Origin of the sequence: Oceanobacillus kimchii X50 (genome assembly GCF_000340475.1) — a bacterium.
Taxonomy (GTDB): Bacteria; Bacillota; Bacilli; order Bacillales; family Amphibacillaceae; genus Oceanobacillus; species Oceanobacillus kimchii.
In genome coordinates, this window is sequence record NZ_CM001792.1 from 2,422,921 (window position 1) to 2,538,263 (window position 115,343).

General features: G+C 34.7%; 136 protein-coding genes, 1 other RNA gene and 1 riboswitch (1 of these 138 running past the window's edge). Of the genes, 22 read left to right on the top strand and 115 right to left on the bottom strand.

Annotation, left to right across the window (positions count from 1 at the left end; all coding sequences use genetic code 11):
* Positions 1-100 precede the first annotated feature (100 nt).
* The 9 genes from C794_RS20855 to C794_RS12645 all read right to left on the bottom strand — a co-directional run bounded on the left by C794_RS20855 (position 101) and on the right by C794_RS12645 (position 6,465).
* On the bottom strand, positions 101-277 hold the full coding sequence (locus tag C794_RS20855) for a YuzK family famiily protein (protein WP_017797498.1): 177 nt from the start codon (positions 275-277) through the stop codon (positions 101-103).
* A gap of 178 nt (positions 278-455) precedes the next feature.
* Positions 456-1,295, bottom strand: a complete 840-nt coding sequence (locus tag C794_RS12605; protein WP_017797499.1) for a MetQ/NlpA family ABC transporter substrate-binding protein — start codon at positions 1,293-1,295, stop codon at positions 456-458.
* 73 nt (positions 1,296-1,368) lie between these two features.
* Positions 1,369-2,037, bottom strand: a complete 669-nt coding sequence (locus C794_RS12610) for a methionine ABC transporter permease (protein ID WP_017797500.1) — start codon at positions 2,035-2,037, stop codon at positions 1,369-1,371.
* Positions 2,027-3,055, bottom strand: a complete 1,029-nt coding sequence (locus C794_RS12615; RefSeq protein ID WP_017797501.1) for a methionine ABC transporter ATP-binding protein — start codon at positions 3,053-3,055, stop codon at positions 2,027-2,029. Before C794_RS12615 ends, C794_RS12610 begins: the two co-directional genes overlap by 11 nt.
* 126 nt (positions 3,056-3,181) lie before the next feature.
* Positions 3,182-3,280: riboswitch (SAM riboswitch) on the bottom strand.
* Between the two features lie 81 nt (positions 3,281-3,361).
* Complete coding sequence (locus C794_RS12620; RefSeq protein ID WP_017797502.1) at positions 3,362-3,670, bottom strand: thioredoxin family protein; 309 nt, start codon at positions 3,668-3,670, stop codon at positions 3,362-3,364.
* Between the two features lie 27 nt (positions 3,671-3,697).
* Positions 3,698-4,054, bottom strand: a complete 357-nt coding sequence (locus C794_RS12625; RefSeq protein ID WP_017797503.1) for a ribonuclease M5 — start codon at positions 4,052-4,054, stop codon at positions 3,698-3,700.
* A 221-nt stretch (positions 4,055-4,275) separates the two neighbouring features.
* Positions 4,276-4,656 (bottom strand): glycine cleavage system protein GcvH, encoded by a 381-nt coding sequence (gcvH, locus tag C794_RS12630; RefSeq protein WP_017797504.1) that lies wholly within the window; start codon positions 4,654-4,656, stop codon positions 4,276-4,278.
* A gap of 68 nt (positions 4,657-4,724) precedes the next feature.
* Entirely contained in the window at positions 4,725-5,081 is a 357-nt protein-coding gene (locus C794_RS12635) for an arsenate reductase family protein (protein WP_017797505.1), read from the bottom strand.
* Between the two features lie 910 nt (positions 5,082-5,991).
* Positions 5,992-6,465, bottom strand: coding sequence for a DinB family protein (locus C794_RS12645; RefSeq protein ID WP_017797506.1), 474 nt, complete (start codon positions 6,463-6,465; stop codon positions 5,992-5,994).
* A gap of 153 nt (positions 6,466-6,618) precedes the next feature.
* Here C794_RS12645 and C794_RS12650 point away from each other — a divergent pair, with 153 nt between their 5' ends.
* Positions 6,619-7,407, top strand: coding sequence for an ion transporter (locus C794_RS12650; protein ID WP_017797507.1), 789 nt, complete (start codon positions 6,619-6,621; stop codon positions 7,405-7,407).
* Positions 7,408-7,455: 48 nt separating this feature from the next.
* On the opposite strand, the gene C794_RS12655 is transcribed toward C794_RS12650, so the two are convergent.
* Genes C794_RS12655 through C794_RS12665 form a run of 3 tightly spaced genes read right to left on the bottom strand, consistent with a single transcriptional unit; the run spans position 7,456 to position 12,864 of the window.
* Positions 7,456-9,240, bottom strand: coding sequence for an acyl-CoA dehydrogenase family protein (locus tag C794_RS12655; RefSeq protein ID WP_017797508.1), 1,785 nt, complete (start codon positions 9,238-9,240; stop codon positions 7,456-7,458).
* Positions 9,241-9,274: 34 nt separating this feature from the next.
* Positions 9,275-10,450 carry an acetyl-CoA C-acetyltransferase gene (locus C794_RS12660; RefSeq protein WP_017797509.1) on the bottom strand — a complete coding sequence of 392 codons (1,176 nt, stop codon included), beginning with the start codon at positions 10,448-10,450 and terminating at the stop codon, positions 9,275-9,277.
* Positions 10,451-10,470: 20 nt separating this feature from the next.
* Positions 10,471-12,864: a 3-hydroxyacyl-CoA dehydrogenase/enoyl-CoA hydratase family protein gene (locus C794_RS12665; RefSeq protein WP_017797510.1), complete on the bottom strand. Its 2,394-nt coding sequence runs from the start codon at positions 12,862-12,864 to the stop codon at positions 10,471-10,473.
* A 275-nt stretch (positions 12,865-13,139) separates the two neighbouring features.
* Between C794_RS12665 and C794_RS12670 the strand changes: the two genes are divergently transcribed.
* The 4 genes from C794_RS12670 to C794_RS12685 all read left to right on the top strand — a co-directional run bounded on the left by C794_RS12670 (position 13,140) and on the right by C794_RS12685 (position 15,717).
* A complete protein-coding gene (locus C794_RS12670) occupies positions 13,140-13,898 on the top strand; it encodes a metal ABC transporter ATP-binding protein (protein WP_017797511.1) in 759 nt (252 codons plus the stop codon).
* Between the two features lie 15 nt (positions 13,899-13,913).
* Positions 13,914-14,741: a metal ABC transporter permease gene (locus tag C794_RS12675; protein ID WP_017797512.1), complete on the top strand. Its 828-nt coding sequence runs from the start codon at positions 13,914-13,916 to the stop codon at positions 14,739-14,741.
* Positions 14,742-14,755: 14 nt separating this feature from the next.
* Complete coding sequence (locus C794_RS12680; protein ID WP_017797513.1) at positions 14,756-15,169, top strand: Fur family transcriptional regulator; 414 nt, start codon at positions 14,756-14,758, stop codon at positions 15,167-15,169.
* 86 nt (positions 15,170-15,255) lie between these two features.
* Positions 15,256-15,717, top strand: a complete 462-nt coding sequence (locus C794_RS12685) for an SH3 domain-containing protein (RefSeq protein WP_017797514.1) — start codon at positions 15,256-15,258, stop codon at positions 15,715-15,717.
* Between the two features lie 75 nt (positions 15,718-15,792).
* On the opposite strand, the gene C794_RS12690 is transcribed toward C794_RS12685, so the two are convergent.
* From C794_RS12690 to aceB, 6 genes are all read right to left on the bottom strand, one after another.
* A complete protein-coding gene (locus C794_RS12690; RefSeq protein WP_017797515.1) occupies positions 15,793-16,596 on the bottom strand; it encodes a VLRF1 family aeRF1-type release factor in 804 nt (267 codons plus the stop codon).
* A gap of 239 nt (positions 16,597-16,835) precedes the next feature.
* Positions 16,836-18,134 carry a hemolysin family protein gene (locus C794_RS12695; RefSeq protein WP_017797516.1) on the bottom strand — a complete coding sequence of 433 codons (1,299 nt, stop codon included), beginning with the start codon at positions 18,132-18,134 and terminating at the stop codon, positions 16,836-16,838.
* Between the two features lie 321 nt (positions 18,135-18,455).
* A complete protein-coding gene (locus tag C794_RS12700; RefSeq protein WP_017797517.1) occupies positions 18,456-19,946 on the bottom strand; it encodes a BCCT family transporter in 1,491 nt (496 codons plus the stop codon).
* A gap of 270 nt (positions 19,947-20,216) precedes the next feature.
* On the bottom strand, positions 20,217-21,443 hold the full coding sequence (locus C794_RS12705) for a C40 family peptidase (protein WP_017797518.1): 1,227 nt from the start codon (positions 21,441-21,443) through the stop codon (positions 20,217-20,219).
* Between the two features lie 247 nt (positions 21,444-21,690).
* Positions 21,691-22,977, bottom strand: coding sequence for an isocitrate lyase (aceA, locus tag C794_RS12710; protein WP_017797519.1), 1,287 nt, complete (start codon positions 22,975-22,977; stop codon positions 21,691-21,693).
* Positions 22,967-24,568 carry a malate synthase A gene (aceB, locus tag C794_RS19840; protein ID WP_017797520.1) on the bottom strand — a complete coding sequence of 534 codons (1,602 nt, stop codon included), beginning with the start codon at positions 24,566-24,568 and terminating at the stop codon, positions 22,967-22,969. The genes aceA and aceB overlap by 11 nt, the downstream gene beginning before the upstream one ends.
* Before the next feature lie 401 nt (positions 24,569-24,969).
* On the opposite strand from aceB, the gene C794_RS12725 reads away from it, so the two are divergent.
* Complete coding sequence (locus C794_RS12725) at positions 24,970-26,016, top strand: aromatic acid exporter family protein (RefSeq protein WP_017797522.1); 1,047 nt, start codon at positions 24,970-24,972, stop codon at positions 26,014-26,016.
* Here C794_RS12725 and C794_RS12730 read toward each other — a convergent pair.
* The 3 genes from C794_RS12730 to C794_RS12740 form a co-directional block, all read right to left on the bottom strand.
* The gene (locus tag C794_RS12730) at positions 26,013-26,621 is read right to left on the bottom strand and encodes a DedA family protein (RefSeq protein WP_017797523.1); all 609 of its coding nucleotides are present in this window, start codon (positions 26,619-26,621) and stop codon (positions 26,013-26,015) included. The genes C794_RS12725 and C794_RS12730 overlap by 4 nt on opposite strands.
* 95 nt (positions 26,622-26,716) lie before the next feature.
* A complete protein-coding gene (locus tag C794_RS12735) occupies positions 26,717-27,640 on the bottom strand; it encodes an MsnO8 family LLM class oxidoreductase (RefSeq protein ID WP_017797524.1) in 924 nt (307 codons plus the stop codon).
* Positions 27,630-28,217 carry a DUF1836 domain-containing protein gene (locus C794_RS12740; RefSeq protein WP_017797525.1) on the bottom strand — a complete coding sequence of 196 codons (588 nt, stop codon included), beginning with the start codon at positions 28,215-28,217 and terminating at the stop codon, positions 27,630-27,632. The genes C794_RS12735 and C794_RS12740 overlap by 11 nt, the downstream gene beginning before the upstream one ends.
* Positions 28,218-28,352: 135 nt before the next feature.
* Here C794_RS12740 and trhA point away from each other — a divergent pair, with 135 nt between their 5' ends.
* Entirely contained in the window at positions 28,353-29,003 is a 651-nt protein-coding gene (trhA, locus tag C794_RS12745; RefSeq protein WP_017797526.1) for a PAQR family membrane homeostasis protein TrhA, read from the top strand.
* 148 nt (positions 29,004-29,151) lie between these two features.
* Here trhA and C794_RS12750 read toward each other — a convergent pair whose 3' ends face one another.
* Complete coding sequence (locus C794_RS12750) at positions 29,152-30,207, bottom strand: M42 family metallopeptidase (RefSeq protein ID WP_017797527.1); 1,056 nt, start codon at positions 30,205-30,207, stop codon at positions 29,152-29,154.
* Between the two features lie 179 nt (positions 30,208-30,386).
* Between C794_RS12750 and C794_RS12755 the strand changes: the two genes are divergently transcribed.
* Complete coding sequence (locus C794_RS12755; protein ID WP_017797528.1) at positions 30,387-30,971, top strand: copper resistance CopC family protein; 585 nt, start codon at positions 30,387-30,389, stop codon at positions 30,969-30,971.
* A gap of 3 nt (positions 30,972-30,974) precedes the next feature.
* Positions 30,975-32,075: a copper resistance D family protein gene (locus tag C794_RS12760; RefSeq protein WP_017797529.1), complete on the top strand. Its 1,101-nt coding sequence runs from the start codon at positions 30,975-30,977 to the stop codon at positions 32,073-32,075.
* A 54-nt stretch (positions 32,076-32,129) separates the two neighbouring features.
* On the opposite strand, the gene C794_RS12765 is transcribed toward C794_RS12760, so the two are convergent.
* From C794_RS12765 to C794_RS12830, 14 genes are all read right to left on the bottom strand, one after another.
* On the bottom strand, positions 32,130-33,347 hold the full coding sequence (locus C794_RS12765; RefSeq protein WP_017797530.1) for a PcsB-like coiled-coil domain-containing protein: 1,218 nt from the start codon (positions 33,345-33,347) through the stop codon (positions 32,130-32,132).
* Positions 33,348-33,839: 492 nt separating this feature from the next.
* Positions 33,840-35,531 carry a DUF6044 family protein gene (locus C794_RS12770; protein WP_017797531.1) on the bottom strand — a complete coding sequence of 564 codons (1,692 nt, stop codon included), beginning with the start codon at positions 35,529-35,531 and terminating at the stop codon, positions 33,840-33,842.
* Positions 35,494-36,624 carry a dTDP-4-amino-4,6-dideoxygalactose transaminase gene (rffA, locus tag C794_RS12775; RefSeq protein ID WP_017797532.1) on the bottom strand — a complete coding sequence of 377 codons (1,131 nt, stop codon included), beginning with the start codon at positions 36,622-36,624 and terminating at the stop codon, positions 35,494-35,496. Before rffA ends, C794_RS12770 begins: the two co-directional genes overlap by 38 nt.
* Positions 36,625-36,628: 4 nt before the next feature.
* Entirely contained in the window at positions 36,629-36,985 is a 357-nt protein-coding gene (locus C794_RS12780; RefSeq protein ID WP_017797533.1) for an EamA family transporter, read from the bottom strand.
* A 2-nt stretch (positions 36,986-36,987) separates the two neighbouring features.
* On the bottom strand, positions 36,988-37,680 hold the full coding sequence (locus tag C794_RS12785) for a GNAT family N-acetyltransferase (RefSeq protein WP_017797534.1): 693 nt from the start codon (positions 37,678-37,680) through the stop codon (positions 36,988-36,990).
* A complete protein-coding gene (locus C794_RS12790; protein WP_017797535.1) occupies positions 37,681-38,646 on the bottom strand; it encodes a glycosyltransferase family 2 protein in 966 nt (321 codons plus the stop codon).
* Complete coding sequence (gene rfbB / locus C794_RS12795) at positions 38,616-39,653, bottom strand: dTDP-glucose 4,6-dehydratase (RefSeq protein WP_017797536.1); 1,038 nt, start codon at positions 39,651-39,653, stop codon at positions 38,616-38,618. The genes C794_RS12790 and rfbB overlap by 31 nt, the downstream gene beginning before the upstream one ends.
* Positions 39,646-40,578, bottom strand: a complete 933-nt coding sequence (gene rfbA / locus C794_RS12800; RefSeq protein ID WP_017797537.1) for a glucose-1-phosphate thymidylyltransferase RfbA — start codon at positions 40,576-40,578, stop codon at positions 39,646-39,648. Before rfbA ends, rfbB begins: the two co-directional genes overlap by 8 nt.
* Before the next feature lie 261 nt (positions 40,579-40,839).
* On the bottom strand, positions 40,840-41,259 hold the full coding sequence (gene arsC / locus C794_RS12805) for an arsenate reductase (thioredoxin) (protein ID WP_017797538.1): 420 nt from the start codon (positions 41,257-41,259) through the stop codon (positions 40,840-40,842).
* A 12-nt stretch (positions 41,260-41,271) separates the two neighbouring features.
* Positions 41,272-42,570, bottom strand: coding sequence for an arsenic transporter (locus C794_RS12810; RefSeq protein WP_017797539.1), 1,299 nt, complete (start codon positions 42,568-42,570; stop codon positions 41,272-41,274).
* Between the two features lie 13 nt (positions 42,571-42,583).
* Positions 42,584-42,931 (bottom strand): metalloregulator ArsR/SmtB family transcription factor, encoded by a 348-nt coding sequence (locus C794_RS12815; RefSeq protein ID WP_017797540.1) that lies wholly within the window; start codon positions 42,929-42,931, stop codon positions 42,584-42,586.
* Positions 42,932-43,676: 745 nt separating this feature from the next.
* Positions 43,677-44,348: a hypothetical protein gene (locus C794_RS12820; RefSeq protein WP_017797541.1), complete on the bottom strand. Its 672-nt coding sequence runs from the start codon at positions 44,346-44,348 to the stop codon at positions 43,677-43,679.
* Between the two features lie 26 nt (positions 44,349-44,374).
* Positions 44,375-44,971, bottom strand: coding sequence for a replication-relaxation family protein (locus C794_RS12825; RefSeq protein ID WP_017797542.1), 597 nt, complete (start codon positions 44,969-44,971; stop codon positions 44,375-44,377).
* Positions 44,913-46,037 carry an FtsK/SpoIIIE domain-containing protein gene (locus C794_RS12830; RefSeq protein WP_017797543.1) on the bottom strand — a complete coding sequence of 375 codons (1,125 nt, stop codon included), beginning with the start codon at positions 46,035-46,037 and terminating at the stop codon, positions 44,913-44,915. The genes C794_RS12825 and C794_RS12830 overlap by 59 nt, the downstream gene beginning before the upstream one ends.
* 232 nt (positions 46,038-46,269) lie before the next feature.
* Between C794_RS12830 and C794_RS12835 the strand changes: the two genes are divergently transcribed.
* Both C794_RS12835 and C794_RS12845 read left to right on the top strand, forming a co-directional pair.
* Complete coding sequence (locus C794_RS12835) at positions 46,270-46,461, top strand: helix-turn-helix transcriptional regulator (RefSeq protein WP_017797544.1); 192 nt, start codon at positions 46,270-46,272, stop codon at positions 46,459-46,461.
* A 302-nt stretch (positions 46,462-46,763) separates the two neighbouring features.
* Positions 46,764-47,156, top strand: coding sequence for a YhjD family protein (locus C794_RS12845; protein ID WP_017797546.1), 393 nt, complete (start codon positions 46,764-46,766; stop codon positions 47,154-47,156).
* Positions 47,157-47,175: 19 nt separating this feature from the next.
* Here C794_RS12845 and C794_RS12850 read toward each other — a convergent pair whose 3' ends face one another.
* Positions 47,176-47,421: a hypothetical protein gene (locus C794_RS12850; RefSeq protein ID WP_017797547.1), complete on the bottom strand. Its 246-nt coding sequence runs from the start codon at positions 47,419-47,421 to the stop codon at positions 47,176-47,178.
* Positions 47,422-47,661: 240 nt separating this feature from the next.
* On the opposite strand from C794_RS12850, the gene C794_RS12855 reads away from it, so the two are divergent.
* Positions 47,662-48,828, top strand: coding sequence for a M23 family metallopeptidase (locus C794_RS12855; protein WP_017797548.1), 1,167 nt, complete (start codon positions 47,662-47,664; stop codon positions 48,826-48,828).
* Between the two features lie 16 nt (positions 48,829-48,844).
* Here C794_RS12855 and C794_RS12860 read toward each other — a convergent pair whose 3' ends face one another.
* The 3 genes from C794_RS12860 to C794_RS12870 form a co-directional block, all read right to left on the bottom strand.
* A complete protein-coding gene (locus C794_RS12860; protein WP_017797549.1) occupies positions 48,845-49,039 on the bottom strand; it encodes a hypothetical protein in 195 nt (64 codons plus the stop codon).
* Positions 49,040-49,100: 61 nt separating this feature from the next.
* Entirely contained in the window at positions 49,101-49,439 is a 339-nt protein-coding gene (locus C794_RS12865) for a YolD-like family protein (RefSeq protein WP_017797550.1), read from the bottom strand.
* Complete coding sequence (locus tag C794_RS12870) at positions 49,436-49,651, bottom strand: hypothetical protein (protein ID WP_017797551.1); 216 nt, start codon at positions 49,649-49,651, stop codon at positions 49,436-49,438. The genes C794_RS12865 and C794_RS12870 overlap by 4 nt, the downstream gene beginning before the upstream one ends.
* 62 nt (positions 49,652-49,713) lie before the next feature.
* Between C794_RS12870 and C794_RS21185 the strand changes: the two genes are divergently transcribed.
* The 3 genes from C794_RS21185 to C794_RS12885 all read left to right on the top strand — a co-directional run bounded on the left by C794_RS21185 (position 49,714) and on the right by C794_RS12885 (position 51,431).
* Positions 49,714-49,839 (top strand): hypothetical protein, encoded by a 126-nt coding sequence (locus tag C794_RS21185; protein ID WP_017797552.1) that lies wholly within the window; start codon positions 49,714-49,716, stop codon positions 49,837-49,839.
* A gap of 232 nt (positions 49,840-50,071) precedes the next feature.
* Positions 50,072-50,503, top strand: coding sequence for a YndM family protein (locus tag C794_RS12880; RefSeq protein ID WP_017797553.1), 432 nt, complete (start codon positions 50,072-50,074; stop codon positions 50,501-50,503).
* An 85-nt stretch (positions 50,504-50,588) separates the two neighbouring features.
* Positions 50,589-51,431: a manganese catalase gene (locus tag C794_RS12885; protein WP_017797554.1), complete on the top strand. Its 843-nt coding sequence runs from the start codon at positions 50,589-50,591 to the stop codon at positions 51,429-51,431.
* Positions 51,432-51,465: 34 nt separating this feature from the next.
* Here C794_RS12885 and C794_RS12890 read toward each other — a convergent pair whose 3' ends face one another.
* From C794_RS12890 to C794_RS13020, 25 genes are all read right to left on the bottom strand, one after another.
* Positions 51,466-52,305, bottom strand: a complete 840-nt coding sequence (locus C794_RS12890; protein WP_017797555.1) for an N-acetylmuramoyl-L-alanine amidase — start codon at positions 52,303-52,305, stop codon at positions 51,466-51,468.
* Positions 52,306-52,366: 61 nt separating this feature from the next.
* The gene (locus C794_RS12895) at positions 52,367-52,600 is read right to left on the bottom strand and encodes a phage holin (protein WP_017797556.1); all 234 of its coding nucleotides are present in this window, start codon (positions 52,598-52,600) and stop codon (positions 52,367-52,369) included.
* Between the two features lie 21 nt (positions 52,601-52,621).
* A complete protein-coding gene (locus C794_RS12900; protein ID WP_017797557.1) occupies positions 52,622-52,894 on the bottom strand; it encodes a hemolysin XhlA family protein in 273 nt (90 codons plus the stop codon).
* Between the two features lie 117 nt (positions 52,895-53,011).
* Complete coding sequence (locus tag C794_RS12905; RefSeq protein WP_017797558.1) at positions 53,012-53,275, bottom strand: hypothetical protein; 264 nt, start codon at positions 53,273-53,275, stop codon at positions 53,012-53,014.
* A complete protein-coding gene (locus C794_RS12910; protein WP_017797559.1) occupies positions 53,265-53,696 on the bottom strand; it encodes a hypothetical protein in 432 nt (143 codons plus the stop codon). Before C794_RS12910 ends, C794_RS12905 begins: the two co-directional genes overlap by 11 nt.
* The gene (locus C794_RS12915; protein WP_017797560.1) at positions 53,693-57,469 is read right to left on the bottom strand and encodes a phage tail spike protein; all 3,777 of its coding nucleotides are present in this window, start codon (positions 57,467-57,469) and stop codon (positions 53,693-53,695) included. The genes C794_RS12910 and C794_RS12915 overlap by 4 nt, the downstream gene beginning before the upstream one ends.
* Before the next feature lie 29 nt (positions 57,470-57,498).
* Positions 57,499-58,236 (bottom strand): hypothetical protein, encoded by a 738-nt coding sequence (locus C794_RS19845; protein WP_017797561.1) that lies wholly within the window; start codon positions 58,234-58,236, stop codon positions 57,499-57,501.
* A gap of 86 nt (positions 58,237-58,322) precedes the next feature.
* The gene (locus C794_RS19850; protein WP_017797562.1) at positions 58,323-59,030 is read right to left on the bottom strand and encodes a distal tail protein Dit; all 708 of its coding nucleotides are present in this window, start codon (positions 59,028-59,030) and stop codon (positions 58,323-58,325) included.
* A complete protein-coding gene (locus C794_RS12930; RefSeq protein WP_017797563.1) occupies positions 59,030-62,383 on the bottom strand; it encodes a phage tail tape measure protein in 3,354 nt (1,117 codons plus the stop codon). Before C794_RS12930 ends, C794_RS19850 begins: the two co-directional genes overlap by 1 nt.
* 219 nt (positions 62,384-62,602) lie before the next feature.
* Positions 62,603-62,938, bottom strand: coding sequence for a phage tail assembly chaperone G (gpG, locus tag C794_RS12940; protein ID WP_017797565.1), 336 nt, complete (start codon positions 62,936-62,938; stop codon positions 62,603-62,605).
* A 9-nt stretch (positions 62,939-62,947) separates the two neighbouring features.
* Positions 62,948-63,520, bottom strand: a complete 573-nt coding sequence (locus C794_RS12945) for a major tail protein (RefSeq protein ID WP_017797566.1) — start codon at positions 63,518-63,520, stop codon at positions 62,948-62,950.
* Positions 63,520-63,843 (bottom strand): hypothetical protein, encoded by a 324-nt coding sequence (locus C794_RS12950; RefSeq protein ID WP_017797567.1) that lies wholly within the window; start codon positions 63,841-63,843, stop codon positions 63,520-63,522. The genes C794_RS12945 and C794_RS12950 overlap by 1 nt, the downstream gene beginning before the upstream one ends.
* The gene (locus C794_RS12955) at positions 63,840-64,208 is read right to left on the bottom strand and encodes an HK97-gp10 family putative phage morphogenesis protein (RefSeq protein ID WP_017797568.1); all 369 of its coding nucleotides are present in this window, start codon (positions 64,206-64,208) and stop codon (positions 63,840-63,842) included. Before C794_RS12955 ends, C794_RS12950 begins: the two co-directional genes overlap by 4 nt.
* Positions 64,209-64,535, bottom strand: coding sequence for a phage head closure protein (locus C794_RS12960; protein WP_017797569.1), 327 nt, complete (start codon positions 64,533-64,535; stop codon positions 64,209-64,211).
* A 1-nt stretch (position 64,536) separates the two neighbouring features.
* Complete coding sequence (locus tag C794_RS20710) at positions 64,537-64,689, bottom strand: hypothetical protein (RefSeq protein WP_017797570.1); 153 nt, start codon at positions 64,687-64,689, stop codon at positions 64,537-64,539.
* Between the two features lie 4 nt (positions 64,690-64,693).
* Complete coding sequence (locus C794_RS12970; protein WP_017797571.1) at positions 64,694-64,999, bottom strand: head-tail connector protein; 306 nt, start codon at positions 64,997-64,999, stop codon at positions 64,694-64,696.
* A 12-nt stretch (positions 65,000-65,011) separates the two neighbouring features.
* A complete protein-coding gene (locus C794_RS19855) occupies positions 65,012-65,356 on the bottom strand; it encodes a fibronectin type III domain-containing protein (RefSeq protein WP_017797572.1) in 345 nt (114 codons plus the stop codon).
* Entirely contained in the window at positions 65,298-66,437 is a 1,140-nt protein-coding gene (locus C794_RS12980) for a phage major capsid protein (RefSeq protein ID WP_017797573.1), read from the bottom strand. The genes C794_RS19855 and C794_RS12980 overlap by 59 nt, the downstream gene beginning before the upstream one ends.
* 3 nt (positions 66,438-66,440) lie before the next feature.
* A complete protein-coding gene (locus tag C794_RS12985; protein WP_017797574.1) occupies positions 66,441-67,184 on the bottom strand; it encodes a head maturation protease, ClpP-related in 744 nt (247 codons plus the stop codon).
* A gap of 51 nt (positions 67,185-67,235) precedes the next feature.
* The gene (locus C794_RS12990) at positions 67,236-68,444 is read right to left on the bottom strand and encodes a phage portal protein (RefSeq protein WP_017797575.1); all 1,209 of its coding nucleotides are present in this window, start codon (positions 68,442-68,444) and stop codon (positions 67,236-67,238) included.
* Between the two features lie 42 nt (positions 68,445-68,486).
* Positions 68,487-70,280 (bottom strand): terminase large subunit, encoded by a 1,794-nt coding sequence (locus C794_RS12995; protein WP_017797576.1) that lies wholly within the window; start codon positions 70,278-70,280, stop codon positions 68,487-68,489.
* The gene (locus C794_RS13000) at positions 70,249-70,563 is read right to left on the bottom strand and encodes a phage terminase small subunit P27 family (protein WP_017797577.1); all 315 of its coding nucleotides are present in this window, start codon (positions 70,561-70,563) and stop codon (positions 70,249-70,251) included. Before C794_RS13000 ends, C794_RS12995 begins: the two co-directional genes overlap by 32 nt.
* Before the next feature lie 119 nt (positions 70,564-70,682).
* A complete protein-coding gene (locus C794_RS13005) occupies positions 70,683-71,042 on the bottom strand; it encodes an HNH endonuclease (protein ID WP_017797578.1) in 360 nt (119 codons plus the stop codon).
* A 380-nt stretch (positions 71,043-71,422) separates the two neighbouring features.
* A complete protein-coding gene (locus C794_RS13015; protein WP_017797580.1) occupies positions 71,423-71,962 on the bottom strand; it encodes a hypothetical protein in 540 nt (179 codons plus the stop codon).
* A 116-nt stretch (positions 71,963-72,078) separates the two neighbouring features.
* The gene (locus C794_RS13020; protein ID WP_017797581.1) at positions 72,079-72,693 is read right to left on the bottom strand and encodes a hypothetical protein; all 615 of its coding nucleotides are present in this window, start codon (positions 72,691-72,693) and stop codon (positions 72,079-72,081) included.
* Between the two features lie 119 nt (positions 72,694-72,812).
* On the opposite strand from C794_RS13020, the gene C794_RS21190 reads away from it, so the two are divergent.
* Complete coding sequence (locus C794_RS21190) at positions 72,813-72,938, top strand: hypothetical protein (protein ID WP_017797582.1); 126 nt, start codon at positions 72,813-72,815, stop codon at positions 72,936-72,938.
* A 153-nt stretch (positions 72,939-73,091) separates the two neighbouring features.
* On the opposite strand, the gene C794_RS13030 is transcribed toward C794_RS21190, so the two are convergent.
* From C794_RS13030 to C794_RS19875, 28 genes are all read right to left on the bottom strand, one after another.
* Positions 73,092-73,298, bottom strand: a complete 207-nt coding sequence (locus tag C794_RS13030; protein ID WP_017797583.1) for a hypothetical protein — start codon at positions 73,296-73,298, stop codon at positions 73,092-73,094.
* Between the two features lie 162 nt (positions 73,299-73,460).
* The gene (locus C794_RS19860) at positions 73,461-74,153 is read right to left on the bottom strand and encodes a DUF4145 domain-containing protein (protein WP_017797584.1); all 693 of its coding nucleotides are present in this window, start codon (positions 74,151-74,153) and stop codon (positions 73,461-73,463) included.
* A 165-nt stretch (positions 74,154-74,318) separates the two neighbouring features.
* Complete coding sequence (locus tag C794_RS13040) at positions 74,319-74,564, bottom strand: hypothetical protein (RefSeq protein ID WP_017797585.1); 246 nt, start codon at positions 74,562-74,564, stop codon at positions 74,319-74,321.
* A complete protein-coding gene (locus C794_RS13045) occupies positions 74,555-74,992 on the bottom strand; it encodes a hypothetical protein (protein ID WP_017797586.1) in 438 nt (145 codons plus the stop codon). Before C794_RS13045 ends, C794_RS13040 begins: the two co-directional genes overlap by 10 nt.
* Positions 74,993-75,003: 11 nt before the next feature.
* The gene (locus C794_RS13050) at positions 75,004-75,192 is read right to left on the bottom strand and encodes a hypothetical protein (protein ID WP_017797587.1); all 189 of its coding nucleotides are present in this window, start codon (positions 75,190-75,192) and stop codon (positions 75,004-75,006) included.
* A 4-nt stretch (positions 75,193-75,196) separates the two neighbouring features.
* A complete protein-coding gene (locus C794_RS13055; protein WP_017797588.1) occupies positions 75,197-75,406 on the bottom strand; it encodes a hypothetical protein in 210 nt (69 codons plus the stop codon).
* A 1-nt stretch (position 75,407) separates the two neighbouring features.
* Complete coding sequence (locus tag C794_RS13060) at positions 75,408-75,599, bottom strand: hypothetical protein (RefSeq protein WP_017797589.1); 192 nt, start codon at positions 75,597-75,599, stop codon at positions 75,408-75,410.
* Positions 75,600-75,616: 17 nt separating this feature from the next.
* Entirely contained in the window at positions 75,617-76,225 is a 609-nt protein-coding gene (locus C794_RS13065) for a dUTP diphosphatase (protein ID WP_017797590.1), read from the bottom strand.
* A gap of 17 nt (positions 76,226-76,242) precedes the next feature.
* The gene (locus tag C794_RS13070) at positions 76,243-76,467 is read right to left on the bottom strand and encodes a hypothetical protein (protein ID WP_017797591.1); all 225 of its coding nucleotides are present in this window, start codon (positions 76,465-76,467) and stop codon (positions 76,243-76,245) included.
* Between the two features lie 33 nt (positions 76,468-76,500).
* Complete coding sequence (locus C794_RS19865) at positions 76,501-76,863, bottom strand: putative transcriptional regulator (RefSeq protein ID WP_017797592.1); 363 nt, start codon at positions 76,861-76,863, stop codon at positions 76,501-76,503.
* Positions 76,864-76,956: 93 nt separating this feature from the next.
* Positions 76,957-77,247 carry a hypothetical protein gene (locus tag C794_RS13085; protein ID WP_017797594.1) on the bottom strand — a complete coding sequence of 97 codons (291 nt, stop codon included), beginning with the start codon at positions 77,245-77,247 and terminating at the stop codon, positions 76,957-76,959.
* Positions 77,244-77,612, bottom strand: coding sequence for a hypothetical protein (locus C794_RS13090; protein ID WP_017797595.1), 369 nt, complete (start codon positions 77,610-77,612; stop codon positions 77,244-77,246). The genes C794_RS13085 and C794_RS13090 overlap by 4 nt, the downstream gene beginning before the upstream one ends.
* Positions 77,609-77,809, bottom strand: coding sequence for a hypothetical protein (locus C794_RS13095; RefSeq protein ID WP_017797596.1), 201 nt, complete (start codon positions 77,807-77,809; stop codon positions 77,609-77,611). The genes C794_RS13090 and C794_RS13095 overlap by 4 nt, the downstream gene beginning before the upstream one ends.
* Positions 77,802-78,068, bottom strand: coding sequence for a hypothetical protein (locus tag C794_RS13100; RefSeq protein WP_017797597.1), 267 nt, complete (start codon positions 78,066-78,068; stop codon positions 77,802-77,804). The genes C794_RS13095 and C794_RS13100 overlap by 8 nt, the downstream gene beginning before the upstream one ends.
* Before the next feature lie 18 nt (positions 78,069-78,086).
* Positions 78,087-78,689 carry a hypothetical protein gene (locus tag C794_RS13105; protein ID WP_017797598.1) on the bottom strand — a complete coding sequence of 201 codons (603 nt, stop codon included), beginning with the start codon at positions 78,687-78,689 and terminating at the stop codon, positions 78,087-78,089.
* Between the two features lie 5 nt (positions 78,690-78,694).
* Positions 78,695-79,093 carry a hypothetical protein gene (locus C794_RS13110; RefSeq protein ID WP_017797599.1) on the bottom strand — a complete coding sequence of 133 codons (399 nt, stop codon included), beginning with the start codon at positions 79,091-79,093 and terminating at the stop codon, positions 78,695-78,697.
* A gap of 129 nt (positions 79,094-79,222) precedes the next feature.
* Positions 79,223-79,549: a hypothetical protein gene (locus C794_RS13115; protein WP_017797600.1), complete on the bottom strand. Its 327-nt coding sequence runs from the start codon at positions 79,547-79,549 to the stop codon at positions 79,223-79,225.
* Positions 79,549-80,130, bottom strand: coding sequence for a RusA family crossover junction endodeoxyribonuclease (locus C794_RS21040; RefSeq protein ID WP_017797601.1), 582 nt, complete (start codon positions 80,128-80,130; stop codon positions 79,549-79,551). Before C794_RS21040 ends, C794_RS13115 begins: the two co-directional genes overlap by 1 nt.
* A gap of 140 nt (positions 80,131-80,270) precedes the next feature.
* Complete coding sequence (locus tag C794_RS13125; protein ID WP_017797602.1) at positions 80,271-81,113, bottom strand: P-loop NTPase family protein; 843 nt, start codon at positions 81,111-81,113, stop codon at positions 80,271-80,273.
* A gap of 9 nt (positions 81,114-81,122) precedes the next feature.
* Complete coding sequence (locus C794_RS13130; RefSeq protein ID WP_017797603.1) at positions 81,123-81,887, bottom strand: conserved phage C-terminal domain-containing protein; 765 nt, start codon at positions 81,885-81,887, stop codon at positions 81,123-81,125.
* A 105-nt stretch (positions 81,888-81,992) separates the two neighbouring features.
* Positions 81,993-82,652 (bottom strand): phage regulatory protein, encoded by a 660-nt coding sequence (locus C794_RS13135; protein WP_017797604.1) that lies wholly within the window; start codon positions 82,650-82,652, stop codon positions 81,993-81,995.
* 145 nt (positions 82,653-82,797) lie between these two features.
* Positions 82,798-83,139, bottom strand: a complete 342-nt coding sequence (locus tag C794_RS13145; protein ID WP_017797606.1) for an HNH endonuclease — start codon at positions 83,137-83,139, stop codon at positions 82,798-82,800.
* A 4-nt stretch (positions 83,140-83,143) separates the two neighbouring features.
* Positions 83,144-83,719, bottom strand: coding sequence for a YqaJ viral recombinase family protein (locus C794_RS13150; protein ID WP_017797607.1), 576 nt, complete (start codon positions 83,717-83,719; stop codon positions 83,144-83,146).
* Positions 83,700-84,350, bottom strand: coding sequence for a Sak single strand annealing protein (locus C794_RS20165; protein WP_017797608.1), 651 nt, complete (start codon positions 84,348-84,350; stop codon positions 83,700-83,702). Before C794_RS20165 ends, C794_RS13150 begins: the two co-directional genes overlap by 20 nt.
* Positions 84,351-84,519: 169 nt before the next feature.
* Positions 84,520-84,675 (bottom strand): hypothetical protein, encoded by a 156-nt coding sequence (locus C794_RS20715; RefSeq protein WP_017797609.1) that lies wholly within the window; start codon positions 84,673-84,675, stop codon positions 84,520-84,522.
* 248 nt (positions 84,676-84,923) lie between these two features.
* Positions 84,924-85,166 (bottom strand): hypothetical protein, encoded by a 243-nt coding sequence (locus C794_RS13165; protein ID WP_017797610.1) that lies wholly within the window; start codon positions 85,164-85,166, stop codon positions 84,924-84,926.
* A 90-nt stretch (positions 85,167-85,256) separates the two neighbouring features.
* Positions 85,257-85,469 (bottom strand): helix-turn-helix transcriptional regulator, encoded by a 213-nt coding sequence (locus C794_RS13170; RefSeq protein ID WP_268258102.1) that lies wholly within the window; start codon positions 85,467-85,469, stop codon positions 85,257-85,259.
* A gap of 27 nt (positions 85,470-85,496) precedes the next feature.
* The gene (locus tag C794_RS19875; RefSeq protein ID WP_017797612.1) at positions 85,497-85,760 is read right to left on the bottom strand and encodes a helix-turn-helix transcriptional regulator; all 264 of its coding nucleotides are present in this window, start codon (positions 85,758-85,760) and stop codon (positions 85,497-85,499) included.
* Positions 85,761-85,906: 146 nt separating this feature from the next.
* Here C794_RS19875 and C794_RS20170 point away from each other — a divergent pair, with 146 nt between their 5' ends.
* From C794_RS20170 to C794_RS13190, 3 genes are all read left to right on the top strand, one after another.
* Complete coding sequence (locus C794_RS20170) at positions 85,907-86,293, top strand: helix-turn-helix domain-containing protein (RefSeq protein ID WP_017797613.1); 387 nt, start codon at positions 85,907-85,909, stop codon at positions 86,291-86,293.
* Positions 86,294-86,419: 126 nt separating this feature from the next.
* Entirely contained in the window at positions 86,420-86,644 is a 225-nt protein-coding gene (locus tag C794_RS13185; RefSeq protein ID WP_017797614.1) for a helix-turn-helix transcriptional regulator, read from the top strand.
* A gap of 187 nt (positions 86,645-86,831) precedes the next feature.
* Complete coding sequence (locus tag C794_RS13190) at positions 86,832-87,923, top strand: site-specific integrase (protein WP_017797615.1); 1,092 nt, start codon at positions 86,832-86,834, stop codon at positions 87,921-87,923.
* 63 nt (positions 87,924-87,986) lie between these two features.
* Here C794_RS13190 and ssrA read toward each other — a convergent pair.
* From ssrA to secG, 6 genes are all read right to left on the bottom strand, one after another.
* Positions 87,987-88,350, bottom strand: a transfer-messenger RNA (tmRNA) gene (ssrA, locus tag C794_RS20485).
* A 106-nt stretch (positions 88,351-88,456) separates the two neighbouring features.
* Positions 88,457-88,924, bottom strand: coding sequence for an SsrA-binding protein SmpB (smpB, locus tag C794_RS13195; protein ID WP_011066817.1), 468 nt, complete (start codon positions 88,922-88,924; stop codon positions 88,457-88,459).
* 184 nt (positions 88,925-89,108) lie between these two features.
* Entirely contained in the window at positions 89,109-89,915 is an 807-nt protein-coding gene (zupT, locus tag C794_RS13200) for a zinc transporter ZupT (RefSeq protein ID WP_026133806.1), read from the bottom strand.
* Between the two features lie 189 nt (positions 89,916-90,104).
* The gene (gene rnr, locus C794_RS13205; protein WP_175618777.1) at positions 90,105-92,321 is read right to left on the bottom strand and encodes a ribonuclease R; all 2,217 of its coding nucleotides are present in this window, start codon (positions 92,319-92,321) and stop codon (positions 90,105-90,107) included.
* A 37-nt stretch (positions 92,322-92,358) separates the two neighbouring features.
* The gene (locus C794_RS13210) at positions 92,359-93,099 is read right to left on the bottom strand and encodes an alpha/beta hydrolase (protein WP_017797618.1); all 741 of its coding nucleotides are present in this window, start codon (positions 93,097-93,099) and stop codon (positions 92,359-92,361) included.
* A gap of 104 nt (positions 93,100-93,203) precedes the next feature.
* Positions 93,204-93,437, bottom strand: coding sequence for a preprotein translocase subunit SecG (gene secG / locus C794_RS13215; protein WP_017797619.1), 234 nt, complete (start codon positions 93,435-93,437; stop codon positions 93,204-93,206).
* A gap of 236 nt (positions 93,438-93,673) precedes the next feature.
* Here secG and C794_RS13220 point away from each other — a divergent pair, with 236 nt between their 5' ends.
* On the top strand, positions 93,674-94,579 hold the full coding sequence (locus tag C794_RS13220; RefSeq protein WP_017797620.1) for an alpha/beta fold hydrolase: 906 nt from the start codon (positions 93,674-93,676) through the stop codon (positions 94,577-94,579).
* A 90-nt stretch (positions 94,580-94,669) separates the two neighbouring features.
* The gene (gene ptsP / locus C794_RS13225) at positions 94,670-96,385 is read left to right on the top strand and encodes a phosphoenolpyruvate--protein phosphotransferase (RefSeq protein ID WP_017797621.1); all 1,716 of its coding nucleotides are present in this window, start codon (positions 94,670-94,672) and stop codon (positions 96,383-96,385) included.
* 40 nt (positions 96,386-96,425) lie between these two features.
* Here ptsP and C794_RS13230 read toward each other — a convergent pair whose 3' ends face one another.
* From C794_RS13230 to C794_RS13300, 15 genes are all read right to left on the bottom strand, one after another.
* On the bottom strand, positions 96,426-97,409 hold the full coding sequence (locus C794_RS13230; RefSeq protein ID WP_017797622.1) for a nucleoside hydrolase: 984 nt from the start codon (positions 97,407-97,409) through the stop codon (positions 96,426-96,428).
* Positions 97,410-97,522: 113 nt separating this feature from the next.
* Complete coding sequence (gene eno, locus C794_RS13235; protein WP_017797623.1) at positions 97,523-98,812, bottom strand: phosphopyruvate hydratase; 1,290 nt, start codon at positions 98,810-98,812, stop codon at positions 97,523-97,525.
* A gap of 23 nt (positions 98,813-98,835) precedes the next feature.
* Complete coding sequence (gpmI, locus tag C794_RS13240) at positions 98,836-100,374, bottom strand: 2,3-bisphosphoglycerate-independent phosphoglycerate mutase (RefSeq protein WP_017797624.1); 1,539 nt, start codon at positions 100,372-100,374, stop codon at positions 98,836-98,838.
* Positions 100,371-101,126 (bottom strand): triose-phosphate isomerase, encoded by a 756-nt coding sequence (gene tpiA / locus C794_RS13245; RefSeq protein WP_017797625.1) that lies wholly within the window; start codon positions 101,124-101,126, stop codon positions 100,371-100,373. Before tpiA ends, gpmI begins: the two co-directional genes overlap by 4 nt.
* Positions 101,127-101,152: 26 nt before the next feature.
* Entirely contained in the window at positions 101,153-102,334 is a 1,182-nt protein-coding gene (locus tag C794_RS13250) for a phosphoglycerate kinase (RefSeq protein WP_017797626.1), read from the bottom strand.
* 183 nt (positions 102,335-102,517) lie between these two features.
* The gene (gap, locus tag C794_RS13255) at positions 102,518-103,525 is read right to left on the bottom strand and encodes a type I glyceraldehyde-3-phosphate dehydrogenase (protein ID WP_017797627.1); all 1,008 of its coding nucleotides are present in this window, start codon (positions 103,523-103,525) and stop codon (positions 102,518-102,520) included.
* 46 nt (positions 103,526-103,571) lie between these two features.
* Complete coding sequence (locus C794_RS13260; RefSeq protein WP_017797628.1) at positions 103,572-104,591, bottom strand: sugar-binding transcriptional regulator; 1,020 nt, start codon at positions 104,589-104,591, stop codon at positions 103,572-103,574.
* A 683-nt stretch (positions 104,592-105,274) separates the two neighbouring features.
* Positions 105,275-105,514, bottom strand: coding sequence for a glutaredoxin family protein (locus tag C794_RS13265; protein ID WP_017797629.1), 240 nt, complete (start codon positions 105,512-105,514; stop codon positions 105,275-105,277).
* On the bottom strand, positions 105,504-106,796 hold the full coding sequence (gene rpoN / locus C794_RS13270; RefSeq protein ID WP_017797630.1) for an RNA polymerase factor sigma-54: 1,293 nt from the start codon (positions 106,794-106,796) through the stop codon (positions 105,504-105,506). Before rpoN ends, C794_RS13265 begins: the two co-directional genes overlap by 11 nt.
* Positions 106,797-107,092: 296 nt before the next feature.
* On the bottom strand, positions 107,093-108,622 hold the full coding sequence (locus C794_RS13275) for a solute symporter family protein (protein ID WP_017797631.1): 1,530 nt from the start codon (positions 108,620-108,622) through the stop codon (positions 107,093-107,095).
* Positions 108,623-108,626: 4 nt separating this feature from the next.
* A complete protein-coding gene (locus C794_RS13280; RefSeq protein ID WP_017797632.1) occupies positions 108,627-108,962 on the bottom strand; it encodes a DUF485 domain-containing protein in 336 nt (111 codons plus the stop codon).
* A 312-nt stretch (positions 108,963-109,274) separates the two neighbouring features.
* Positions 109,275-110,183 (bottom strand): fumarylacetoacetate hydrolase family protein, encoded by a 909-nt coding sequence (locus tag C794_RS13285; RefSeq protein WP_017797633.1) that lies wholly within the window; start codon positions 110,181-110,183, stop codon positions 109,275-109,277.
* Between the two features lie 75 nt (positions 110,184-110,258).
* The gene (locus tag C794_RS13290; RefSeq protein WP_017797634.1) at positions 110,259-112,274 is read right to left on the bottom strand and encodes a TRAP transporter permease; all 2,016 of its coding nucleotides are present in this window, start codon (positions 112,272-112,274) and stop codon (positions 110,259-110,261) included.
* Positions 112,271-112,741 (bottom strand): DUF1850 domain-containing protein, encoded by a 471-nt coding sequence (locus C794_RS13295; protein WP_017797635.1) that lies wholly within the window; start codon positions 112,739-112,741, stop codon positions 112,271-112,273. The genes C794_RS13290 and C794_RS13295 overlap by 4 nt, the downstream gene beginning before the upstream one ends.
* Entirely contained in the window at positions 112,725-113,696 is a 972-nt protein-coding gene (locus C794_RS13300; RefSeq protein WP_017797636.1) for a TAXI family TRAP transporter solute-binding subunit, read from the bottom strand. The genes C794_RS13295 and C794_RS13300 overlap by 17 nt, the downstream gene beginning before the upstream one ends.
* Before the next feature lie 219 nt (positions 113,697-113,915).
* Between C794_RS13300 and C794_RS13305 the strand changes: the two genes are divergently transcribed.
* Positions 113,916-114,419: a FixH family protein gene (locus tag C794_RS13305; protein ID WP_017797637.1), complete on the top strand. Its 504-nt coding sequence runs from the start codon at positions 113,916-113,918 to the stop codon at positions 114,417-114,419.
* 503 nt (positions 114,420-114,922) lie between these two features.
* Here the strand turns inward: C794_RS13305 and C794_RS13310 are convergent.
* Positions 114,923-115,343, bottom strand: the final stretch of a protein-coding gene (locus C794_RS13310) for an ABC transporter permease (RefSeq protein ID WP_017797638.1). It continues 503 nt past the right edge of the window; only the last 421 of its 924 coding nucleotides appear in the window; its start codon lies off the right edge, out of view; the stop codon is at positions 114,923-114,925.

A 115,343-nucleotide genomic window follows, 5' to 3' on the forward strand; every position in this document is an offset into this window, starting at 1 on the left:
GTAGTTTATTCAGTTAGTTATCCATTGCCTACAAATTCTATATTTCCTTTCGTTTGTAATTATAAAAGACTGATGTCGTATTGACATCAGTCTTTAAGATTTATTTTGGTAGTTGTGAATTTATTTCAGATGCCATTGTTTTAGCATCATGGTATTCCTTCTCTCGCAGTTTCTCAACATGAATTTGTTTTTCTAAACTTCTTCCATATTCCTCATAATTCAATCCTCTTGATTGTCCAAGTCCTTTTTGCATTTCCGAAGTAAAGGTTAAATCCATTCCACTGGTAATAATAAATCATCCTTTCTTATTCGTTAACATTAAAAATGTTAACACAGAAACTATTCCCGAACAAAATGGATTTAAACCTTGATTTCCTATTAAAACTTCATTTTTTTTAAAATAAACCACTTTAACTGATTTTTCTATACAATTCTTACATTTTACTCTTAATTACTTAATTAGTTGGTGTCGGAACCACTGCCCCATCATAATTTTCCGTGATAAAGTTTTGAATTTCTTCTGATTGTAAAACTTCGACTAGAGCGTTTAATGCTTCATTATCCTTATCCTCAGAACGAACTGCAATGACATTTACATAGTCTGATTCTTCACCTTCAACAAATAAAGCATCTTCTGAAGGGTTTAAACCAGTATCAATAGCATAATTTGTATTGATAACAACTAGCGCATCTTCTTCACTATGATAGTACTCAGGTAAGAATCCTGGTTCTGTTTCAGCTGAGAATTGAAGATTCTTCGGATTTTCCGCAATATCATCAATCGTTGCTGCAGACTTTTCTACACTTTCATCTAATTTAATTAAGCCTTCTTTTTCAAATAAAGAAAGGATACGTCCGTGTTCAGCAACTGAGTTACTTAAAATTACTTCTGTGCCTTCTGTGATTTCTTCAACACTAGTTATATTTTGGGAATATACACCCATTGGTTCCACATGTATGCCGCCAATAGATTCAATTTCATAACCTGTGTCAGCAATTGTTTGTTCTAGAAAAGGAATATGCTGAAAATAGTTTGCATCAATACGTTCATCAGCTAAATCATCATTAGGCAAGATATAATCTTGGTACTCTTCTATATTTAATGTAATTCCTTGCTCTTCTAATAATGGCTTTGCTTCTTCTAAAACTTCCGCATGCGGTACACTAGAAGCTCCAACTGATATTTCTGTGGTTTCATCAGACGACTCATCACCTGATGAACCTTCATCACTTGTTCCACAAGCTGCTAATAACCCCACAAATGCAATAGTTAACAATAATAATAATTTCTTCATCTCTGTGTCCTCTCCTTTTAACATTTTAATTAATTATTTCAACAAGTAGTGAAGCTACCTGAGGAATTCTTCTTTAACGCTTATCGAGTTTTCTAGTAATAGCATCCCCGATGAATTGGAATATAAATACGATAAGTACGATAATAATCGTACACCATAACACAACATCAAAGTCACGACGCTGAAACCCGAAATAATAAGCATAGTTTCCAAGTCCACCTGCCCCAATCGCTCCAGCCATAGCGGTATATCCTATCAAAGCAATTGTTGTAACAGTTATTCCAGACACGAGTGCCGGTTTTGATTCAGGTAATAAAACTTTAAAGATTATTGTTCTTGTCTTTGCTCCCATTGCTTTTGCGGCTTCCACTACACCTTTATCCACTTCAATAAGTGCAATTTCTACTAATCGTGCATAGAATGGAGCAGATCCAATAATAAGTGCTGGCAAAGCAGCATTAGGACCACGAATCGTTCCCATTAGAAAATCGGTAAACGGGAATAGCAATAAAATTAGTATAATAAATGGTATAGCTCTGAAGATGTTTACAAAGGCTGCAACAATATTATTCACAACTCGATTTTCCCAAATATTACCTTTTGAAGTTAGGAATAATAGTAACCCAAGCAAAATCCCAAAAATTGCTGTTCCTACCATTGAGATAAGTGTCATGTAGAACGTCTCATAGGTTGCTTCGATTAAATCTTCTATTTTGATCCCTTCAAATAAACTACTTAGCATGTTGAATTACCTCCAATTCAACAGACTCTTGACTCTCGATAAAGCTTCTAGCTCGTTCAATTTCACTGTCGTTCCCCGTTACTTGAACTACCAATGCTCCATAGCTGCCTGCTTGTGTCTGTGTGATATTTCCTTGGATAATATTTAAATCTACAGAAAATTGTTTAGCTATCTGACTGATTAAGGTTTGATTTGTAGTCTCCCCTAAGAAATGAATTCGATATAAAACCCCATTCGGATAATTTTCAACGATCGTTGACATATCACTATCCTCATTAGAACTCATAACCTGTTCAACGAACTTTCTAGTCACTGATTGTTTCGGATTTGTAAACACATCTAGGACTTGTCCCTCTTCTACTACTTTTCCTTGCTCCATTACAGCTACACGATTACAAATTTTACGAATAACATGCATTTCATGGGTAATTAAGATTATCGTTAAATTTAATTTCTCATTAATGTCTTGTAATAATGATAAGATTTGATTAGTCGTTTCTGGATCTAGAGCAGAAGTAGCTTCATCACATAGTAATACTTTAGGGGAATTCGCTAGGGCTCTAGCAATTCCAACACGCTGTTTTTGTCCGCCGCTTAATTGTGAAGGATATGATTTCTCTCTACCTTCAAGACCAACTAATCCAATTAATTCTTTTACTCTACGTTTTCTTTCTTGCTTATCAACACCAGCAATTTCTAAAGGAAACCCAATATTGTCCTCTACCGTACGTGACCATAATAAATTAAAATGTTGAAATATCATACCTATATCTTGTCGTGCAACACGAAGATCACTTTTATTTAATTCCGTGATTATTTGATCTCCTATTGTTACTTTTCCAGATGTAGGTTCCTCTAGTCGATTTATTAAACGTACAAACGTACTCTTTCCGGCTCCACTATAACCGATTACGCCATAAATATCGCCATCTTCAATATTGAGGGTCAATGAGTCTACAGCTTTGATGTCTTTTTTATTTAATGAAAATACTTTACTTAACCCTTCTATGGATATCAATCTTTATTCCTCCTCTTACTCTCCAACAACCATTTCGTTTAGTTTCTCCAAAATTCGTCAAAATAAAAACGCCTTTCTGTAAGAGAACAGAAAGACGTACGTACTTATCGTATATCGTCTGACGTTCTCTCATCTTTCATTTTCTGCAGGAATTGGCACCTTTCATTAATTATGAAGGTTGCCGCGGTTTCAAAGGGCCAGTCCCTCCACCGCTCTAGATAAGAGATATCATATTTTTAATGGTTATTTTTAATTAATTCAGTGTACCTATCTTAGCACGCGCTTATAGGACTGTCAATCAATAAATTACGTCGCATTTGAAAATAATTCTGGTTGATATTTTATCAAATAATCATATATATTTGCAGTTGAATAAAACGTATATATTCTTTCGACAATTTCCCCATTTTCCATAAATAATAAGCATGGTACACTTTCAATTTGGTTGTTCTGCATATATTCAGGGTGAATAGATGCGTTTATTTCGTGAAAAATGTCTTGTTGGTGAAGTCGTTCAATATTATCCAACATCGCCCTCGCAACCGAACAAGTTCCACAAAATGGTGTGTAAATATATATCACACCTCGTTCCATTTGTTTATTCCATTCCTTCATAATATATCACCTTTATCGTTCTTTTCTTTATATTAAATAAGATGGGTGGACTGTAAATCTCGCTCCGATTAATACATTAGCTAAAACTTTCATAGGTGTAGCCGCAACTTCGCGATACTCACTGCTCACATAAATATGTTCTGCATGAGGTAATTCCCTCGCTAATTGTTTTCTCAATTTCATACCAGAAGGGTCCTCATCTACTAATATATAGACATCTTTTTCATCTAATTGATACGTTTCTAGTAGTTCATCTAGTTTTTCAACACCTAAAGTCCCATTTGTACAAACGATTATAACATGATCATCAATGATTTTTTCAATCTGTCGTTTATCCGACAAACCTTCTACAATTATTACTTTATTAGATTCATTTGTCATCATCGCATAGCACTCCTTATGTAAGCAAGAAACATGCTTATTTAGCACGACTTGATTTGGAATAAAGATCTCCCATAAAACTTATGATAATTCGATTCTCAAAACACTTAAACCGTCTTCACTGATACATTAATCGAAATATAAGCTAGTATTTGTATATTATCATTATATGATAAAACAAAGGCTGACTATACACAAATAACGTGTAATTGTCAGCCTAAAAATTAGTCTTGAATAAACGCCTCGTATTTCTCTGCAGATAATAATTCTTCAAGTTCCTTTTCGTCGGATGGTTCAATCACAATCATCCAAGCTTTTTCATATGGAGATTCATTAACATACTCTGGGCTATCTTCCAACTCATCGTTGATTTCGACTACTTTTCCACTTACTGGTGCATAGAGTTCAGATACTGTCTTTACAGACTCTACACTCCCAAAGGGTTCATCAGCTTTTAACTCTTCCCCAATTTCAGGAAGTTCGACAAACACAATGTCTCCCAATTCATCTTGAGCAAAGTCTGTAATCCCGATGCGTAATTTCCCATCTTCTTGTTTTACCCATTCGTGCTCTTTAGAATACAATAAATCTTGTGGCAAACTCATAAACAATCCCTCCAAATTATCATTCCATTTTAACTATACAATCTATAATATCATTTTTCTAGTTAAAATTACTTCCAAACCTTTTCAAAGGAATCTTCTTTAAACCCAATTGTTAGATTTTTCCCGTCCGTAACAATCGGGCGTTTAATTAGCATACCATCCGAACTTAATAAATCTGCTATCTCTTTCTCGGATAACTGATTGACTTTATCTTTAATATTAAGTTCCCGATACTTTTTCCCGCTTGTATTGAAAAATTTCTTTGCAGGAAACTCACTGATATCCATCCAATTTTGAATCTGATCAGAAGAAGGAGTCTCGTTCACAATATGTATTGCTTCATAGTCTATTTGATTATCATCAAACCATTTTTTTGCTTTCTTACATGTGCCACAATTAGGATACCAATAAAATTTTATAGCCATCATATTCCTCCTACATGTTTTCTTATCGTGGACATTTTACCACATTTGATTTCGTTATACATCTAGTTGGTATGAGTTTAAAAAAACAAAATAACTCCTAATTGAAAACGTATCTCTCATCTATAGGTGAAATATCACCTGGAACAAGTGACAAAAGATATAACCAAGAAATTACTTTCTCTTTATCAAGCTAATTCGAAATAACAAACGGTGAAAAAATAAGTTTGATCTGATTCAACTTTAAATATTTGCTTACATATGTTGGAGTTCAATTTTTGTAGGAGTCTTTATGTAGTCATTTACTAAAGATTTATTTGTGGAGAATACCATATTTGCAAGTTATGCAATGGTAGGTTATTTATCAGAGTAGCTATACGAGGTGAAGGATGAGAATGAAGACCAAAACAAGTTGCTATTGAACTAGCTAATATTGGCACGACAAAATGGCCTAAACATACTGTAAACAGTTTTGGTCCACTAAAATATTGATATATTATTAAAAACACAACAAATAGACTAGAATGAATTCTGTTTATATATGTTACACTATTACTATAATAGACCGGCTTCACATGAGGGTGCTAGGTACACACATTTCCTTTAAAGGTATTTCCTTTGAAGGGGGGTGGTGCCTATGGATATGGAAGGCGTATTGACGCTTATGATTTCTTTTGGAACACTGATTGCGTTTATTATGTCCGAGATCAACCAAAAAAAATAACCCCTCATGTGCTTTAGCCCGGCGCTGAGGGATTATTGCCTTCGGTGTGCCTTCCCCGCTTTTGGGGTTGGTCTATTGGAAGTCGTCTCATGTTTAGTTACATGAGACGACTTTTTATTTATCGTCTTACTCTCTATCTATAATATACCATATTTTAATTATTATGATAAGTAAAATTTAAACTAGAACTTATTGGTCTTCTTTTGTTGGCCCCATAACACCAGGTACAGATAAACCAGCTTGTCTTAATAACACAGTCATTTGACCACGATGATGTGTTTGATGATCAACCATCTTTCTTAGTATCGCACCACGAGGGATAGGTGTACCAAAACTGTCCACTTGTTCATTTAACGCTTCATCAGTAAGTTGTTGTTCTACCTGATCTTTTACCATCTGAACCATTTTATTATATGCTTCTGCTATGTCTTTCGCTTTTTCAGGGACTTGATCTGGATCATGTGACAAATCAATATCCAGGCCAACTAATTTCCCAAAAAAAGCAGGACTGTTAACTAAATGCCAACCTAACCAACCAAGTGTACTATGATTTTCAACAATTGATTGATCAAGTTTTTTATCTGTTAAATTGTTGATTACTTTTGCTGTACCATCTGCGGATTGACTCCATTCATTCAAAAAATCAGTTACTCTACGATACATTGTAATTTTTCCCTCCCGTTCATATTCATAACTGTATGCTACCACATTTCGTATTTTAATATCCAATCATCTACTTTAATTATTTGAGTGACATCACGTCATCTACAGCGTACAATAGTAACATACATAAATACAGGAGGAAAAAATTAAAGAATGAGAACAATACACAAACAATGTGCAAAAATCGCCAATAGTAATATATTTTTAAATATTATTATTGGACTTATTATATTAAATGCAATTTTGGTCGGATTAGAGACCTATCCTTTTTTTGCGCAATTTTCTACCTTTATTATTTGGGCAGATTGGACATTACTAACAGTTTTCACTCTCGAAATTATTATTCGTTTAATTGGCAGTTCCACTTTGAAAAGTTTCTTCACCGAACCATGGAATGTATTTGATTTAATTATAGTGTTAAGCAGTATCATTCTAGCTGGTTCAAGTTACGTAATGGTGTTACGAATACTACGTGTGCTTCGTGTATTGAGAGCGATATCTATCATTCCTTCATTAAGAAAGATGGTCAATGCCTTGCTGCTAACAATCCCTTCAATGGGTACGATTATGCTTTTATTAGGGTTATTTTTCTATGTATATGGAGTTATTGGCACAATGTTATTCCAATCAATTTCTCCAGAGTATTTTGGATCACTTCATCGTACGTTATTGACACTCTTTCAAGTAATTACGCTTGAATCATGGGCAAGTGGGGTGATGTATCCTATACTAGATCAAGATCCGACGTCATGGTGGTATTTTGTTACATTTATTTTAATTGGGGCATTTGTCATTATCAATTTATTTGTAGGTGTTGTTGTGAATAATGTGGAAGAAGCAAGTCGTGAAGAGTCTCCTTCTCCTACTGATATTAAATTAGAAAAAATGGAAAAAGACATGGAGGAAATTAAAAAATTACTTAAACAACAGCATAAAGATTAACCATGTAAAGACCCAACTCTAAAGTGAGATGGGTCTTTTAACTTAGAATTAAATTACATATTTCTCTTCCTCAATAATTCGAGCTGCTATTTCACGTTTTTTCTGTACAACATTAATTGGTGTATGACGAGTTAGTTTACGTAATGATGAAAGCATCATTCGAAGAGTATCACCATCTTCTACTGTTACAAGAATATCTTTCGCCTCTGCCTCAATACGATTAAATGCTTCTTGTACATAGACCTCTGTATATAGTAGCTTTTGTTTCGATTTTTCTTCACCAACTTTAGAAATTGCCTTTTCTGTACGAAGAATTGCTGACTCCATATTAAATACTTCTGCAACCATATTAGCAAGGTTAACAAGAATTTCTTGTTCACGATCTAATTTTTGACCGTATTTTTGTGCTGCCAGGCCAGCTCCTAGTAAAATCATTTTCTTCGCATTTTTGAGTAAATATTTTTCTTGTTCTAGTGCTTCTGTTCCTATCTCTTCAGGCATCATCATCATTAATTCTTCTTGCAAACCTTGTGCTTTTTGTAATAGTGGCAACTCACCTTTTAATGCTTTCTTAAGTAGTGTACCAGGAACTAACAGACGGTTAATCTCATTCGTACCTTCAAATATACGGTTAATGCGAGAATCACGATATGCGCGTTCCACTTCATATTCCTGCATAAATCCATATCCTCCATGCATTTGTACAGCTTCATCAACTACATAATCTAATAGTTCTGTAGCCATATATTTTGTCATGGAACATTCAATCTGATATTCGGCAATTGCACGAGCAACTTCTCGCCCATCTTTTAATTGCTCATCTGTCAATGCTCCCATCCGTTGTTCAAATAATCCAACTGTACGATAAACTGAACTTTCATTTGCATAAATACCTGCTGCCATTGTCGCAAGCTTTTCTTTTGTTAGATTAAAGCTAGAAATTGGTGTATTAAATTGTTTTCTTTCATTTGTATACTTCGAAGCTAATTCAATCGCGCGTTTGGATCCACCAACTCCACCTACAGCAAGTTTATAACGACCAACATTTAAAATATTAAATGCGATAACATGACCTCGCCCTTTTTCTCCTAATAAGTTCTCTACTGGAACTTCTGCATCTTCCAAAACTAGTGTACGAGTAGAGGAACTCTTAATTCCCATTTTCTTTTCCTCCGGACCAGTAGATACGCCAGGATATTCTCTTTCTACAATAAATGCTGTAAAATGTTCTCCGTCAATTTTTGCATAAACTACGAATACGTCAGCAAATGCAGAGTTTGTAATCCATTGTTTTTCACCATTAAGGATATAGTGCGTACCTGCGTCATTTAATTTTGCAGTTGTTTTTGCTCCTAAAGCATCTGACCCAGAACTTGGTTCAGTTAATGCATATGCTGCTAAGAGCTCTCCAGTGGCAAGTTTTGGCAAGTATTTTTCTTTTTGTACTTCATTACCGAAAAACACAATAGGCAAAGAACCGATTCCAACATGTGCCCCATGTGTTACAGAGAACCCACCTGCACGTGAAAACTTCTCTGTAATTAAAGAAGAGCTAATTTTATCTAAAGCAAGCCCGCCATATTCTTCTGGTACGTCAGCTCCAAGTAATCCTAAATCTCCCGCTTTCTTCAATAAATCAACAGAATGCTCAAACTCATGGTTCTCCAAATTATCAATTTTTGGCACGACTTCTCCTAAAACAAAATCTATTGTAGTTTTTGCTATCATCTTGTGCTCATCTGTAAAATCTTCTGGTGTAATAATGTCTTCTCCTGTTATATCCTCAACTAAAAATGCTCCACCTTTGAATATTTTTTCTTTTGTTTCACTCATGTTTTTCTCCCTCTCCATTATTGGTTTTTTTAAACTAAAGTAATTCGAATACTCCAGCAGCTCCCATACCGCCACCAATACACATCGTAACTACACCAAACTGTTCATTTCTTCGTTTCATTTCATGCATTAATGTCAAAGTAAGTTTGGTCCCTGTACAGCCCAATGGATGTCCTAGGGCAATTGCTCCACCATTTACATTCACTTTATCCGTATCTAAATCTAAAGCTTGAATTACGCGTAAAGATTGAGAAGCAAAAGCTTCGTTCAATTCAAACAACCCAATATCTGATAATTCGAGTCCTGCTATTTTCAATGCTTTCGGAATTGCTTCTACTGGACCCACACCCATAATTTCTGGTTCAACACCTGCAACGGCAAAGGAGCGAAACTTCAATATTGGAGTTAAACCTTCCGCTTCTGCTTTTTCTCTTTCCATTAATAATACCGAAGCAGCTCCATCACTCATTTGCGAAGCATTTCCTGCAGTTACAGATCCCTTTACATGAAATGCAGGTCGTAATTTACTTAAGATTTCGGAAGTTGTTCCTACACGTACACCTTCATCTTGATTAAAAGTGAAACTTTTCTTTTCTACTTTGTTCTTATTACCAATTAGCCTTTGACTTACTTCAACAGGTACAATTTCGTCCTTAAATTTCCCTTCTTCTAAAGCTTTGGCTGCTCGTTGATGACTTTGAACTGCAAAAGCATCTTGATCCTCTCTTGATATACTAAAACGATTTGCTACTTCTTCTGCTGTGTGCCCCATTCCCATGTAGTAACCTGGAGCACTTTCTACTAGTTTAGAATTCGGCTTTAGTACATGTCCCCCCATAGGTAACATGCTCATTGACTCTGCTCCACCAGCAATAATCGTATCGCTTGCACCAACCATAATTCTTTCAGCGCCGTATGCAATACTTTGCAGTCCTGAAGAACAATAGCGATTTATTGTAATTCCTGGAACATCATTTTTCAGTCCTGCAAGACCCGCAACATTTCTTGCCATGTTCATTCCTTGTTCTGCTTCAGGAGTTGCACATCCGATAATGACATCATCAATATTCCCATTGTAATCCCCAGCGCGCTTTAATGTTTCTTTTATTGTTAATGCTGCCAAATCATCTGGACGAACATTTGCTAGTGAACCTTTATTAGCTTTTCCGACTGGTGTTCTCGCACCAGCAACAATAACTGCTTCCTTCACGATTTATCCCCCTTTATCGATTAGTTACGTAATGGTTTCCCTTTAACTAACATGTGTTGCATACGTTGTTGTGTCAGTGGTTCAGCTATTAGACTTAAAAATGCCTCACGTTCTAGGTCAAGCATTACTTGCTCATCTATTTCCGTACCTTCTTTTATTCTTCCCCCTGATAATACATAAGCCAATTTCTCTGCAATTTTCACATCATGTTCCGAAGCATATCCACTAAATTGCAATGACTTTGCTCCCATTAACATCGCTGCATAACCAGCATCACCAACAACCGGAATTTTCTCACGTTGGGGTTTCTTATAACCACCATCATATAAACTGATAACTCTTTGTTTAGCATCATATAGAACATGATCTGGGTTAGCACTTATTCTATCGTTACTATTTAAAAATCCATTTTCAATTCCTTCTGCAGCTGAAGTAGAAACTTTAGCCGTTGCTACTTTCTCAAAAACATTATTCGCAACTTTAGTTAAATCAAAGTCTATTCCTTTAGGCATATGACGAAGTTCTTTTAAATAAAGTTCTTTCGTTCCACCGCCTCCAGGAATTAAACCAACACCAAATTCTACGAGTCCAATATAAGTCTCCGGAGAGGCTTGGATAGCTGCTGCAGGTAAAGACACTTCTGCACCACCACCAAGAGTCATGTTAAAAGTTGCTACAACTACTGGGCGGTCGGAATACTTAATATTCATTGTCATGTTTTGAAACTGACGAATGACCATATCTAATTCAAAGAAATTATCATCTTGTGCTTCCATTAACATCATCGCTAGGTTAGCCCCAACACAGAAATTCTTTCCTTGGTTCCCTATTACAAGACCTTTATAATTTTTATTCACTTCTTCAACTGCAAAATTAACCATTTGTATAATATCTAAGCCAATGGCATTACTTTGGGAATGAAATTCTAAAAGCGCAACACCATCACCCATATCAATTAAACTAGCACCAGTATTTTTCTTAATGACGCCTTTTTGTTCCTTTAATGAGCGAATGTTTATCTCTTTATCATTAACAACTTGTTGTTTATACTCACCATTATCATAGTAAAGAGTATTTCCATTATCCTTTTGATAAAAGGTTTCATACCCTTTATCCAACATATTTTTGACCCAAGTTGGAATAGCTTCTCCTTCTGCTTTCATTCGTTCAACAGAATCTCTAACTCCAATCGCATCCCAAGATTCAAATGGGCCTAACTCCCAACCAAACCCCCACTTCATAGCTTGGTCAATCGATACGATGTCATCTGCGATTTCTCCAAGTAACTCTGCCGAATATAACAAGCTAGATTTTAGTACTGACCAAACTAAGTCACTAGCACGATCTCCCTTAGCGTCTACAAGCGCTTTCAATTTGCGTTTAGAACCTTTTTGTTGCTTTGCCATTTCAACAGCAGCTGACTTTAATTTCTTTCGTTCTTGAAACTCCAATGTTTCTGGAATGATTTCATAAATTTTTCCGTCTTTTTGTTTTTCGTAAAATCCTTTACGTTTTTTTGCTCCAATCCAACCTTTTTCTATCATTTGACTTACAAAAGCTGGAATCTCGAAGACGGCTTTTTCTTCTTTATGAATCACCTGGTCATAGACATTTTTTGCAACATGGTAAAATGTATCAAGTCCTACTACGTCGAGCGTCCGGAATGTCGCACTCTTCGGTCTTCCAATTAATGGACCTGTAACAGAATCCACTTCTCCTACACTATAACCGCCCTTTTGCATTTCACGGACAGTTACTAATAATCCATATGTCCCAATACGATTAGCAATAAAATTAGGTGTATCTTTTGCTTCCACAACACCTTTTCCTAACACATCTTCACTGAATTGCTTCATAAATGATAGAACGCTAGAATCAGTGTGTTGTGTCGGAATTACTTCTAACAGTTTCAAGTATCTTGGCGGATTAAAGAAATGTGTCCCAAGGAATTGTTTCTTCATATCTTCAGAGCAATCTTCAATCATGGCTTCAACAGAAATCCCCGAAGTATTTGAACTAACAATCGTACCTTCTTTTCGATATTTATCTACGTTAGTAAACACTTTTTTCTTTATATCAAGATTTTCAACAACTACCTCGATTATCCAGTCCACTTCAGATAATTTTTCGATATCATCTTCTAAATTACCAATGTGAATTAGATTTAAACTCTGTTTTGTTGTAATTGGTGAGGGTTTTTGTTTCGATAATTTCTTTTTACTTTGCTCGGCGATTCTATTTCTTACTTTTCGATCTTCTAATGTTAATCCTTCAGTCTCTTCTTCTTTCGTTAATTCATTTGGTACAACATCTAGCATTGTTACTGGTATTCCGATATTTGCTAAATGAGCTGCAATACCCGATCCCATGACACCAGATCCTAATACTGCTGCACTTTTTATGGAATATGTCACAAATTTCTCCCCCAATCCTATTTGAATGAACGTTCATTCATTTTTGTGTAAAAAAATAAAAGACATTTACATATCCTTATTTATAACTATAAATCAATATCAGATATTTCGCAATAAATTTAATTGATTTTTTGTAAAGGGTTTCTTTAGAAGTTTCACTTATTCGTAACGATTCCTATTTACATTTCTTAATCATTACGCTATTATAATTAGGTACAATTATTTACAAATCGAATCAATTCCATATGAAACTAAATTAAAAAAGGAGGATTCTTATGAAGTCCCCTGTCGTATCTATGCACAATCTTAATTTTCGTTATGATACAAGAATCGTTTTAGACAATATAAATTTTGAAATCCCACAAGGTGCATTTATGGGATTAGTTGGACCAAATGGTGGAGGTAAAACTACTTTAATTCGTTTAATATTGGGCCTTAGTAAGGCAGATAATGGAACAATTGAAGTCTTTGGACAGCCCATTCAAAAATTGAAAGATAAGAATAAAATTGGATTTGTTTCTCAAAAAGCAAATTCCTTTAATAAGGGATTTCCAGCAACAGTTTTTGAAGTTGTCTCATCAGGTCTTACGTCGCAAATTGGCTATTTTCGCTTCCCGTCAAAAAAGCATAAACAAAAGGTCTATCATGCAATAGATCAGGTAGACATGACCGAATATGCTCATGAAAACATCGGTAATCTTTCTGGTGGCCAACAACAGAGAATATTTATTGCTCGTGCACTTGTTAGTGATCCAGAGCTCCTTATTCTTGATGAGCCCACTGTAGGGATAGATTATGAACATGTTCGTAGATTCTATGAATTATTGCATGAACTTCATCAACGGCACAATAAAACATTACTCTTAGTAACACATGATACAGGTACGATGACAGAATACGCTACTGATATAGTGTGTTTAAATAAAACATTGCACTTCCATGGTAATCCGGAAGAATATGCTTCACTTACAGAAAAGGACTTCTCCAATTTTTATGGACATCCGGTTAATCTAGTAAGTCATCAGCATTCATAATTGGAGGGGTGAAATATGCTTATAGATTTTTTACAATATCCTTTCTTACGATACACGTTTTTAACTGGTATTTTAATAGGTTTAATTGCTCCTTTACTCGGAACATTTATTGTCGTTCGTAGATTATCTTTGATAGCAGATGCGTTATCTCATGTAACACTTGCAGGAATCGCTTTCGGTCTTATGGCGGAAAAAAAATTCGGTTTGATGCTCTCACCTATCTATAGTGGGATGGTCTTTTCCGTAGCAGGTTCTGTCTTAATTGAAAAACTCCGAACCGTTTATAAAGCATATCAAGAAATTGCTATTCCGATTATCTTGTCTGCTGGAGTAGGATTAAGTGTTATTTTTATATCAATAGCTGACGGGTTTAATAATGATTTATTTAATTATTTATTTGGATCTGTTTCTGCTGTTAGCCAAAACGATTTTACATCAATATTAATCATCTCAATTATTGTTGTATCTATCATTATTTTATTTTACAAAGAATTGTTTTCATTATCTTTTGATGAAGAACAATCAGTAATATCAGGGCTACATGCAAAATGGATTCATTTACTTTTTATTGTCTTAACAGCATTAGTGATTGCTGCATCTATTCGAATTGTTGGGGTATTACTGGTATCTGCTCTAATGACATTACCAGTAGCAGCTAGCATGCGTTTAGCCAAAGGTTTTAAACAAATGATACTGTACTCCGTTATTTTTGGGGAATTATCTGTTATACTTGGAATAATTTCAGGGTACTATTTAGATATCCCTCCAGGTGGTACAATAGTAATGATAGCTATTATCATATTATTAGTAGCTATAGGAATTAAAAAGCTTCAATCTAAGTAAACGGGGGCTATAACATGAATCTTCAAGAAGCAATGGGCGTTTTAAAAGATAAAGGTTATAAAGCAACTGGTAAAAGAAAAGACATTTTAGAGTTTTTCGAAGATGTCGATGGTTATCGTTCTGCAAAAGACCTCATATCTCATTTAGAAAAAAGTTTTGATAGTGTAAGTTTTGATACCATATACCGTAATCTACATTTATATCACTCTCTTGGTATTTTAGAGTCAACTGACTTAAATGGTGAAAAACATTTTCGTATGAATTGTACGCACCATCACCATCATCACTTTATATGTAATGAATGTGGTAAAACAAAAGAGATACAAATTTGTCCAATGGATTCTGCAGAAAAATCATTGACGAATTATGTCATTGAAGATCATAAATTTGAAATATATGGACTCTGTCCACTATGTAAAGGTGCTTAATTTGCTAAAATTCACCATATAACATTTCCTATTCTTACTTTTCCATGTATACTACGTTTAGATACTATTTCTGGGAGAAGTGAATGATGGATAAAAAGAAAATGGGGATATTACTACTTATAATAGCTAGTACTGCTTTTGTTTTATTTGTAGTAATGATGCAAGATCAATTTAATAATCCAGAATTTGAAAATCATGGGCACTCTAGGGCAAAACAAGCAGATGAGCATGATAACAAACCTCAAAATGTAGTTATTGATGAAGAAGATAAGCAACAGGAAGAATCTGATGATAAAGAGAAAGAAGACTCTAACGATGGAAGCGATAGTGAGTCAGAACCAGATGAAACTGTAGAAGAAGATCGAATCGTTAATGCAGACTTATTAAATGTTCGGAGCGGTCCAAGTACAGACCATCAAATTTCTGGAACATTAGCTACTGGTGATATTGTAAAAGTGTACGATGATGGTAACGAGTGGATTGAAATAGAGTATGAAAATATTACAGGGTATGTTAATCGAAATTTTCTAGACCCGATTGATAATTAAAATGTAAAATCGACCAGCTATCCTTTTGTAGGAATTTCTGGTCGATTTTTTTAATAATGGCTCGACGACTAATTTCTATGCTAATACCTCTTGCATTACTTTACTTTCTTCGTGCTCTAGCATATTTTTAAGAATAACCTCGTCAATTTCTTTATTCATTTGATTTGATAATTCTTTTGATGCAGGTGCTTCCCCTACAATAAATATTTTTTTCCAATCTCTGTCCTTCGCCTGTTTATCTAATTTACCTGCAATACTTTTATACCAACGCTGTTGGTTCGCTTCATATCTTGCTTCAAAGTGATCCTTTTGTAAATTTCCAGAACCAAGACCTGTAGTAGAATTCCCTTGACGTGGCCCTTGCATTGTTCTCCAAGTTTCCTCTTCTACATCTAATTCATAGCCTACAGTATCTTTAAGCATATTTAAGTTTGTGTCTAGTAGTTTAATATAATTTTGCTGAACTAGAATAATCCCTGTTTGTGGATATTTTTCTCCGAGGATTTTCAATTGATTTAGCTCAGGGGTTTCCTGCCAATAAAATTCATCATCTAATCTCATTTGTACACGTTCAGCAAACCAAATCGATTCATCAGCTGTAGCAAATACAATAAGGCCTCTCTTTAAACTTTTTTCATATTCCTTAATGTAATCATCTACTTTCTGTTTTACTTCTCGAAAGTTCTCTAATTCTTCTTTATTATCTCCCTCTTCAAGGTATTGTTCAAAATTCCTCATTCCATTTTTAAGATGAATCTTCCATTCTCCACCTTGTTGATCCGGATCACTTAAATCTGTATTTAGATACATCGTAAATATTTTGTTACTTCCTTCTGTCTGCATATATTCAAGTTTTTTTATCTTTTTCTGAATATCCAAGATAGGACACCTCCTAAAATGATTGTACTTGTTATGTAACCGTCATAACGAAATACTAAACTTCATATTTTAGGTAGTTGAATGATTATTTATAGCAGCTAAGAAGATAAAGTTTAATTATGATCTATCTATCATAGCCATTCACGTTAAATATCTACAGTTGGTGGAAAAATCAATGTTTGAAAAATATAAAAAGCTTCGCAGTAGAGTTATTCTACACACGAAGCTTTTATAATCCTTTAAGCTATTTTTGTTATTTTAACTCGTTTAATTTGGAAGCCATCTTTTTCAATAAGTGCAAATTCATGTCCTTCATATTCCATAACAGTGCCAACATCAGCTTCTAAATTATGAGTAAAGAACCATCCACCAATTGTATCTACTTCATCGTCTTCTAAATAGATATTTAAACGTTGATTAATTTCATCTAAACTTAGTCTTCCTGATACAAGGAATGTATTTTCATCTACCGATTCAAAATCCGGAGTTTCATCTTCATCAAACTCATCACGAATATCTCCAACAATTTCCTCTAGAATATCTTCTACCGTTACTAATCCTGCCGTACCACCATATTCATCATTCACGATCGCCATATGAATACGTTCTTTCTGCATTTTTAGTAAAAGTTGTTTTATTGGTGTAGCCTCGGAAACATGGATAATTGGACGAATAAACTGTTCAATAGAATTTGGTTTGTCATTATCTAATTGTCCAGTAAAGACTTCTTTTAAATTCACTAATCCAATAATATTATCCTTGTCTTCATCAGCCACAGGATACCTCGTAAATTGTCCTTCACGAATGATCTCCAAATTTGCCTCGAAACTATCTTCTTTTGAGAAATATACCATTTCCGTACGTGGCACCATAATTTCTCTTGCTACTCTTTCATCAAAATCAAAAATGTTATTCACGTACATCATTTCTGATTGATTAATTTCACCACTTTTGTAACTGTCTGCTAGAATAAGTCTTAATTCCTCTTCTGTGTGAGTATCTTCATGTCCACTCATTGGCTTAAGCCCAACTGCTTTGGTAAGCAACCTTGCTGAACCATTTAAGAACCAAATAAAAGGGAAAAGTAATCGATAGAACCAAGTTAATGGCCTTGCAACGAATAATGTGACTTTTTCTGCCTTTTGAATTGCTAATGTCTTCGGAGCAAGCTCCCCAACAACCACATGTAGAAATGTTGCAAAAGCAAACGAAATTGCAATAGAAGCTGTTGTAACGACAGCGCTACTTAAATTAAAATCCTCTAGTACTGGGTGCAACATCCGTTCAAAAGTCGGTTCTGCTAAACGTCCAATACCGAGTGCAGTGATTGTGATACCCAACTGACAGGCAGATAAGTATTCATCTAAATGTGTCACTACCCTTTTTGCATAAATAGCACGTTTCTTACCTTGTTCTATATGTGGTTCTAATTGCGTACTTCGAATTTTAACAATAGCAAATTCTGACATTACAAAAAAAGCGGTTAATGCGATTAATATTGCAACCGCAGTTAAATTAATAATCGTCGATATGTCCAATTAAGATCCCTGTACCAAGAATGGCACAAGGATTTCACCTCCTGATTTACTTTAAAATAATTCTGTTAGTAATAAGCACGTTGGTGATTCAACCAAATAGGTAGAATGACAGCCTCAGTGCAATGTCTGATGTTGTTATTCACTTTTACCTTCCCATGGAATCACCCTCTCTCCTATTCAATATTATAATCTAAATACCTTCAGCATGTCTAGAATATAGATAGAAAATCAAGAACGGTGAATTACCTTTTTAGAAATAAAATTATGCGGACTCGAATCAATATTATTAAAATGATTCAAGTCCGCTTTCCAAAATTTAAGTTACTTAGAACTGTTATCTTTTTTTATTATTTTCAAGAAAGAAATCATTAAGATAATTATTATAATGGTAAATGGTAATGCTGAGGTCAATGCAGCGGTTTGCAGTGCTTCTAAACCACCAGCTAATAGTAGAACAATTGCAATAGCAGTAATTAACATTCCCCACACAATCTTTGTCACAAGTGCTGGATTCAAACTTCCTTTCGAAGTCATACTACCTAAAATATAAGTAGCCGAGTCTGCGGAAGTCACAAGGAAAGTAAATATGAGAAAAATAGCTGATACAGACATTAATGTACTTAATGGTAAAGTACCAAATGTCTCGAATAAAGCCACTGCTAAATCTTCATCCACAGCTTCTGCTATCATTGTACCATTATTCAGATCACTAATTAATGATGTCCCGCCAAATACAGCAATCCATAAACAAGCAATAACAGGTGGAACTACTGTAACACCAAAAATATATTCGCGAATGGTTCTACCACGTGAAACTCTGGCTACAAATGCTCCTACAAATGGTGACCACGATATCGCCCATGCCCAGTAGAATATCGTCCATTCTGTCACCCAAGAATCTCCAGTATATGGGGTCATTCTCAAACTATAATGTACAAAATTTGTAATGTAATCTCCAATCCCTAATACAAAAGATTCCAAGATAAATACAGTTGGTCCCATAATAAATACAAATAATAACAGAGCAAGACATAAAGTTAGATTTAATGTACTAAGCCATTTCATACCTTTTTTCAGACCGGTAGCGGATGATATCAGATAAACAAGCAACATGGTAACCGCAATTCCTATCTGTACCCATATTGAATTTGAAAGTCCAAATACAGAATTTAAACCACCATTCATTTGCATAATCCCTAATCCTAATGAAGTAGCTACTCCCATCACGGTTGCGATAACTGCGAATGAATTAACCGTGTTAGCAGTTAAGCGATTCTTTCCAACTATTGGTTCAATTGCTGTAGATATTAGACCATTTTTATCTTTACGAAACTGATTGAATGCTATAACTAGACCAACTAATGCAAAAACCGACCATTGACTAATTCCCCAGTTAAAAAATGAATAACCCATAGCGACACGGGCAGCTTCCTCTGTTTGTGCTTCTAATCCAGGAAAGGGTGTATTAAAGAAGTGATTCATTGGTTCTGCCACACCCCAGAAAACGAGACCAGAACCAAAACCAGTCGAGAATAGCATTCCAATCCAAGCGAAGAAGGAATATTCAGGCTTTGAATCAGCAGGGCCAAGCTTGATTTTGCCGTACTTACTGAAAGCTAGCCATACTAAAAATAGAATGAATACAAAAACAGCAAGTAAGTAAAACCATCCAAAATTAATGGTAGTAAAATTAAATAATCTATTAGCAACAGACTCAAATTTTCCCGAAGTTATAGCTCCTATAATTACTAGTATTAATATAAATATAGAGGATACAAAAAATACTGGATTTATAAACTTATGTTTATTCATCAGTTAGTCCTTTCTTGGTTTTTTATGTATGATAACGATAACTTATATATATCCGATTATTAAATGACTTAAACCATATTTCGCCTGATTATGGTGTATTGGTTCATAAAGTAAAACCTCGTTCAATGGTTTTTTTCGTTCATCCAATGGAATGTTAGTACCATGAAGCTATAACTTAAATGCCTTTGAATAAACTTAGATATCTACGGAAAAATATAAAAAACCATAAGGGAAATTTCCCTTATGGTTTTTTTCAATATTATAGTTTATTTAACGTACACTACGTACATGCCCACTAAATTTGTCTGCCCAGTAACCGCTCGTCATGTCAGCAACTGCAAGACCAGTTGAATTTTGTGCACCAATAAATTGTCCTCCACCTAAGTAGATACCAACGTGTCCATTTGTTTTATACGTATCAAAGAATACGATATCCCCAGGCTGCATATTGCTAGCAGATACTTTCGATCCAGTGCTAGCTAATGCTGAAGTACTTGATGGAATTGAAATTCCTCCCTGAGCAAAAGCCCAAGAAACAAATCCAGAACAATCAAATCCGCTTGGTGATTTTCCACCCCAAACATATGGTGTTCCTAGATGATTAAACCCAGCATTAATTGCTGTACTTACACCACCAGATCCAGAAGTTCTTGTTACATTATTATTATCTGATTTTGAATCTGTTCCAACACTAGCACTTGCTACTGTTGTATTTGGTGCAGGTGAAGTAGCAGTACTTAAACTTCTTTCAACATCCTTTTCTAAGGTAGCCAATTTAGAGTCTTCAACTTCTAGTTCATTTTTCATTGCCACTAGGTTGTCTTCTTTTTCTTTCAAGTCGTCTTTCTTCACTTCATTCTCTGACTTCTGTTCTTCAATTGTTGCAAGCATCCCTTTAATTTCAACTTCCATTTCTTTTAAATCATCAAGTTTAGAAACTACTTCATCTTGTTTTGTTTCCACTTCTTTTTTATCTGCTTCTTGTTGTTCAATTAAAGATGTATCTGAATCAGTAATTTTATTGACAGCTTGTACACGGTTAATGAAATCACCAAAGTCTTGTGCTCCAAAAATTACTTCTAAATATGTAATCTCTCCACCACTTTGCTGTAAAGATATAGCGCGTTCTTTTAAGATTTCATAACGCTTTTCAATTGCCTCTTCTAACTCTGCAATTTCTTCTTCTAACTTCTCAACTTCAGCTTCTTGCTCTGAAATCTTGTCCTGAGTTTCATCCATTTTGTTTTCATTTTCTTTTAGTGCTTTATCCACACGTTCAATTTCTTTATTAAGTTCCTCTAACTCAATAAGTACATCTGCTATCTCGCTTTCGGCATCAGATAAATCTGCTTTAATAGCATCTCGATCTTCTTGAATTTGTGATTGTTGTGATTCTAAATCCTCAATTGTTTCTGCATGTGCGACACCTGTGAACAAAGTACTGCTTAACCCAACTACAGTTGCCGTAGTTAATGTAAATATTACCTTTTTCAACATTTTTTCCTCGCTTCCCTATTACACTGCAATTCTCTAAGACTATTTATGTATGATTGTGAGAAAGTCCTATGCAGTTTTATATATTTAAACACATTATGTATATTTTCTAGGTAATATGAAGTATAACATTGGAAAATGTCATGCATATTATAGAAATGTTACAGTTATATTTCAATTTCGACAAATACTGCCACGACAGTCAAAAAAATCTGTTCACTATTAAAATGGTGAACAGATTTTTTCTTATTTATTTGTAAGAACTTGTAAATTGTTCGGTTTCGGTTGAACCTGCTAATGCTATAGTAGAAGCATTACCACCAGAAATGACTTGTGCAACTTCATCAAAATAACCTGTTCCTACTTCTCTCTGATGTCTTGTAGCTGTATACCCGTCTTTCTCACTTGAAAATTCCGCTTGCTGTAATTCGGAATAAGCTGCCATACCGGATTGTTTATACTTTTTAGCTAAATCGAACATACTGTAATTTAAAGCATGAAAACCTGCTAATGTTACAAATTGGAATTTATAACCTAATTTTCCTAACTCTTTTTGGAAATCTGCAATCTCTTGATCTGAAAGTTTTTTCTTCCAATTAAATGATGGTGAACAATTATATGCGAGTAATTTATTAGGAAACTTTTCGTGTATAGCTTTAGCAAATCTTCTAGCTTCCTCCATATTTGGTTCTGATGTTTCACACCAAATCAAATCAGCATAAGGAGCATATGCAAGCCCCCTTGATATTGCTTGCTCGATTCCTGGCTGTGTTTTATAAAAACCTTCTATCGTTCTCTCTCCAGTAAGAAATGAATGATCATATTCATCTATATCACTAGTTATCATATCCGCTGCATTTGCATCTGTACGTGCGATGATAATACTTGGTGTTCCCATCACATCTGCTGCAAATCTGGCTGCAATTAAATTCCGAACTGCATTCTGTGTTGGTAACAACACTTTACCTCCTAAATGACCACATTTCTTTTCAGAAGATAACTGATCTTCAAAATGAACAGCCGCAGCCCCCGCTTCAATCATTGATTTCATCAATTCAAACACGTTTAATTGTCCTCCAAAACCCGCTTCTGCATCCGCTACTATAGGAGCATACCAATCAATATCATTCTTACCTTCAGAATAATGAATCTGATCCGATCGTTGTAGTGCTTGATTGATTCTTTTCACTACCTGAGGGACACTATTTGCGGGATACAGACTTTGATCAGGATACATTTCTCCTGCTATATTTGCATCAGCAGCAACCTGCCATCCACTTAAATAAATTGCTTTAAGTCCCGCTTTCACTTGTTGAACCGCTTGATTTCCGGTAAGTGCACCTAAAGCATTTACATAGTCTTCTTCATTAATTAATTTCCATAACTTCGAAGCACCTCGAGTCGCTAAAGTATGCGTTATATCAATAGACCCTCTAAGACGTATTACATCTTCTGCTTTATATGGACGTTCAACCCCCGCCCATCGAATATCCTCTTCCCAGTGTCTTGTTAAATTCTCTACTCTTTTATTTGTCATTTACACATCCTCCTTCATTTAATTGATGATAAGCTGGTAAAGTTAAAAATTCTTCAAATTCTTTTTGTTTGATTAAAGATAGAAATAGATTAGTAGCCTCGTATACGTGTTCCGATTCCATATTTTCTGTTCCTAAGTTTTCTTCAAATAGAACTACTTCATCTACCATATCCTTGACTAATTTAAAAGTGATTTGTTGTTCATTATCCATAATTGCTTCATTTTGTATCCACTGCCATATTTGTGCCCTCGATATTTCAGCTGTTGCTGCATCTTCCATTAGATTATTAATTGGAACAGCCCCACGCCCTGATAACCAGGCCGCCATATATTGAATTCCAACGGTAATATTTGTACGCAACCCTTCTATAGTTATTGGCCCAGTCGGTAGCTGTAAAAGATCATTTGCTGTAATGTGTATATCTTCTCGTTTTCTATTAATCTGGTTAGCTGCAGGCATACCTAAATCAAAAACATCTTTTACTAGTTGAACCATACCTGGATGCGCTACCCATGTCCCATCATGCCCATCACGTACTTCTCGTTCTTTATCTTTTTTTACTTTCTCAAATGCTTGACGATTTAATTCTTTATTATTCTTCACAGGAATTTGAGCAGCCATTCCACCAATTGCATGCGCGTTTCTTCGATGGCAAGTTTGAATTGCTAATAAAGAATACGAGCGCATAAAAGGAGTTTCCATCGTTACCGTCGAACGATCAGGTAATAGCATAGCAGGATCACTTTGATTCTTTTTAATGAAACTAAAAATATAATCCCATCTACCACAATTCAAACCTGCTGAATGATGGCGTAGCTCATATAAAATCTCATCCATTTCAAATGCAGCAGTAATTGTTTCAATCAGCACAGTAGCTTTAATTGTTCCCTGTGGAATACCAATTTCGTTTTGGGCAAAAACAAATACATCATTCCAAAGACGCGCTTCTAAATAATTTTCCATTTTAGGCAAATAAAAGTATGGTCCAGATCCGCTCCGTATTAATTCTTTGGCATTATGGAAAAAATACAATCCAAAATCTACTAAACTAGCAGACATAGGCTCATTTTCAACTTTAATGTGTCGCTCTTCGAGATGCCATCCCCTAGGCCGAACAATTAGTACAGCCGTTTTATCATTCAAACGATATTCTTTTCCCCGGTTATCAAAAAAATCAATTTCTCTTCGAATTGCGTCTTTTAGATTACGTTGTCCCTGCATCATATTCTCCCAAGTTGGAGAACTAGCATCTTCAAAATCTGCCATAAAAGTATTAGCACCTGAATTTAAAGCATTGATAATCATTTTTCTATCTACAGGTCCAGTAATCTCGACTCTTCTATCTTTTAAATCTTTTGGTACTGGATCAATTTCCCAATCTGATTCTCGTATATGTTTGGTTAGTGATAGAAAATTTAACTTTTCTCCATCAGCCAATCTTTTTTGTTTTTCTTGTCTTTCATCAAGTAATTCTTTTCTTCGCTGATTAAAATGTTGGTGTAATAAAAACAAAAACCCTCGCGCTTCAGTAGTTAGAACATCTTCGTATTTTACTTTTGAAGAACTTTGTAGTATAGATACATCATTCATAAAATAACCTTCACCACCTGTATTATAATAATAAATAAATATCAATTTTTGTTATATAACAATTGACACAAAAAAATTTACTCTGCTTTTTTAGAAAGACAATAATCACATTCTAGTGATGTTTGCTTTGCATCCATCGGAATACCACAATCAGGACACAGCACCTGTTTTTCAGACATTTGAAAACCTCCTTTTATATAACAGGTTAATAATTTATAATTTTGTTATAATACAGTTTATAAAAATATTTTCTATTTTGCAACACTTTTTTGAAAAAAATTTGAAATTTACTCAATAAGGGTGGAAAATAGAAATATTACTTGAATCAATCTCATAAATAACATGGGGCATAACACTAATGAAATTGACTCACTTAGGTAAAGAATGGAGATTTTATAATCGTGAAACTTCGGTCATTTATTGGTAGCAGAGTAATTAAAACTGGTATAGCTGTTCTTTTAACAGCTTATATTTGCAAATGGATTGGATGGTCTCCTGTATTCGCTGTTATCACTGCCATTGTAACCATTGAACCCACCGTTTCTGATTCTATACGAAAAGGGTTGATACGATTTCCTGCTTCTGGAATTGGAGCAGCATATGCAGTATTATTTATTGCTTTGTTTGGAAATTCACCGGTGACATACGCTCTATCTGCAGTTTTCACAATCTCTACCTGCTTTCGTCTTAAATTACATGATGGATTGTTAGTTGCCACGATTACTTCTGTTGCAATGGTAGATGTTATTCATAGTAATTATTTGATGGAATTTTTTATTAGACTATTTACAACAACAATCGGTTTATCTGTATCTACATTAGTAAATATGTTCTTACTTCCACCTGATTATCAAAAAAACATTCAATCTAAAGTAACATCCATTGCTCAAGAATTAGGTGTACTAACAAAAGATATATATCACTGCCTTTTACTTACAGATGAAAAAAGTAACGAGAGTAAATATTTAAATAGGTTATTGGAATTAGATAAAATAATAATTAGAGCTGAAATTTTAAGTAGGTATCAAACAAATGATACAAAATATCATTTCACCGAATATAATCAAGAAAAATTTAAAGATTTAAAAACACAGTTACATTTTTTAAGAATTATGCATTATCATATAACGAATGTTATTGATCATCCTAAAGGTCGAATAAACGTAAATGAGGATGAAAAAAATGAACTAATGATTGTATCCTCCTATATTGCACAAGTATTAAAAAAAGAGATTGCTTTTAATAGCAATGATATACAAGATAAAAGAACCCGGTTGAATAAATTATTTTGGAAAGAAAAACATAGAACGCATGAACTGAGCAAAGATATGTTAAATAAACTCCCATTCGAGTTAGTAATGCTTTATGAATTAATTTCTATATTAGAACTAACGGAAGATTATTATATGACAGAGGAACTAAATGAAGAAAACGTCAACCTAAACTAGCGCTGACGTTTTCTTCTAATAAAGATAATAGTAATTACTACAAGTACTAAAATAATAACAATATATACAAATCTTGAATATCCATGCATAAATCCTAATATCTGCTGCCAGTTTTCTCCTAAAATAACACCAAAACTAATTAATATAACATTCCATAAAATTGTACCAACGGTAGTTAGTAAAATAAAAACAGGGAAATTCATCCTCGTCATACCAGCTGGAATAGATATAAGACTTCTTATTACCGGTACCATTCTACAGAAAAAGACCGTCCAATAACCACGCTGATGAAACCAATTATCTGCTCGCTGTACATCTGACTTTTTCAAGCGAATCCAATGCCCATAACGATCTATTATTCTCTCTAATCGAGGTATGTCTAAAACTGTTCCAATACAATAAAGAATCATAGAACCTATTACAGATCCCAAGGTAGCAACAGTTACAACACCTATTACCGTTAGATTTGTATAGGTTGTTAAAAATCCACCAAATGGTAATACAATTTCTGATGGAATAGGTGGAAAAATATTTTCTAATGCCATCATTAAAAAAATCCCTAGGTAACCTAGCTGTTCCATAATAGCCGTAACCCAATCATTCATCTTTCTGCTCTCCTTTATAGCTTGTCCATGTAGTCCATTATATGTCTTCGATAAAAGACGTATGCTATAAACGGAATCTGACGTAGATGCTCAAACTAAAGGAATATGTTAGCTATTCGTTCATATGATTTTTTCCTATCCTGATAATTTGAAGTAATCGTAAGTATCATAAATTCATCACATTGATATAACTGTTGTAATGTTTGTAGTTGTTCTTTTACTTGTACAGGATTACCAATTATCATATTAGAGAACATATCATTATTTTGATTATCTACTTCAATTGATGTAGCTTTTTGATTCCACGTAGATGCTTCCTTAGCTATTTGTAAAGCTTCTTCTTCAGTTTCCCCACAAATGACGGACACAGCAACAATTATAGACTTTTTATTCTCTGTTAAATCTTGATACTTTCTTATGATTTTAGGACCATCACTATCCGTCATAAAGTGTCCAAACACATAAGCAAGATTTTTTTCTGCTGCAAGAACCGCACTTTTTTCACTCGTTCCTAATAGCCAAGGGTGTGGGGGTTCAATTGTCCGGGGCGAAATATCTATTTTTGCATATAAATGGTCTTCTGGAAAATCATCGTACAAAAAATGTAATAATTCATCAATTAAAGTAGGCATATCGTTGACTTTACTCAAAAAATCCCCAGCAAGCGCAATAGATGCTTCTGCTGATCCACCAGGGGCACGTCCAATTCCTAAATCAACTCGTCCCGGAAACATGGAAGCTAACATATGGTATCTTTCAGCAACAGGAAAAGCACGATAATTTGGTAACAGAACTGCTCCAGCACCAATTCGTATTGTTGACGTCTGGCTACCAATTATAGCTAGTAAAATATCTGGTGAAGGGCTTGCTAATTGTGGCATACCATGATGCTCTGCAATCCAATAACGATGATATCCCTTACCCTCAGCTAATTTAGCTAATTTAATTGTCTCCTCCAACGCTTGTTTTGAGCTAGCGCCTTCTAAAACTGGAGACTGATCTAAAATACTAAGCTTCATCTTTATTTTCTTCCTTCCATACAAGATTATCTACCATTTTTTCAGCTGCTTTCCGAAAGAAGTTACTCATCCCTGTGAAACTTAAAATAAGTAATACTTGTTGTAAATAATCTGCTTCAGATACTTCTTTATTATTAATTTCTTCACCAACTGAATTTTGTTGACTTGATATAAATTCTTCAAATAACTCTACATTTTTTTCAATTAATCGTAGATAACTCCCATAAAATTCTCCCAGTTGAATGTCTCCTTCTGAAACTTGATGATTAATACCTTTTAATGTTTTACCAACATCACTTATCGATAGAGCACTTTTCATTTGATAAATCATCGCAATCAATAGTATATGATCTTTGGAGTACTTTTTATTTTTAATTGGGAATAACAACTTTCCTTTAGCGTAATTATTAATCATTGTTTTCGTCAGAACTTTTTCATCATCATTCCGCTTTGATGAACTAAACTTGCTTTCAAAAAGTTGAATAACTTGATCCATATATAAATCAATATTTGGAATTTCTTCTAGTGATAATTGGTTAGATAATGTTAAGTCCTCTAATTGCTTATAAATATCCATTATTATTCTCCTCATTTTGATTTGATACATATTATACTTTCAAAACACGGATATGTAAATATTGACTACATCACGAAATATATGTATTATCATTATATAGTTTTAAAAACTACATAAAGGAATGAAGGTGTTAAAATGAATAAATATATTAGAGAACCTATGAATGCTTTTACACATTTTATTGGCATTGTCTTATCAATCATTGGACTAGTTTTTCTTGTCGTTAAATCAGCACAAATAAGTGCATCTGCTCAAACAATTACTGCAGTTACTATATTTGGAGTCAGTTTAATCCTCTTATATACAGCATCTACAGTTTATCATTCCATCATCGCACAACCACCAGTTATTGCTTTTTTGCGTAAGTTGGATCATTCGATGATATATGTTCTAATCGCAGGTACATATATCCCTTTTTGTTTGATTAGTCTTAAGGGAACAATCGGCTGGGTCTTATTTGCAATTATTACTGGTCTTGCGTTGCTTGGAGTTTCCTTTAAACTTATATGGTTCCACTCCCCTAGATGGTTATCTACGCTGCTATACGTATTAATGGGTTGGATAGTTATCTTATATAGTGGATCTTTAGCTCCTGAGATTGGGTTGCAAGGAATGTTCCTGTTGATTTTAGGGGGGATTTTGTATACTGTTGGCGCAGTTATTTATTGGTTAAAACCAGACTTTTTACGTTTCCGTTATTTCGGTTTTCATGAGATCTTTCACATTTTTATTTTACTTGGAAGCATTTCTCATTATCTATGTATCTATGTTTATGTATTAATTTAAATGAGCAATGACGTATCCATTTTACGGGTGGCTGATGGGCCTTCTCTTTCAATTTTTGAGCTTGGCATCATCTAGCCATACGCGCCCGTAAAATTTACTTTTTATATTAATCTAGACTCAACCATTTAAATCTATACTATCTATATCTTTACATTTCAATCATTTCTGTTTGAATATAATGATAGATTAATTTTTCTGTGTGAATTAACGAAGATTCATGTGTTCGTTCAAAAGCGTGAGATGCATCAATCCCAGGTCCAATTAGTCCATGTATAATATCGTTGCCTGATTGGATAGCTGCTGAAGCATCTGACTGGTAATAAGGGTATATATCTAATTTATAGCCAATATCATGTTGTTTTGCTATATTCACAAGATGTTTACGAAGACCATAATGGTACGGACCTGATGAGTCCTTAACACAAATAGAAACTGTATATTCATCTGTTGATTGGCCATCACCAATTGCTCCCATATCGACAGCTAAATATTCCACTGTTTCAGGAGTAATGTTTGAATTTCCCCCATAACCTATTTCTTCATTATTTGAGAATAAAAAATGAGTTGTATGAGGTAGTTTTATATTTTCTTCTTGGATTTGTTTTATCACTTGTAATAATATACCTATACTTGCTTTATCATCTAAATGTCTAGACTTAATAAAACCATTATCAGTTATCTCTACTCGAGGCTCAAATGATATAAAGTCTCCTACTTCTATTCCTAGCGCTCGTGTATCATTGGCATTATGTACTTCTGCATCAATTCGTATTTCGATATTCTTTTCACTTCTATCTAATGAAGTTGCTTTATGGTAAACATGAACTGCGGTTTGATGCATTAAAATCGTACCTGTAATAGTATTGTCATTAGACATATGAATAGTACAGTATTCTCCTTCAATATAATTAAATGGAAAACCACCAATTCGTTGAATCTTTAAACGCCCGTTATCTTTTATTTCCTTAACCATTGCCCCAAGCGTATCGACATGCGCTGTTAAAAAGCGATGTTTACTATCATTTTCTCCTTTGACAGTGGCAATTAGACCTCCTTTATGATTTCGTTTTGTTTCCACTCCTAACTGTTTTAAGTGATTTTCTACAAAGGATATCGCATTCGTTGTATAACCAGTTGGACTTGGGATTTTTACTAATTGTTCAATTAGTGCTTTTGTTGCTTGAGCGTTTGGATAACTTTTCATTCAAAACACACTCCTTATGTAATCATCTTCACTTAGTTTAACTCAATAATCCTAAATATCATAGTTTTCACACATTAGTATCGTCACGAAAGTGTCATTAGTTTAGAGGTTATATAAGTTGTTTCTGTATGAATTATTTAGTAATCTGTTAACGACATAAAATTTAGGAGGTTATTCTTATGAAAAAAATATCCACGCTACTGTTTGTAGCCACTTTATTCCTTTTTAGTGCACATACTGTATTTGCACATACACATTTGGATTCTTCAAATCCAGAAGATGGTTCAACACTTACAGAGGCAATAGATACAATACAGTTATACTTCGATACTGTTATTGAGCAAAACGCATCATTACAAATTGAGAATAGTGAAGGAGATACGTTTGAAGCCACTGATATTTCCATAACTGATGGTGAGCTTGTTGCAACATTAGAAGAAGATCTAGCTAATGGTTCTTACACAGTGACTTGGGATATTATTGGTGTAGATGGTCATGCAATGCAGGACTCGATCTCATTTGAAATTGATGCTGATGAAGAAGTAGAAGAATCTTCAGAAGAAGATATCGAAGAATCGAATGCTACTGAAGAAGATGAATCAATGACTGAAAATAATCAATCTGAATCGGACGATTCAACTACAGCAGATGAAACTAATGAAGAAACTGCTACAGATTCAAGCTCTAACACCATGATTATTACAATTCTTCTTGTAGCAATTATCGCTATTCTTGCAATTGTATTAATAAGAAAGAAAAAATAAGCTATGTTTTTCTTCACAATATGGAGTGAGACGTTACTTTATTTATGTTTCTCTTTCCTTGCGGGAGCATTTATTCTAAGATGGATTCCCACTAATTCTAAACCAACTATTAAAATATCTACCTCTTTACAATTATTTACGGTATTTAGTATTGCATTATTATCTTTTATTCCTCTGATACAATTAATTATACATGTCGCAGGAATGGAAGGGATTGGATCTGCTGTTGAATCTATTCTACTCACTTTCCGAATCGGAAATGCTTGGCTGTTTACATTTATTATTTGTATAGTGACGGCATTTTATATAACAATTTTTGGGAATGATCATCGGCAAATTTTCATTATAGGAGAGCTATTTCTTCTTTTTCTTCTTACTATTGGAATTGCCTGGTCAAGTCATGCTGGAAGCATAGAAGGAGTTTATGGTATAGCAATCCACACTATGCATGTATTAGCAGTTTCTGTATGGTCAGGGATATTGTTAATAGTAGGTTGGTTCTCATCGAATTCATCGAATTGGCTAGCCTTTCTAAGGTGGTTTCATCCAACTGCAATTGGTTGTTTTCTATTAATTATCGTAAGTGGCATATTATTAATGAACGTCACTACAGCTGGAGCGGATTATACAGATACCTTTTTAGTCTCCTATGGGCAAAGCTTGTTACTCAAGCATTTATTTATTATTCCATTAATTTTATATGCATTGATTAATGGTTTTTGGATGAAACAAAGGATAAAAAAAGATCCCACATATAACCCAAAGCCATGGGTGCGTGTGGAATTCTTTATTATTACTATCATTTTCATTATAACTGGTGCTCTTAATGAACAATCCCCACCGATGAACCTTGAGAATCTCATAGAACATGGAGGATATGCACCATTGTTAAATATGTTTTATAATGGTTCGTTAGAAGGTAGTAAGGTTGCTCTGATTGCTACGGATTCCGGTTTATTCTTTGCAGTAATAGCTTTGATATGCCTTATTGGAAGTTTATATATTTATAGAATGAAAAAAAATGCAACACTTTCGTTCTTAGTATCCGTTATTTTTGTTGTATTGGCTTACTTTGCTATTATCCAAAGCATTGTGATTAGTTAATTACATTACTAAAAAAAGGAGATTGGACAAAAATCCGATCTCCTTTTTTGTACGTTATCTTATAGTTACTTTTACAGTTTTAACTCCCCAGCTACGAGCAGCATTTTTATCAGAAATAAACACATCAATTTTCTTCCCTTTAATGGCACTACCAGTGTCTGCTGCAATAGCAACACCGTATCCTTCTACTTCAACAATACTACCAAGTGGTATAACTTCAGGATCTACAGCAATGACTTTCATATTCGGATTTTTTTTCAAATCAATACCATTATATGAAGTCTTACCCGAACATCCTTTACAGTCTGCTGTATAAGCGGTTGATGTTACTGTAAATGTCTTTTCATCATTATTGGATGTTGGCTTTTCTTCCTTAGCTTTATCATTTGAACTATTACTTTTGTCTTCTTTTTTAGATGTAGAAGTATTTAACACTTCACGCTTAGGTGCTTCTTTCTTTGCTGCTTGTGCTTTCTTTTCAGCCTCTTTTGCAGCAATTGCTTTAGCTCTTGCTTCCTCTTCTTTTTGAATGTCGGTTTGGATATTATTTTCTAGATATGCTAATTCACTATCCGACATTTCTAGTTCTTCCACCATTGCTTGAAGACTGTTTTTCTTATCTTCTAGTTCAGATTGCTGATCCTTTTGTACAACAAGCTTCTCTTCAACTTCTACCTTCATTTGATCTTGTTCATCTTTTAATTCATTTAAATCATTTAACTTTACTACAATTTGTTGCTTATTTTCTTCTAATTGCTTCATGTCTAACTCTTGTTGCTCAATCAATGCAGCATCAGAATCTGTAATTTTATTTACCGCACTTACACGATTAACAAAATCATGAAAGCTTTGAGAACCAAATATCACTTCTAAATATGTGATATCTCCACCAGTCTGTTGCACAGATACTAAACGATCTTTTAATATGTCAAATCGTTCTTCGATTTTTTTCTCTAATTCTTTAATTTCTACTTCTAAATCAGATATATCATTCATTGTGTCATTCATTTTTTGTTCCGTATCATCGATAAGTGCTTCTTTTTCTGCTAATTCTACTTGTAGACTATCAATTTCATTATATAATACATTTAATTCTTCTACAGCGTCCATAACCTTTTGTTGTGAGTCAGACAATTCTTCTTGAATCTTACTTCTTTCATCTTTAACTTCTTTTAAATCCTCTTTGGAATTTGCATAAACAGGATTTTGAAAGATAGATACTATGAAAGTAAGTATAACCACAATTGATAGCAATCTGAGTGATTTTTTCATTATTAAGCTCCCCCTTTGCTTTCTTGGTCTATCTCGAAAAATTGAGTGTACAAATCATTTATGTATTTCTAAATTTTTCATGTTCATCCTAAAATTAGAACATATGCAGTGTAACATCTAGAGATTTCAATGGCATTATCATAGTATTACATTTATGTATCATGTATTGAATAATTAAAATATAACGAATATATAGTCAAGAATAATAGCTGGTAGATCTCAAAAAAAAGAACTATCTCTATGTATAAGAAATAGTTCAATTATTGTTTGAGTCGATTTAAAAATACTAATTTCAATTTAAATAAGTAGTTATATACTACATGTTCATATTATAGAAACAACTTAACTCTAATTGTAATGAAAGATGAAGAACTCCTCTTCAGAATAGCTCGAGCTTGAGAACCACTTGAAAAGTGTTCTTTTTTTCAAGTTAGCTATAAAACCGATGCCTCTAAAAAGTTCCCCGTTTGTGGATTTCAAACAACATATACACTATGAAACATGATAAAGATATATTTCCCATGGAGATTCTTCTTGTTCAAACCGCTTTTCAAGTACTAGATTAATTTCTTCGGCATTATCAATAGGTACGGCTGAGAGTATATACTCTCCACCTAAGTTTTTTAAAGCTTCTGTGTTAATATCTAATTGTTGAATAGGCTCATTTTTATCTTTTGTAAACATATAATTTTCACCATGATCTGCTACATACATATACAATCTCCCTCCCCAAGTGTCAAAGTAATTCTTTAAGGAAGGATTTTTATCTAGTTCACCAGCTATAATTTCTCGGAATTCATGCTTATATTCTAAAGGAAAGCTATTGTTATATGTGTCCAACGTGTAAAATCCATTATATTGTGCAATTGTTGGATGCATTCCGATACTAACAACGCGATAACTAGATGGATCCTTACCGATGTATTGTTGAATTTCTGTAAACAATTCTTCCGAATAAAAGTCGTTAAATGTTGGAGTTCCAACCTCTCCATATTTTATATCTTCAGTTAACACAAATAAATAAAGACTTTGGGCAATTAATACGAGAATAACGAGATATTTACCTAGCTTTGCATATTTCCAAATAACCGCTAAAGCAACCGCAAATGCGATATACCAAATGGTAGGATCGAGAAAATGGATTCTTGCAAAGTTAAATGTATTAACGATCGATATCTCATCTTTTATTACACGCCATCCTTCCCAATACCAAAATGCATACCAAAAAGAAAGGACTAAATTACTTAAAAATAGCGTTATTAATAATTTGGGCTGAATTTTCTTATATATGGCCAGAAATAAAGCAAAAAGAATGATTGGAACAATAATATAAGCTTGATGTGCTTCATCATGAGTATGTCCATATAAGAAATTTTCCCACGCTAATTCATAACTTCGCTCAAACGAATTATACCCTAAGTCAAGCTCTTCTCGATGAGTAGTAAAATTTGAGTCAAAAAACATCGATGTTATTAATAAGTAGTTCTTCACAAGATACATCGATGTCATTAAACATATTGCTTTAAAAAAACTCCAATTCCATTCTTTTTGTCGAATATAATCAATCAGCCATAATACAACCATTAATCCTACGAAAAATACAAAACTTAAAATAAAATTCGAAAAGAACGGTATTATCACTAATAATATCCAAGCATGTTTCGGTGCTTCGGATTTATATTTTCGAATGTTTAAAAATACATATAAAGCTAAGGGAATACCTGCAATGGATAAAGCTCCTGATGGCCAATAAGGTAACATTGCAAATGCAAGTGATACACCAACGGTAATCCACGGAGTAGTATCTTTTGCTAATACAAACCGTGTTAATAGTAGATACATCCCAAAATAAGCTGCCAGTCGCATAATTGTTTGGCTGATCGTATATGCAGTCATCGGTTCAAATAATACATACAGCCAAACGACAGCATCAAATGGTGACGGTAAAGCGCTGCGGGGCAAACCATCGATTGCGTATGGGAGCATCACATCTTTTAATGTAAATATTTGTCCGCTTTCGGCTAAAACTTTATACCATACAACGTTTGAATCCATATTATCATGTATTCGTATATGTGTATTTTCACCATTAATAAAATAAGGTGAAAGATATGCGATAATAATTAATACACCAAGCCATAACCATTTATGCTGAATAAAATTGTTGAATAGTTTGTATGACATATGCGACATCCTTTTTCGTTATTCCGTAATAAAGTGGTAAGCGTAGAAGTCTGCTACTATGAGAAGTTGTATAAACATCTTCACCTGAAAAAGATCCATAGTATTTGCCAGCTTCAGATTGGTGTAATGGAACATAATGGGTTACAGCCATAATTTCTTGTTCCTTTAAGTATTTGATAAGTTCATTTCTTTCTTCTTCTGTTCTTGTTTTAATGTAGAACATATGAGCGTTGTGCTTATATCCAGTCGGTATGGTTGGTAAATCTAGAATTCCCTTCTCTTCTAATGGTTTTAATCCTTTCTGATACAAATACCAAGCAGCAAGACGGTCTTGATTAATAACTTCTGCTTGGTCCAATTGAACAGATAAGTATGCCGCATTTAATTCACTCGTTAAATAAGAAGATCCAATATCTCGCCATGTATATTTATCGACTTCCCCACGAACAAATTTAGAACGATCGGTTCCTTTTTCTTGTATTATTTCTGCACGCTCTACAAAAGCTTCATCATTTATGATAAGTGCTCCGCCTTCTCCACATGTATAATTTTTTGTATCGTGAAAACTAAATGTTCCTAAATGACCAATAGTTCCTAATGGACGGCCATTATATTGACTTTTTAAACCTTGTGCAGCGTCTTCGATCACCCATAATTGATGTTCGTTAGCCAATTTCATGATAGGAACCATATCACAAGCAACACCCGCATAATGTACTACTACGATCGCTTTGGTTCGGTGACTTATTGCTGCTTTAATCGCTTTAGGATCAATATTCATTGTCGTTGGTTCTACATCAACAAAACGGATATGTGCGCCTCGCAATGCAAATGCATTGGCAGTAGACACAAATGTGTAAGATGGCATAATAACTTCGTCTCCCTCTGACACATTTGTCAAAATAGCAGACATCTCTAATGCCGCCGTACAAGATGGGGTTAATATTGCTTTTTTTGCGTCTAAATGATTCTCCAACCATGTAGTACAATATCTACTAAAACGGCCATTCCCAGATAATTTTTGTTCTTTAATTGCCTCAGCAATTGTTTCTTCTTCTCGCCCTATATGACAAGGTACATTAAATGGTATCAACTGATCACCTCATTACTATAATTCCTAGTATAATTAATCCAAATCCAACCATTTTTTGTGTACTGATTGGTTCTCCAAAAAATATTGCCGATAGTATAAAAACAAGCACAAATGATAGACTCATAAAAGGATATGCATAACTGATATCAAATTTCGTCATGGCAGCCATCCAACTCAATGCTGCAAGAAAGGCTGCTACAAAACCGGATAAAATCCAAGGATTCCATATCATTTGTACTAGAAATAAAAATTTATCCATCAAACCAGCAGGAAGTTCCCCTTGTTTATCCATCGTCCATTTAATAATTAATTGACCATATACAGTGAAAACAATGGTCCCTACAATATATGCATAAGCCATAGCTATTCCCTTCCCCCGAATTTCCCATTTAATTTGTGATACACATCAGTGGCAGGACCGAGACGGAATCCTAAACCAAGAAATACATTTAGGGAAGCGGGGTTACTAGGGGATATTGACGTCTTCAGTTCAGTATGGCCAGTTCTCTCAAACTGTTCTTTTACACACGCACCCGCAAATGCAGTAGCCATACCCTTACCTCGGTAATCCTCATGCATTGCTAATAACAATATTTGATCATCTTTATATGCAAAAAAGCCAGCAATTTTCCCGTTTTGTTTGTAAGCTAAAATTAATCGTTGATCAATTAAATCTTTAACCCAATTACGGTATCTTTGATCTGCCATATTATTTGGTATATTAAAATCACGGTGGTACCTGCCACCTTGGAATGCTTCTTCTGCAATATTAAGTATTTCCTCCTTATCAAAGGACTCTGTAAAAGAAACCTCTTCCGCCCTCTCAAATAGGAAGCGATTCTTTTTACAAAATGGTGCAATTAGTGTATCTGTATAATAGAACCCATAATCATGTAATAGTTTTGTATCTTCAAATGGTTCTACTTTCACTGTAAAATGGCCTTCTACTTGATCCGTTTCTTTTAATGCTGCTTCACTATATTCTGTTAGTTGATATGTTTCAACTGGAAAATTACGTCGATCCCAAGGTGTAGGTTCTAAGTACATTTTTATCATCTAATCAACCCCATCTTCTTGTTTTTCTCCTAACATATTTCGAACAGTATAAATCGGTCTGTTTTTTGTTTCATTAAAGATTTTACCTAAATATAAACCTATAATCCCGAATTGGAAGAATATTAATCCTCCAATAAAGAAAATAGATACCATTACACTCGTCCAACCCTGTACATGTTCATCTAAAAAGAAATACCGCCCAAATAAATAAACTGCATACACAAAAGATGCAAGTGACATCAAAAACCCAAAACTAATTGATATACGAAGTGGTCTATTCGATTGGGAAACAATTGCATCGGTCGCTAAGCTAAATAGTTTTTTAAGATTATAAGATGATTTCCCTTCTTTTCGTTGATCATGTTGCACTGGAATTTTAGTCTGCTTGAATCCCAACCATTTTATAAACATCGGGTAATATCTATTTTGCTCTCTCATTTTCCGATAACTACGTGCAACCTTTGCAGAGATAATACTGTAATTGGCAATAGATGCGTCACTTTGTTGACCAGCGAAGTAATCATAGATTTTGTAAAAAAGTTTGGAAGAAAGTCGTTTCATTGAATTATCTTGACGTTTAACTCGCTGAGCGAATACAACATCGTACCCTTCCATTGCTTTTTCAAATAATACCTTAATTTCCTCTGGTCGATCTTGCAGATCACAATCCATGACCACAACCCAATCTCCTTGAGCATAGTCTAATCCAGCTGTTATCGCATGATGTTGCCCAAAATTTCTAGCTAAATCAATTCCTTTAACTCTATTATCCTGTTCATGTAAACTTGCAATCACTTCCCACGCTTGATCTGGACTTGCGTCGTTGACGAGTATTATTTCATATTGAGCGGGAATGGACTGTATCGTCTCTTTTATTCGACTACATAATTCAACTAGGCAGGTCTTGCAACCATAAACAGGAACAACAACTGAAATCAATGGTTCATCTTTGGAATAGATTCCCATTTTCGTATATACCATTCTATTGTTTGTTTCAGCCCATTCTCTAATGTTTGTTTTGGCTCCCATTGTAATTCATTTCTTAATTTACGATCATCAATTGCATATCGTAAATCATGTCCTTTTCGATCTTCGACAAAGGTAATCAAATCCTGAAATTCCCCTAATTCATATTTTGATAACAAGTCAGGGCGTAAACCATTTAAGATATCACAAATCTGATTCGTAATTTCAAGATTTGTTCGTTCGTTTCTGCCACCGATGTTATATGTCTCTTGAGATTTCCCAAAATGATATACTGTATCTATTGCTCGACAATGATCTTCCACGTATAACCAATCACGAACATTTTTCCCGTCACCATAAATCGGAATTTCTTTGCCATTTATCGCTTTTTCAATAATTGTAGGGAGCAATTTCTCTTGATGCTGTCTAGGACCATAGTTATTCGAACTAGAAGATAATACAATATTCATACCATACGTATATCCAAAACTTTTCACCATCAAATTCGCACCAGCTTTCGATGCACTATATGGATTTCTAGGATCATAAGGAGTTTCTTCTGTAAACATTCCTTCTTCTCCAAGTGAACCATATACTTCGTCAGTAGATATATGGTGAAATCGTCTACCTTCCAGTTCTCCTTTTTCTTCCCAGTCATTGCGTGCTGCTTGTAGTAAATTCAATGTACCTACCACATTCGTATCTACAAAAGTTCGCGCATCTTCAATAGACCGATCAACATGCGATTCTGCTGCAAAATGAATTACTCCATGGATATCAAAGTTTTGAAATACTTGCCCCACAACCTGTTCATCTGCAATATCACCTTTTACAAAATGATAGTTAGCGTTTGAATCTATTCCTTTGAGATTTTGCAGAGATCCTGCATAAGTTAATTTATCTATATTAACAATGGGAACTTCCGGATACATATCCATAAAATAATGGATAAAATTTGAACCAATAAATCCAGCCCCACCTGTTATTAAAATCGCTGACTTATTCATTTTCTACCAGTCCTAACATTGGATGATGATCGATTGAATCCCAATATTGCTGATGGTGCTTTCTTTCAGCAATCTCCATTAGATATTGACCATAATCATTTTTTTCCATTGTTTTGCCTCTTTCATATAATGCTTCTTTAGAAATATATCCAAGGTAAAATGCGATTTCTTCCAAACATGCAATTTTAAAACCTTGACGTTGTTGTGTTGTTTTTATAAATTCCGCTGCATCAAATAGTGATTCTTGCGTGCCCGCATCCATCCATGCAAATCCTCTTCCTAACAACTCTACATCTAGTTGATTGCACCTCAGATACTCTTTGTTAACATCCGTAATCTCTAATTCTCCTCTGTCAGAGGGCTCTAAATTCTTCGCAATGTTAACAGCTCGATAATCATACATGTATAACCCAGTTACGGCAAAATCAGATTTGGGATCTTCTGGCTTTTCTTCAATAGAAATTGCTTTTTGGTTATGATCAAATTCAACAACTCCGAATCTCTCCGGATCTTTAACCCGGTAACCAAATACCATGGCATGTTGATGTTTTTTAATCGCTTTTCTTAATAAAGTTGTAAACCCTTGACCGTAAAATATATTATCTGCAAGCATCAGTGTGACATCATCTGTACCAATAAAATCTTCTGCAATTATGAGAGCTTCCGGAATTCCTTTTGGTTCTTCCTGCACTCGATAAGTTATAGTAATTCCTAAATGTGAACCATCGCCCAGTAACCTCTCAAAACGAGATGTATCTTCTGGTGTACTGATTATCATTATTTCTTTTAAACCACCTAGCATTAATACTGATAGTGGATAATAAATCATCGGCTTGTCATAAACCGGGAGTAAATGCTTATTTAAGCTATCCGTACTTGGAGACAATCGAGATCCGCTTCCACCTGCAAGTAAAATCCCCTTCATTACCAACACACCTTCCTAAATCGTAATATCGTTTAATGCTGCTTTTGCTTGTTTTGAAATAGCGTTTCCTGTTCACTTGTTCTTTCCCTTTAATTATAAGTTTATAAACTTACATTCTTATTTCAAATATATTTCACTTGATTATCATTCAGTTGGACATAATACAATAATAAAATCATAGACATATCCACGGTTTTTATACTTAAACACAACAAATAAGCATGAAGATATACACTATCTTCATGCTTTTCTCTCTCATAATTATTCTCCTGTCTTAGCAAACACTTTTATGCGGTCGCCAATTTTGTCACGAACCTGCTGAAATATAGCCCACTTTTCCTCTTGTGTACCCTGTGCTTTTGCAGGATCCTCAAATCCCCAATGATCCCTTTTTACTTGTGGAGGAGTCATTGGACATTTATCCTTCGCATCTCCACATAAGGTAACAACAAAATCAGCTTTATTTAAAATATCTTTATCAATTTGATCAGAAGTTTGAGCTGTAATATCAATATCCACTTCTTTCATTGCTTTTACAGCACTTGGATTAAGCCCATGTGCTTCAATTCCTGCACTGTGCACATCCCATTCTTCACCTAGAATTTCCTTTCCCCATCCCTCTGCCATTTGACTGCGACATGAATTTCCTGTACATAAGAAATAAATAATTTTTTTAGACATATTAAAACTCCTTTAATTTATAATCATTAACCATATATACAATCCTACAAGTGTCATAAATAAGACAGGTATCGTTATTACAATTCCTGTTTTAAAATAAGTTCCCCACGATATTTTAACTCCTTTTTGAGTTAGGACGTGAAGCCATAATAATGTTGCTAAAGAACCAATTGGTGTAATTTTTGGACCTAGGTCTGCACCAACAACATTAGCATAGATTAAAGCCTCGCGTACCATCTGACTTGTTGAAGTTTCAGCAATTGCAAGAGCATCAATCATAACGGTTGGCATATTATTCATAATGGAAGATAAAAATGCAGCAATGAAGCCCATTCCCATAGTTGCTGCAAACATCCCTTGATTTGCAACAACTTGTATCACGTCAGCCAAGACATCCGTTAATCCAACATTTCGTAGTCCATAAACTACGACATACATGCCAATGGAGAAAAAGACAATATTCCATGGTGCTCCCTTTATCACCGCCATCGTATTGACAGCCTGACTATACTTCGCAACAACTAAAAATATAATGGCAATCACACCAGCTATAAATGATACTGGAATACCAACAAACTCACTAACTAAATACCCGATTAATAATAGTCCTAATACAAACCATGATAATCGAAACATGCGATAGTCTTTAATCGCCTTACGTGGTTCTTTCAATTTGGAATAATCATAGGTCCTAGGAATTCGTTTTCGAAAATAAACGAAAAGTACAATAATACTAGAAACAAGTGCAACAATTGTTGGTACAATCATATGTGTGGCGTATTCAATAAATCCGATTCCAAAAAAGTCAGCTGACACAATATTCACTAAGTTACTTACTATTAAAGGAAGTGAAGTTGTATCTGCAATAAAACCACTCGCGATTATAAATGGAAATACTATTTTTTCATCAAAATCTAGAGATCGCACCATTGCTAATACAATTGGTGTTAAAATTAATGCTGCCCCATCGTTTGCAAAAAATGCAGCAACAAAAGAACCAAGCACACATACATAAACAAACATTAGAATGCCATTTCCTTTTGCAAGACGTGACATATGTAGTGCAGACCATTCAAAAAATCCAATATCATCTAATATTAATGAGATTAAAATAATAGCAATAAAAGTAAGAGTTGCATTCCAAACAATCCCTGTTACATCCCATACATCACTAAAGCTAACAACACCAAAAAGTAATGCTACAATTGCTCCCCCACAAGCTGACCACCCAATATTTAAATTCTTTGGTTGCCATATCACTAATATGAGCGTGAGTAAAAATATAACTGATGCAATAATCACTGATGACAATCTAAATTCCTCCCTAACATTCCAGTGGCTTTTCTTTTGTGATTACATTTTTTACTTTTGTATTTTCTGGATTAATTGTTTTAAGAATCTGCTGAACCATTGAATAATAAGGAGATTGTTTGTTCATTGTAAAATACCTCCATTGGCCTTTTCTTGTTTCCGTAATTAATTCTATCTGTTTTAATTTACGTATGTGCTGACTAATTGCCGGCTGACTTATTTCAAACATCTCAACAAATTCACATACGCAGTATGTTTTACTTTGTAAGAAATATGCTATTAAAATTCGAGTAGGATCACTCATTACCTTTAGTAACTCTGTTAATTCTTGAACTTCGAATGTAGTTTCGGTATGAACCATGGTTATCTCCTCCTCGAGTGATTATATAACCACTTGCTTATATAAGTCAATATTTATATAAAGTAGAGTTTTAGCTTTTTTTGTGGATCAATCCCGCTGGTTGATCAAGAATTCAAATATAATGATGAAAATAGGTGGCATGATGAGTGACCATTTTTCTGTTCCTCAGGATTTTTGGGCACTCATCCACTCTATGAGTGACCATTTTTTCTGCTCCTCAAGATTTTTGGGCACTCACCCACTCTATGAGTGACCATTTTTTCTATTCCTCAAGATTTTTGGGCACTCATCCACTCTATGAGTGACCATTTTTTCTATTCCTCAGGATTTTTGGGCACTCATTAATTTTTTCTTATTAAAGTTCAAGAATATCGTTTAGTTGGTAAATTAGATTTTTTAATTAATCATACTCATCGACTAATTTTGGAAAGAAGCTGCAACATAAAAAAGCCATCAACCAAATGGAAGATGACTTTAAACAAGCATAGTTATTAGAATTTAAATCAAAATAACAAAAGTGTTACCACGACTTTATAAATAATATCACACCAATATTAGTTATGTATTGGTGGAGACGGAGGGAGTCGATTGGACGAGTTTTCAATATGTCTAAAAATGCTCAAAAATGCTGATATATAAACATTTACACCATAAAGGAAAAATGAGGAATAAACATATATTTTTATTAAATGTATACCGTTTTGTATTCCATTTAAAAGAGAGGGATTACCCTCTCTTTTTTAAATCAATCAAATGTAAAGTTATATTCAATTTCATCAGTTATTTTTTCATAAGAATTTAAATCTTCAATTGCGTTAAAAACAAACTTCACTTCATTTATGTCTGAATTCTTAATGACGAATGACTGTACATAATCATGTTGAACGTTTCCTAAAAATTCCGTTTCGTAACTTTGCAATAAAAATTCTTCCATATCTGCATTTATTTGCTCTTTTTGATCGGTAACAATATTTTTTAAATTAGACCAGTATAATTCATCATCCGAAGTATTTTCTACATTATACCTTATTTGAATATATGTTACTTCATCTCCAACTTCATGACTTACAAATTGACTAAGGTGCTGCTTAAACGCTTGAGTGCTATTAGTATTTTCAATTAATTTCGCGTTTATCATTTCTATTTTTAAAGGACCTTGTTCAATCGTTTCATTAAATTCTTTTATATTAATTAATTCAACTTTTCCAGTATCTCCGTTTACAGTTTGACCTATCTCTATAAGTTCCCCCTCCCTTTGTATCTCTTCATTACTTCTTTCCACTTTGTTTTCTTCAGGTTGTTCCGATTTTTGAACTTCTTCTTTATTGGACTCGGTTTCTTGAGCGGCTTCTGTGTCTTTGTCGCTACATCCGACTAATGCTGTAGCTATTAATAGCAAAATCAAACTTCTTTTCAATTCTTTAACCCCCTGTTTCTTTGTACCTACATGTTACCATATATTTCATATTTAATGGACGACTTTTCACAAAGTTCTTTTAACTTTTTCTTTCGATTCGAGGATAACGTATACCATATCAATGTTGGTCTGTGGTTATATTGTTGGTGGATTATATAAGAGAGGTCTTTGTACTTTAGTATCTTATCTTTATTAGTGGCCATGGTCTGTTGATTGTCTATTTCAATAAAATAAAATTCCCCATTACGTTTAAATGTTGCATCTGGTATTAGTTTATTATCTCCCCAGGTAACGGGACGTTCTTTCTTCCAATCTTTAGGCATTCCTAATTTAATATAAAGAGCATTTCTCATTAATGTGTGAACGACTTCCTTCCTATTTAATATCCCTTGATTCGAACCGATTAATTGCTTACCTCTATTGGATAAGTAATATATTTTTTTTTCCATTCGAGCAGCAAGTATTAGTTTATCATTTTCCATTCTTGCTAATATACGCTGTGCATTACGATCACCGCCAAGGTTATTAATTATCTGTAATTGTTCCCTTGTGGCATACGTCAATTTATCCAAACTCAACAGTATCTGTTCGTCTCTCTGTTGTCTTTGTAGTTGAGCTAACATATTGCTTAAACCTCCCTTTTATTTCATCATCACTTACATATGGCACTTGTATTAATTGTTTATCAGATGTTCGATAAATTGCTCTACCTTTAATATTTATATCCTGTGCGCCTTGTTCATCAATGGATATTCTAGAAGCCAACTCTGTAGGTACACGAAAACTTATTTTACAGTCTGCATTTTGTTTAATCTGTCTTGGTAATGTGTCTGCAGTTGGATATTGAGTAGCAAACACTAAACGATAACCTAACGCACCGGACACCCTTGCTATATTGGATAAAGCGTACTGACAATAATCTAGTTTTTTTCTTTCTTCTTTATCCATATATTTATGCGGCACAAGTTCAGCTCCTTCATCCACAATAATAAATTTTCTGCGCTTGATATTGGTATTTAATACATTGTTATATCCCTTTTGCTTGAAATGAGCCATATCTAATTCAATATCTACAGCTAAGTCCCTTAATAAGTCATAGGCTTGTAATGGACTACTCGCCACCTTTTTGACTTGCTTGTAATTATGCTGACTAAATTCCAGTCCTCCTTTAAGATCAATAATGTAAAACTCCACATCATCAGGATTAGAATAAATCAAATGAGATAAAATCAATTTTAACAGTACAGTTTTACCATGTCTGGTCATCCCTGCTATAGTCATGTGAGGTATTTTATCAAAATCATGCATTACTGGACCATCTAATGATTGACCAATAGGTAAAGTCCATCCATCCGATTGGATCCAATTGTAAGCAATATTAGTGGGTATTCGATTCTTATATACTTTAATGTGCAGCTTAGTCTTAGCAAATGTTATTTTAACTGGCTTATTTAATACCTTTTCAAGTACCTGTAATTTATCATCGTCCACAAGTCCATACGGTACATGGTAGCTATATAAAGTGTAGTCGTCAGTACGATGTGTTTTAAAATGCTTTGGTTCATAATCTTTTGTTTTATAGTTTAAATTTCGGAATGTATGCTTAATTTTATCTTTGTCTGATTTATTCCATTTTGTAGCTGCATAAAGAGTAAAAGCAGACAAGCACCCACCTATAAGTAATTCCATATTCGCACCCCTATTCGTACGTATATACGCTTTGGTGTTCGTAGTGTTACCTATTCGTGCGTATATTCGTTTGTTGATGCAACAGTAATTAAGGCAACGTAAGTAAACATTTATTTACTGTGCATAGTAAAGTCTATGTTGTGAAATCCGAAAAGTTTCCGATTTTTTTATGTAAGCTATCAAATAAAGGGATTTACTATACTTGTATCGAACTAATTAATTGGTGATGATAATGAAATTAAGAGTAGATGATTTAATAAAAAAATCGGGATATAAAAAGCAGTATGTTGCTGCGAAAATGGGAGTCAATAAAGATACTATTACTAATTGGTCTAAAAACAAAAGCATGATACGATTAGATCAAGCAGTTAAATTATCTAAAATTTTAAATTGCAAATTAGAAGATTTATACGAAGAAGAATAAAAAAAGACCCCGTTGCAGTAACGGGGCGTATTCACATCTAATCTACAAAAGGGGTAGTAGTTAGCTTGTATAATATTTATACTACAATATATCTCGACAAAAAGCAAACATTTGTTCTAATATTATGTTATGTTTAATTATGAAGTTATCACATAGATATCCTATTAGATTTTTAAACTTATGAAGATAATTAATGGAGGTATATAGTTATGGAAGGTTCATGGATTGTTATTGCAATTGCGGTTGCAGTAGCACTGGGTTTATTTGATTCAAAGAAAAAGAAAAAAGATGATGGTGATTAAATGAATGATCTTGTACTAAAATACATATGTATGCCATTAGCGATTAACACACTGAAACACAACGAAAAATTATACAATCACGATAAATTTAAAATCGTACCTCCTTATTTAGATTTGCATGAGTCATTAATTAATGCCATTGAAAAAGATTTTTATGAGTTAAAACGTGAGGTTGTTCAAGATCATCATTTAAATATTAGAAAACAATCTGCAGGCAAGTATTTGGTTAATGGAAAAAACATGGAGTTTACTTCTGAAGAATTAAGAGAAGGAACAAAGAAGGTCATTCAGTCTTATATGTATGGCGAAAATATGATTGAGATTGAACATAAGGATATACCTTTAGATACAAATTATATTCCCCCGGATGTAGATAGTGAAGATAATATATAAAAATAACCCCTTAGGGGTTTTAATTTTGGGTTGCATAATCTTCCTTAATAGTAAGTGAAAGGACAAATCCTGATAGGTTAGAAATAAATGCTGTACCATATAAGATAACCGAATATACGTTATTAAATTTAATACCAATATATAGTGCAAAAATACCCAATAAAAGATAGCTTACTACGTAATAAAATCGAAACTTTTTCTTCTTTGATAAAATAGCAATAATTATAATTGTCAAAAGCAGCATAGATAAAGTAATTAACTCCATTTAATCACTCCTTTATACTGCAATAATAACTGAAGGTCATTGATTTCACAATATGTATTAATCACTCTTAACCTACTTTTTACACTACTTTAAAGTAAAGTTAAACCTAACACATATATATTAAACTTATATACACAAATTTCAGTATACGTTAATTTATTATATATTTTCTGTAAATTTAAGTTTTTAAACTACTTTTAATGGTAACATTTCCTCATACTATATGAGGAGGGATAAGTTTTGCGCTTATTAAAAAAGTTGTTAGTTTCATTTGCACTATTGTTTGCAATTACTACATTTTATTCAGTTAGTGTATCCGCAGCTGAATCCATCAACATCACGAAAGACACTACCATTTATAATGAACCAAATTTCAAATCAAAAACCAGTGCTATAATTAAAGCACCTCAAACTCTAGAAGTACTAGATGAAAGATCCAATGGTTGGATAAAAGTAGATACCTGGTTGGGAGAAAAATGGATTGCACCTAATGGCGTTGAAGTTGAACTTAGCTTTGCAACTAGAATATACAATGAAGCTGATCTTTTAAAAAGTACTTCTGCTTTTATAGAACCACAGACTATAACAGTTTATGAACAAAAAAACAATGGTTGGTGGAGAGTCAACACATGGTTAGGAGAAAGGTGGATTGCACCTAATGGTATCAAAGAAAATTTAAGTAAGACTGCAAAAATTTATAATGAACCTAATTTCACAAAATCAACCGGAGCCTCTATTAATCCGCAAGAAATCACTGTAATTGCAAAAAGAGAGAGTGGTTGGTGGTTAGTAAAAACTTGGTTAGGTAATAAGTGGATAGCACCTAATGGACAAAATTTAACTTTAGATAAACAATATAAATTATATGATGAGCCCTCTTTCAATTCTAAATCACCAGCATCTATTGGAGCTCAAACTGTAAAGGTTTTTAATGCAACGTCTGATGGATGGTATCAAATAGAAACATGGCTTGGTAAAAAATGGATTAGTCTAAAAGACAATCAGACAAAATTTATAGTACCGGTAAACGGTGGATATACCGTAACCAGTACTTATGGACCTAGGGGAAGTGGTTTTCATTATGGAATTGACCTTGCAACCAGAGGAAATGGTGTCCAAATAGTTTCATCAGCTTCCGGAAAAGTCACAAGAGCTGATTATAGCTCCAGTTATGGATACGTGGTTTATGTAGAACATAATATTAATAATAAAAAATACACTACTGTTTATGCACATATGAGAAGTAATTTACAAGTACGCGTTGGACAAACTGTTCAACAAGGGCAATTATTAGGTTACATGGGCAATACAGGGAATTCTACCGGACAACACTTACATTTTGAAATACATGAAGGCTCTTGGCAGTCACGTAATGGAATCGATCCAGAACTATTTATAAACTTTTAAATTAAAAGAGCCACTCTTATTTGAGTGGCTCACCAAAATTATATTTAAGTATCATGTCTTCTGCATATCCTCTATCTATTTCATCTTCAGAGTTGGGTAAACGACATTTAATATGTACCATTGTCCTTATATTACCAACAATTACACCATCTTTTGATTTCAATTCTTCTTTACAGTATCCACACCAGTATGAACCCAATAAAGTCGCCATAAAATCCCCCTTATTATAGATATATATATACCTAAATTCTATAAAAACAGAGAATTCCCTTCTATAGTATAGTAACTTCTAAAATTACATCGAAATTTATTCGTGTATAATTGCCTGAACTTACTTTTTCAACCATAGTAATATACTTGTCTTGATAATTGATCTTATCAATATATCCTTTGATATTATGGTAATCATAATTAGCATAATACTTAATATTGATGAGAAGGTTATCCTTATGTGCCATCATTAACTGAAAACCGTTTTCCTCAAGTTGTTGTTCATCAAGTATAGGTTTTTGCTTCCTGTTTTGCTTTTCCTTTAATTGGTTCAACAACTCTACATGCTCTGGCAACATCATAGATGTCCATTTTATTGTACCTCTATCATTAACACTCATGCCCCTACTCTCCTTTTGACTGGTCCACATGAAAGGATGTTCTCGAACTTAAATGAACGAACTTGTTTTCTATAGTGACAATAAGCAATAACGTGTTCCCTTTTTATTTCAACAACGCTTATTATCCGTTGAGTTACTTCATTATTAGTGTCTATATAATAAATCATTATCTTACTCTTTAGTTCCTTCGAATTTTCAAGTAATCCTTTCATGTTTCACCCTCCAAATCACGAACGTTTGTTCTTATTATACCAAAAAATAATAAGGTGTAAACATGAAAAAAATGGATTCCATTTGGGTAGATACACCACTTGAAAGAACATTCAAATTAGCTAAAGTGTTAAGTTGTAAAGTAGATGACCTATATATTTATGAGGATGATGAAAAAAGCCACTCTTAATCTTCGAGTGGCTTTTAATTATCATGTCTTCTGCATATCTCTGTCTATTTCATCTTCTTAACTATTTCTGCAGCTTTTCGGCCTGATTCCACTTATATATAAATTTATTACAAGTTCAATATTTAATAATAACTACTACAAAACCTCTTGTTAAAGGGAAGCTTTAAATATACATAAAAATACTAATTATAGACAAAACTAACCTTCAATAATTAAAAAAGGATGATGTTAATTGAAATATGTATCAGCTTTCTTGTTAAAGTTTATATTATTATTTGTCACATTATGGATAATACTAGGCTTGTTCTTTAATGTTTCTTTATCTGACATTATTACGACAAGTATTATCTTAGCTGTAATTGCTTTTGCGGGCGATATGTTCATATTACCTAAAATTGGAAATGTAGCCGCAGCAGTAAGTGATTTTGCGCTTGCTTACATTGGAATCTGGATTATAGGCACTTTTTTATTTGAAGGCACTGCTCCAATTATGACTGCAGCTTTCATATCTGCATTTTTTATTTCAATTACTGAACTTTTATATCATAGATACTTACGTAATTTTGTTTTTGATAATGTGGATAAAAGCAATAATTACCGTACATCTACAAGCTTCCAAACCGAAGTAAGTAAAGAATTTCACAACAAAAAGGACAAAGAATAGAGTCATGCAAGGTGTCTTCATTTTGTGACCGTTATAAATAATAATTTAGTGGTTACCCTAAATATAAAAGGAGTGTGACATATTTATGTTTTTTCACGTAAAAGAATTGCAATATAATGCAAAACCAGACCGTCCAGATCCAGTATACGCAAAAAAGTTACAAGAAGTTTTAGGTGGCCAATTCGGAGAAATAACTGTTATGATGCAGTACCTATTTCAGGGATGGAATTGTCGTGGTAATCAAAAGTATAGAGATATGCTTTTAGATATTGGAACAGAAGAAATAGCACATGTAGAAATGTTAGCTACTATGATTGCGCAGTTACTTGACCATGCACCTGTCGAGGATCAAGAGGAAGCTGCAAAAAATCCTGTAGTAGGTGCTGTGATGGGAGGAATGAACCCCCAACATGCCATAGTATCTGGATTAGGTGCAACACCTACTGATAGTGCTGGTTACCCTTTTAATTCTCGTTATACTATCGCAAGCGGAAATTTACTCGCTGACTTTCGTGCAAATTTAAATGCTGAGTCACAAGGTCGCCTTCAAGTCGTAAGATTATATGAAATGACTGACGATAAGGGTGTTCGAGATATGCTTTCATGGCTAATAGCACGCGATACCATGCATCAAAATCAATGGATGGCGGCAATTGAAGAATTAGAACAAAACGAAAAACCAATCGTACCATCAACATTTAACCAACAATATGAAAAACAAGAAGTTTCTCATTCTTTTATGAACTATTCCTTCGGTGATGAAAGTAGTGAAGGAAGATGGGCAAAAGGCAAAAGTATGGATGGAGATGGGGAATTTGAATACATTAGAGATCCAAAAGCTTTTGGTCAAAAACCTATTTTGAAACCTGCACCAGGATATATTCATGGAACACCGAATAATAATGAAAAACCTAAGCTATTTGACTAAAAAAAGCCCCCACTAGGAGGGCTTTTTTATTTATTTATCTTACCCGTAACCTCTGACCAGGCTGAATAACATCACCAGTCAATCCGTTAAGAGTTCTGATTGCGCTAACCGTTGTATTATACTGTTGTGCAATTCCCCAAAGCGTTTCACCGGATTGAACTGTATGATAAACAGCCCCGACACTGCTAACACTTAAAACTTGCCCTGGATAAATAGTATCGTCAGTTAATCCGTTTAGGTCTCTTAATTGTTGCACAGTCATATTGTGGGCTTGGGCAATGCTCCAAAGGGTATCTCCTGATTGTACTGTATAGGTGCTACCCCCACCAGATTTTCTTCTTAACCCTAACGCTTGTGCAATACCATTGGCATGACCTAGAGCAATACGATTAAGGTAAGCATCTGATTTCAATTTATTCGCATCAGCTACAGTGTCAATGAATCCATTCTCCGTTAATACTGCTGGCATACTAGTTTCACGTAATACATGGAAGTTAGCACGTTTTTTACCCCGATTTCTAAAATCCACTTGTCTCATAATTTCTGTATGAACTCTATCACGGTAAGTTATCGTGTTGTTGGAGACACTGCCATTGTAAATATAATCCTCGTAACCAGTTCCACCACCGGCATTAATATGAATACTCACAAAGTAGTCAGCACCCCAGCTATTCGCATCATTTGTACGTTGTGCTAGACTCCGAGTCGTGTCGCTTGTCCTACTCATCCGAATGCTATGCCCTTCATAATCACGATTTAGAATGTCCCTGGTTTTTAGTGCAATAGATAATGTGACATTCTTCTCCTGCAGACCATTTCCTACTGCACCCGGATCTGTTCCACCATGTCCTGGATCTAAATAAATTTTACTCATTATAAATTCCTCCTTAATATTTTTGTATTAAAAAAATGGCTTGCCCGTTTGGACTAGCCACCTATTTAATAAGGCTATTTCGTTGTAATACTTCTTTTTGACTCTTACCTCTAGCAGTTACATAGTTATTTTTGAACCATGCTATAGTAGCAGTAACACCTGTAATGATGACTGTGATTACCTCACCCCATAATGTTTCAGTTCCTGGTATTGGGTTAAGTCCAAATGTTACTAAAAACTGGTTAATCAATGCCAAAAACAATACGATTGTGCGTGTTAGTGTCGCTTTATCCATGTTTCTCACCTCCTTCAAGTCTTAAAATTTAGCAAAAAATAAAGCAATAGCTCCGCCGATAAGCCCCGTTATCACTGCGGTAACAATTGCTTTTGTAATCATTCGCCTTATCCACTTTGTATCATCTTGTATTGATGATAGTGTAGATTGCAAATTGACTATTTTTTCATCCTGTTTTGCATCATTCATCTGTAATTTATAGACATCATTTTTTATATTTTTAATGTCATGTCTAATCTCCATGATGTCCTGTTGCGTTCTATCCACATCTGTCAACTCCTCTTGATTTGACATGCTCGACCCCCTAACGTATGTGTAAAATATCGTATAATGTTAGTAACCCAACTATCCCTATTGTTGGGTGGGGAGTAGCCTATAACTACTCCCTGTTTTCCTGCATAAAAATAAGCCTTACTCGGCTTGTGGTTGTTCCTCATCTCTTTCAGATAGTCTTTCAATTACTTTATCTTTGATTAAATCCGATATATTCCCGTCAATTGCTGCTTGGAAAAATGCCATTTCATCCACAAATACGCGTCCGCTTATATTGCAGTAATCAACTTCTGGCTCCATTCTGTTAGGATCAATTCCGTTATAATCAATCCGTCTTAATCGTTCACCGTTTACCTCAACCGTTCGTGAGCTTGTTTCCTCAAACGTATATTCATTCATCATCTGTACCCTCTCCTTCGTTAGTTTCAAATGCTTCTGCTAGGATATAGTGCATTTCTGCTTGTTTTCCAGATAATTCTTTATCAAAGTCATTAACTAACTTCTCCACTGTTTTTAAAGCAGGCTCTAAGTTCTTATCATCAAGAGTGTAATACTCGTCAAACAGTTCTTTATGCTGTTCGTTGAAGCCTTTGTAATCATCCATATCGAATCCACCAGCTTCATTCTTAACAAATTCGCCTTGATCATCTGTCTTAGCATATTCTTTTAATAGAGTGATTTCTTCCTCGGCCACCCCCTCATATTTTTCGTTAAGTGCTTTAACTACCCTCATGCGGTGGATATTTTTCTTACCCTTTGCTGATACAGTGTTTTGTAAAAAGTCTGCAGCATCCTTTAAATGTTTATGTTGTATTTTAATCATGCTATTTTAGCCTCCAATTCTTCAATACGTTTTTCTAGTTTAACTACTTTATTTTTTAGATCGGTATACTCAACCCGTTGCCAATTAATTTCATCATCTAATTTCGCAGATAGTTCTTGAACTGATTTAATAGTCGGAAAAAGTAATTGAGATTCTTGCACACCGTACATACCATCATCATCAATACCTATAATGCTATAATCTTCTGTTTCCACGCCATGCTTTTCAAATGTTGATTTTAATTGTTGTGCTATAATTCCAAATTGAATTTCATTACGTTTTTTCTCAGAACGTTTTTGTATAAGCCTATACGTATTAGTTTCAACATCATTGATGAAATCCAACCCTAACTCATTACTCCTTATATCTTCTTTCAAACGTCTATCCGATGGATATTGTGGTGTGTTACGTAAATAGATATTTCTAATGGCATGAGTATTTGAGTTACCGCCAATTTGGTAGTTATAATCAGCACCATACATTCCACGGAAAGTAATGTCAGTACCATTACCAGCATAAGTCGTTTCTAAATACCATCCACTACGGCTGTTATAATCATTAATAACGTTAAATGCTTGTTTGCCTCTAATTTGATAAAGAGCACCAATAGAATAATCGTTTGACTGGCCACCAATCATTGTTATGTTTGGATTACCATTAAAATCAAATGTTATACCTTTATCCCAACCCACCGCACGATTACGCATTTGAAATATAAAACCATTTACACTGTTCGTCGCATTGTCTGCTCCCGTTGCTGCGGTAGAGTTAGCAATAAAACCACTAAAGTAAGGTGATAAACTGTCTAGATTAGAAGCCCCTGTAGTACCTAGATAAGCAAATGGATAACGTCCACCAATACGATCACCAACCCCTACACCAGCAGAACGACTAAAACCATCGTTACTATCGTATTTACGATATGTGAGTGTATTTCCTGCATCTTCAAAGTTAATTTGTGCGCCATTAGCAATGGTTAAATTTGCATTTCTTAATGTGATATTACCTGTGTTTAGGTTTGCATCTAAGTTGTTATTACTACTTAAAAGCCTTCCTGCTCGAACTGTTCCCAGGTTAGCCGATATAGCAGACAGACTAGAAGCATTTATTTTGTCAGCATTTAAACTAGCAATCTTTGCATCCGTAACAGCTAGGTCCTCTATCTGCGCTTCACCGATGATTGCACGTACTAACTTGGCTCTTTCAATTGTTCCGTTGGCAATATGAGCATTCTGAATAACCCCATTATTAATTAATGTGGTTCCATCAAGGTGTATTAAGTTACCTTTAATACGTACCCCTTCACGATTAAGATTGATTTGAGATACAATTCCATCAACATCAACTTTTAAGTCTATTTCCTCTGCAAGTTGAGTGATACGAGACTCTGCATATGTCATGCGTTGGTCGGTGTCTTCATAGGCTGGTTGCCAGTCGGTAGCTTTATTTCCTTTTTCTATTTGAAAGTCCCATATTTCGAGAACATAATCTTCACCGTAATCACTTCTATTAGGTTGGATGTACCAATACGGTGCACTATCAGTTGGAAAGCTTTCAGGCGTTCTAAAATGGACTTCATATTGGTGTATTTCTGTATCATTCGGATAATTTTGGTCACCTACATTCCAAGGCCTAGAAGAAACCCTTGTGCCATCACGATAAGTCGTGCCTCCATTAAAACTTGATGAGTGTCCAGCCATAGAAAATACTGTTCCGCTTATTTTTCTAACTTTAAAAGTCGCAACATAATCTGAATCAAGTTCAAAATACTCTCTTGATATTCTTAGATACGGATTACTAGAACCACTACTTTTTGTCAGCCTATAAACATAATCACTAAGACTGCCTTGATTAGTACCCACTCTATTAACTGCTGCAATATTTCGCCCACCGATTTGAATATTACGAACCGTACTACTAATCTCATCATACCGTTGGCTTATTTCCGACATGTCATATTCGTAACTATTAGTAAATTCTTCAAATGTACCCTTTTCCACTTTTGAGCTTAGCGATCCGTTTATTTCATCAATGTCTTGTGTTATCCTAGCAAATCTATCCCCGTACTCATTAAATTTAATATCTAGTTGTTCTTTTACAGCACCTATTTCCCCATCCGTATACTGTCGTGCTTGTTGGTCTAGTAAGTTCTTTGCCTCCTGTGAAATCTGATCAAAGTTTACTCCACCTGCACCGATAATATCGCTAACGTGGTGCAATTCCCTCATTCGTTCTGCTAAGTCTGGACCCCATAATATATCTTCGCTGACTACCCTATGAGTACCAGCAGAAACTTGAACAGACCAATCACTCGGAGTTCCGTGATAATTTACTGCACGTACTCGGTAATACCACACCTCATTCGTACCTACTGTATGAGAAAAAGCACTTACTTGCCCCCTCCATAACAAATGTTGGGTATCCGGTATAAATCCATCAATACGACTTCCATATACCTCATAATGCTTGATAAATAATTCATCCGCATATGTCCAGTACAGTTGAATGACTTCCATGCCGGCATGGGTTTCAAGATTAATAGGTGTACTTGGTTTTCGATTAGGATAACTGTTTTCATCAATTTGTTGCTTAGGAGGATTCCGCTTAATCCCTTCCACTTCTTTTTCAAGGTCATCTAGACGGTTATCGTTAAAATCCAAGAACTGCCCCATCTCAACAACCATTGTGCTATCCGGGTCCAGTAGGTTATATTCCAAAGCAATGATACGAGTCTGTATTTCTATCGGTCTAGAAAACTTGCGGTCAATTGCTGTGGCAGTATCACCAAGACTTACCTCATCTTCAAACAATTCTACAGATAAACGATAATTAACCTCTACTTGGCTGGCTATTTCTTGTAAATGATGCCACGTTGCTTTTAATAGTTCTTCCGGGTCTTCGTGGTCTTGATTACTATAAATACCAAAACGATGTTTTGTTCCATCTTCTAAACCATACTTAGCAAGTGCATCTGGACTACCTACCCATCGTTGCCCTTTTGGTTTATCTACTGGATCGCCGTTTGACACTTTCCATTCCACATCTTCAAAACCGATATAGCGTGTATACCCGCCTGTATGCTCTCCCTCGTCATCTTCATATGGCAATGATGCACCTCGACCATATAAAGCTGTCTTTGGATAGGATAATACAGTACGACCTATTTCATTAATATTATGGTCAATCTCAAATCGTTGACCATGTTCTTTCCCTAGTCGTTGGATTATCTTAATCTTAAAAGCAGTGATTTCATTCGTTTCCTCATTAAATTCGATAACGTCTTTAAACTCACCACCCCAAATGGATAAAATATCCCATATAGCGTCCACACTGGTTATATAGTAAAAGTTAGTGGTAGCATTACCAAGTTCAACTTCTACACTCCCTTGCCAACGTGTACCATCTAGCGCAGCATCTAAAGCTATATCTGCGGTACGTTCAACAAAACGTCTATCAACTACGATATGATCATTTAACTCAGCTAGAAAAGCAGGCTCACATGTTGCAGTAGTTATTGGACCATCAATTGTGTCTGAATCATCCAACTCACGAATAACCATCATGCGCCAGTCACCTTCGCGGTCTTTAACAACAACTTTGTTTTCATCTTTAACATGCTTCGCTAATGCATGATCAGCTTCAATGGTAAAAGAAAAAGGCGTTGTCGGTACACTATTTTTCTCCTCTCGAAAATGTGTACTAACAAGCCCTGTATCTTCGGACAATATGGTTAATGGTTGTTCGTATTGACTAAAAATATATAACTCTGACATTGATCTCCTCCTTACTGTTAAGTATCACTTTACAGTTGGTGCCTAAATTGGATTGTATTGACCGTATTTAACAGTTCGAATCTATTTTCAAATGTATCTTTCTTTAAATCAATGGGTTCCCGTGCTAGACAAATCATCTGTGAATTCATTGAAATTGTACTGTCGTATCTAATATTAAACTTCTCCGCCAAATCTTGTTGTCTTTCAAGAGCTAATTTAACGTAGCTTGTTTGATACCGGGGGTTTACTTCCTGTAATATACTTTGTATATAATAAAACATTTCTTTAATATACTCTTTTGTTTCTGAATATGTTGGGATATATCCTTTGTGTATTACTTTATTCCTAAATGCAACACAGTTTTGTTTCATTATAGTGGGAGCCTTTTTGAATTCATTTAAATACATCACATGAAATGCTCCCAACTGTCGTTCAGATGAATTCTTTAATTGTTTCCACGCTGTTTCTACTTCCGAAGATTCAGTACCATTATGTTCTAAAAATACTTTAATGCAAAACTCATGAAAACGTTCAACACTAGCAGCAATACTGGCAACTGCTTGAATAGTGTAACCATTTAATAGAGCAAGGCTACCAATATCAAACAAGACTTCAAACTTCTCATCTTGAATTATGATTGTCGATTGATGATTCCTGCTACATATTAACTTATACACACCCTCGTCATTAAAATCAGTACTAATAAATTCAAAGTTTTTAAATCTTGCTTCTCTCATACAAACATTACAAAAAGTGGTCATTTTCATATAAGTTCTCCTTTCTTCTACATTAATATTAACAGAAAAAGAAGAATACTTTACTTTATTTTAAATAGAAATACATTGATAAGATATTAATAGTATCGCTCATCATAAAAAAATTTACAATCGTGACTTGCACTAACCTCCATTATTCCTGGTTCCAACATTTCATAATTAGTTTTCAACCTAACCGCATGTCGTAAATCCTCACCATTAAGCCATACTTTACGACCTTCGTACATAATCGTCAGCCTGTCACCTTCAATAAAGTTATATCCTAGTAAGAGATACAATCCTTTATTTGTCTGTAGTTCAAATGTATCCGTAGCTTCACTAAACACTACTTCTACAGTCCAAGGTGTTTCGTCTTGTCCAGTAATTGTGTGACTTGTTGGTGTGGCGGTTACTGGGATTGTTTTTTGTTCACCTGTTGTATAAAAGCAAAGAAACTGAATAGTTCCCTGTCTGGTGTAAACAAAGCGACTCAAATCATCAATGCTATTTTGTACCACACACCAATAGGTGCGTCCTGGTTCATCATCAAGTTGTAATGGTGCAATTTCTTTTGTTACTAACCATTCAGCTAGTTCATCTTTTATTTGTAGAGCATCGACATCATCTTTAACAAGGTATCCTATAGGCTGACTTATATAAAGTAATTCTTTTTTAGAATCTTTTAATCTATGCCCTTTTGGAGTAGATACTATATTTCGAGATATTGGATGGAATGGAGCTTTTGTACGACCTTCTAATAATATAATATTAGGATCCCGTTTATTGTTAAATGTCATAGCTTTCATTATGAAGGTCGCCTCCTTGCTCTGTTATTACTACGATTTTGATTCCCAGTGACATAAGGTTCAACTATTTTACCTACTACTTGTCCATCCATAGTTACAACTTGCCCGTTTCTGATTCCATTCGCAATTTCTTTAAGCAGTGAAATAACAACACCACTGCTTGCTATTCCGCTATTGGCTTCTTTTAATACTCGATTTGCTTCTCCTGGTGGTCTTGCGCCAGTAGCATAACCAGGTATTTGAGTGTTATTTAAAGCATTTAATATTTTCTTAGATTCATCATGTGGAAATACCTGATACCCTTGCGGACGATCATAGAGTCCAAAGTTTAACATTTCCCATTGATTACCTTTGCGTCCTAGTTCCCAACCTTCTTCACCAGCAATAAATGCACCACCGGGGTGGTTATTTGTTCCTTTTGCATAACCTCTCATACCTCTTAGTGCAGCACCTGTTAATCCACCTGTAGTTGCAACTTGAGCGTTTAAATTAATTCTTTTGCTTATTGGTTGTGACCATTTACTGTTGAAGGACGATAAGCTAGGATTAGCATTAACGTTTACTTTTTTGTCATAAATTGTTTCTCCGGCAAGAGTGTTTATATCTTCCAGTTGCCCTTTGGCATCCAACAATCGTTCTTTTTGATCTGATAGCTTTCTGTTTTGTTTTTCATATTCTTCTGTGGTGATTTCACCAGATTTGTGTTTTTTATCTAATTCCTTTTTAGCATCTTTGATTTTTTCTATTTCTTCATAAACTTTTTCAAGACCTTTTCCTTTTTCTGCTGTAATACCAGCTTGGGCAATAATCAATTGTTCATAATCACCCTGAAGCTTTTCTATTTCTGCAAGTTCTTCTTCTGTAACAGCTAAATCTTCTTTTTTATTGGTTAATTTATCAGTTAACTTGTCGTAAATTTTACCTTGTCTTTCTATTTCGTGGTCAAGCGACTCAATTATTCCGTCTTGTTCTATTTTTTCTCTTTCTAATATATCTAATTTGGATCGAGCTCTCAGAAGCTCCTCTCCTTCTAGCCCTTCCATTTCATTCTTTAAATCCGCTATACTTTGATTAATATCCACTTGTTTTTTTTCTTCTTCGGCCATTTCACTTGATAAGTCGATTCTAGCTTGATATGCATCGTTTCTCTCTTTTTCCATATCGTTTATTTCAGTTTGTAAATCTTTTTGATCTTTAATCAATTGCGTTTCGTTTTCTAAAGCTTTTTCAAGTTCCCTGTTAGCATTCATTATAAGCTCTTCGCGTTTTTCAGCATTTAACTCTTTTAGCGTTTCCAAATTATCAATGTACGCATTCCCTTGATCTGATATCGCTCCAGTAACTTCTGGAGTTTTCTTAACAATATCGTCATTTAAATCTAAAAAAGTCTCCATCTCAGCATTAGTAAAACCCGATTTTTCTAGTAAGTCAGCCTGCTCATCTTTTAATTTCGCAATAGCTTCTTCACTTTTAGCATTAGCAAGTTCATCCATGATGTCCATATAACGTAGCATTTCATCTGTTGTTAACTTGTTTTTATCATGTAATTTGTTAAATTGAGACTCCAAATCATTTATTGCTTCTATTTCAGCATCTACGCTTTCTATTAGATCGTAATTCACATCATGTAATTCTTGTCCACTATCCCTAGTTGCTAGAAATACTGCTCCTAGTGCTCCTACACCAGCAATCGCCCATCCTACAGGACCACTTACGCCAAGCAATCCAATACGTCCTGCTAAACCTACTCCTCCAGCTTTCCCTATCATCTTGGATAAACTTCCACCAACTCGCAACAATCCTCCAACAGCAGTAGTTAAGTTACCTAAGACAATTGCAGCTGGACCAACAGCCGCTGCTAAACCAGCCATGGTTACAATGTTCTTTTTAGTATCATCCTCTAATTCACTGAACCATTCAACTAAATCTTGTGCTTTTTCAACACCAGCAGTAAACATAGGAAGTAAATGTTCTGCAAATTGAATAGACAATTCTTCGAAAGCTGATTTAAGACGAGTTACATTACCCTGTGCGTTATCCTGCATGGTAGTTGCCATATCGTTTAATGCACCATCTGCATCAGATACACTACCTTTTAATTCCCCGTATTCTTCATCCAAACCAGCAAGCATTCCTTGAAATGATTTAAGATGCTCTTTACCAGCTAACATGGAAATATACTGTGCTTTTTGTTCGTCCGTCATATCCTTTGTACTATCTTTTACTAGTCTTAGAGTATCTTCTAAACCAATGAAATTCCCATCGGAATCAAATGCGCTAATTCCTAGTTCTTCCATAGCTACGCCTGCTTGACCTGCACCGGATGTAAGGTTTACCATTACTGCGTTAAGCGCACGACCTGCTTCACTACCTTTTAAACCACGATTGGCAAGTAACCCTAGTATTGCTGTAGATTCTTCAAGAGGTACATTAAACGCTGCTAAGTTACCACCTGCAACCACATACGCTTCCATTAAAGCATCAATGTTGGTATTAGATCGTCTAGATGCTTCTGCAACATTATCAAGGTATGCGGGTAAGTCCTTTACTTCAATCTGCATCGCTGACATGGAATCTGTTACTAAATCAGATGCACGACCTAAATCCATTGCCCCTGCTTCGGATAAACGAAGAATAGGTTCTAATCCGCCTAGCATTTCCTCAGTTTCCCAACCAGCTAATGCCATGTAATACAATCCGTCCGCTGCTTCACTAGCTGATTTACTTGTCTGTGAACCCATTTCTCTTGCTGCACCTTCAAGTTTTGCTAAATCATCTCCTGTAGCACCAGAAACAGCTTGTACATTAGACATAGATTGTTCGAAGTCCATACCAGTTTTAAGCATTAAAGCACCAGCACCCACAATAGGGGCAGTGACTTTCATGGACCAGTTTTTCCCGAAGTCACTCATACCTCGACCGATATCTTGCATTTTTTGACCAGTGTTATCCATTTGTTCAGATAAACGATTCCAAGGATTTTCTTGACGTTCAATTTCTGCATTAAGATTTTTTAACTGTTCTTCAGTACGATTCATTTCAGCTACAGCCTTGTTATAGGCTTCAGTTGCTTTTTGAGTTTCTTTTGAATTTTCGCCTGTAGCTCTTTTGCTTTCCTCATATCTCCGTTGCAATTCTTGGACTTTGCCTCTTTGTAAATCTAATGTACGAGTCAAAACGTCAGACTTATCTCGCATTTCATTTAATCCACGTGCAAATCCTGTTCCGGAAGAGGTAACGGCTTTTTGTTCTTGTTTCAATGATTTTAACTGACGGTTAACTCCAGCCATACCCTGCTGAAACTGTGCAGAGTCTAAGCTAATCGTTGTACGTAATGATCCTACATTTACCATTCGTTACCTCCTCCTAGACCAGATTAAGTTCATCAATGTACACCTGTTGTTCTGAATCTTCGTTATGCAAATCAAAATAAAAATGGATGTCCATCTCATCTATCCCATTGAGAGTCCATCCATTTTTTATTAGTTTTTTGTATAGTTGTTTCATAGATTTTAAATCTTCTTTAGCCTTTTTCTTTCGGGAAGCCTTTAACTCTTTTATTTGTTCTGGAGTTAAGACTTCCCCTCCTCGTTTCCCTCTTCTTTTACTTCTTTCGGGTCCTTACCTGTACGAACGTAAAAGAATACGTCTCCGATAACACTTACCAATTCATGTGAAGGAACACCATCGTAGAATTCATCTATCGTAAATTGGTTACCAAATACATCACAAACAAACCCTACTAGTTCGTCTGTGTTCTCTAAGGTCATTTCGGTATAGTCTATGGTTTGTTCGTATTCTAGTAACTTACGATGATGTCTAGCAGAAACAAAAGGAATTTTATAAATTGATTCTTTTCTTTTATTTTCTCCATCCACTTTTTGTGGTTTATACAGTGTAATTTTCATAGCTACCTCCTACACTTCTGGAACTGTTTCTTCATACACAGATTTAAACCAGTTGTCGATAATATCAGCACTCACACTTTCACCATCTTCATCTACTTGCGCTCCAATTTGATCATCTGAAGTACGACGTAAGAATCGACCGTTGATAGTAGGTGTTTGGAAAGCTGGTGTTTCTTGTTTTGTTTCATAGTTATTTTCTGGCGGTGTAAATTTACCTTTGTATAGAACAGTGTAGCGATATGCACCATTTGCTTTTTCAGCACGGAACATTAGTGCAAGGTATGGCGGACGATCGTTTTCACTATCAATTAAAACCCCATCATCATTAACTGTTTTACCTAATACATCAGCTTGTACAGATGGTTGTAAATCATCGGTGTTAACTACAACTGTAGTTACCCCTCTAGATTCAGCAGTTTCAGCCACACCATCATCCGCTCGTAATTCAGCAGTATTATAGGCAGGCTGTACGTTCGCTGTAATTGCTCTTCCTAAACGTTTAGGAGTTTCATATACTGTACCGTCTGCATCATCACTTGTAATTTTTGCGTAATAAATATCTCTTAATCCAACTGTTGGCATTATTTTTCCTCCTTTATAATGTAAAACCGTAATACGTAATGAAATAAATTTGTATCCTCTTCAAATAATTCATTTTCGAAATTCTTTTTAAAACCCGCTTGTTTCATACGTTGTTTTATTTGTTTCGCTTTGCTGTTAGGGTCCCATGGTGTAAATAAATCAACTTGTACATAAACTGTGCTGTAAATTTCTTCATCGTCGCTTTGAAAATCAACTTGAGGCAAATAAAAAAAGCGAATATATTCTTTTTCGCTTCCTGTGTAATTCTGATATTCAACTGGTATTCCTATTGGTCCTAATGTGTCCATTATTAATTGGTTCATAGGAATGACCTCAATGAATCTCTTATACTATTTGCCATAGCTTGTTCGATTCTAATTCGATTCTGGTTAAATGCAGGCCCCATAAAAGGTTGTGCAGACATTTTCGAAGTACCAACTTCTAACATGTAACCGTAATAAGCCTTACCTTGGTTATCTACATAAACTTCTATCTGATCATTCTCCACATCTGATAATTCAATATGCCCTTTCAAATTACCAGTACGGACACGAACGATATCTTTAGCAGACTTTTGCATTACCTTTCCGCCTGCTTCAAGTGCATCTTTTTTAGATTTTTCGGTGTCTCTTTCCATACCATCCAGTTCACGCATGAGTTCGTCTAATCCTTGAAATTGCATATCCATTTAAGACACCGCCTTTAATACAACAAGCATTTCCTTTTTCAATCCGTCCACATCTTCAATAGATTCAATGGAGTGTTCCTTTCCCCTCCACAGTGCAGACAATTCTTCTGGTCTTTCGTCATCAGTAAGTTTAGATTGATAACGAATAGTAAACTCTCTATTATGTTCCATTTGCACTTGTGCAGCAGCATATCGAGTAGAACCTTTTAGTGTTTTTAAAGATGCCCATGCTTTGGTGTAAGTGTCATGACCAGGTACAGGATATCCACCCTCTTTAGGTTTTGGAGTTATGAAAGTTAATCTTTGCTTTTGGTAACCAGCATTCATTTTACTTCTTACCTTTTGATTCGTCTTTCACTTCCAAATAACCAGCATCTGCAATTTCTTTAATTCTTTGTTTCGAACCTTCATAATACACACCTGGTTTATAGAGTTTTTTTGTTTCTTTATCTTTAAACTTTTTAATTACTTTTGCTTTCATGAAATTATTCCTCCCTTTCTGGTAATTCTCTTGCTTTTAGTTGCAAAATCATTCGTTCTAAACTGTAATTCAGATTAGAGGTGATAGTTCCAACAACTTGTGGTCTACGTTCTTCGTACAGATTGGCCACCATTAATTTGATGGCCATTCCATACCTTTTTGTGGTTTGATCTTTTATGCCGGAATCCTCTAAATCCTCTACAGCAATGTCAATTAAATCATTTAGGAAGGTTTCCTCTTCGGGTTCTTCCTCTAGAATATCCTCAATGCGTAAATACCTAGCTACCTCTTGCACATCTGGTACTGGCATAATAAAACCTCCTTATTCTTCTGGAGGATCTGGATTTTCTGTAGCTTCCGTAGTCACAGATAATACTTCACTTAATGGAGATTCTAATCCATTTACTCCGATAGCTTTAACTTGATAATCATAAGTGGTTTCAGCATCTAGTCCACTTTCTGCTAATGAAGTTCCTTTTCTAACCCCAATAGAATTACCATTTCTATAAATCTCATATTCTTTGATGCCCTCACTGTAACTTACTGCATCCCAAGATAAAGTAAGCCCTGTACCCGTTATATTCGATGCAGCTAAGCCGGAGGGCGCATTAGGGAGTAGCCACTTTCGCGATACGGAATGCAGAGGCAAGCTTGATTTGATGATCAAACCATGCTGTTACAACAAACTGTTCAATCCCCGTTTTAACATCTTTATCACGCTCGTACTGTGTAGTCGCAATGTCATAGTTGTAATGAGAATATGAGAAGTCTCCTACAATTGGATCAACTGCAGCATCCACAAACACAACCGGCTTACCAAGTACTTGTTCTGGTTGAGCGCCATAAAGCGTTGCATTTCCGTTAGCTAATGTTTTAATGATTTTAGTGTAATCAGTTTTTCTCATTACGATCGTTGCGTTATCACGATAGTCTTCATGCAAATCATCTATAGCATTAGTAATAGCTTCAAACATCTCTGCACCTGATACCTCTTTAATTCCAACTTCTTCAGAATAAAACGACATGTGACCTTCACCAGTCTTTGGAGAGGTAGCGAAAGCTACTTTCTTTTCTTTAGCGGCAACACCTGACTCTAAAGCTCTATCAACTGTAGAAACTATATTTGCATTTGTTCCAAGTAACACCGTTTCAGAGATACCTGAGAATACTTTAAACTTATTACGTCCGAATGAAACCGTATCACCCTTCGCTTTTAATTCTTTTGCAGTTTCTTTGTCCGCAATGAAATCATCGTCATCTAACGTAAAGCTAATTTTAGGAATTTCGAGATTAGTAATTTGCGTGAATGTTGATAAACCACGTAATTGATTCTTTACAGTTGGTTCAGTAATAATGTCATTAGAAACTGTTTTTGGTAGGAATTTACCTCCCCCGGTAGAAGCATCATCCCCTAACGCCTGTCTTACATCTTTAGGGACTGGTTCATTTTTCATAACTGCCTTAATGAAGTCAGCTTTTGCTTTCATTTTCTTCTCTGATGGATCAGCAATGTTTTGAATTTCATCTTTCTGATTAAACTTTGTTTTTTGTTCTTGCTCTAGTTGATCATGTTGTTCTTTAATTACATCAAAGCGCATTTTCAGATCGTCACGAGAGCTCTGTAGATTCTTGATATCCTCAGTTGACTTATCAGTATCAATAGCTGCAGAAGCTAACTCATTTTCAACCTTTTGCAATTGTTGCCCTACTGTAGATAAATTCTGTTTCAATTCGTATAATGTTTTCATAATTTAAATTCCTCCTAAAATATCATTTATTAGATTTGCATTATTCCTTGCCCTTTCGGCAATTAATTGTCTTTCTTTCATTTCTTCGCCTGTAATGTCAGTAATATCGTTATCTGTTAATTGCTTAGGTACGTTTTTATACTTAGCAAATAAATCTTGGCTAATTGAAGCAGCCATTTTGTTTTCTTCTTGAACCACATCGCACAACCCATACACATATGCTTCATCTGCACTTAGCCACGTTTCTGCATCTAACATTTCTTGAAGTTTTTCATCTGATAGTTTGTCTCCTGCTTTTTCAAGATAAGATTGTTTACTAGAATTACTGATACGATCTAAATCATCTGCCTGCTTTCGTAAATCAGCAGAATTACCAGCTACTATCGTCCATGCATTGTGAATCATCAGCATAGAGTTTTTTGGCATATAAATGGTATCTCCAGCCATAGCAATTACACTTGCTATAGATGCAGCTAAAGCATCTATATAAACATTGACTTGCGCTTTGTGTCTTTTTAACATGTTGTGAATTGCTATACCTTCGAAAACGGAACCACCAGGAGAATTAATGTATAAATTTATCGTAGATATATCTCCCAGATTATCTAAATCATCCTTAAAGGTAGTTGCTGTGGTATCTTCTTCAATCCATTGATAGCGCTCAATGTCTCCGTAAATAAAAATATCTCCTGACTTTTGATCAGCAGACATCTTCATATCCCAAAACTTTTTAATTTTCGCTCCCATAATCTCTTATCACCACCTTTCAAGGCATAATAAAAACACGTATTAAACGTGTTATTCATCTTTTTTGTTATTTGTTTTTCTTTCGCTTGGATCTAAATCAATTGGATACAAATCTCCACTAACCCACAACTTAGAAGCATTTCCGCCAAGAGGTTGATCATCTTCTTTCATCCTTACTTCATCTGGTGTGAGCCAACCATTCCTAATAGCTTTAGCGTAATACTCACCCTGAACAGCAGTATCAGCACGTAATAAGGCTTTGACGTTAAATTTAAAATAATAACCAGCTTTTCTTTGAACTGGTGTAAGTAACTTTTTATTAAATTCTTGTTCATACTGTCTGACAATTGGCATAAGCGTAAGGTCCACATACACCCTCATAAAATGTTCATTACTTGAGTAGCTTTGACCTTCATTATCATTAAGCATCGTAACTGGTATATTAAATACATTCGCAACACGTGATCTAGTTATTCTCTCTGTAGCCAACGTATCCGCAGCAACGTATTTTCTTTCCAGTTCATTAATCTCTACTCCTGGCTCTTGGAACAGAATACCACCATTTTCTTGATAGAAACGTTTAAAATCAGCAATTACTTTATCACGTTTTTCGTTATCAATATTAGCTGCGTATTTTAGTATAAAAGAGTTTGGCGCACTTTTCATTTCCTTCAAGCTAAACTCTCTCACGGCTTTATCAAAGTCATTCGCATTACTTAACACTTCTATTGGATTAATGCCTTTTATACTGTTGGACCCAATAATGTGTTTAACATGAAGCATTTCCATGTTATGAATATAGTATCTATTCCCATCTTCACCTAGAATTTGATACCACAATTCTTTTGTATTGGATTCTAGTACAGGTTCAACATAATCCGGGTTGATTAATGTTAATTTGGTTGGTTGTTGACGAATATCTCTTTCTATCAAGGCATATCCATTTCCTTTTTCATTTCGATTGGTTTCTAAATTACGAATAAATTCAAAACCAGTCATATTAGAATTAGGATTATGAAGTAATACATCAGAAGCTTGATTACTAGCTAAACTGTAATTTTCATAAAGCTTTAAAGGTAATGTAGCCACACTGTTTGATAGTCTAGTAACTACACTAAATATCGTTTCATTTGTCGCTAGTGTGGAGTTGTCAAAGCCCCAGAAAGTACGATTTGCCCATGAACTAAAATCAAATTGCTTACCTTTCCATGCCATGTAAGCACCAAAGGCAGCGTTTTTTACTCGTTGAAATATCTTCAATTTATCACCACCCTTCAAAGTATTAGATATTAGATCACCACCTTATTTTAGTAAATCAGCCATACTGACAACTCCAATATCTCCGTCACTACTAGCGACTATCAACTTCTCCATTACTTTTGTATGAGCGTTTAATAATGCAGCAAAACCATCTATTTTACGATACCTACCTGCTTTTGTCGGCATTCGGTTATTGTTTCTATCCTTCACAAGCTCAACATTATTGATATACCACCGTAGTAACGGATTTTCATTAAATATAACTTTTCCATCTAGGAACATTTCTTTCAAATCATCTAACGCTGGACCTAATGTAACAAACCCTTGTCGCACTACTTCGGTAACATATCCTTTTTCCTCCAGTGATTTGTTTAATCTAAAGGCTTTTGCTGGGTCATACGTTATTAATTCAACATTATAGATATTCGCTTGTTCTTCGAGCCATTTTTCTACAATATCTTTGTTTATATATTCTTCATCCACAATGGTTAGATAACCCAACCTTTCCCACTCTCGGTAAGGTATCTTTTCGTTATTTTCAATTACTTTCTTAAGCGGTATCCATGAGTGAGATAATACAAAAACCTCACCAGTATCTAACGGAAATTCTAGGCAAGCACTTGTAAAATCCTCGGAATCAGATAAATCATAACCTCCAACAGCTTGCGCTCCTCTCATTGCTTTTACATCCATATGTTTATCGTTTTTTTCTAATGTCTTGAAATCAATGAACGGAACCTTACTGCCGTTCGCAAAGATATTAAATTGCTTTGTTATGAAGTCTGATCGTTCTTCTGGAGTACGCTTGTCCTTATCCCAATCGCCTGTTAAAACATCTAAATCAAGAGAAACGCCCATATTTGGATTAGCTTTAATCCAATTTTCGGGTTGATCAAATTCTTTTTCGCTATCTAATTCAGCTAAATAATAAAATGTTCTTTCGTCTTGAATTGCTCCTTCTAAGACTTGAACTCCATCATCATAATATTTAACCAATGGACCATCTAATTGGTATCCTGCTGTAGTAATATATAAAATTAAAGGTTGTTTACGAGAACCACGTGATTTTTTCATTACGTTAATCAATTTATAGTCTTTAAACTCGTGAATCTCATCAAACACACCTAAATGCGTGTTTAATCCATCTAGTTTTTCACTATCTGATGCCCTAGGTTCGATTGTAGAAAATGTTTTATCGTACTTTATTTCATCACGCTTTGCATTAAACTGTTTATTCAACTTAGGTGATTTCTTAACCATTTTTTTAGCTTCTTCAAAGATGATTCCTGCTTGTTGCTTTGTATTGGCTAAAAGGAACACATCCGCTCCATTTTCCCCATCTTTAGAGAAAGAATAGAGAGATAAGCCACTAATTAAGGTCGACTTTCCATTTTTTCGACCAATAAAAATAAGACCCTCTCGAAAGCGTCTTATACCTGTGTCTTTATGAACCCAACCATATAATGAACCAATGACGAAGTGTTGCCACGGTTGGGCTACTAGTTGATTAAAATCACCTTTTGATGGTTTACAAAACTTTTCGATAAATCGTACCGGACGATGCCCTTTATCTTCTACGAATATCCATGGGAACTCGTCTGTTCCTTGCCTTTTTAAGTCGTTAAGGTGTCTTTTTGCAGCCAATATGTTATTTTTACTAGCTACAATGCTACCTTTTACTAATTGTTCCGCATACCAAGTAGTGAGTAATTTATCTGATGGTATTTCTAAAATGTTTCCTTTCTTAACCTGTTCTTTTTTCCATGTAATAAAGCTAAAACTTTGCTTTGCTTTTTTAACGTTTTTAGAAATTGTCGAAGTCGTTGTCATCTTCATTCACTACTTTCTTTCGTTGAGCAGGAGTAAGACCAAGAGACTTCAACAGGTTATTTAATGTTTGTACAGTTTTGGTTAACTCGATAGAAAGAGGATTTTTAACTAAGTTTGTTGCTCCAGCTTTATTGGTGTATTCGTACATTAAATCAGACTTTTTAAGTTCCTTTTTCATCCTGGTGTAAAATTCGTGTGTTTCAATATATAGCTGAATAAGTTCCTCGTCTGATTCTTGATAACTCTCACCCAAATAAGCTTTTATCTTAGCTGCAGTTGGTTTTGCCATACATATTCCTCCTTTCTATTGGTATTACCCCCCTTCATAAAAAAATTCCTGCGGTGTAAAGGAAGGGGCGGCACGCTCTGGACATATTCACACCCACACAATTATGGGTAGGGGGTTACCTACCAGAATGAATCTGGATTAGAATTTACTTCAAATGTTTTTATTCTTTTTGATTTTGTTTTCGATTTACTTTGTCCAAAACCTTTCTCTGGATGTAAATCGTTATGACATTCATAGCAAACACTTATTAGGTTCTCCTCGTCCAATGCCTTACTAGGATCATCCTTAAGGTGTACGATGTGATGCACAGTATTAGCTGGAGTTGGTTCATCCTGCTCCATACATACCTGACATAGATACCCGTCTCTTTCTAGTACGGTACCCCTGCATTTTTCCCATAGGCCAGTTTTATAAAATGCATCTCTCATTTTTTGGGTTAGCTTTGTTTTACTAGTCCATGTGTTAGGAAGTATCTTCATTTATATCAGTCCATATTTTCTACCTGTGCTTTTAATGTGTTATGGATTAGTAATATCTTCTTACGTAATCTTACTAACTTATTCTTCTGTTTAATTTTTAGTGGGTATATGTTCTGGAGCCGTTTTATTTCAGCCTGTATTTTCTTCAGTTCATCATCTAGATAGTGAGTTGTGTATTGTGCTTTACAGTTAGGGCATTCAATATAGTATCGTTCAATGTTGTTAGGTAGTTGTTCTTTAAGATTTGTGTTTAAATGCGTTAGTTCATATTCATATTGGCATTCGTTACAGGTTATACACATTTAATTTCACCTCCAAATAAAAAAGAACCATCCATTATTGGACAGCTCTTAATTTATTCTTCTTCATTATGTTCTTTACTAGTCAAGTTCTTTCTTTTTTTCAAATGCTTCCTCTATTAAAGTATTGTACATATAATTATTACTAGAATTCCTATAGATTATAGCAGTTACTAGAAATATACTAACTAAAAAGAATAAAAATACAATACCCGCAATCTGGATTGCAGTAGTCATAAGTTCCGAAAAATTAATAGACTGAATTAATTCATTTAAGTTATCTTGGTTGATATCCTCTTGGTTTATTTGGACAAAATGATTTAGAGAAGAAAGTATTAGTTGTGACCCAATTGTAACTAACAAAAATATCGAAGTGCAACTAACCGTAAAAAAAGCTACAAATAAACTAATAAAGTAATTATTAAGATAACTGTTATTTTTATCTAAGGTTATTGAAGCATTAATTCTATTTTTCATCATTTTAATTTCTTCCAATGAATGATCGTTACATAAATCATCAACTAATACAATATCATCTTGAATAGTATGCTTTCTAATATTTCCATATCTATTCTTTAAATATTTTATAACTTTCTTTGTTTGCCTAAAATTTCTCACCATTGAATCACCCTGTATTTATATCGGGCTATTGCTCAATTTTTTAATAGCATTAATCCATTTCTGAAAAAAACACCTCTTATTGAGATGTCTCTAGTTAACAACAAGAATTAAAATAATTAACCCTTGTTTTCTCGTGTTTTTTTCAATTCTTCTTTTAATTTCCTAATTTCATCCGGTATCATTTGTATTTTGTAATGAGTTTTAGTGCTTTCATTATCATGAGCAAAGGAAGGTCCTTGGTTTTCAATATTAAACATAAATTTATTTTTATATTTTTTCCCTGCAATGTTTTTATATCTGATTATACCTTTCGATGTATAACAAGCGTTCTTTTCTTCGTATTCACGAATCAACAATAATGGATACTTAATTGAAACACCAGGAGGAATAACAATTTCTTTAATGACTTCGAAAAAACTTTGCCCTTTATGCAAATTAAAAGTGACGTCTGTTTCAAAGTAATCTATGATTGCAGTCTCTGTACCATGATTAGTCACTTCTATTTGAATGAAACCATATCTATTGTAATTTGGTTTCAAAATAATATAAGGTCTGTCCTTATCTTTATTTTGTTTGAGAACAATAGCTGCGATTAATCCAGATATAGAAGCAGCCAAAACAGATAGTGAAGAAACCACTAAAGAAAATTCCTCTACTTGAATACCATAAACCGCTAATGCAATACTACAGAGCATTAATATTATCGTTAATATAATAATCACTAAAAACATTTCATTCCTCCTTTTTATTCTTTAATTCGACATAAATAGAAGAAATACCTGCATAATTTTACCTATTTGATATAATGTAGTTAGCTCAACCAACCGCTTCGCCTCATGGAGGTGAATATATGGCAAAACGTGGCAAATGCTCAGAACATCCACCTCGTAAAGGACCTATGACCGTAAAAGTCAGTCCTTACAAGAAGTCCGATGGAACAAAAGTATCTGGTCACAAACGCCATAAGCCTAAGTAATAATAGTTATATAGGTTTATAAATTATTTTAAAAAAGGAGAAAGTTGGTTGAGCTCCTGCTTTCATTACGTAATCCCCCACCTCCTAACGTAGTCCCTATACTCCCATATTAAAAGCACCTATCTATTCGATAAGTGCCAATTTCTTTGTTTCTCACGATTTTAACTTCTCTACAATTTCATCTGGTATAAACTTACGGTATGAACCCGGATCAACATAACCCATATATCTAGATAAAGCATAATATCTAGAATACAATTCAGCAACGTTACTTCCGTCTGCTTCGTATTGCAGGTGAAGTTGCGTCAATTCCACCGCGACATCTCTATCGTTTCTTTGTACGACTATTTTATCTACCACAATATTCTCCCCTTTCACGACTTACTTCGTCAAATGAGGACTATTTTCCTGCTTGATTTTTAATTTTTACGCAAGTCCCCACCAACAAACGTATATCCCTATCCACCCAACAAAAAAGCACCTACCCAATATGGATAAGCGCTACTTGTTTTTTATGTATATTTACTCTGGCATTGATTCTATTAATTTATCTGACAAAATTTCTTGAGAAATCCAATTTACTACTAATTGAATAAGTTGCTTCAAATCTGTAATCGATTTGTTTTCCCATTTTCTTACAAAATGAGTCTCATCATTTCCTAACCATGCAGCTCTTTTTGCTAACTCTTTTATTCTTACGTGATCAATATGATCTCTAATGCATCTACCAAGAAGCTTGTTTTCAATTGTTTGCTTTTCTTGTTTTTTATAATCAATTAAATAATCTTTAATTAGAAATTCTAATGATTTTCTATAACCCATGCCTGCAACATGCATTAACTGTTCACTTTCAGCTTTCAATGATTCATTATAAATTTCCACAAAAGAAGTTGATAACATTGTAATCTCATCTGAAAACTCTTTTGATTCATTTAATCTAGGTACAGCAAATTCAAATATCCAACGACTATCTGCCCCTCTCCCGTAAACATAAGCCTTGTCTAATCGAAAATATCCGATAAAAAGAAAACTACAGTTGTGTTTTGTGCATTTAAAAATAGATTCAACTCGGTCTTCGGTGGTAATAAAAGAGTCGATCAATTTTGGTACGAGTGAATAATGGCAAATTGGACATTCATCTGGATATCTATCAATATATATAGAGAAAGGTTGTGCTAGGCCGTTAAATTCGTCATAACACTTAATTTGTCTCAAATCTATCCCCCCTTGTATTTTATACATATATATTAACACAAGGGGTTTGATAATTTGATAAAAATAACTAGGATCTTTTAAAGCTTAATATTTTATTAATTAAATCCCTATATTACCACAATAGATTAATTTCAGGTGTCAAAACGGACATTTAACGGACATTTTTCATAAATACAATACATTTCCTATTCTCACTCTTTTAAAATATCTACGCATTGTTGGTGTCATTGCTTTTAAGTTTTTCGTATAGAGAGTACCTTCGTAGCTTTTACCATTCATCCTTGGAATGGAAGAAGGTATTATTTCGGTTATAGTCTGTATCTCTTTTACCCTGTTCGGTTCACTGTAAGTTTCGTTTTCTTCATCATACACTGCGTAGTAGAAATCATTTAGTCCTTTTCCTACCTCCATCCCAGCACCTCCACAGTGGCTTGTACGATTTCATTTCTCCATCTTCTAGCCTGTCTTTCACTCACATTCAATTCAAAAGCTATACCTTCCCAAGTATATTGCTTGTATTTACTCCAATATCTAAGTCTGACCAGCTCTTTATAGTTATCCGGCAACGCATTATATACTTGGTCAATGGCATCAACAACAGTACATAAATATTCAAGCTGTTTATTTGTAGTTAATCGTATTGCTAACTTACCAGTAGGGTCTCCTGGATTTCTAACAGAGTTAACCCCTCCACCTGTATTTGTATCTGGTTCATCATCATATGGATTTATTATGGATTCTCGTAATCTGTTAATTTCGTTCAATGTGTTGTAATATCCAGACCATTCCGATTCCACTTTTTTGAAGGTGATCTTAGTTGGTTTAATGGCTGTTGTCATATATTGACCTCCTACCGTAAATAATCATTAATGATGTTAATACGTAAATTCTCTAATTCTATCAATGTGAGACTGGATAAAGGTCTACCATCAAGAGTATGAACTCCATAGCCTATAATAATGTCCATTAGTTCATTTCTACGTTGTTCTTCTGCTTGCTTCTTCCTTTGTATCTCCAGTTCATTTTCTAGTTGAGCCATTGTTTCACTCCTTGCCTATTAATAAATTGTTTCCTAAACGTATTACTTCTTCACATTCTCTTTCTAAATGGTCGAGACAATCATTCATTGTGTAACTATTGTAATAACCATCCAAACGTTTTTGATAACCCCTCAGAACATCCATTACGTTGTATGAGTATCCTCTTTTGTTAATAAATTCCCTTATTTTGCGATGTGATTCATGTTCACCCATATTAGACCTCCTTAATATCCTCTTGCTTAGCTATATTTTCAGCCGTTCTACTTATAGCTAGTAATGAATTAGCAATCGCGCAAGACGTTGCTTTTTGTTCTTGCTGTGATAGATCGTATTTATCTCTAAAAGCTATTAATCTTTCAACCTCGTTAATTAGTTCTCTAATTTTTTGTGTAGATGTCTGAAACATTTTTATATTCCTCCTTTTTAATATCCAGATTCCTGTCTAGCATGATTAACTTTGTTTTTATCTAGATAGGCTTGTTCTATTTGTTCTGTGGTGAAGCCTAGTAGTTCACCTAAACCGACTAAAGAATTAAACAAATTGAGATAAAGCAAACCTGCTTTTGAACTGTTTCTATCCCTGATGTTTTCATATAAATCTAAGATTTTTTTATTTGTCCACAGGAAATGATCTGTTATATCTAGCATTTTCTTAGGTGAAAAATACTCTTTAAGAGAATCAATATTAATATTCAAATCCAATCCAATCGACAATATAAAGTGGAGACAATCAACGTATTCTTCTAGTAGTGGGTTGGATTTACAAATTTCACATTCGTTATATGGTCCTAATAATGGTGAGTTTTTACTCACTCCACCTATACAATTATCGCATCCTTTAAAGTGTTTAGTTCTTGGCTGTGGATTCTCTTTCCAAAACTTAAACCCTCTCCACTCATTAGCTAACTCTCCTAACTCCACTTGTAAAGCTAGTATCTTTTTATCTAGTAGGTCCTGTCCTTGTAAGCCTTTTTTAACTTCGATATGTTTATCTAAATCATCTTGTATTGTCATTAATTTATTTAGATTCATTGTTTAACCTCCATAGTCTATTTGATTTCATATGTTTCTTTACCGAACAACTTTTCCATTTCATCCCTATCTGCTTTTATCCATTCTCCGTAAGCAAATCCACAATAACCACAATGATATTCAACATGCCAATAGCCTTCTTTGCTGTTTATCCCTTGACTGCAACAACTTATCCCAACTGCTCTATCGTGTTTGCAAAATAATTGCTTAATTCTATTTTTAAAGCTGACATTCAGCTTCATCCCTCTACCTCCACACCCCATATTTATATAACTTCAAACACTTTCCTGCACCCACATTCCTAAATTAACTGCTGCGAGTCTGTTTTCTTCATTCCCTCGTTCTGCATAAATGGGAGATGAATAAAAATAAACGGTACTCTCATCAATACCTAAACGCCTAGCACAATTTTCTAACGTGTCCATGAATAAAAATTTATCGCCTTTATAAATCGCAAATTCTTGTTTGCTTTCAAGGATTATTGCATTGCGCTTCGTGTCATCGCCTTGTTTTGCATATTTGATATAGTTGTATATGCTTGATCTGCCAACTCCCAGCTTTTTAGCACATTCGGTTACTGTTCCAGTAGCAATAAGATTTAATCCGTCATAGACCTCTATATATTTTTCCTTAGACATCAGAACCAACTACTCCAAGGTTTATCTGCTTTGATTTTTAGGAAGCAATAAATACAATTCTTTTTGTTCTTACATTTGCATTTATCCATGTGTTCACCCCTTCAACTCATTCATGAGATTAATAGCCTTACTCCCTCGTACTACTGATCTATCCCAAAACTGTATATAAGCATCGTTTTCTAATCCATGACCACAGCAGGCGTTCATAACATTTGGTAGTGTTCCTAGACATCCGTCATGTCCTTCTGGTGTGCTAAACAATCCACAATGCCCACAGCTTCTTTCCTGCCATTTTCCTACTGTTGATTCTTTGGTATCGCTATATACCCACTCAGTGCCGTTGTGCTCTATTGGATGACCTCTAAAGCGTGATTTAGCTGTCATCCCTCTACTCCCTTCAATGCATCGCTAACAATGTGGTGAATTGTATAAGTTGATGGTTGGTATTCTCTTGGATTAATTGTTAAAGACTTAACTTCTTCCAAAGCCTGTTTGTAGCGCTTATTTTTCTCTCTTAATTCCTGATTTGTAACGTAATACGATTGGGCAGTGTCCTTCCATTCGTCCTTTTCTTTCTCCAACTCCTCCACCTTAGCTTGTAGTTCTTCTGCCTTTTGTGCTTGGTGGATAATATAATCAATTAATTCCTGTTCTTTGTCAGTAATAGGCTCGTGATCATTTGCAACACCTAATTTGTGCAATAATGTTGCTTCTGCTTTTAAAAATTGTTTATTTTCCAACCTACTCATTCCATTCCCTCCAAAACCATCACATCAGGACTCAACGTATTCCAATTCCACATAACAGGATTAGGGCTGTCATTTATATGAACAAGTGGCATTTCGCCAAGCCAACCTAATTCCGTGATCGTTCCTTTATTTCCGTTCACATCTTGTAGCACCATACCTACTCTTAAATATCCAACATCAATTAACCTTTTACTCATCCCTAGATTCCTCCAATGCTTCTCCAGTAATGTTTAATACTTTTCTTAAAAATTCATTTCCACCGTAGCGACTACAAGATTCTTTTACTAGATTTTCAATAGATTCTAATTTGCTTTCTAGTTCTTCCGCTTTCTCAGCTTCTCCGAGCAACCAACTAATTGCTCCAGGATGTAAATTAAAGTCCACTTTCTCGCCATTCGCTAATTTATCTATTCTATCCCTGTACCATTGAGTAAGTTCTGTTAATTTATCTTCCATCCCTAAAACCCTCCCGGCTTAATTTGATAAATCTAATCTATCTTTTTCAAAACAAGAAACTTTATATTGATCTTTAACGTTCTCATAAGATTCCCAATTGCCGTCTTTGAAATAGACAGTTGTTCCTTCACTGAATTCAAGTACTCTTTCTACAACCGGCGAATAACTATGTCCTTTATCGTAAAGAGCGTCATTCTCTCTCAACTCCCAAACTTCCCTACCATGCTTCGCCCACCATCTACGCTCTTTTTCTTGTTTTATTTCTTCTGGTGTGGCGTGGCGTGTATTTCCGTGACCAGATGTATTTGGCGCGCCATCAAGAGTTTCTATTTGAATAGAACCTATAGGGAGTATTTCAACCACCCGATAAAATCCTTCTTCTTGTCTGTCCTTCCACTTGACCATTACATAATCGCCTTTCTTAAACTCCGATTCTATTTCATATCCATTTTCAATTAATAAGGCTCGAGCAAAGTCACCAGTTGACATTTGAGCTATTTTTAAATCCGGTCTTTTGTTATATGGGTGTATCGCAATTGCATAGTCTACCTGTTGCTTACCACCTTCCTTAATATCCTCTATTTCTTCCGCCTGTTCCTTCGTCACTTTTACTTTCTCCATCCTTACTACCTCCCTTTGTTATCTGAACCGGTTATAACCATTTCCAGATCATTGCGCCTTCTACATCTATACACCCTAACTTTAAGTCCTTCTTTAGACTTCCTAACTCCACCCACAGCTGTATCTAAATCCTTGAGTTTACCGTTCATGCTTTTAAGGACAGGCACTACATGTTTTAATTCTTCGTTCTGGTCTTTTAATACTCTGCGCTTGCGTAAAACGTCCTGCATTTGTTTATATGCTTTAAAACCATCACGAGCGTTTAAATCAACTAGCTCCATATAATGCATTAAGTCCATTCGTTCTTGCTCCAGTTGCTTAATCTGATCTAAATTATCTCCGTATATTTTTGGTAATTCTCTAATAGCATCACGAACATGATTTATGGTTTGTTCAATGTCCATTCCCTCACTCCTCACCAATTTTTAAAGAGTTCATAATATGTTTTTTGCCAATATTGGGATAACTTAGGATTGAATTTGTTTGTTGTTCCTTGCCTTCTGCGTTCGCTTATTTTGAATTTAATTATCATTTCACACCTCTGATTGATACCTTGATATAGTTTGTAATCCGTTTAGTTCGCTTTGCAACGCTCTTAATGATTCGACTGAACTTTTGTATTTACCATCTGCTAGATCACGAGCAAGTTTTAATTCTGCTACATTTCCACGTGCTACATCCGGTATAAGAGTAGCTTGTACTCCTTTTGCTTTGAGTTTCATAATCTCGATGGATAGAGCTTGTCTATACTCGTACTCTGTTTCAGCTTTTTCACGAGCCATTTTGTGTATTTCATTAGTTGCCTTTTCGATACGTCTACTTGCATGTATCATCATCTGGATAATGTTCTGGAGTTCCATTAGATAAACTCCTTGATATTGACCTGTATTCTAGGATTCTCTTTATCAATGACGAATCTGTGAGATACATCACCAATCTGTTTCCAACCGTCATTTTTGAGTACTCCTGCCTTTACCAACCCATCAAAGATAAATTTCTGACCAGCCATGATGTTATCTTTATCTTGGCGTTTATCTATGCAATACCAGACAATCTCAAAATCTGCGCTCTCTACTTTTTCTAGATTCATAGCATGAATTTGTACTAATGCAGTAAAATCTTTCTTCATGTTGGAATACTGCATGTGGTGTTTTTTGCTTGCTGCAATGATTTTATTCATGTTAGGTAAAGCTCCTGGTATTTCGAATGTTTGCATGGTGTAATCGTTTCTCCCTTCAAATGGTCCTACAAATTCGCCATCTACTACTGCTCTATGAATCAATGCAATGAATACATCAACTTCATGTGAATTAGTCATTTTTGCAATATCTTTGTATCCAAAACCTTCTAGATTCAATTCAACAATTTCATTAAAATTCGATTCTTCAGGTTTGAAATTAAATCCATCGAGTAAAAATATGCGTTTTTCTGCTACTTTCATTTATTCATCACCGCCAATGACTTTCTTAGATGTTCTAAATTACGGTCAAATTCAGCATGCTGTTGTTTAATACATTCAGAGTTATTACAAGGCTCAATTACTACGAACGAGCTATAATACTGCGTTTTGCACTCACACATCTATTTCAGTCCTTTCATTCGATGGTCTGGACCTTTTACTTGAAGTATCTCTGCTCCAGATGCCATCCTGCTTAATATTCGTTTACCATGTGTTTCACCGTACTTCTTTTTAACCTCAGCACTACTGTAATTTAAGTTGTATAGGTTACATTTGCCCTGCCTGCTATCTAATATTTGATAAGTTATATCACCGGACCATGTTTCAAAGCCATTATCTGACTTAGATCGTTCTCCTGCTATTTCGTCTAAAATAAGCACGTCAGCTTTTGAAATGGTTTCTAAGATGATTGATTCGGTTAAATCCGTTTGACCCTTATACGTGCTTTGTATGAGCTTCATAAGCTCTGGTACTTTGGCAAAGATAACAATTTTATTTACTTCAAAGTTCTTATTCTTGCCTTGCCAATCTCGACCAGTCCACAATACCTTTTGTTTTTCTAATTCTCGTGCAGCACATCGGAATAAATGTGATTTCCCTGTACCAGGGTCGCCCTGAAGTACCAAAGCTTGATGTTTATCTTGTATTAATTCTTGTACTAGATTCATAGCTTCAATTTGTTCATTTGTCTTTGGCACATAATCCTCAAAGGTGACATTTTCAAGTTCTGGTGGTATATAATTAATCGTTTTTGCCTTGTTTGCCAATTCTCGCCTTTTTAAAGGCTCATAGCCGTCCGTTTGTTGTTTGGTTAGTTTAGTATTCTCACAGGTTAAACAAACGCTGTATTGCTCTCCTTTGCGTTCATAAATGGGAACTGTGCTTTTACAAGTCTCACAAGTTCGAGAGCCTACTTGTTCAATTCCTTGTGATTTTAGTATGTTTACATCTTTAATTGATTTCATAAGCACCACCTAAAACATTTGATCATATGCGTCAATTGGTTTCTGTTCAACTTGTTGATTGAGATAACCTTCAAACTTATTCCCAAAGAGTGTTTCTGGTCTTAGATACTGGCTCATTTTAGAGTCGTTCTTCCATTCCGTCACCTTGGTATCTACGACCTTTTTAAAATCATCTAACCTAAATCCTTCATTCCAACGAGCTTTAATACATGTCTTGGTTTTATTGGTTGATGATTTATATTTTTTTCCTGCAGAAGAATTTAGGTAATCGATTATTTCAGAGAAGGGAATGTTTTTTACTTCTTCTTCTCTTTCTTCTTCTACTTCTCTTTCTATTTCTCTTTCTATTTCTCTTTCTTCCCCTAGGTCTATACCTACCGTATCTATACCGTATCCATACTCTTTACATTTTGTAATAAAAAGTTGCACGAACCCTTCATACTTCACGCTTTCTAACTCTTTCTTAATAAGTGAAGTTACCTTTGGAGAGTTAATCCAGTTAAACTTCGTCCAATTTAAAATCATAATCTCTCGTGTCGGTTCGTGATAAGAAATTTTTCCATATTCTTCAAAACGATGAATTAATTTATCAACTGTTTCTCTGTTGTAGCCTGTTTCAGTTTCCATAATTCTTTTAGGAAGCTCATATATGCCACATTGAGAAGTTTTACTATTTGTCATAAGGTACAAGTAGAAATATTTTTCTTCCGGTGTTAGGTCCAGAACAAACCCATCCTGCCAAAACTCCACATGAACTTGCCTGTATTTAGCCATTTTCAACCACCTTTATAAAATTAATTGGCATATTCTTGTCCAAATCTGATATACTGTTATAAATAACTTTTTGTAAGAGAGGGAATGGTGCTGTAACACCACCCCTTACATTGGTCTCCATGCTTCAATCCATGCGACAGCCTCGTCAAAGTCTTGTCGCTTAATCTCACGATAGGTTGGAGCTTGGAATGCTCTTCTTAAATTGCTATGAATATTTGAGTACATTTGTCTTTTGGTTTCCAATGGACCCATAACCCCATCGTTATATAACCTTTCCACACGTCTTTTCACTGAATGATTTACAGCAGTAGCTTGCCCATGATTCAAGGTAAGCTCATTGTCAAACCTTTCTTCTAAACTACTAACCTTATTTTTAACTTCCGTTATCTCTTTTGATGATTGTAAAGATAACTCCATAGATGCGATTAATTGTTCTTTTTCTGATAACACTTTAGGTGCATTTAATTTCTTTTCCATTCGTCTAAATTCTGTGATGTACTTCTCTTTAAATTGTGCAGCAATCTTTCCTGTGTATCCCATTACTAGAAATGAAAATCCATCTTGGGAAATGTAATACATTGGATAATCCTTACCTCTGTTTTGATAGAGTGACTCCTTAAAATTTAGGAGCGAAAAATCTTCACTGCATTCTAAATTACGAATATCTTTTATCACATTGTCATGCCTTTTATTAAATACTTCTGCAATCGTTAAACTATCCGTTACTACCTCTTTATCTTTAATAAACACTAAATCTTTATCCATGTTTTATCCCCTTTCGCATATAGCGTAATGTTTTCTAACTTCTACAACGTGATATCCTTTATAACGTGACATGTATTGTTTTACTAATTTCAATAAATGATCTTCATCTTTTGCTATACTCCACAGCATTTTAGGTAATATAACCCTAGTTGTTACTTGAGACTCCATAGTATTCCATCAACTCCTGTCTTTTAGATAATCGCCACTCCCTACCATCCTTGGTGTAATCAGCAAAATGATGACAGGTTCCAGAGTTAACAGATGGACCACAAAGTAATGCTACATTCCAAGGCTCATCACCTCGACCACCCTGCGAAGCTTGTTCCAAATGAGCCATTTCAAAAGCATATGACTGATATGTTCCGCAACGTTCACATTGACCACCAGAGCGGTGTTTAACTTCTTCACGTACTTTAGGTGTAATCTTGCTTAACCGCCCACGTTTGGGTTTTCTGCGCTTATGGTTTGGCTTAGGCACAGGCTGCATATAATCACTCCTTTGGAAATATCATTAAATCCCTGCAATGTTCTAGATATTCCACTCTCTGCCTGTGTTCCTGTAATTGCGTTGTACTAATGTTCACTGGTATTTCAAAAAGCTTGTACACGTCTAATGAGTCAAAAGGATAAAGCAGTCTTTCTTCATCAACTTGATATGCAATGATTGAAGCATTTGGAAGCTCAAATACATACATATAATGAATAAGTTGACGTTTGTAATTCGGTGGTATTTTACCGCTTATAAGCCATTCGAATGCTTTAGAAGTTGCTTTTACATCCGATACCTTATCACCCAAAATATAGTCAGTATTTGCTCTTGCTATGCCTTTTACTTTGGATTCATCACGTATCCCTATAACTCCGTTTTCCGATTCATATAAATCTATAATGTCGTGTTCTAAGATAGTTCCAATAGCCATGCTTTTATTATTAAATTCTTCTTCCGGTACTTCTGCTAACTTCTTTTCCCACCACTTTATAAAAGTCTTAGTGTCGTATTTCATGTAAATCATATTGGCTTCCGAACCACCGATATATTTAAATCGATCACTGGTTGTTGTTATCATTTAGAATCACATCCAATTGACCAATAACGATTTTCTTAGCTGCATGATCATTTGAACGATATAACTTAGTAAAATCTTCTTTAGAACTTTGGAGAATGTCGTATAATTCTTCTTTGCTTCCGACCTTTTGCAACGCTCTAGCAAATAATGAAGTTATCTGGTCATTTAATGATTTAGTTTCGTCTTGATTCATTTCTTTCTGTATATCTTTATCTGTATTGATAATGTGTTCTTCTTTAATCCAAAGGCTAAGACCTAAACCAGTGTTAATCGCTACAGCTTTTACGAATCCACGTTGTTTTGCTTTGTTTATGTCTAGTTGAGTAGGGTTACTAACTACATAGATTCCATTTACTACTGGGTAATCTTCTTCATACTTCTGACCATCAACTTCTACCCAAACCCTCACAAATGGTGATTCTCCGTTATGGTTGTAAAAGCATGGATAGCCTTGCTCGTTATAGATCATTCCGTATTTAACATTTTCAGCTCCATTTTCATGTAGCAACTTAATGCAGTTAGCCCACTCTAGGTAATCCAATGTTTGTTTTGAATTCTTTTTGACTGGTCTTTTTGCAACCTCTTTCGATATATCTAAATTAAATAATTCTTGAAATGATTTTAAAGCCATGGTTTACCTCCTACATGAAATCCGATAGTTTATGCCCTGCTTCTCTCATATCACGTTCTTGTTCAGTTAATCCGTATGGGTTGGATGGTTCAGCTTTTTCTTCGACAAGACAAAATACTTTAAGGTCTTCAATATAAAAATATTTTTTGTATGGATAAATGAGGTCACTTCATTCTTCATAAAATACTTCTTGATCATTAATAATTTGATCGAATATAAAATCTGTAACGTGCAATTGTGGACCAGTGTAATCAATAGTTAATGAAATAAACTCCCTATCGTTGTTAATAACTTCTACAGCTTCAACCATTTTATTTAAATCCATTTCCAAAACACCTTTCCTTGTGGTATAATCCACATTAATAATTTAGTTTTCTGACTCACTGACTGCCATCAGTGGGTTTTTTCATGCAATTACTAGATAGATTAATAGAGTTATTACGAGTGAACCGATTAAAGCATCTTTCAATATCTCTCACCTCCTTTCAAGTAGTAAAGATTGAACAAATATAGAAACCTACTAGAGATGCTACAAACAAACCAACATAATAATTGCCACTTTCACCTATGCGCTTAAACATAAGTTTTACTTCCAACATAAGTCCAAGCCTGTTCATCAACTTCACGATCTATTTTCTTTCTGTTTAGTGACATTAATGTTTCAAGTGAGTGATTCATTTCAGCAAGTACATCATTCTTTGTACTGAACTCTGCATTTTCAGCCATGTTCACTGCTTTCATTGTGGAGTTAAATAGATTTTCCACGGTGTCCAATACTGTTGCGTAATCTTCGATTAGATAGTGTTCCTTTAGCATGTCTTGACCTCCCTACTAGTTAATACGAATTGATAAGTTGTTTTCGCACATCTAACATATAATACCCATGAGATTTCCAATTCGCGCACTTTAGCTAGCATCATCTTCTGACCAGAACAAATCATCTAAAGTACAACCGAATAATTTACATAGTCTCTTAGCTTCTGAGATTGTAAATTCACCTCTACCACTTTCTTTTCTGTAATAAGTTTGTTTGTCTATGCCGAGAAACTTAGCTGTTTTTTCTTGGTTCATTCGTTTTTCTCTTCTTAAGATGAATAATTTATGATGAATTTTGAACACCCCCTTCAAAAGTTCATGATTCTTGAACTATGTTCGCAAAAAAATTTCATCATATTCCTTATTGAACAATTCGCTAATCCAAAACGTTTCTTGAAGCTTAAAAGCAGATCTCCCTTGTTCCTTTCTGATGTACGTCTTAGTAGAAATACTTAAATATTTTGCCATATCTTCATAACTTAAATTATGAAGTTCGCGCAATGTTACTAACTTTTTTTGAATGTTATTCTCACAAACGTTTTTGTTATTTCCACTAAGAAAGATAGAATTAGCATCTTTTGTCTTGATTTCCAATACCTCCCTCCCTTGGATAGGTTCATAATACATGAACTTATATGCTTAAGTCAATACAAATATTCAAATATCTTGAAAAAATATGTTTAAATATCATAAAATATGATATTATATAGATAAAATTAATATTCGATGGAGGATTTAAGATGAACGAGAAAGCGTTAAAGGAATTTGTAGGAGAAAGAATTAAGAATAGAAGAAAGTTGAAAAAAATGACACAAAAAGAATTAGGGGACAAAATCGGCGTCAGAAATAATACTGTTTCTCAATATGAAAAAGGAATTTCTTCACCAGATCACAATAAATTATTTGATATAGCACAAGCATTGGATTGTAATGTGGATGAGTTCTTTCCAGAAAAACAACATAACGAGCTAGAGAGAGCATTAAAACTTGCAGAAAGATTAGAAGTAAAAGACGTTGAATTTTTGAACACATTGATTGAAAAGACCCTCTCACTAAGTGAAAGCGAAAGGGAAAAGTTTTTTGAAAGCATTAAGTTTACAGTTGAATACTACGATAAAATGAAATAATTATTTAAATAATTCAGTCTTTACGAGTTATGACTTCTACATATTCAATTAATAGTTGAAACTCATCTTCAGTCAATTCTACCATCGCCCCTTATGTATGAAAATTTGAGTAAATGAGGTGTCTGTTTGGCTTTTAAAGTCGGAAGATGCCTACTTCAACATCAACTTGATGTTCGTAATATGACTCAAAAAGAATTGGCTTATAAATTAAATATCACGCCTCAGCAAATTAGTAAGTATGTTAGAAATAAGCAAAAAATGTCGATTGAGGTTGCTGGTAACATTGCCATGATATTAGGTTGTAATATTGAACATCTATATGAGTGGATTGAAGTAGGTAAACAAGAGTAGATTGTATCTACTCACCGGCTTAAATCAGCTGAACAGCTTATAAATAAGGACTATTTACTTACTAATATTATCTAATATTTACCAATGTTTGTACAATGGTAAAAAGTACCAATGTTGTTTCGTTAATGTTATTATATCATTATACGAACATATGTTCTAGTATTATTTTTGAAAGGAGAACAAAATCATGGCAGTTTACAAAGATAAACAAAGCGGAAAATATTATTTTTACTTAAAAATATACCAAAAAAACGGTAAAGTTCGACAGGTTAAAAGAAGGGGTTTTGATTCTTCAAGGGAAGCAAAAAAAGCTGAAGCTATATTTTTAGCTGATTTAGAATTTGAAGAAGAGAATGAAGAAAATCCAACATTTGAATTTGTAGCTGAAGAGTATATGGCTTGGTATAAAAAAAGAAGAAAAGAATCTTCTTACAGTAAGATCAGTGGGATAATAAATAATAATCTAGTTCCTCTTTTCGGAAATAAGAAACTTAAACAAATAAGAGTTCGAGACATAACACGATTCCAAGATAAACTTATTGATCAGTATGCTCCCTCGCATGTAAAAAAGATTCATACAGTTATGTCTGCTATTTTTAATTTTGCTATTAAACAGGAATACACAAAAGAAAACCCCGCTAAGATTGCAGGTAATGTTGATTTAGAAGAAGAAAAGCATATTAATTTTTGGACGTTAGATGAGTTCAAAGAGTTTATACAGCATGTAGATGATTTTCTATATTACGTATTATTTATGACCTTGTATTATAGTGGAATGCGTAAAGGGGAACTACTAGCCCTCACGTGGGCAGATATAGACTTTGAGAACAATACGATCAGCATAAATAAAACGTCTTACAATCGAAATATAACTACACCTAAAACAAAACAATCTGTTAGAACTATATTGATGCCTAAGCATGTTATGAGATTATTGTCTCAATTAAAAGCCCAAAACAACCCTAAAATATCTTATGTAGTGTTCGGAGAATTTCACGATCATGTATCAACTACAAACTTAGATAGACGGTTCGCTAAGTACGTTGCAGCTTCAGAAGTTAAAAAGATACGATTGCATGACTTTAGACACTCACACGCAACTTATTTAATTAATAGAGGGTATATACCAGCTTTAATCGCTAAGCGATTAGGTCACAGTGTTGCAACCACGTTGAATATTTATAGTCATTTATATCCTTCTACAGAACAAGAAGCCATCAACCAGATGGAAGATGACTTCAAGCAAGCAAAAATATTAGAATTTAAACGTGAATCGTAAAATGTATTCCATTTTGTATACCACCATTTTACAAACCCTGTTAAATCAACGAAAGTTATGTATTGGTGGAGACGGAGGGAGTCGAACCCTCGTCCAAGGATATCGCCACTCAGGCTTCTACACGCGTAGTTGGTATATTATCATTCGCTCTCATGTCGGCCTACCAACAGGCTTTCATGGAGCTAGCCTGATTAGTTTCATCTACAAATCCCCAGGCGGAGGATCGTAGCATAGCCCGCTTAATTTGAGACCCTTCAATCTGCCACACGGGCAATGCCAGGAAGGATCGTTTTAGGCTACTTACGCAGCTGCTAAAACAGGTTGATTGTTTTCTTTGCCAGTTATATTTAGGCATAACGTTTTACGAGCCGTAACCTCGACGTGCAACCTGAGCTCAATCTATCCCTGTCGAATCCGTAACGTCCCCATAAGGAGAGAAACGCTCGGGAATGAGCTCATTTCTGATATTTAATTATATACTTATTATAACAAACCCAGGCTAAAAATCAAGTACTGGCAACATTTAGCAAAGATTAACGCATATGATCTTTAATGGCACGATCCACATCTCGTTTCATTTGCTTCTGTTTTAGATCTTCTCGCTTATCATATTTCTTTTTCCCTTTTCCAAGACCAATTAAAACTTTAGCAAATCCATTTTTTAAATAAATTTTTAATGGCACTAATGCATATCCCTGTTGTTGTGTTAAACCAATTAATTTATCAATTTCCTTTCGATGCAATAATAATTTACGAGATCGGGTTGGATCATGATTATAACGGTTTCCTTGCTCATATTCTGCTATATGCAAATTAATTAATTGTACTTCACCTTTTCTATCTATTCGCGCATGTGAATCTTTAATGTTTACTCTACCATTACGAATTGATTTGATTTCAGTTCCATGAAGAACGATACCAGCTTCGTACGTATCCTCTATGAAATAATCATGTGAAGCTTTTTTATTTTGTGCAATTACTTTTCCATTTCCTTTTGGCATAACCGTTCCTCCTACTAATGTGTGTTCAAAATGAAGATGAAAAGGACGAGTAAATTGACACATATCGTGAAATTGTAGATAATTCTCCTTTGTATCGAATTATCACTCCATTCATTCGTCTTTTGAACAACGATAGATCTTTATTCTACCAAATAAATAAGTGTATTCCAACTGGAACACACCCTTATGCTAAGAATAATAAACTGACTGCCATAAGTGCCATACCTGAAATTACACCATACATCGACATATGAGCTTCATCATATTTTCGAGCTGCCGGTAATAATTCATCTAACGATATAAACACCATTATACCAGCAACCATCGCGAAAATAATTCCAAACATCAAATCATTTAAGAATGGCATTAAGATAAGGATAGCAACAATTGCACCTAAAGGTTCAGCTAGGCCAGATAAGAATGAATATTTAAAAGCTTTTTTCCGATCACCGGTAGCATAGTATATTGGAACAGAAACAGCAATTCCTTCTGGGATATTATGAATCGCTACTGCAATTGCAATCGCTAAACCAATAGAAGGGTCATGTAATGTCGATACGAAAGTTGCAATTCCTTCTGGAAAATTATGAATGGCGAGTGCTAACGCTGTAAAAAGTCCCATTTTCATTAAATCTGGATCTCGTAAAGGTTGTTGCGGCTTCTCCATATCTTCTACTTTTTTCACTTCATGGGGATTTGTATATTTAGGAATAAATCGATCGATAAATCCAATTAATAACATTCCACCGAAAAAGGCTATGACAGTAAGCCAATATCCTTCCGTGTCGCCAAGATACGCAGTTAGTGAATCTTTCGCTTTAAAGAAGATATCAACCATCGATACATATATCATTACTCCTGCAGAAAGCCCTAAAGCAAATGACAAAAATTTCGTATTGGTGGTCTTAGCCATAAAGGCAATTAAACTCCCAACACCTGTTGCTAATCCCGCAAATAACGTAAGCAAGAATGCTATTAACATGCTATCCATCCATGATTCCCCCACATAGTTGTTCCACCTGTTTTGAAGATTAATTTTTAATTCATTATATACTGAAAAAAATAATTAGTCATTATACAATCTTCTTCACTTATATGTTATAAGCCTATTTTATGTTACTCAAATGAACTTATCCAAAAAGCTACATGAACGAATTTTTATCATTCATGTAGCTTTTATTTATCTATTCTTTTTCTTCTTTGGCTTTGTTTTTTTAGAAGATTGAACTACTTTTTTCGGTATTCGCTGTCTCTTTTTCTTTTTTGGACTGGCTTTACCAGAAGAAACTAATTCAAAATCAACTGTGTACTCATCTGTATTCACATCCACCACTTTAACATCTACTTCATCACCTACACGATAAACATTCGCAGTACGCTCACCAATCAGCGCTTGACTACGTTCATCAAAGTGGTAATAATCATCTGTTAAATAACTGACATGAATAAGACCTTCTACCGTATTTTCTAATTCAACAAACATACCAAAATTGGTAACTGAACTAATTAATCCTGTAAACTCTTCACCTATTTTGTCTTTCATATACTCTGCTTTTTTCAATTCATCCGTATCACGTTCCGCATCAACTGCTCTTCTTTCACGCTCTGAAGTATGTCTAGCAATTTCAGGCATACGAGATTTCCAATGTTTCAACGTTTTACTATCCATATTCTTTTCAATCAAGTATGTTCGAATTAATCGATGAACGATTAAATCTGGATAACGTCTAATTGGAGATGTGAAATGTGTATAGAAATCAGTTGCTAAGCCAAAATGTCCAATGCTTTGAGGATCATATTTAGCTTGCTGCATAGAACGTAACATTAATTTAGAAACAATCATCTCTTCTGGTTCCCCGCGAATAGAATCAATAACTTTCTGTAGTTCCTGAGGATGAATATCATCTGCTGTACCTTTAACAGAAATACCCAAACCTGCTAAAAAGTCAAAGAATTTTTCTAATTTCCCTTCATCTGGTTCTTCATGGATACGATGGATAAATGGTACATCCAACCAGTGAAAGTGCTCAGCAATAGTTTCATTCGCTGCAAGCATAAATTCTTCAATAAGTCGCTCAGCAACAGAGCGTTCTCTTATCGCTACATCGGTTGGTCTTCCCATATCATCTACTAGAACTTGAGCTTCTTTGAAATCAAAATCAATTGCACCACGGCCAAATCGTTTTTCTCTTAAGATAGAAGCTAATTTCTCCATTTCCTCAAACATCGGAACAAGTGGTTCATACTTGTTTCGTAGTTCTTCATCTTCATCTACCAGAATCTTATTCACATCACTATAAGTCATGCGTTCAGTTGAATGAATGACGCTTTGAAAAATTTCATGTTCTACTACCTGGCCTTGATGATTAATTTCCATTTCACAACCAAGCGTTAATCGATCAACTTTAGGATTTAACGAACATATTCCATTAGATAGTCGATGAGGTATCATTGGAATAACTCGATCAACTAAATAAACACTTGTTCCTCTTTCCAAAGCTTCACGGTCAATAGGAGAGTCCTCCTTTACGTAATGACTTACATCAGCAATATATACACCAAGTTTGTAATTACCGTTATCTAGTTTTTTAACTGTTACTGCGTCATCTAAGTCTTTTGCATCTGCGCCATCAATTGTAACGATTGTTTCATTTCGAAGATCTCTTCTCCCTTTTATCTCTTCTGGATGGATTTCTTCTGGTGTCTTTTGTGCCTGTTCTAGCACATCTTCAGGAAAATCAACTTGAATTCCATGTTTATGAATAATCGATAGAATATCAATTCCTGGATCATTTTTATGACCTAGAATATGAATAATTTCACCTTCAGCACTATTGCGGCCTTCGGGATACTTGGAGATGCGAGCTATTACCTTATGTCCCTGTACTGCTCCATGTGTATTTGCTTTAGGGATAAAAATATCACTTGGAATACGCTTATCGTCAGCTATAACAAATCCAAACGAACGGTTATCTTCATACGTACCCACTACTTGAATGACTGCTCTTTCTATAATACGAATGACTTTACCTTCTGGTCTTGCCCCCTCAGAATATGGTTTTTCTAAGCGAACTAACACTTTATCGCCATTCATTGCTGATCCCATATCATTTGCATGGATATATACATCTGTTGCATCCTCATCCTCAGGAATTAAGAATGCAAATCCTTTCGCGTGCATTTGAATGCTTCCTTTTACTAAATTCATCTTATCCGGTAGCCCAAATCTATTTTTCCTTGTTCGAACTAATTCTCCTTCAAGTTCTAATTCATTTAACGCCTTGATTAAATCTTTGAATTCATCTGCATTCTCAAGTTGAAATTCTTCCTCTATTTCTTGTACAGACAATGGTTTTGTCCCAGATTCTTTAAAATACTTTATAATTTGCTCTTTCATTCTTTCACCTTCTTTCATAATATTCTTTTCCTTTTTATTACCAATTTAAACTCTCTAGAAACTGATAAATATCTTCATGGAGCTGTTCTTTTTCTTTATCCATCGTTATTACATGTCCAGACTCTTCATACCATTTAATTTCTTTTTGGGAAGCTTCTATATTATCATAAATATAATTGGCACTGTCGGTATTAATCATTTTGTCATTTCTAGCCTGTACCACAAAAGTTGGTGTATAAATCATATCGATATTCGATTTTACTTCATTAATCGTCTTTGCTACACCTTTAAATAAGTCTTTGGATTTATCCATCAATTGATTCACTTCGTCTTCGATAACTTCTTTATCTTTCTTCTCCAATTGTTTAAATTCTGTAGAAAATTGACGGAACCCTTTTGTTAATTCCTCTTCATTATCAAAGAACATTGGAGAACACATAGTTACAATACCTTTAATTTTTTTTGAATAAGCTAATTTAAGTCCTAAAACCCCTCCCAAGGAAAGACCCGCAACTGCAATTTCTTCATATCCCAAATCTTTCAGATGATTATATGCAGCTTCCACATCTGCCCACCATTGTTCAGGGTTACTTTTAATTAATTCTTCAGGTGGTTGTCCATGTCCTCTATAAATTGGAGCATGAGAAGTATACCCTTTTTTCTCCAAAAATCTACCTAACATACGTACGTCTGCTGAATGACCTGTAAATCCATGTAGTAATAATACTGCTTTATCTCCTGCTTCAAATGTAAATGGCTCTGGTAACTTAATTTTCATTCTCTCTATCTCCTTTATCGTCTCTATTACTTTACCCGTTCTTCAAGGTTCTACAACGTAAAAATAAAAAATCCTTACCACATAAGTGATAAGGAATCGCTTCTTTATTGTAAAACGTAAGCTGCTAAAAAGGCTAATACAAAGAATAGAACACCTGTTACAATTGTAGAACGATGTAATACTAAATCTATTCCTCTTGCTTTTTGCTTACCAAATAATTGTTCTGCTCCTCCGGAAACGGCTCCTGATAACCCAGCACTTTTTCCAGATTGTAATAAAACAAGTGTAATCATCACAATAACATCAATAACAAGCAATACATTTATCACAGTAATCATGTGTTCCGACACCTCCTGTATCCGACAATACCTAACATATACTTTATCATATAATGGATTTATTTAGCAACATGAATTATTATATTATTTTAAACGTCGGTAATTTTAGCTCCATTTATTATGTAATTGAACCCATTAAGGAATAGATTCAATTCTATAAATTTTTTGTATGTTTTGCAATTATCATTACAGCGTCATAAAATATTAATATATATATTAACAATAGGAGGAAACTCATGGAACAATCCTATTATTTAACAATGCAAGATCAGACCAAACTACATGTAAAGCAATGGAATCCCAATACAAATCCAATTGGAATCATCCAAATTGCACATGGGATGGCTGAACACATCTCCCGCTATCAATATTTTGCAGAATACTTTATCAATGAAGGTTTTATTGTATTAGGAAATGATCATCGTGGTCATGGTAAAACCGGTGAACAACATGTTCAAGGTTTTTTCGCAGATGAAGATGGAAAAGCAATTGTCATTCAAGATATGTATGAAGTAATGCAAATAACTAAAAAGCATTACCCTTTTCTTCCTTACTATTTTGTCGGTCATAGTATGGGTTCATTTTTAATGCGAAATTTTATTCAAAAATACAGTGATTGCATCGATGGATTAATATTAACCGGTACGGGGCACTATCCAAGAATAACAAGTTTTTCGGGACGATTTCTAGCATCTCTACTCCCACCACATGATAAATCTAGGCTAATGAATTATTTAGCTTTCGGAAATAGTAATAGACGAATTCCTTCCCCAGCACATAAATATAGTTGGTTAACTAGAGATCTAGAACAAGCAGTTGCGTATGAAGACGATCCACTATCAGGATATATACCAACTGCTCGTTTCTTTTATGATCTACTTGATAGTATTCATTCCATGCTAAATCCTATTTTAAATTGTAACATTCGTAAAGATCTTCCTTTACTTTTACTAAGTGGGGATGCAGACCCTATTGGAAGATACGGAAAGGGTATTTGGAAAACTGCAAACATATACCATAAATTAGGATTGGGTAATATTACCATTAGCATCTTTGAAGATGGGCGACATGAATTATTTAATGATATATGTAGAGATGAAGCGTTTACAATGATAAATAGTTGGTTAAAAGCATATCTATAGGGATTCTATTAGTTGCACCATATAGGAAAAATGATTTAAAATATACAAGGATACAAAATACTACATACCCATGAAGAAAGGATGTTCAGCATGGCACAAAATATCGAAGGAATTGCAGCTTCTTCTGGCATTGCAATTGCTAAGGCATACGAACTAAAAACTCCTGATCTGTCATTCGAAAGAAGTAACATAGATGATCCAGCTAGTGAAATTACTCGCCTTGACAAAGCTTTAGAGATTTCTAAACAAGAACTTGAAAAAATCAAAGCGCATACACTCAAAGAAATTGGCGAGGAACACGCGGAAATCTTTTCTGCACATTTATTAGTTTTAAGTGATCCTGAACTGATAGGTCCAATGCAAGACAAAATTAACGAAGAGAGAATAAACGCTGAAGCTGCTTTAGATGAAGTAGCAACAATGTTTGTTGAAATGTTTAAAGCAATGGATAATGAATACATGAGAGAACGTGCAGCTGATATCCAAGACGTTACCAAGCGTGTGATGTCTCACCTTTTAGGTGTCACTTTCCCAGATCCTGCACTTATTGATGAGCAAGTAGTTGTTATTGCAGAAGATTTAACTCCATCGGATACTGCTCAACTAAATCGTGAATTTGTTAAAGGATTTGCAACTGATATTGGCGGTAGAACCTCTCACTCGGCAATAATGGCACGTTCACTAGAAATTCCTGCTGTTGTAGGCACAAAAAATATTACTTCATCCGTACAAAAAAATGATTTAATTATTGTAGATGGATTAGATGGAAATATCATAATTAATCCATCAGACGACGAAATACAAACATATAAACAAAAACAAGCAGATTTCGCCAAAAAACAACAAGAATGGGCAAAACTAAAAGATGAGCCTAGCTTTACGAAAGATGGTGAACAAGTTGAACTTGCCGCTAATATTGGTACTCCTGATGATGTTGAAGGAGTATTAAACAATGGCGGAGAAGGTGTAGGTTTATATAGAACAGAATTTTTATATATGGGTAAATCTGAACTTCCTTCTGAGGACGAGCAATTCGACGCTTATAAAGCAGTTTTAGAAAAGATGGATGGTAAACCTGTAGTAGTTCGTACTTTAGATGTAGGTGGAGATAAGGAAATTAGTTATTTAGATCTTCCAAAAGAGCTAAATCCTTTTCTAGGTTATCGTGCAATTCGTTTCTGCTTAGAGAATGAACATGTATTCCGTCCACAATTACGTGCATTACTTCGTGCTAGTGCTTATGGAAACTTGAAAATTATGTTTCCTATGATTGCTACAATTGAAGAGTTCCGTCAAGCTAAAGCTCTATTAATCGAAGAAAAAGAGTCCTTAAAAAATGATGGAATTGAAGTTTCTGATGATATAGAAATAGGAATTATGGTAGAAATCCCATCTACAGCTGTTATTGCAAAACAATTTGCAAAAGAAGTTGATTTCTTTAGTATCGGTACAAATGACTTGATTCAATACACAATGGCTGCAGATCGTATGAATGAGCAAGTCTCTTATCTATACCAGCCATATAACCCTGCAATTTTAAACTTAATTAATACGGTTATTGAAGCAGCCCATGCTGAAGATAAATGGGTAGGCATGTGCGGTGAAATGGCAGGAGATTCAATTGCTATTCCTTTATTAGTAGGGCTTGGTTTGGACGAGTTCAGTATGAGCGCAACTTCTATACTTCCTGCTAGAACACAATTACTAAACCTAAGTAAAAAAGAATTAGTAAAAGCAAAAGATCAATTCCTAGCAATGAGCACATCAGAAGAAGTAGTGGCATTTGTTAAGGAAATAATGGAATAAAAGATTAACGCTGATAGGTTCTCATCATACAAGTGAGAACCTATTTTTCATTTTTATATAACGACCGATCAAATTGACCACTCGACATAATTGTCATAAAATCGAAAAAGAATTGCTGATATTCCATTTGAAAAGCAATTTGATGGTTATTTGTCTCCGTAATAGCATAATATCCATCTTCATAGGGGCGTATATCGGCAATACTTTGTCCCCTCTCCTCACCTAACAATGATTGGACAATCATTATCGGTCTACTAAAATATTGAAACATATCTTTATTTTTTATAGCCATTAATACTAATACATCATGCATGGGACTTCCCATAATTGACGGATCTCTTTTTTTATAAAAATCATAGTAATAATCAATCATTGGCTTTACAATAGAAATTTGTCCGACCTGATCAATATAATTTACCATTTCAGGAGTAACTATTGCTTGATTTGATACATTAAGTGGTAAGATCGTCAGGTTAGTAGCAAAGCGCATCACTAATTGTGCGGCTACTGGATCACCGTGAAAATTGGCTTCAGCTACAGCTGTAATATTTCCAGGAACCCAAAATGCTCCCCCCATAATATAAATTCCTTTTACTTCTCCCATTAAATCTTCATATAATATAAATAATGTTGCTAAGTCGGTTAGCCTGCCAATATTAGCTATGTATATATCTTCATATTTTTCAATTATATCGATTATCTGTAAAAAGTTTTCAACTACCTCCGCATCATTTATAGGAGGAATAATCGGGCCCATACCGTACTCACCATGAATATCCGATACTTCTTTTGGTATTTCCCCTGTCATTGGACGCTGTGCACCCAATATTAATGGTACCTGTAGATCTTTATAATTTAATAGATCTTGTATGTAACTAATTGTATTTGTGGCTTTCTCACGACTTATATTTCCATATGATGCGACTACTGCAACAACTTCTATTTCTTCATCTAATGCGGCATAAATGAGCGTAATAATATCATCAATACCTATATCACCAAATAACAATACTTTCTTTACCATAATTACCCCCTTTGTTTAACTTATGCTTAAAAGTAGCAAACTTTCCTAAATTAGATATGAAGTATATAAAAAAACTACAATCAGAGTAATAACTCCAATTGTAGTTTTTTGACTTATTTGTTAGCTAAATTGTAGAAAGAAGCTAACCCACCATACTCACCCATACCAGCTAATTCATCTTCAATACGAAGTAGTTGGTTATATTTTGCTACACGATCAGTACGAGACGGTGCGCCTGTTTTGATTTGTCCAGCGTTTGTTGCTACTGCAATATCAGCAATTGTAACATCTTCAGTTTCACCAGATCGGTGAGAGATGACAGCTGTATAGCCAGCGCGTTTTGCCATTTCAATTGCTTCAAATGTTTCTGTTAGTGTTCCGATTTGGTTTACTTTAATTAAGATAGAGTTACCAATACCTTGGTCGATACCTTTAGAAAGTTTATTCGTATTTGTTACGAACAAGTCATCTCCAACTAATTGAACTTTATCACCAAGACGATCAGTTAGGATTTTGAAACCATCCCAGTCATTTTCATCTAATCCATCTTCAATAGAGATTATTGGGTATTTAGAAATCATTTCTTCATACCAGTCTACCATTTCTTCAGAAGAACGAACAACGCCTTCACCTTTAAGGTTATACTTACCATCACTGTAGATTTCAGAAGCAGCTACGTCCATAGCAAGTTTCACTTCTTCTCCTGGCTTGTAACCAGCAGCTTCAATTGCTTCTACAATGGTTTGTAAAGCTTCTTCATTAGAGCCTAAGTTCGGAGCAAATCCACCTTCATCACCTACAGCAGTGTTATAGCCTTTAGAACTTAGTACTTTTTTCAATGCATGGAAAATTTCTGCACCGGTACGTAATGCTTCTTTAAATGTTGGAGCACCAACAGGCATAATCATAAACTCTTGTATGTCTACGTTGTTGTCTGCATGTTCTCCACCATTTAAAATGTTCATCATTGGTGTTGGTAGTGTTTTGGCATTGAATCCACCTAAATAGTTGTATAAAGGTACTTCTAAATAACTTGCTGCTGCATGTGCTGCTGCCATGGATACTCCAAGGATTGCGTTCGCACCTAATTTACCTTTATTTTCAGTTCCATCTAAATCGATCATTAAAGCATCAATAATGTTTTGACGAGTAACATCGATACCAATAAGTTCAGGAGCAATTACTTCATTTACATTTTCGACTGCTTTTTGAACTCCTTTACCTAAATAACGATCTTTGTCACCGTCACGAAGTTCTACTGCTTCGTACTCACCAGTTGAAGCTCCGCTTGGTACAATTGCAGAACCAAACGCTCCTGACTCTGTAAAAATTTCTACCTCAATTGTTGGATTACCTCTTGAATCTAGGACTTCTCTTGCATAAACATCTGTAATATATGGCATATTATTCTCTCCTTAATGATTAATTATTTTTTAATAAGACTATTTCCTGTCATTTCTTTCGGTTTATCTACACCTAACAAATCAAGTAGTGTTGGAGATAAATCTGCTAAGATTCCACCATCACGTAACTCTATATCATCTTTGGTCACAATAACAGGTACTGGATTTGTTGTATGAGCAGTCATTGGTTTATCTTCCAAAGTGATAACTTCATCGGAATTACCATGGTCTGCAGTTATAATTGCATGACCACCCAATTCAGTAATTTTTTCAATTACTTTACCTAAACATTCATCCACTGCTTCAATAGCATCGATAGTCGGTTGTAATTTTCCTGAATGCCCAACCATATCTGGGTTGGCAAAATTCAAGATAATTGCATTTTGTTCTCCTTTATCTAATTCCTCTATTAGTGCATCAGTAACTTCATACGCACTCATCTCAGGTTTTAGATCATAGGTTGCGACTTTGGGCGAGTCAATTAGAATACGCTTTTCACCAGGAAATTCTTTTTCACGTCCACCACTCATAAAGAAAGTGACATGTGGATATTTTTCCGTTTCTGCAATACGTAATTGGTTTAAGTTGTTTTGTGCTAAAACTTCTCCAATGGTATTATCTAAATTTACTGGTTGATAGGCAACATATCCATCTACTGTTTCACTAAAGTTGGTCAACATAACGAAGTCTAGTTTTTTTGGAGCTTTATCTCCTCGATCAAAGTCACGGAAATCCTCATTCGCAAATGTTCTAGAAATTTGGATTGCACGATCTGGACGGAAATTATAGAAGATAATAGAATCTTCATCCTTGATCGTAGCCACAGGTTCATCATTTTCATCTGTAATTACAGATGGAATTACAAACTCATCATAAATTTCATTATCATAGTTGTCATCTACAACTTCTTGAGCGCTCTTATATGATGGACCCTCACCATATACCATTGCATCATAACATTTCTTCACACGATCCCAACGCTTGTCACGATCCATGGAATAGTAACGACCAGAAATGGTAGCGAATTGACCAACTCCTAATTCGTCCATCACAGCTTGTGTTTCTTTGATATATTTGTTTGCTGTTTTCGGTCCAACATCACGACCGTCTAAGAACGCATGTACAAATACATTCTCTAAACCGTGTTTCTTCGCTAAACGCAGCAATGCGAATAGATGATTAATATGACTATGCACCCCACCATCAGATAATAATCCAAATAGGTGAAGCGCTTTGTCATTTTTCTTTGCATGTTCTACTGATTTGATAAATGCATCAATCTCGTAGAAGTCACCTTCGTCGATGGACACATTCACACGAGTAAGACTTTGATATACAATACGGCCAGCACCAATGTTCAAATGTCCAACTTCAGAATTACCCATTTGTCCATCTGGTAATCCAACAGCTTTTCCAGAAGCCTCAAGCTGATTATGCGCATATTGATTCCAATAACGGTCAAAATTAGGAGTTTTTGCTTGTTTGACTGCATTTCCTTTTACTTCATCACGAATCGCGAATCCATCAAGAATGATTAATGCAGCTAATTTTTCTTGACTCATTTTGTACCTGCCTCCACTAATTGTAGGAATGATTCAGGATCGAGACTTGCTCCCCCAACTAATGCTCCATCAATATCAGATTGAGCTAATAACTCATCTACATTAGCAGGTTTTACACTCCCGCCATATTGAATAATTACTTTTTCAGCTATTTCTGTTGAAGTTACTTCAGCTACAACTTTACGGATTTCAGTGCAAACTTCATTCGCTTGTTCACTTGTAGCTGTTTTTCCTGTACCGATTGCCCATACTGGTTCATAAGCAATAATAGTTTCAGCAACTTGTTCATTTGAAAGACCAGCAACTGCTTGCTTTACTTGTTCTCCAACAATGTTCATTGTTTCATTTGCTTCACGTTGATCCAGTGTTTCGCCCACACAAACAATTGGGGTTAGGTCATGAGCAAATGCTGCTTTCGTTTTCTTATTTACTAATTCGTCAGTTTCAGCAAATAGTTCTCTTCTTTCTGAATGACCAAGTACAACATGTGTTACACCTAAATCTTTCAACATCACTGGGCTAACTTCTCCAGTAAAAGCACCAGAATCTTCAAAATGCATGTTTTGCGCAGCTACCTTTACTTCTGATCCCTTCGCTTGTTCTACTAATTTTGGTAAGAAAGGGAATGGTGCACATACAATTGCTTCTACATTTCCTTTTGGAGCTTTTGGTACTATCAAATCCATAAATTCTCCTGCTTCAGATAGTACTTTATTCATTTTCCAGTTACCAGCAATTACTTTTTTACGCATCGAATCACCTCTGTTAGTAATAATTATTATTTATCATTTAGAGCAGCTAATCCAGGAAGTACTTTTCCTTCCATGAATTCTAATGATGCTCCCCCACCTGTAGATACATGGTCCATATCTTCAGCAAGATCGAATTTTTCAACTGCCGCTGCAGAATCGCCACCACCTATTATGGAGTAACCTTCTGTAGTTGCTAGTGCTTCTGCTACAGCTTTTGTACCACCTGCGAATGCATTTAATTCAAATACTCCCATTGGTCCGTTCCATATAACAAGTTTAGACTCTTTTACGATACTACTATATTTTTCTCTAGTTTTTGTTCCAATATCTAAAGCTTCCCAGTCAGAAGGAATTTTATCAATGTCTACAATTTTCGTATTGGCATCTTCTGAGAAATCATCTGCTACAACCGCATCTACTGGTAATACAAAGTTCACGCCTTTTTCTTTTGCTTTGTTCATAAATTGTTTAGCTAAATCAATCTTATCCTCTTCTAAAAGTGATTTTCCAATTTCGTGGCCTTGTGCTTTAATGAACGTGTAAGCAAGACCACCACCAATAATTAGATTATCCACTTTATCTAATAGATTATCGATAACACTAATTTTATCTTTTACTTTCGCACCACCAATGATTGCTGTAAATGGGCGTTCTGGATTTTCAAGAGCATTTCCCAATGCTTCAATTTCTTTTTCCATTAATTGGCCTGCTGCTGCTGGCAATTTTTCTGCTATACCAGTTGTAGAGGCATGCGCACGATGGGCAGCACCAAAAGCATCATTCACATAAAGGTCTGCCATGTCAGCAAATGCTTCTACTAATGCAGGATCATTTTTTTCTTCTCCAGCTTCAAAGCGAACGTTCTCTATTAATAGAACACCACCGTTTTCTAACTCACTGATTGCCTGATGTACTTCATCACCATACACTTGATCTGTTTTCAATACTTCTTTACCTAATAGATCACTAAGTCTTCTAGCAACAGGGTCTAAACGTAGTTCTTCCACAACCGTTCCTTTTGGACGCCCTAAATGACTCGCTAAAATCACTTTTGCACCTTGTTTTGTTAATTGCTCAATTGTAGGTAGTGCAGCGCGAATACGCGTATCATCTGTGATTTCACCATCTTTTAAAGGAACATTGAAGTCTACACGTGTAAATACTCGTTTTCCTTCAACTTGTAGATCGTTAATTGTTTTTTTGTTCAAGATAATCCCTCCTAATACTGGATTATGTAATACATAATCATCCATGACCAAGCAATATTATACCATGTAACAGTCATTTTAAATCAATACTATTAAAATGGAAAATGGAGGAGGAAACCATTCCCTCCTCCAATATCCTTTCGTTCGAAGAGAATAAACTGTTTCTGCGAACGAATAATTCTATTAAAGTCCTTTGCTGTTCATAAAGATTGCTAAGTCGATACAACGAGCAGAATAACCCATTTCGTTGTCATACCAAGATACAACTTTAACTAAGTTATCTTCCATTACAATTGTAGACAATGCATCGAAGATAGAAGAATGGTTATTACCTACTATATCAGAAGATACAAGTGGTTCTTCTGTATACTCTAAGATACCTTTTAATGGACCTTGAGCTGCTTCTTTCATTGCATTGTTAACGTCCTCGATAGTAACGTTTTTATCTAATTCAGCAACTAAGTCTGTTAATGAACCGTCTGGAGTTGGTACACGTACTGCATTACCATTTAATTTACCATTAAGCTCAGGTAATACAAGTCCTACTGCTTTTGCAGCTCCAGTTGAAGTTGGGATAATGTTTTCAGCTGCTGCACGAGCACGACGGTAATCTTTGTGTGGTAAATCTAAGATTTGCTGATCGTTTGTATAAGAGTGGATAGTAGTCATTAAACCACGCTTAATACCAAAGTTATCATTTAATACTTTTGCAAATGGTGCTAAACAGTTTGTAGTACAAGAAGCATTAGATACTACGTTGTGCTCACTTGGATCATATTGATCATCGTTAACACCCATAACAATTGTTAAATCTTCACCTTTAGCTGGTGCAGAGATAATTACTTTTTTAGCTCCTGCTTGAATATGCTTCTCAGCATCTTCTTTGTTTGTGAAGCGACCAGTAGATTCAATAACGATATCAACACCAAGGTCTCCCCATCCAAGATCAGCAGGGTCACGTTCTGATAATACTTTAATTTCTTTACCATCAATTACAAGGTTAGAACCATTTACTGTTACTTCTTCTTGTAATTTTCCGTGTACAGAATCATATTTTAATAAGTGTGCAAGCATGTTAGCATCTGTTAAATCATTAATAGCAACAACTTCTACTTCATTATTTTTTAGAGACTGACGAAATACGTTACGTCCAATTCTACCAAAACCATTAATACCAATTTTTACTGCCATGTATAATTCCTCCTAGAATTTTTATTGAATTATATATATAAAGAGGTTACCCTCTTAATATCTCTTCCGCTGCACCTTGATCGGTGATTAAGATATTACTTTTCGCCTGTTTGAAATAAGAGACGATTGCTTTTGCCTTTGAACTACCACCAGCTACCGTTATAACCTGTTTCGAGTCATCAATATCTTGGAGTTGTATTCCTACCGTTTTAACTTTATAAATTACATTTCCATATTCGTCAAAATAATAACCAAATGCTTCGCCTACTGCGTTCTTCTCTTTTAATAGCTGCATTACTTCTTGAGAAGATCGCCTACGCTCAGCCATTTTCAATGCATCTCCAACTCCATGCAGAACAATATTCGAAGACTTTATAACTTCTAAAGCTTCCATAACATGTGGTTCTTTCATGATTGTTTCATATGTCGAATCACTTATAGGATCAGGTACATATAACATGCGATAATCACCGTCTGTTTTACGAGCCATTTCTGATACGATTCTCGAAGCCTGATTCTCTACTTTTTCTCCTATACCACCTCGGGCAGGAACAAAAAGTACTTGTTTATCTTTCGTTAGAGGAGTCATCGCATCCGCTACAGCAGCAATTGTACTACCACCCGTTACAGCTATCGTATTATTAGAAGTAAGTTTCTTTCGTAAATACGATACTGCAGCTTTACCCATCTCTGTTTTTATGGAGGCACGCTGATCACTATCTCCAGGTACCACAATAACGGATTCTACTGATAATATTTCCTTTATTCTTTTTTCTAAAACATGGAGTCCACTTATTTCTCCAATCATTGCTGCTAATTGTCCCAGTACTACTTTGCCCTCTTTAGTAATAAACATTCCTTTTGTTGTAATTTCTACCAAACCTTGGGCATGCAAAAAATCTATTTCGCTACGCACATGTCTTTCTGTTAAATTAGTATTCTCCGCCAAAGCACGTCGACCTATAGGCTGTAATAACTCGACACTTTGAAGCAAAGAATAACGCTCTTTCATTACATGCACCAGCTCTGGAACAAGTCTTTTTTGTAACTCAATGATGGAATCCATCTACTAGCACTCCCTTCACCGGGATGAAATATGTCCCGCGTGGTTACATTATGTCCCGATGACAACTTTATTATATCATAATCTAACTCGAATTCAATCGAAAAGCTTTATATATTATTTCCTAAAAACAAATAGCTTAAAATACTTTTTTTCAGAAGCTACTACTTCTCCATACGTAAAACCTCAATAAGTGTAGATATCGTTCTTCCTCTTCTGAATACTCGTACCACAGAGGCATGAACTAATGCCCTTAGATAGAATTGGACATCATAAGTATTTTATCACCCACTCCATCAGATATTATTAAAATAAAAGTGTTATTCTCAGGTACAACTAGGCTAAAAAAGCTCTTACCTAAATAGCAAATTTATTTTCGCTTTGCCATTTAAATAAAAGCTTCAAATTGAATGGTTTATTTATTTGAATTAATTTCATAATAAGAATTATAATTCATAATGTATAACATCTAAATGGTTCGCTATTGATTTCCATTGCAGACGGTGCATTTCAGCAGGCACCGATTTTTAGCTATCTTTAAAAAAAGAACACAATTTCTGATTGGATCTTCAGTTCGTGCTGTTACTGTAGGAGTTGCTGTCTTCCATTCCAAAGCCAAGTTGAGCTATAATCCGATCAATAATATATACCTATTACTGTAAATGAAACTTGGTTATTAAAAAAATTCACCCATTTAATAAGCGATCAATATCTTCTATATTTAGTTGTTCGCCGAAAAGTTCTATTTGATTATATTGAATCACTGGAATCATTAATTGATATTTTTCGAGTAGGTCATCAGAAGAGTATATATTTTTTTTTATAATTGGAATGTCTTTTTTATTTAGCATTATTAATAACTCTTCCGCTTCCACACATAGTGGACAATTTTCCTTTGTATAGAAAAATATGTATTTATTTTTCATTATTGTTAGCTCCTTTTCGTTTAACAGACGAAGGAATTTGCAGCTCGTCTCGGTATTTCATAATCGTTCTACGTGCAATTTTAATCTGATAACGCTCTTCCATCAATTGTTTTATTTTTTCATCTGATAGCGGTCTACTCTTATCTTCAAGATTTATTAATTCTTTAAGTATATGCTTAATCACTATAGAAGCAACTCCAGCTCCTTTTTGTACCTCACGTTGTAGAAAATATTTTAACGGTATTACACCATGAACTGTTTGAACATACTTCTGACGGATAGCACGACTAATCGTTGATATGTGAAGATCCAATTGTGCAGAGAGCTCACTCAATGTTAATGGTTTTAACATTTTGGGACCAGTTTCAAAAAATGGTAGCTGTTTCTCTACTATTATCCGTAACACTTTCTCCAAAGTAGAGCTACGATAATCTAACGCCTGTTGCAGCATCTCTACCTCTTTTTGTTTTTTCTTCACAAATGAAGCAGCCTCTCCTTTTAAATCTTGATTATTATACTGATTATTTATTTGTATTGCAGGTGAGGACCAGTTAAAAAAAGATATTTTCCACTCTGTATCTTCCTTATAAATAGAGGCTTCGGGTATAATAAATTCTGTTTTAGTCGGTGTTAAAAGTTTTCCTGGTTTTGGATGACATAATTTAATCGATTCAATTAATTTTTGTGCTTTTTCTTCGGTAATCTCATAATTCAAGGAAATTTGATATGAATTTTCTTCTGCAAGTAATGCGATATCTTCACTCATTAGCGTTGATATATAAGGAGCATCAATATTCATTTGCTTTAATTGAAGTTGAATACATTCTGTAAGATCCCGAGCACCAATCCCTGCTGGCTCTAATAATTGAATATATGATAATGCTCGTTTAACTGTAGTTAATTCTACTTTACAGTAATCTGCCCAATCTTCCATAGCTATATCTAAATAACCATCCTCATTTAATGAATCAATCCCAAAAATAATTACTGGTAATAAAGATTTATCCTTTATATCTAATACATAAAGATTGGACTTTAATTGATCATATAATGTTAGTTCGGCTGTATTCATTTCATCAATAGAATAATCTGTTTTCCTAAATTGGGAGATGAGCTCTTTATCTATAGGTTGGACCTCTTCAATAAGTGGATTCTCTTCAGCAACTTGTTTCATATAATCATAAAGTTCCATCCCAGTTAATTGTAAAATTTCAATTGATTGATATAAAGACTGATTCATCTTCCACTGTAATGATTGATTTAATACAAGTCTTTGCTTCAACTCATCTCACCCCTTTTTTCTACTTCTATTTTGCCACTGCTTATCGTTTCTGTCACGTTCATTGCTGATTCTAAACAACCGTTCGAGTTATATAAGTCCAATAAAATGAAAAGGCTTACATTATATTCTACACCTGATTAATAAAAAAACCAATCTACTCTTGATAGTTAAATCATAGAGTAAATCGGTTTTAAAAACTGCTTAAGAATAAAATTTCGCTTTACCATGCATCGAAAAACAGCTATACACCATAGAGAAAGAAAATGGTCTATATCTCTAATTAGTTTCATAGACAATTAGTTTCCGCGATAACCTGTGTTTGCTCGAACCTTAACTTCTGCATATCTCGCTGAATCCAATTCTTTTGAAAGAATGGTTCCAAGGAATCCACCTAAGAAACCGACAGGAACAGATATTAATGCAGGATTTGTTAATGGAAATATTGGTTCTCCAACAAAAATTGCACTTCCGTCTAAAGCAAATACATTCGGGCTCATAGAAACTAAAATTATCGCCGTTAATAATCCTGATAACATTGCAGTAACTGCACCAGTCGTATTAAAACGTCTCCAATATATGGTATAAAGTATTACTGGTAAGTTTGCACTTGCGGCTACACAAAAAGCTAAAGATACGAGAAATGCCACATTTAGTGATTGGGCAAATAGTGAAAGTAGTATCGAAAAAACTGATACACCTAAAGATGCCCATTTCGCTGCTAACATCTGCTGTCTATCCGAAGCTTTCCCTTTTTTAATTATTTGACCATAAATATCATGAGCAAATGCAGAAGCACCTGACAGTACTAAACCTGCTACAACAGCTAATATAGTAGCGAACGCTACTGCTGCAACAAATGACATTAATAGATCTCCACCTAAAGCTTCTGCGAGAAGAGGTGCTGCCATGTTTCCAGCAGGATTTGCCTGAAGTATATTGCTTTCTCCAACAAATGCTGCTGCACCAAACCCTAAGAATATTGTAAGAATATAAAATATCCCAACCACCCAGGTAGCTGTCACTACGGATGAACGTGCTGTTTTTGCATCTTTCACGGTAAAAAATCTCATTAAAATATGAGGTAACCCCGCCGTCCCTAGAACCAAAGCCAACATTAATGATATCGTATCTAATGGAACGGTATATTGTAAGCCTGGTTGTAGATAGGCTTCACCATGACTAGTTACTGTTTTCACCTCTGAGAACATCTGAAAAATATCAAAGTTAAATTTCATTAACACTAAAAATGCAATAATCACCGTTCCTAACATTAATAGTACTGCTTTTATAATTTGAACCCAACTAGTTGCAGTCATGCCACCAAATAGTACATAGATAGTCATCATGACTCCGACTATTAAAACTGCTATCCAATAATCAATACCAAATAATAATTGAATAAGTGCACCAGCACCTACTAATTGTGCAATCATATAAAAGATAACAATGGTAATCGAACTAATCGCTGCGACAGCTCGTACTTTTTTAGCATCGAACCTTGAATTAATCATATCTGCCAATGTGTACTTGCCTAGATTACGTAAAGGCTCTGCCACTAGGAACATAACTACTAAATATGCAATTAAAAATCCAATACTATAAAAAAAACCATCAAAACCGTATAAAGCGATAGCCCCTGCAATACCTAGAAAAGATGCTGCGGATAAATAATCTCCGGCTATTGCTAGTCCATTTTGCCACCCTGTTAAACCACCGCCAGCTGTGTAAAAATCACCAGTTGATTGGGTCCGCTTTGCCGCGAAATATGTAATCACTAATGTCAGTGATACAATTGCTAGAAATAAAATGACCACAATTAAGTTCATTTAACTACCTCTCCCCTTCTATTTCTTCTTGGATGATTTCATCAGCTTGTTTATCAAATTTTGCAGATTTTTTCACATAAACGATACAAAGCATCCACGTCATTACAAATTGTGCAAAAGCAAAAATCCACGCCCATGAAATATCGCCTATAGCGGATCGATTAAGTATCGTGCTATAAGAAGTCATAATGGGTAAGGCAAAATAAAATACTAAGAAAAAAATAGTAAGTGGGATAATAAATTTCTTTCGTTGATTAATTAATTCTCTAAACTTTTTACTCTCAGCAACCCTTTTAAAATCAGTATTCTTTTTGTAATCGCTTTCAACTTTTGTCGGCAAACGTGTTCCCCTCCTTTATAAATGGATATAAATGCAAGAAATTTCTTTAAATACATAATAAAATAATAAGAACAAAAATTCAATCTATTAAATAAAAGTATTCTAAAATTAAGAATATAGTCTTTATATTTATTAACGTTAATAGTACATTATTAGGCATTTATTACCTAATAACGTAGACTTATTACTACTCATTGTCCTTAACATATAAAAATCCGAACTATGTTCTTAGAACATAGTTCGGATATAAACTACATAATACATAACATTCAATTTTATATACAAAATATCATTATAATGAAGCTGATTCACCTATAAAACTTTTTTAACTACGTTTTCCATCACACCTATTCCTTCTATCACTAATTTTATCTTATCCCTGTCTTTTACATATCCTGGAGGATTCATTGCAAATCCTACACCATCCGGGGTACCTGTCATAATTATATCTCCCGGTTTTAATGTGATTAAATTAGAAATAAATGACACAAGATAAGGTACTGAAAAAATTAAATGTTTGGTATTTGAATATTGACGTTTTTCATTATTAACATAGGATGCAATAGTCAGATTACCAGGATCTAGAATTTCATTTTTCGTGACAATCCACGGTCCAATTGGAGTTGTATGATCTAAACTCTTACCTTGTAGCCATTGAGGTGTACGCTTTTGTAAATCCCTAGCAGACGTATCGTTTCCTATCGTATAACCAGCGACATAATCCAAAGCATTCTCTTCATGTACATGGGAAGCTTCTTTTCCAATTACAATCGTTAATTCAACCTCATAATCCAATTTCTCAGTTGCTGAAGAAAAATGTATCTCATCTTCTGGCCCAATAATCGCATTGTCAAATTTAGCAAATAGCACTGGAAATTCCGGGATATCACTTTTCATTTCAGCGACATGATCCGCATAATTTTTACCGACACAAATTACTTTCTTAGCAGTCCCTAATGGCATACCTAATTGAATATCATTCATAGAAAAAGTAAACTCACTATCTTTAATCTTGCCAACTAATTTTGTTGCTTCATCAATAAAAAATTGCCCTTCTTGATAAAATAGCTCAGGTTGATAAGGTAATTCTACCGTTGTATTTCCAGCTTGAAATGCCTTTTGTGACGTAAGATGTATATCCACTATCTGTTCATTTTCAGTGATATACCCCATACGAAATTTAGAGCCGGATTCTTTTTTTCGATAACTTACAAGTCTCATTAACCATTCCCCCTATTCTAATTCATAGTATTATAGTATAAAACAATTTTTACTATAAATCGACGTCATTTATGATTAACTTGCTGACTTTGTTGAAGATATAGTTTCCTGCTTATATTGAATGGTTTTCCATCCAAAAATAAGGATCACAATAATAATTCCAATTATATCTGTATAACTCTCCGGTATAATCAAGAGTAAAGAACCAATTCCTAATATGAGGCGAATCAACCACTGTAATTCCATTTTATAAAACCCTTCTAAAGCGGCGCCAAACCCTATTATACCTATAATAGCCGTAACGGTAATTAAGGCTACTTCAATTATTGGAGGGAATGGAAACTCCGTTGCATTTACTGCTAATCCTGATGGATCAATGAATAACATGGCTGGATTGTATACAAACATATAGGGAATCAAGAACCCAGCTAAAGAAAGACGTAGCGATGTAAAACCTGTACGCATAGGATCCCCACCAGATATTCCGGCACCCGCAAATGCTGCTAATGCTACAGGCGGTGTGATATTTGCAAAAATACCAAAGTAAAAAACAAACAAATGAGCTACTAGTACTGGTATCCCAAATTCAGCTAGAGCAGGTGCAGTCATTGTAGCAGTAATAATATACGCTGGAATAGATGGTAATCCCATTCCCAAAATAATTGAAGCAATCATCGTTAAAAATAGTGTAAAGAATAAAGATCCTGCACCGAAACTAGTAATAGCTGAAGTCATTACGGTACCAAAACTTGTTAAGTTCACAACTCCAATAATAATTCCTACAACCGCACAAGCAACCATTACAGCTAGTGATTGTCTCGCACCGTCTTCTAGTGCCTTAAAAATATCTTTTATCCCCATTCTACTTGTTTTTCGTAGTGCTGCGATAATAATCGTTAACCCAATTGTATAAAGAGCAGCGAATCCAACGGGCACACCCATATAAAGAAAAATGATCAAACCTACAATTGGTAATAGAAGGTGCCCTCTTTCTTTTAATACGTCTTTCACTCTTGGTAAGTCTGCTTTTGGTATTCCTTTAAGGTTTCTTCTTCCCGCTCGAAAATGCACTTGCATGATTACTCCTAAAAAATATAAAATTGCTGGTATCAATGCAGCAAGTGCAATTGTTCCATATGCAATCCCTGTCGTTTCCGCCATAATAAACGCACTTGCACCCATAATCGGAGGCAAAATTTGCCCACCTATTGATGCGCTTGCTTCAACTGCTCCAGAAAAGTTTTTAGAGTAGCCAATTCTCTTCATTAGTGGAATCGTAAATGCTCCAGTTCCAACTACATTTGCTACTGCAGCGCCATTTATACTCCCCATAAATCCACTTGAAATTACAGCTACTTTAGCAGGCCCGCCCTGTTTACTACCAGCTAAGGCCATTGCTAAATCATTGAATAGTTGTCCCATACCAGACTTTGCTAAAAAAGCACCAAAAAGAATAAAAAGGAAGATAAACTGAACAGATGCACCAATCGCTGTTGAAAATAGTCCTTCCGTTTTTAAATATAATTGTCCAAAAATATCTCCTAAATCGAATGGTCTTGTCATTAACATATCAGGCATCCATAGATTATGGCTAAGGAAAGGATATGCTAGAAAGATTAAAGCAAGAATAGGAAGAATCCATCCTGTAACACGCCTAGCAGCTTCTAATACCAAGATGACCGTCAGTATTGCAAATAGTATATCTGCCATATTCGGTATTCCTCCACGTGTGGTCATCAATGCATTGTATTCCATAATTAGATACAGTGCCGAAGCAATACTTAATGTGAACAATATCCAATCATAATATGGTATTTTACCTCGATATTGTTTCTTAAAACTAGGATAGATTAAAAATATTAATGCTATCCCAAATGACATATGGATAGATCGTTGTAATAATGCTGGAATTGGATTTACGGTAACATATACGTGATAAAGTGAATATAGAATCGCAAGCAATGTAATTATTAAAGCAATTTTCTTATTAGTGATGTTGCGTACTCTGGATTCACTATCAAATTTCTCTAATATATGTTGTGTGGAAGTACTACGCCCATCCTTTATTGTTTCCTGTTGTATCTCACTCATAAAATTTCCCCTTCCCAAACTTTCCATATAAACAGTTCTTTTACAGTCAACACTACATTATTATAATTTTCTGTTAATTTGTATAAATGAACATCCTTTTTATCAGTGGATAAAGTCGTTTTCACATTTTCCGAAACTGCTATATTTAGTTCTTTATAGCTTACATCCATTTTCATATGTATATAACCATCTGAAGATGGTATAACTTCCCCTTGTGCAGGCACGCCAGCACCAAAAGTCTTAAAATATGTTTCTATTAAACTTAATTTATTTTCATTAATTTTGTATACTTCAACCCATTCTTCTTTTTCTACAGAATGAATCCATTTCAATTCAAACTCTCTATCATGAATATAATAACTTCTCCCATCAATTCCTACTTCAACCACAGTAACTTTGTTGAAGAGGAAAAATAGGAGTACAACCGTAATTGCACCCCCTACAATCCACTTATTTTTGCTCTTCATAATAACGCTCAGCACCAGGGTGTAAAGGAGCAACATGTCCTTCTTGCGCAGCTTCTAATGAAATCTCTGTTGCAGCTTGATGTGAATTACCTAATGTCTCTAAACTTTCAAAGAATGTTTTGGTTAATTGGTATACATCGTCTTCACTCATATCCGCATGAACAACTAAAGCATTCATAATTGCGGCTGTAGGAACTGGTTCCGCATTACCATATGTATCCGCAGGAATTTCTAAAGATACAAAATAAGAAGCATCTTGTGCGATCGACTCTACATCTTCAGGATTTATTTTCACTAGACGAATATCTAATGTTTCCGATAATTCCATTAACGAAGCATTAGGAAGTCCACTTGTTAAAAACGCAGCATCTAATTGACCTGCACGTAAACCATCAGCCGCTTCTGCATAACCCAGATAATCTACTTCAATATCATCATATGTGATACCGTGCCCATTTAGTAAAGTTCGCGCATTAACTTCTACACCAGAATTTTGGTCACCAACAGCGATTCGCTTCCCTTTTAAATCTTCAAATGTTTCAATTCCTGAATCAGCAGTTGTCACAATTTGAACATAATTAGGATATAACGATGCAATTTGATTTACTTTTTCAACGGGTTGCTCAAAACTTACTTCTCCTGCAATAGCTTGACTCACAACATCACTCATGGTAAATGCCATTTCTATCTTATCTTGTTCCATCAGGTTTACATTTTCAACGGATGCTCCTGTTGTTTGAGTTCTCGAGTTGATACCATAAACACTACTATATTCTTCAGCTAGTGTGGTACCTATAATATTATAAGGACCAGATGAACCACCTGTAGCTATTGTGACGATATTTGTTTCTAAACTTTCTCCTGATTCACCTTCTGCATCTTCACTATCTCCTCCACATGCAGTAATAATAGGTATCAATAATAATAGTAATAATATTGCCCAATTTCTTTTCATTTCCCTTCCCCCTTATTTCTTTTATTAATTAAGCGTTTTCATTAGTTATATTAATTTAATTTTTCAGTAAAGTCAATATAGTGACATTTTTACTGAAAATAGGTTATACAAAAGTAAAAGTATATATGTTGTCATGAAACGTTCAAAATACAATAATAAATATATGCTATACTCAATAATAGAATTTATTGTTTGAAATAATTTGTTGGAGGTAAAGTTATGATGAAATACAAAGCACTAATTTTTGTATCCGTTTTATTTATCTTCCTCACAGCATGTTCTCAAAATGAGGAAGATACGAATACAAACGATGAGAATTTAGATGATGTTGTTCCCGAACTTACAGTTGACTTTGATATCCCTGAACATGTAGAAAAAGGAGAAACAATTGATTTAACTGCTCATGTTACTTATGGCGATTCCCCTGTTGAAGATGCTGATGAAGTACTTTTCGAAGTGTGGACTCAAGGCAATAATGACCAAAGTGTTGAATTGGAGGGAAAGCATCAGGAAAACGGTACTTATACTGCGACTTTTACATTTGAAGAAGAAGAGGTATATGAAATGTATGCACATACTACTGCAGAAGCCATACATAGTATGCCGTTTAAGACAGTGATTGTAGGAAATGCAACTCCATCAGAAGAAGACAAGCATAACGAAATGGACCACGAACACCATCAAGAGGGACACGAATCGGAGAATCATGACGATCATGAATAATAGGTGAGGAATTGAAAAATAGCTTTATCACATAAAGAAATATACAACACTTTCACGGGCTGAATGATTATATGAGATATGAGATCTTAGAAATTAGAACTCTAAAACGCTCATCAACCGCCCGGGGAAAGTGGAGTATATTTTTTTGTTTACCCATAACTTAAATCGGTTCGTCTACCTCCAATGAAATTCATGCATGGAATTGTCTCAATTTGCTTCAATTAATTATCAGTTCTATCAGGATATTTTATTTTACTGATTTAAATTCATAATACGATATTTTATGTGAGATCCGAATGTTCACTGTTTTGATTTTCAATACAGATGGACGCTTTATAGCAGGCACCGGTTTTTAGCTAATTTGAAAAGAAGGACCCTTTTCAGTGGATCTTAAAGTTCCTTAATCTGAGCAGGAGTCGCCGTCTTCATTACAATCATAGCCAAGTAGGAACATTATTATTTGACTATCACCAAAATATTCGTTTTTTAAATGGAAATTGACTCTAATATTTCATCTTCGGATCTAGTGCATCTCGTAAGCCATCTCCAATTAGATTAAAGGCTAAAACAACTAACATTATACAAAGACCTGGTGCAATTAATGTCCACGGTGCTAACTGAAGAAATGCTCTACCGTCAGCAAGCATTCTTCCCCATTCCGGAGTAGGGTGTTGTGCCCCTAACCCAAGAAATCCTAAAGCAGCAGCTTCTATAATGGCAGTCCCAAAACTCAACGTAGCTTGTACGATAATAGGAGCTGTGCTGTTCGGTAGAATATGTTGAAAAATAATTCTACCATTCTTCATTCCCTGAGCACGTGCAGCCATAATATATTCTTCCTCACGTAAACTAATTACTTTTGATCTTACTAATCTACCGAAAATAGGAATGTTGACGATGGCAATAGCCACTAAAGCATTTTCT

Bases quoted from the DNA above. Each gene is read 5' to 3' on its own strand.
- C794_RS20855 (WP_017797498.1), bottom strand. From the start codon at position 277: ATGGATTTAACCTTTACTTCGGAAATGCAAAAAGGACTTGGACAATCA.
- C794_RS12605 (WP_017797499.1), bottom strand. From the start codon at position 1,295: ATGAAGAAATTATTATTATTGTTAACTATTGCATTTGTGGGGTTATTA.
- C794_RS12610 (WP_017797500.1), bottom strand. From the start codon at position 2,037: ATGCTAAGTAGTTTATTTGAAGGGATCAAAATAGAAGATTTAATCGAA.
- C794_RS12620 (WP_017797502.1), bottom strand. From the start codon at position 3,670: ATGAAGGAATGGAATAAACAAATGGAACGAGGTGTGATATATATTTAC.
- C794_RS12625 (WP_017797503.1), bottom strand. From the start codon at position 4,054: ATGATGACAAATGAATCTAATAAAGTAATAATTGTAGAAGGTTTGTCG.
- gcvH (WP_017797504.1), bottom strand. From the start codon at position 4,656: ATGAGTTTGCCACAAGATTTATTGTATTCTAAAGAGCACGAATGGGTA.
- C794_RS12635 (WP_017797505.1), bottom strand. From the start codon at position 5,081: ATGGCTATAAAATTTTATTGGTATCCTAATTGTGGCACATGTAAGAAA.
- C794_RS12645 (WP_017797506.1), bottom strand. From the start codon at position 6,465: ATGTATCGTAGAGTAACTGATTTTTTGAATGAATGGAGTCAATCCGCA.
- C794_RS12650 (WP_017797507.1), top strand. From the start codon at position 6,619: ATGAGAACAATACACAAACAATGTGCAAAAATCGCCAATAGTAATATA.
- C794_RS12655 (WP_017797508.1), bottom strand. From the start codon at position 9,240: ATGAGTGAAACAAAAGAAAAAATATTCAAAGGTGGAGCATTTTTAGTT.
- C794_RS12670 (WP_017797511.1), top strand. From the start codon at position 13,140: ATGAAGTCCCCTGTCGTATCTATGCACAATCTTAATTTTCGTTATGAT.
- C794_RS12675 (WP_017797512.1), top strand. From the start codon at position 13,914: ATGCTTATAGATTTTTTACAATATCCTTTCTTACGATACACGTTTTTA.
- C794_RS12680 (WP_017797513.1), top strand. From the start codon at position 14,756: ATGAATCTTCAAGAAGCAATGGGCGTTTTAAAAGATAAAGGTTATAAA.
- C794_RS12685 (WP_017797514.1), top strand. From the start codon at position 15,256: ATGGATAAAAAGAAAATGGGGATATTACTACTTATAATAGCTAGTACT.
- C794_RS12700 (WP_017797517.1), bottom strand. From the start codon at position 19,946: ATGAATAAACATAAGTTTATAAATCCAGTATTTTTTGTATCCTCTATA.
- C794_RS12705 (WP_017797518.1), bottom strand. From the start codon at position 21,443: ATGTTGAAAAAGGTAATATTTACATTAACTACGGCAACTGTAGTTGGG.
- aceA (WP_017797519.1), bottom strand. From the start codon at position 22,977: ATGACAAATAAAAGAGTAGAGAATTTAACAAGACACTGGGAAGAGGAT.
- aceB (WP_017797520.1), bottom strand. From the start codon at position 24,568: ATGAATGATGTATCTATACTACAAAGTTCTTCAAAAGTAAAATACGAA.
- C794_RS12730 (WP_017797523.1), bottom strand. From the start codon at position 26,621: ATGAATGATTGGGTTACGGCTATTATGGAACAGCTAGGTTACCTAGGG.
- C794_RS12735 (WP_017797524.1), bottom strand. From the start codon at position 27,640: ATGAAGCTTAGTATTTTAGATCAGTCTCCAGTTTTAGAAGGCGCTAGC.
- C794_RS12740 (WP_017797525.1), bottom strand. From the start codon at position 28,217: ATGGATATTTATAAGCAATTAGAGGACTTAACATTATCTAACCAATTA.
- trhA (WP_017797526.1), top strand. From the start codon at position 28,353: ATGAATAAATATATTAGAGAACCTATGAATGCTTTTACACATTTTATT.
- C794_RS12750 (WP_017797527.1), bottom strand. From the start codon at position 30,207: ATGAAAAGTTATCCAAACGCTCAAGCAACAAAAGCACTAATTGAACAA.
- C794_RS12755 (WP_017797528.1), top strand. From the start codon at position 30,387: ATGAAAAAAATATCCACGCTACTGTTTGTAGCCACTTTATTCCTTTTT.
- C794_RS12760 (WP_017797529.1), top strand. From the start codon at position 30,975: ATGTTTTTCTTCACAATATGGAGTGAGACGTTACTTTATTTATGTTTC.
- C794_RS12765 (WP_017797530.1), bottom strand. From the start codon at position 33,347: ATGAAAAAATCACTCAGATTGCTATCAATTGTGGTTATACTTACTTTC.
- C794_RS12770 (WP_017797531.1), bottom strand. From the start codon at position 35,531: ATGTCATACAAACTATTCAACAATTTTATTCAGCATAAATGGTTATGG.
- C794_RS12780 (WP_017797533.1), bottom strand. From the start codon at position 36,985: ATGGCTTATGCATATATTGTAGGGACCATTGTTTTCACTGTATATGGT.
- C794_RS12785 (WP_017797534.1), bottom strand. From the start codon at position 37,680: ATGATAAAAATGTACTTAGAACCTACACCTTGGGATCGACGTAATTTT.
- C794_RS12790 (WP_017797535.1), bottom strand. From the start codon at position 38,646: ATGGGAATCTATTCCAAAGATGAACCATTGATTTCAGTTGTTGTTCCT.
- rfbB (WP_017797536.1), bottom strand. From the start codon at position 39,653: ATGAATAAGTCAGCGATTTTAATAACAGGTGGGGCTGGATTTATTGGT.
- rfbA (WP_017797537.1), bottom strand. From the start codon at position 40,578: ATGAAGGGGATTTTACTTGCAGGTGGAAGCGGATCTCGATTGTCTCCA.
- arsC (WP_017797538.1), bottom strand. From the start codon at position 41,259: ATGTCTAAAAAAATTATTTATTTCTTATGTACAGGAAATTCATGTCGC.
- C794_RS12815 (WP_017797540.1), bottom strand. From the start codon at position 42,931: ATGGTTCATACCGAAACTACATTCGAAGTTCAAGAATTAACAGAGTTA.
- C794_RS12825 (WP_017797542.1), bottom strand. From the start codon at position 44,971: ATGTTAGCTCAACTACAAAGACAACAGAGAGACGAACAGATACTGTTG.
- C794_RS12830 (WP_017797543.1), bottom strand. From the start codon at position 46,037: ATGGAATTACTTATAGGTGGGTGCTTGTCTGCTTTTACTCTTTATGCA.
- C794_RS12835 (WP_017797544.1), top strand. From the start codon at position 46,270: ATGAAATTAAGAGTAGATGATTTAATAAAAAAATCGGGATATAAAAAG.
- C794_RS12845 (WP_017797546.1), top strand. From the start codon at position 46,764: ATGAATGATCTTGTACTAAAATACATATGTATGCCATTAGCGATTAAC.
- C794_RS12850 (WP_017797547.1), bottom strand. From the start codon at position 47,421: ATGGAGTTAATTACTTTATCTATGCTGCTTTTGACAATTATAATTATT.
- C794_RS12860 (WP_017797549.1), bottom strand. From the start codon at position 49,039: ATGGCGACTTTATTGGGTTCATACTGGTGTGGATACTGTAAAGAAGAA.
- C794_RS12865 (WP_017797550.1), bottom strand. From the start codon at position 49,439: ATGAGTGTTAATGATAGAGGTACAATAAAATGGACATCTATGATGTTG.
- C794_RS12870 (WP_017797551.1), bottom strand. From the start codon at position 49,651: ATGAAAGGATTACTTGAAAATTCGAAGGAACTAAAGAGTAAGATAATG.
- C794_RS21185 (WP_017797552.1), top strand. From the start codon at position 49,714: ATGAAAAAAATGGATTCCATTTGGGTAGATACACCACTTGAAAGAACA.
- C794_RS12885 (WP_017797554.1), top strand. From the start codon at position 50,589: ATGTTTTTTCACGTAAAAGAATTGCAATATAATGCAAAACCAGACCGT.
- C794_RS12890 (WP_017797555.1), bottom strand. From the start codon at position 52,305: ATGAGTAAAATTTATTTAGATCCAGGACATGGTGGAACAGATCCGGGT.
- C794_RS12895 (WP_017797556.1), bottom strand. From the start codon at position 52,600: ATGGATAAAGCGACACTAACACGCACAATCGTATTGTTTTTGGCATTG.
- C794_RS12900 (WP_017797557.1), bottom strand. From the start codon at position 52,894: ATGTCAAATCAAGAGGAGTTGACAGATGTGGATAGAACGCAACAGGAC.
- C794_RS12905 (WP_017797558.1), bottom strand. From the start codon at position 53,275: ATGATGAATGAATATACGTTTGAGGAAACAAGCTCACGAACGGTTGAG.
- C794_RS12910 (WP_017797559.1), bottom strand. From the start codon at position 53,696: ATGATTAAAATACAACATAAACATTTAAAGGATGCTGCAGACTTTTTA.
- C794_RS12915 (WP_017797560.1), bottom strand. From the start codon at position 57,469: ATGTCAGAGTTATATATTTTTAGTCAATACGAACAACCATTAACCATA.
- C794_RS19845 (WP_017797561.1), bottom strand. From the start codon at position 58,236: ATGAAAATGACCACTTTTTGTAATGTTTGTATGAGAGAAGCAAGATTT.
- C794_RS19850 (WP_017797562.1), bottom strand. From the start codon at position 59,030: ATGAAAGCTATGACATTTAACAATAAACGGGATCCTAATATTATATTA.
- C794_RS12930 (WP_017797563.1), bottom strand. From the start codon at position 62,383: ATGGTAAATGTAGGATCATTACGTACAACGATTAGCTTAGACTCTGCA.
- gpG (WP_017797565.1), bottom strand. From the start codon at position 62,938: ATGAAAATTACACTGTATAAACCACAAAAAGTGGATGGAGAAAATAAA.
- C794_RS12945 (WP_017797566.1), bottom strand. From the start codon at position 63,520: ATGCCAACAGTTGGATTAAGAGATATTTATTACGCAAAAATTACAAGT.
- C794_RS12950 (WP_017797567.1), bottom strand. From the start codon at position 63,843: ATGAACCAATTAATAATGGACACATTAGGACCAATAGGAATACCAGTT.
- C794_RS12955 (WP_017797568.1), bottom strand. From the start codon at position 64,208: ATGGATATGCAATTTCAAGGATTAGACGAACTCATGCGTGAACTGGAT.
- C794_RS12960 (WP_017797569.1), bottom strand. From the start codon at position 64,535: ATGAATGCTGGTTACCAAAAGCAAAGATTAACTTTCATAACTCCAAAA.
- C794_RS20710 (WP_017797570.1), bottom strand. From the start codon at position 64,689: ATGAAAGCAAAAGTAATTAAAAAGTTTAAAGATAAAGAAACAAAAAAA.
- C794_RS12970 (WP_017797571.1), bottom strand. From the start codon at position 64,999: ATGCCAGTACCAGATGTGCAAGAGGTAGCTAGGTATTTACGCATTGAG.
- C794_RS12980 (WP_017797573.1), bottom strand. From the start codon at position 66,437: ATGAAAACATTATACGAATTGAAACAGAATTTATCTACAGTAGGGCAA.
- C794_RS12985 (WP_017797574.1), bottom strand. From the start codon at position 67,184: ATGGGAGCGAAAATTAAAAAGTTTTGGGATATGAAGATGTCTGCTGAT.
- C794_RS12995 (WP_017797576.1), bottom strand. From the start codon at position 70,280: ATGAAGATGACAACGACTTCGACAATTTCTAAAAACGTTAAAAAAGCA.
- C794_RS13000 (WP_017797577.1), bottom strand. From the start codon at position 70,563: ATGGCAAAACCAACTGCAGCTAAGATAAAAGCTTATTTGGGTGAGAGT.
- C794_RS13005 (WP_017797578.1), bottom strand. From the start codon at position 71,042: ATGAAGATACTTCCTAACACATGGACTAGTAAAACAAAGCTAACCCAA.
- C794_RS13015 (WP_017797580.1), bottom strand. From the start codon at position 71,962: ATGGTGAGAAATTTTAGGCAAACAAAGAAAGTTATAAAATATTTAAAG.
- C794_RS13020 (WP_017797581.1), bottom strand. From the start codon at position 72,693: ATGTTTTTAGTGATTATTATATTAACGATAATATTAATGCTCTGTAGT.
- C794_RS21190 (WP_017797582.1), top strand. From the start codon at position 72,813: ATGGCAAAACGTGGCAAATGCTCAGAACATCCACCTCGTAAAGGACCT.
- C794_RS13040 (WP_017797585.1), bottom strand. From the start codon at position 74,564: ATGGAGGTAGGAAAAGGACTAAATGATTTCTACTACGCAGTGTATGAT.
- C794_RS13045 (WP_017797586.1), bottom strand. From the start codon at position 74,992: ATGACAACAGCCATTAAACCAACTAAGATCACCTTCAAAAAAGTGGAA.
- C794_RS13050 (WP_017797587.1), bottom strand. From the start codon at position 75,192: ATGGCTCAACTAGAAAATGAACTGGAGATACAAAGGAAGAAGCAAGCA.
- C794_RS13055 (WP_017797588.1), bottom strand. From the start codon at position 75,406: ATGGGTGAACATGAATCACATCGCAAAATAAGGGAATTTATTAACAAA.
- C794_RS13060 (WP_017797589.1), bottom strand. From the start codon at position 75,599: ATGTTTCAGACATCTACACAAAAAATTAGAGAACTAATTAACGAGGTT.
- C794_RS13065 (WP_017797590.1), bottom strand. From the start codon at position 76,225: ATGAATCTAAATAAATTAATGACAATACAAGATGATTTAGATAAACAT.
- C794_RS13070 (WP_017797591.1), bottom strand. From the start codon at position 76,467: ATGAAGCTGAATGTCAGCTTTAAAAATAGAATTAAGCAATTATTTTGC.
- C794_RS19865 (WP_017797592.1), bottom strand. From the start codon at position 76,863: ATGTCTAAGGAAAAATATATAGAGGTCTATGACGGATTAAATCTTATT.
- C794_RS13085 (WP_017797594.1), bottom strand. From the start codon at position 77,247: ATGACAGCTAAATCACGCTTTAGAGGTCATCCAATAGAGCACAACGGC.
- C794_RS13090 (WP_017797595.1), bottom strand. From the start codon at position 77,612: ATGAGTAGGTTGGAAAATAAACAATTTTTAAAAGCAGAAGCAACATTA.
- C794_RS13095 (WP_017797596.1), bottom strand. From the start codon at position 77,809: ATGAGTAAAAGGTTAATTGATGTTGGATATTTAAGAGTAGGTATGGTG.
- C794_RS13100 (WP_017797597.1), bottom strand. From the start codon at position 78,068: ATGGAAGATAAATTAACAGAACTTACTCAATGGTACAGGGATAGAATA.
- C794_RS13105 (WP_017797598.1), bottom strand. From the start codon at position 78,689: ATGGAGAAAGTAAAAGTGACGAAGGAACAGGCGGAAGAAATAGAGGAT.
- C794_RS13110 (WP_017797599.1), bottom strand. From the start codon at position 79,093: ATGGACATTGAACAAACCATAAATCATGTTCGTGATGCTATTAGAGAA.
- C794_RS13115 (WP_017797600.1), bottom strand. From the start codon at position 79,549: ATGGAACTCCAGAACATTATCCAGATGATGATACATGCAAGTAGACGT.
- C794_RS21040 (WP_017797601.1), bottom strand. From the start codon at position 80,130: ATGAAAGTAGCAGAAAAACGCATATTTTTACTCGATGGATTTAATTTC.
- C794_RS13125 (WP_017797602.1), bottom strand. From the start codon at position 81,113: ATGAAATCAATTAAAGATGTAAACATACTAAAATCACAAGGAATTGAA.
- C794_RS13130 (WP_017797603.1), bottom strand. From the start codon at position 81,887: ATGGCTAAATACAGGCAAGTTCATGTGGAGTTTTGGCAGGATGGGTTT.
- C794_RS13135 (WP_017797604.1), bottom strand. From the start codon at position 82,652: ATGGATAAAGATTTAGTGTTTATTAAAGATAAAGAGGTAGTAACGGAT.
- C794_RS13145 (WP_017797606.1), bottom strand. From the start codon at position 83,139: ATGCAGCCTGTGCCTAAGCCAAACCATAAGCGCAGAAAACCCAAACGT.
- C794_RS13150 (WP_017797607.1), bottom strand. From the start codon at position 83,719: ATGATAACAACAACCAGTGATCGATTTAAATATATCGGTGGTTCGGAA.
- C794_RS20165 (WP_017797608.1), bottom strand. From the start codon at position 84,350: ATGGCTTTAAAATCATTTCAAGAATTATTTAATTTAGATATATCGAAA.
- C794_RS20715 (WP_017797609.1), bottom strand. From the start codon at position 84,675: ATGGATTTAAATAAAATGGTTGAAGCTGTAGAAGTTATTAACAACGAT.
- C794_RS13165 (WP_017797610.1), bottom strand. From the start codon at position 85,166: ATGCTAAAGGAACACTATCTAATCGAAGATTACGCAACAGTATTGGAC.
- C794_RS20170 (WP_017797613.1), top strand. From the start codon at position 85,907: ATGAACGAGAAAGCGTTAAAGGAATTTGTAGGAGAAAGAATTAAGAAT.
- C794_RS13190 (WP_017797615.1), top strand. From the start codon at position 86,832: ATGGCAGTTTACAAAGATAAACAAAGCGGAAAATATTATTTTTACTTA.
- smpB (WP_011066817.1), bottom strand. From the start codon at position 88,924: ATGCCAAAAGGAAATGGAAAAGTAATTGCACAAAATAAAAAAGCTTCA.
- zupT (WP_026133806.1), bottom strand. From the start codon at position 89,915: ATGGATAGCATGTTAATAGCATTCTTGCTTACGTTATTTGCGGGATTA.
- rnr (WP_175618777.1), bottom strand. From the start codon at position 92,321: ATGAAAGAGCAAATTATAAAGTATTTTAAAGAATCTGGGACAAAACCA.
- C794_RS13210 (WP_017797618.1), bottom strand. From the start codon at position 93,099: ATGAAAATTAAGTTACCAGAGCCATTTACATTTGAAGCAGGAGATAAA.
- secG (WP_017797619.1), bottom strand. From the start codon at position 93,437: ATGATTACTGTGATAAATGTATTGCTTGTTATTGATGTTATTGTGATG.
- C794_RS13220 (WP_017797620.1), top strand. From the start codon at position 93,674: ATGGAACAATCCTATTATTTAACAATGCAAGATCAGACCAAACTACAT.
- ptsP (WP_017797621.1), top strand. From the start codon at position 94,670: ATGGCACAAAATATCGAAGGAATTGCAGCTTCTTCTGGCATTGCAATT.
- C794_RS13230 (WP_017797622.1), bottom strand. From the start codon at position 97,409: ATGGTAAAGAAAGTATTGTTATTTGGTGATATAGGTATTGATGATATT.
- eno (WP_017797623.1), bottom strand. From the start codon at position 98,812: ATGCCATATATTACAGATGTTTATGCAAGAGAAGTCCTAGATTCAAGA.
- gpmI (WP_017797624.1), bottom strand. From the start codon at position 100,374: ATGAGTCAAGAAAAATTAGCTGCATTAATCATTCTTGATGGATTCGCG.
- tpiA (WP_017797625.1), bottom strand. From the start codon at position 101,126: ATGCGTAAAAAAGTAATTGCTGGTAACTGGAAAATGAATAAAGTACTA.
- gap (WP_017797627.1), bottom strand. From the start codon at position 103,525: ATGGCAGTAAAAATTGGTATTAATGGTTTTGGTAGAATTGGACGTAAC.
- C794_RS13260 (WP_017797628.1), bottom strand. From the start codon at position 104,591: ATGGATTCCATCATTGAGTTACAAAAAAGACTTGTTCCAGAGCTGGTG.
- C794_RS13265 (WP_017797629.1), bottom strand. From the start codon at position 105,514: ATGAAAAATAAATACATATTTTTCTATACAAAGGAAAATTGTCCACTA.
- C794_RS13275 (WP_017797631.1), bottom strand. From the start codon at position 108,622: ATGAACTTAATTGTGGTCATTTTATTTCTAGCAATTGTATCACTGACA.
- C794_RS13285 (WP_017797633.1), bottom strand. From the start codon at position 110,183: ATGAGACTTGTAAGTTATCGAAAAAAAGAATCCGGCTCTAAATTTCGT.
- C794_RS13290 (WP_017797634.1), bottom strand. From the start codon at position 112,274: ATGAGTGAGATACAACAGGAAACAATAAAGGATGGGCGTAGTACTTCC.
- C794_RS13295 (WP_017797635.1), bottom strand. From the start codon at position 112,741: ATGAAGAGCAAAAATAAGTGGATTGTAGGGGGTGCAATTACGGTTGTA.
- C794_RS13300 (WP_017797636.1), bottom strand. From the start codon at position 113,696: ATGAAAAGAAATTGGGCAATATTATTACTATTATTATTGATACCTATT.
- C794_RS13305 (WP_017797637.1), top strand. From the start codon at position 113,916: ATGATGAAATACAAAGCACTAATTTTTGTATCCGTTTTATTTATCTTC.